We start from the raw sequence: 112,338 nt of genomic DNA on the forward strand, positions 1-112,338 counted from the left end.
CTCACCCTTCTGGGTCTCCCCGCGCCAGGTGAGGGCGCGCATGCCGATCAGGTCGACGACGCCGATGTGGTCGCCCTCGAGGCCGATCGGGATCTGGAGCACCAGGGGGGTGGCGTTGAGCCGGTCGATCATCATCTGCACGCAGCGGAAGAAGTCGGCGCCGGTCCGGTCGAGCTTGTTGACGAAGCACATGCGGGGGACGTTGTACTTGTCCGCCTGCCGCCAGACGTTCTCCGTCTGGGGCTCCACACCGGCCACGCCGTCGTACACCGCGACCGCACCGTCCAGAACACGCAGCGACCGCTCCACCTCGACCGTGAAGTCGACGTGGCCGGGCGTGTCGATGATCTGGATCGTGTGGCCCTTCCACTCGCACTTCGTGGCGGCGGAAGTGATGGTGATACCGCGCTCCTGCTCCTGCTCCATCCAGTCCATGACGGCGGCGCCCTCGTGGACCTCGCCGATCTTGTACGTGATGCCGGTGTAGAAGAGGATTCGCTCGGTGGTCGTGGTCTTACCGGCATCGATGTGCGCCATGATGCCGATGTTGCGTACGTTGGCGAGCGCGTCTGCGGCGGCCACTTCAATCCCTACTTATCGTCGTCTCGACACAACTGGTGGTGGTTCCGGCGCCTGGTGGGCGCCGGAACCTCAGGTGTTACCAGCGGTAGTGCGCGAAGGCCTTGTTGGACTCGGCCATCTTGTGCGTGTCCTCGCGCCGCTTGACGGCGGCGCCGAGGCCGTTGCTCGCGTCCAGCAGCTCGTTCATCAGCCGCTCGATCATGGTCTTCTCGCGCCGGGCCCGGGAGTAGGTCACCAGCCAGCGCAGACCGAGCGTGGTCGCACGGGCCGGCCGGACCTCGACCGGAACCTGGTAGGTGGCGCCACCGACCCGGCGGCTGCGCACCTCGAGGGTCGGCTTCACGTTGTCCATCGCGCGCTTGAGCGTGACGACGGGGTCGGTGCCGGACTTCTCGCGGCAGCCCTCCAGGGCGGCGTACACGATGCGCTCGGCGAGCTGACGCTTGCCGCGCAGCAGGATCTTGTTCACCAGCTGGGTGACCAGGGGCGAGTTGTACACCGGGTCAGCGACCAGCGGCTTCCGCGGAGCGGGTCCCTTACGCGGCATGTCAGCTCTTCTCCTTCTTCGCGCCGTAGCGGCTGCGAGCCTGCTTGCGGTTGCGGACACCCTGGGTGTCCAGCGAGCCGCGAACGATCTTGTACCGCACGCCGGGGAGGTCCTTCACACGGCCGCCACGCACGAGCACGATCGAGTGCTCCTGCAGGTTGTGGCCGACGCCCGGGATGTAGGCGGTCACCTCGATCTGGCTGCTGAGCTTGACACGAGCGACCTTGCGCAGCGCCGAGTTCGGCTTCTTCGGGGTGGTGGTGTACACGCGGGTGCACACACCGCGCCGCTGGGGAGACCCCTTGAGCGCAGGGGTCTTGGTCTTGGTCGTCTTGGCCTGTCGGCCCTTTCGGACCAGCTGCTGAATGGTGGGCACCGGGTTTCTCCGCTCCCTTCGGCCGCTGCGAGGCGACCGCGCCGTCTGCTCTTAGCCGGCCTGATGGACGGCTCTCCTACATTCCAGCCGGGGCCACCTGACGGGGGTCCCAGCACCCGCGGTCGGGCGTGTCGCCCGAGTCACGGTCCCGGTGCCGGCCGCTGACGCGTCGTACCGGATTTTGGTCTTTGGTGGTGCGACCACACGATCACCGACTGAGCGGCTCCAGCGCACGCACGCATTGCCCGGGCGAGCCCGGGCGCAAGGGGAAAGAGTACCTACCACAGCCGCGCCGGTCAAAACGGATCGACTCGGGAGGACTGCGCCGCAGCCCCACCGGTCGGCTTCCGGATCACCGGTGCGCCCCCGACAGGCACCTACGGACACAAGTGTACCGGCTCGTCCGGCCGGCGGCCCGGCGGCCCCGGCACCGGGCGGACCCCGGAGACCCGGACATCTCCCCCTCAACCGGTCAGCGACACGCGAGCGGTCACGTGATCTGCACCACCAGGGCGATCCCGAGCCCGAGCAGGCTCAGCAGGAGCCCCACCGCACCGCAGCTCAGCCCGGCCACGGCCAGGCCGCCACCGGTGAACCGGACCGCCGGCGGCGGCGCCGGGCGCCGGATCTGCCGGCGGGCGAGCAGCCAGGCCACGATCGCCCCGACCCCGGCCAGCGCCCCGAGCACCGTGAAGGCGCCGGCCGCCCACGCGCCGCCGTAGTCCGGCCCGGCGATGCCGAAGCAGAGGACCAGCAGCGACACCAGGATCGAGGCGATGCCGGTGACCAGCGAGCCGATCGCCAGCCCGGAGGTGACCGGCGGCACGTCCAGGTGGACCACCCCGAACGGGGTGCCCGGCACCGCGTCGACCCGCTTCGGCGGCCGGGGCGCCTCACGCGGGGGCGGCGGGAGCGCCGGCGGCCCCCACCCGCTGCCGTGGCCGGGCCCGTGTCCCGGGTACGCCCCGGGCGACGGCTGCCCCGGGTGGTACGCCGGGCCGTGCGGGTACCCCCCGGTCGGGGCGGAGTGCGGATCGTGCGCGCCCCCGTGCTGCGGCCCCGGGTGGTACGGCGTGGCGGCCGGGTCGAGCGGCCCCGGCCGGTACGGCCCCGCGGGCGGCCACGGCCCCGGCGGCGCGGACTGCGGTTGGGCCGACTGCGGCGGCGCGGACTGCGGCCGCGCGTCGGCCGGACCGTCGGGTCCCGGCGTCGACGGCGGGGAAGCGGGCGGCGGGAACGACTGCGGGTGCTGCGGCGCGGCCCAGGGGCTGACCGGGTCGGGACCCGGCGACGCGGCGGCGTCCGGTCCGGCCCCGGGACGGGTCGGGTCGCCTCCCGGCGGCGCAGCCGGTTCCGTCACAGGGGCCTCCCGAGTCCACATGCCTCACCCGCCGCGCGGCGGACACCGGCCAGGCTACCGCCGCCGGTCACGGCCGGGTGGGCCGGCGCGGCACCACTCCCCCGCCCGGTCAGTCGAAGGTGGGGGCGAAGTCGTGCCCGAACGAGGCGTCGGCGTGCCGGACCACCCCGATCACCACCGCGGCCACCACCGCCACGGCGGTCAGCACCAGGCCGACCCGGGCCAGCCGCTCGCCGCGGCGCAGCCAGTCGGCGCCGGTCAGGTAACCCCCCGAGGCGTACGCCTCCCGGCGGGCCTGCCGGGCCAGGGTCAGCGCGAGCGTGGCCGGCACCACCCCGCCGACGAAGAACCCGGTCAGCGCCCCGATCAGGCCGAGGGCGAAGACCGCGCGGGCCTTGGTCGAGCGGACCGGCTCAGGATCGTGCGGATGGCGATGCGCCTGCGGCACGACGGGCACCTGCCCGGGCACGGTCGTCATGTCCCCCATTGTGCCCCGATCCGACCGGCGGTTCGGCGAAGCGGCCGGCCCGAAACAGAAGCAGCGCCGCCACGACCACCACGACAGCCTCGACGAGCAGCACCGCCCGGTAGTCGACCACACCGATCAGGTACGCGCCGAGCGCGATCGACGCGGTCTGCGTGACGGTCGTGGTCACCTCGAAACCTCGAGAGGTTTCTCTTCAGATGGCGCACCGGAGACACGACGAGGCCCCCGGCATCCGCCGGGGGCCTCGTCGTTCGTGCGGGTTAGCGGTACGACCCGAAGTCGAAGTCGTCCAGCGGCACCGCCTGGCCGCTGGCCGGCCCGAAGCCGTAGTCGGTCTCCGGGTAGCCGGTCATCGAGTAGACCTTGGCCTTCGCCTCCTCGGTCGGCTCGACCCGGACGTTGCGGTACTTGCTGATGCCGGTACCGGCCGGGATGAGCTTTCCGATGATCACGTTCTCCTTGAGGCCGATCAGCGAGTCGCTGCGGGCGTGGATCGCCGCGTCCGTCAGCACCCGGGTGGTCTCCTGGAAGGAGGCCGCCGACAGCCAGGAATCCGTGGCCAGCGAGGCCTTGGTGATACCCATCAGCACCGGACGACCGGCGGCGGGCTCGCCACCCTCACCGACGAGTCGGCGGTTCTCCGACTCGAACAGCGCCCGGTCGACCAGCACGCCCGGCAGGAACTCGGTCGAGCCGGAGTCGATGACCGTCACCCGCTTGAGCATCTGGCGGATGATGATCTCGATGTGCTTGTCGTGGATGAGCACACCCTGCGAGCGGTAGACCTCCTGGACCTCCTGGGTCAGGTGGACCTGGACCGCGCGCGGGCCGAGGATGCGCAGCAGCTCGTGCGGGTCGATGGTGCCCTCGGTGAGCTTCTCGCCGACCTCGACGTGGTCGCCGTCGTGCGCCCGGAGCCGGACCCGCTTCGAGATCTTGTCGTAGACGATCTCGTCGCTGCCGTCGTCCGGGATGACCACGATCTTGCGGGACCGCTCGCCGTCCTCGATCCGGATGCGACCCGGGGTGTCGGCGATGGGCGCCTTGCCCTTCGGCACCCGGGCCTCGAAGATCTCCTGGACACGGGGCAGACCCTGGGTGATGTCCTCACCCGCGACACCACCGGTGTGGAAGGTACGCATCGTCAGCTGCGTACCCGGCTCACCGATCGACTGGGCGGCGATGATGCCGACCGCCTCGCCGACGTCCACGGTCTTGCCGGTCGGCAGCGAGCGGCCGTAGCACGCACCGCAGACGCCCAGCTTCGACTCGCAGGTGAGCACGCTGCGCACCCGTACCGTCTCCACGCCGGCGGCGACGATCGCGTCGACGCCGATGGAGTTGATGTCCTGGCCGCGGTGCGCCACCACGGTGCCGTCCGGCCCCTTGATGTCGTCGGCCAGCGTCCGGGCGTGCACGCTGGTCTCGGCGTGCTCGTGCACGACCAGCTTGCCGTCCAGGTGCTCACCGATCTGCATCGGGATGGCCCGGTCGGTGCCGCAGTCCTCCTCGCGGATGATGACGTCCTGCGAGACGTCCACCAGACGACGGGTCAGGTAACCCGAGTCGGCGGTACGCAGGGCGGTGTCCGCGAGGCCCTTACGGGCACCGTGCGTGGAGATGAAGTACTCCAGCACGGACAGACCCTCCCGGTACGAGGCCTTGATCGGCCGCGGGATGATCTCACCCTTCGGGTTGGCCACCAGACCACGGATCGCCGCGATCTGCCGGAGCTGGAGCAGGTTACCGCGGGCACCCGAGTTGATCATCTTCCACAGCGGGTTCTCCTGCGGCAGCGCGGTGTCCATCTCCTTGGCGACCTCGTTGGTCGCCTTGGTCCAGATCTCGATCAGCTCGCCGCGGCGCTCCTCGGCGGTCATCAGACCACGCTGGTACTGCTTGTCGATCCGGTCGGCTTCCTTCTCGTACCGCTCCAGGATCTCCCGCTTGCGCGGCGGAGCGATGACGTCCTCCATGCCGATGGTGACGCCGGACCAGGTGGCCCAGTGGAAACCGGCCTCCTTGAGCCCGTCCAGGGTGGCCGCCAGGGCCACCTTCGGGAAGCGCTCGGCGAGGTCGTTGACGATCGCGGAGAGCTGGCCCTTGCGGATCTCGTAGTTCACGAAGCGGTAGCCCGGGGGCAGCGTCTCGTTGAACAGGACCCGGCCCAGCGTGGTCTCCACCGTCACCGGCTCGCCCTCGACCCAGCCCTCGGGCGCGGTCCACGGCTCGGCGCCGGCGCCGTTGTCGACCCCGACCACGTCGTGCAGCCGGATCTTGACCGGGGTCTGCAGGTGCAGCTCGCCGTTGTCGTACGCCATCCGCGCCTCGGCGTCCGAGCTGAACGCCCGGCCCTCGCCCGTGCCACCCGGAGTGAGGTGGGTGAGGTGGTAGAGGCCGATGACCATGTCCTGGGTGGGCATGGTGACGGGCTTGCCGTCGGCCGGCTTGAGGATGTTGTTCGACGACAGCATCAGGATCCGCGCCTCGGCCTGGGCCTCGGCGGACAGCGGCACGTGGACCGCCATCTGGTCACCGTCGAAGTCGGCGTTGAACGCGGTGCAGACCAGCGGGTGGATCTGGATGGCCTTGCCCTCGACCAGCTGCGGCTCGAACGCCTGGATGCCCAGCCGGTGCAGGGTCGGCGCGCGGTTCAGCAGCACCGGGTGCTCGCCGATGACCTCTTCCAGCACGTCCCACACGACCGGGCGCTGCCGCTCGACCATCCGCTTGGCGGACTTGATGTTCTGCGCGTGGTTGAGGTCGACCAGCCGCTTCATCACGAACGGCTTGAACAGCTCCAGCGCCATCTGCTTGGGCAGGCCGCACTGGTGCAGCTTGAGCTTCGGGCCGACCACGATGACCGAACGGCCGGAGTAGTCGACGCGCTTGCCCAGCAGGTTCTGGCGGAACCGGCCCTGCTTGCCCTTGAGCATGTCGGAGAGCGACTTCAGCGGCCGGTTGCCCGGGCCGGTGACCGGACGACCACGACGACCGTTGTCGAACAGCGCGTCGACGGCCTCCTGGAGCATCCGCTTCTCGTTGTTGACGATGATCTCGGGCGCGCCGAGGTCGATCAGTCGCTTGAGGCGGTTGTTCCGGTTGATCACCCGGCGGTAGAGGTCGTTCAGGTCGGAGGTCGCGAAGCGGCCACCGTCGAGCTGCACCATCGGGCGCAGGTCCGGCGGGATGACCGGGACGCAGTCCAGCACCATGCCGAGCGGGGAGTTCCGGGTGTTCTGGAACGCCGCCACGACCTTCAGCCGCTTGAGCGCGCGGATCTTCCGCTGGCCCTTGCCGGAGCGGATGGTCTCGCGCAGGTTCTCCGCCTCGGCGCCGAGATCCATGTTCTGGACCAGCGCCTTGATGGCCTCGGCGCCCATGCTGCCGGTGAAGTACTCACCGAAGCGGTCGCGCAGCTCGCGGTAGAGCAGCTCGTCGGTGACCAGCTGCTTCGGCTCCAGCTTGCGGAACGTGTCGAGGACCTCGTCGAGGCGGTCGATCTCGCGCTGGGCCCGGTCGCGGATCTGGCGCATCTCGCGCTCTCCGCCCTCCTTGACCTTGCGCCGGACGTCCGCCTTCGCGCCCTCGGCCTCCAGCTCGGCCAGGTCGGCCTCCAGCTTGGCGGCCCGCTTCTCGATCTCCGAGTCGCGGCTGTTCTCCGACTGCCGCTTCTCGGCCAGGATCTCGTTCTCGATGGTCGAGAGGTCACGGTGACGCGACTCGGCGTCCACGCTCGTCACGACGTACGAGGCGAAGTAGATGATCTTCTCGAGGTCCTTGGGGGCGAGGTCCAGCAGGTAGCCCAGCCGGCTCGGCACGCCCTTGAAGTACCAGATGTGGGTCACCGGAGCGGCCAGCTCGATGTGACCCATCCGCTCCCGGCGAACCTTGGAGCGGGTCACCTCGACGCCGCAGCGCTCACAGATGATGCCCTTGAAGCGGACCCGCTTGTACTTACCGCAGTAGCACTCCCAGTCCCGCTGCGGACCGAAGATCTTCTCGCAGAAGAGCCCGTCCTTCTCCGGCTTGAGGGTGCGGTAGTTGATGGTCTCGGGCTTCTTGACCTCGCCGTGGGACCACTGACGGATGTCGTCGGCGGTGGCGAGACCAATGCGCAGCTCGTCGAAGAAGTTGACGTCGAGCACTGTGTCCCCTATGTCGTCGTCTGTACTGCTAGCTAACGGGCGGGATCGGGGGCCGGCGAGCCGGCCCCCGAATCACCGCCTCAGACCTCTTCGACCGAGCTCGGCTCGCGCCGGGACAGGTCGATGCCCAGCTCCTCCGCGGCCCGGAACACCTCGTCGTCGGTCTCGCGCATCTCCAGGGCCACACCGTCGCTGGAGAGCACCTCGACGTTGAGGCACAGCGACTGCAGCTCCTTGAGCAGCACCTTGAACGACTCCGGGATGCCCGGCTCGGGGATGTTCTCGCCCTTGACGATCGCCTCGTAGACCTTGACCCGGCCGAGGACGTCGTCGGACTTGATGGTCAGCAGCTCCTGCAGGGCGTAGGCGGCGCCGTACGCCTGCATGGCCCAGCACTCCATCTCGCCGAAGCGCTGGCCACCGAACTGCGCCTTACCACCCAGCGGCTGCTGCGTGATCATCGAGTACGGGCCGGTCGACCGGGCGTGGATCTTGTCGTCGACCAGGTGGTTGAGCTTCAGGATGTAGACGTAGCCGACCGCGATCGGGTCGGGCAGCGGCTCGCCGGAACGACCGTCGAACAGCTGCGCCTTGCCGGTGCGCCCGATGAGCTGCTTGCCGTCCCGGTTGGGCAGGGTCGACGCCAGCAGGCCGGAGATCTCCTCCTCGCGGGCACCGTCGAAGACCGGGGTGGCCACGTTGGTGTCCGGCTCGGACTCGTGCGCGTTGATCGACTTGAGCTGGCGCTTCCACTCCGCGTCGTCGCCGTCCACGCTCCAGCCGGTCTTGGCCACCCACCCGAGGTGGGTCTCCAGGACCTGACCGATGTTCATGCGGGAGGGCACACCGAGCGGGTTCAGCACGATGTCGACCGGGGTGCCGTCCTCCAGGAACGGCATGTCCTCGACCGGCAGGATCTTGGAGATGACGCCCTTGTTGCCGTGGCGGCCCGCGAGCTTGTCACCGTCCTGGATCTTGCGCTTCTGGGCCACGTAGACCCGCACCAGCTCGTTCACGCCCGGGGGCAGCTCGTCGCCGTCCTCGCGGGAGAAGGTACGCACACCGATGACCGTGCCGGTCTCGCCGTGCGGCACCTTCAGCGAGGTGTCCCGGACCTCACGCGCCTTCTCACCGAAGATCGCGCGGAGCAGCCGCTCCTCCGGGGTCAGCTCGGTCTCGCCCTTCGGCGTGACCTTGCCGACCAGGATGTCGCCGGGGACGACCTCGGCGCCGATCCGGATGATGCCGCGCTCGTCGAGGTCGGCGAGCATCTCCTCGCTGACGTTCGGGATGTCGCGGGTGATCTCCTCCGGGCCGAGCTTGGTGTCCCGGGCGTCGACCTCGTGCTCCTCGATGTGGATCGAGGTGAGCACGTCCTGCTGCACGAGGCGCTGCGACAGGATGATCGCGTCCTCGTAGTTGTGGCCCTCCCAGCACATGAACGCCACGAGCAGGTTGCGCCCGAGCGCCATCTCGCCCTCGTCGGTGCAGGGACCGTCGGCGACGACCTGGCCGGCCTCGACGCGGTCACCCTCGAAGACGACCGGCTTCTGGTTGACGCAGGAGCCGGCGTTGGAGCGGCGGAACTTGTGCAGCAGGTACGTCCGGCGGTGGCCGTCGTCCTGGTGCACGGTGATGTAGTCCGCGCACAGGTCCTCGACCACACCGCCGACCTCGGCGACGACCACGTCGCCGGCGTCCACGGCCGCCCGGTATTCCATGCCGGTGCCGACCAGCGGGGCCTCGGCCTTGACCAGCGGCACCGCCTGACGCTGCATGTTCGCGCCCATGAGCGCGCGGTTGGCGTCGTCGTGCTCCAGGAACGGGATCATCGCGGTGGCGACCGAGGTCATCTGCCGCGGCGACACGTCCATGTAGTCGACGGCCCCGGGCGCCACGTCCTCGGTCTCGCCGCCCTTACGGCGGACCAGGACGCGGTCCTCGGCGAACGTGCCGTCCGACCGCAGCGGCGCGTTGGCCTGCGCCTTGACGAACCGGTCCTCCTCGTCCGCGGTCAGGTAGTCGATCTGGTCGGTGACCCGACCGTCGATGACCTTCCGGTACGGCGTCTCGATGAAGCCGAACGGGTTGACCCGGGCGAACGTGGAGAGCGCGCCGATCAGGCCGATGTTCGGGCCTTCCGGCGTCTCGATCGGGCACATCCGGCCGTAGTGGGACGGGTGCACGTCCCGGACCTCGAAGCCGGCCCGCTCACGGGACAGACCACCCGGGCCGAGCGCGCTCAGCCGGCGCCGGTGGGTCAGACCCGCCAGCGGGTTGGTCTGGTCCATGAACTGGGACAGCTGCGACGTGCCGAAGAACTCCTTGATCGCCGCCACCACCGGGCGGATGTTGATCAGGGTCTGCGGCGTGATCGCCTCGACGTCCTGGGTGGTCATCCGCTCGCGGACGACCCGCTCCATCCGGGAGAGACCCACCCGGACCTGGTTCTGGATCAGCTCGCCCACGGTGCGCAGGCGACGGTTGCCGAAGTGGTCGATGTCGTCGGCCTCGTAGCCGTCCTCACCGGCGTGCAGCCGGCAGAGGTACTCCACGGTGGCGACGATGTCGTCCTCGGTCAGCGTGCCGGTGTTCATCGGCACGTCGACTTCGAGCTTCTTGTTGAACTTGTAGCGCCCGACCTTGGCGACGTCGTACCGCTTCGGGTTGAAGAAGAGGTTGTCGAGCAGGGTCTGGGCGTTCTCACGGGTCGGCGGCTCGCCAGGGCGGAGCTTCCGGTAGATGTCGAGCAGCGCCTCGTCCTGGCCGGCGATGTGGTCCTTCTCGAGCGTGGTCATCATGAGTTCGGACCAGCCGAACTTCTCGCGGATGCGCTCCGCGGACCACCCGATGGCCTTGAGCAGGACGGTGACGGCCTGCCGACGCTTGCGGTCGATGCGTACGCCGACCGTGTCGCGCTTGTCGATGTCGAACTCCAGCCAGGCACCCCGACTCGGGATGACCTTGACGCTGGAGAGGTCGCGGTCGGAGGTCTTGTCCGGCTGCTTGTCGAAGTAGACGCCCGGCGAGCGGACGAGCTGGCTGACCACGACGCGCTCGGTGCCGTTGATGATGAAGGTGCCCTTCGGCGTCATCATCGGGAAGTCACCCATGAACACCGTCTGGCTCTTGATCTCGCCGGTGGTGTTGTTGGTGAACTCCGCGGTCACGAACAGTGGCGCGCAGTAGGTCAGGTCCTTCTCCTTGCACTCCTCGATCGAGGCCTTGACCTCGTCGAAGCGCGGAGCGGAGAAGGAGAGCGACATGGTGCCGGAGAAGTCCTCAATGGGACTGATCTCGTCGAGGATCTCCGCGAGACCCGAGCGTGCGTGCGGGTCGTCCGCCGACCGGCCCTGCCAAGCCTCGTTGCCGACGAGCCAGTCGAAGGACTCGTTCTGAATGGCGAGGAGGTTGGGGACCTCGAGGTGTTCGGTGATCCGGCCGAATGAAACTCGGCGGGGTGCGAAAGCGCTCGACGTACGACTGGTCTTCGCAGGGCGGGAAGCTGCCAAGATGCGTCCTTCCGAGGACCGGTGCTGCAGAACGGCTGGTACGCGTGCACTCCAATGACCCCACCAGAAATATCCGCAATCGGACATTTCCGAGCAGGGGTCAAGTCGGAAGGCAGCGCAAACTAGCAGTGTAGCCGAGAGGCTAACCGCTGTCCAGCCCACCCCGCAGGTCGTCGCGGAACAAGCCCTGGAACCTCGGAAAACCGGGTCCCCCGGGCCGCTCGGAACGCGACGCTCCTGCCGGTCCGCTCGGGAGCCGCGGCGGTGGTGCTGCCGTTGCCCTTACCCGAGTGGCGGCCGTTGCAAGCGCGGAAGGTCTTGCTGATGCCAGCGTGCCTGCCGGCCGGTGCCGCGTCAAGGGCCGGTTACCGCTCAGAGTGTCTTTCCCACCGACGGGCGACCGGCCCCGCGTCGCTGAGAGGCGGGTACGAGGAACCTGTACGCCCTGCTCACGACGCTTCCAGTGGGTGACATCAAGACAGCGGGCGGTGACCCGTTTCCGGATCACCGCCCGCTGCGACGCGATGTGCCCCGGCTCACGTGAGCCGGACGCGCGTCAGGTCAACACAAGGTCACTTGAGGGTGACCTTGGCGCCCTCGCCCTCGAGCTTGGCCTTGGCCTTCTCGGCGGTCTCCTTGTTGGCCTTCTCCAGGACGGCCTTCGGAGCGGCCTCGACCAGGTCCTTGGCCTCCTTGAGGCCCAGGCCGGTCAGCTCACGCACGACCTTGATGACCTGGATCTTCTTGCCACCGTCGGCGTCGAGGATGACGTCGAACTCGTCCTTCTCCTCCTCGGCCGGGGCGGCGGCAGCGCCACCGGCACCGCCGGCCGCGGCGACCGCGACCGGAGCGGCGGCGGTGACCTCGAAGGTCTCCTCGAACTGCTTCACGAACTCGGAGAGCTCGATCAGCGTCATCTCCTTGAACGCGTCGAGCAGCTCGTCAGTGCTGAGCTTCGCCATGTCTGGCGTCCTTTCTCAAAATGGAAACTAAGAACGTGGGTGCGCCGCGGGGCCTCAGGCCGCCTCGGCGCCCTCCTGCTCGCGCTTCTTGTCCGCCAGGGCGGCCGCCGCGCGGGCGGCCTTGGAGAGCGGAGCCTGGAACAGGGCCGCAGCCTTGCTCAGGTTGCCCTTCATGGCGCCGGCCAGCTTGGCCAGCAGCACCTCGCGGGACTCCAGGTCGGCGAGCTTCGTGACCTCGGCCGCGGAAATGGCCTTGCCCTCGAAGACACCGCCCTTGATGACGAGCTTCGGGTTGGCCTTCGCGAAGTCGCGAAGCCCCTTCGCCGCCTCGACGACGTCGCCCGAAACGAAAGTCAGCGCGGTAGGACCGGTGAACAGCTCGTCGAGGCCGGAGATGCCCGCATCGGACGCGGCACGCTTGGCCAGCGTGTTCTTCGCGACCGTGTAGCTGGTCTCCTTGCCGAGCGAGCGTCGCAGCTGGGTGAGCTGCGAGACCGTCAGTCCGCGGTACTCGGTGAGCACGGTGGCTCCCGAGGTGCGGAAGCTCTCGGTCAGCTCGGCGACGGCCGTGGCCTTGTCGGCCCGGATCGGCTTGTCCGCCATGTCCCTCCTCTCTCGTTGCTCGGAGCTGGTACGCCGGCGACGAGGAATCGCGACGGCGGCGGAGGCACCACGACAACGAAAAAGCCCCGGCGCGGGGCGCACGGGGCGAGGGCCGGGATCATCGCGCACAGTCGGCGGACCGTGCCGTGACACCGAGTTTCGCTTGCCGCCCTGCGCGGGTCGCCCGTCGTCGCGGGACCTTCGACCGTGCCGGGGCACGGTGACCAGCGGTCTTTGGGTGGAACTACCGCCCCAGGTTACGCGACCGCGCCACTCGCGCCAAATCGCCCCCGCGTGGGCCCGGTCACCCGGCGGTCAGGCGCGGGTGCGCCGCCCCCAGGCGTAGCCGGCCAGCGCCACCGTCACCCACAGCGCCGCCCAGCCGGTGAGCAGCAGGCCGGTGCCGGGCGGGACCGGGCCGGTGACCGCCCGCGCGGTCGCCATCACCGGTGGGACCACCCACGGCACCACCGAGTCGGACAGCCCGCACACCACCACCCCGACCGCGCCGACCGCCAGCACGGCCGCACCGTAGCCGGCGCTGCGGGTGATCGCCCGGCTGGCCAGCGCGCCGAGAGCCACCGCGGCCGGCAGCGCGAGCAGGTGCGCCCAGAGGCCGAGCGCCACGCCGACGAGCGCCGGCCGGCCCGCCGGCCCGCTCGCCGCCGACACCGCGCCGAGCGGCCACGGCATCGCCAGCGCGACCGCCACCACGACGAGCCCGGCCACCAGCGCCGCGAGCAGGCCGGCCACCCGTTCCCGGGCCGGCCCGACCACCACCCGGGCCAACCGGCGCTGCACGTCGGGTTCGACGTCCAGCAGGATCTTGGTCTGCCAGGCCAGCACCGGGAAGATCACCACCGCGGAGACGCCGTAGACGTCCGCCGGCCGGGCCCCGCCACCGCCGCCGTAGAGGATGCCCAGGACGAGCAGGCCGGCCAGCACCGGCGCGAGCGCCCGTCCGGTACGCACGAAGCCGGCCAACCGCAGCCGGACCAGGGCGATCACCGGGTCACCTCCGACGTCGCGCCGGAGCGGTCGACGCCGGCACCCGGTGTCTCCGGGCCGGCGTCGGACCCGGCGCCCGCCGGGTCGCCGAGACCCGGCCCGGGTGGCGTGGCGGGGGCGGGGACGGCGTGGTCGCGTACCCGAAGGACGTGGTGGCCGTCGGCGCGCAGGCGGGCGACGGCGGCGGCGACCCCCGCGGCCGGCACCGCCAGCTCGACCACCGCGACGGCTGCGCCCCCGGACGAGGCCGTCTCGGTCAGCGTGCCGTCGGTGACCGACCACTGCCGGGCGCCGGGCAGGCGGACCGTCTCGCCCCGGTGGTCGCTGACCAGCACCGCACCGCCACCGGCCAGCACCTCGCCGATCATCTCGGGGACCAGCTCGCGGGCCGCCGCGTCGAGACCCTCCCAGGGCTCGTCGAGGATCAGCAGGCCGGGCGGGCGCAGCAGCGCCTGCGCCAGGCCGACCTTCTGCGCGGTGCCCTTGGAGAGCTGCGGCAGGCGCACGTCGGAGAAGCGGGTCAGGCCCAGCCGCTCCACCCAGTGACGCACCGCCCGGTCGGCGGCGGGACCGGGCAGGCCGGCGACGCGGCCCATGGCGGCCAGGTAGGCGCCGACGGTGAACGGCTGGTCGGCGGGGAACCGCTCCGGCACCCAGCCGACGGCCGCCGGCCGGTCGACCACCCGCCCCCGGCTCGGCCGCAGCACCCCGGCGGCGAGCTGGAGCAGCGTGGACTTGCCCGCGCCGTTGCGGCCGAGCACGACCGCGACCTCGCCCGGATCGATTGTCGCGTCGATCTCTCGCAGCACCCACGGGCCGTGCCGGTGGTAGCGGAGCCAGACGCCGTCGAGCCGCATGCGCCGAGCCTGCCACAACGGACAGACGGACGGGGCCCCGCCACGTGGTGGTGGCGGGGCCCCGTCCGGGAAGCGCGTGCTCAGCCCTCGGCCGAGCCCTCCTGCAGGTTCTTGATCACCTTCGGGTCGACCGGGACGCCCGGGCCCATGGTGGTGGTCAGGGTGACCTTCTTGAGGTAGGTGCCCTTGGCCGCGGACGGCTTGGCGCGGAGCACCTCGTCCAGCACCGCGGCGTAGTTGTCGACCAGCTGGTTCTCCGAGAAGGAGGCCTTGCCGATGATCAGGTGCAGGTTGGAGTGCTTGTCCACCCGGAAGGTGATCTTGCCGCCCTTGATGTCCGCGACGGCCTTGGTGACGTCCATGGTCACGGTGCCGGTCTTCGGGTTCGGCATGAGACCGCGCGGGCCCAGGATCCGCGCGATCCGGCCGATCTTGGCCATCTGGTCCGGCGTGGCGATCGCCGCGTCGAAGTCCAGCCAACCACCCTGGATACGGGCGACCAGCTCGTCGGTGCCCACCTCGTCCGCACCCGCGGCGGCGGCCTCCTCGGCCTTCGCGCCGGCGGCGAAGACGATCACGCGGGCGGTCTTACCGGTGCCGTGCGGCAGGTTGACCGTGCCGCGGACCATCTGGTCCGCCTTGCGGGGGTCGACGCCGAGGCGCATCGCGACCTCGACCGTGGCGTCGAACTTGACGTTGGTGTTCTCCTTGGCCAGCTTGACGGCCTCGGCGGGGGCGTAGAGCTTCGACCGGTCGATGACCTCGGCGGCCTTGCGGTAGCTCTTGCTGCGCTGCATTTCTGGTGACTCCTGTGGTCTCTGGCGGGCGCGCGGGACTCGCGGCCCTCCCACGAACGGATCGGGTGGAGCGGGTACGACGAGATCAGTCGGCGACGGTCAGGCCCATCGACCGGGCGGTGCCGGCGATGATCTTCTCGGCCTGCTCGATGTCGTTGGCGTTGAGGTCCGCCATCTTCTTCTCGGCGATCTCGCGCAGCTGGGCGCGGGTCACCGAGCCGACCTTCTCCTTGTGCGGGACGCCCGAGCCCTTCTGCACGCCGGCGGCCTTGATCAGCAGCCGGGCGGCGGGCGGGGTCTTCAGCACGAAGGTGAAGGTGCGGTCCTCGTAGACGCTGATCTCGGCGGGGACGACGTCGCCACGCTGGGACTCGGTCTGCGCGTTGTAGGACTTGCAGAACTCCATGATGTTCACGCCGTGCTGGCCGAGCGCGGGGCCGACCGGCGGCGCCGGGGTGGCCTGGCCCGCCGGCAGCTGAAGCGTGAACGTCTTGACGAGCTTCTTCTTCGGAGGCATGTCTCTTCCTGGGGCTTGAAACTGGGATTCTCCGCCGCCGCGGGCGCGCACGGTCAGCGCGGTGCGGACGGCCGACGTTCAAGAGTAGCGCAGTCCGACGCGACACCGGCGGCCGACCCTCGTGGGCCGACCGCCGGTGCGGACGTGCGTCAGATCTTGGCGACCTGGTTGAAGTTCAGCTCGACCGGGGTCTCCCGGCCGAAGATCGACACCAGCACCTTGAGCTTCTGCTGGTCGGCGTTGATCTCGCTGATCGTCGCCGGCAGCGACGCGAACGCGCCGTCGGTGACGGTGACCGAGTCGCCGACCTCGAAGTCGAGGACCTTGATCTCGGGCTTGGCCTTCTTCTGCTCGGTCTCGACCGCCGGGGCGAGCCACTTGAGCACCTCGTCGAGGCTCAGCGGCGCCGGCCGGTCGGCCCGGTCGGTGGCGCCGACGAAGCCGGTGACCCCCGGGGTGTTCCGGACGCAGGAGTAGGACTCCGCGGTCAGCTCCATCCGGACCAGGATGTAGCCCGGGAAGACCTTCGCCTGGACCTGGGACCGCTTGCCGTTCTTGACCTCGACCTCTTCCCGGGTCGGCACCTCGACCTGGTAGATGTAGTCCTCCATGTCGAGGGACGTGATCCGGGTCTCGAGGTTGGTCTTGACCTTGTTCTCGTAGCCGGCGTACGAGTGCACCACGTACCAGTCGCCGGGCGCGTAACGCAGCTTCTGGCGCAGCTCGGCGACCGGGTCGAAGTCTTCCTCCGGCGCCGGCTCGGTGGTCGGGAACTCCGGCTCGCTGGCGGCCTCGACCGACTCGTTGTTGGCCGCCGTCGCCACCGCGGACTGCTCGTCCGGGGTCTCGGCGGTCTCGTCGTACTCAGGCACGCTCGCTCACTTCCGTCAGTATTACTGTGCGCAGGTCAGCTGGGGTTGCCGAAGACCCACAGCACCGCCTTGGCGAAGCCGTAGTCCAGACCGGCCACGATCGCCAGCATCACCGCCACGAAGGTGACCACCACGGCGGTGTAGGTCAGCAGCTCCTTGCGGGTCGGCCAGATGACCTTACGCAGCTCGGCCACGACCTCGCGGAAGAACCGCGCGATGCGGGCGAACAGCCCGATCCGCTCGGTGTCCTTGCGGGTCTTCCGGCCCTCGGCCGGCTCGGCGTGGGCCCGCTTACGGGTCGCGGTGCCACCCCGGGAGACCGGCTCGTCCGCGTCGGCGGCGTCGTCGGCCACGTCGTCGTCGGCCACGCCGTCGACGGTTGCGTCGTCGTTCAGACGCTCGTCGCCGTCGTCCTCGCCGCGCCGCTTCTTCTCGGCCACTTCGCCCTCCGTGCGGGTATGGGGTCGCACGCCGGGCGGCGTGCGCGGCGTGTTGGTCACGCCGGCCGGACCAACCGTCCCGCGACGGGCCGCGGCCGGCGGACCGGCTGGGAGGGCCCCGAACGCCTCGGAACCACCCCACCGGTGCCACCACCACGGGCCGGACGCCGCCGCGAACGGCGGCGCGACCCACGGGAACGGTCAGGCCTGAGGCGCAGGGGTGACAGGACTTGAACCTGCAGCCTGCGGTTTTGGAGACCGCTGCTCTGCCAATTGAGCTACACCCCTGTGCGGCAACTCACCTCCACCCGGACACGTTGTGTCGAGCGGGGGTCACTTGCCCCACGGCGGACCAGTGTACGGGTAGTCGTGCGACTTTCCCAACCGGTCCACCCCCAGCGCGTCGGACCGGTTCTCAGCCTGTCGTCCGGATCAGCGCCCGCGCCTGCGACAGCACCTTCTCGCCCCGACAGGTCGCGGTGATGTCGAGCCTGGTCAGGCCCGCCTCGGTGACCTCCTTGACCACGGCGGCGACCTCGATCTCGGTGCCCTCGTCGGTGTCCGGGACGACCACCGGCCGGGTGAACCGGACGCCGAAGTCGACCACCGCGTCCGGCGCGCCGGCCCAGCCGGCGACCGCGCGGCCCACCAGGGCCATGGTGAACATGCCGTGGGCGATGACGCCGGGCAGGCCCACCCCGGTGGCGGTGCGGTCGCTCCAGTGGATCGGGTTGAAGTCCCCCGAGGCGCCCGCGTAGCGGACCAGGTCCGCCCGGGTCACCCGGAACGTCTGGACGGGCAGTTCCATGCTCACGCCTCCCCGCGTACGACGATCTTGGACCAGACCGCGACCACCGGCTCACCGGCCACGGTGCTCACGTCGGTGCGGGTGGTCAGGAAACCGTGCCCGCCGCGGCTGGTGACGTCCTCGATGACGTTGACGCACACCAGCTCGTCGCCGGCCACCACCGGCCGGGTGTACGCGAACCGCTGGTCGCCGTGGACCACCCGGCTGTAGTCGACGCCCAGCGCCGGGTCCTCGATGATCTGCCGGCTGGCCGCCATGGTGACGATCACCGGGAAGGTCGGCGGCGCGACCACGTCGGGGTGGCCGAGCGCGCGGGCCGCCTCCGGGTCGTGGTGCACCGGGTCGGTCGCGCCGACGGCGGTGGCGAACTCGCGGATCTTTTCTCGGCCCACCAGGTAGGGGGCGGTCGGCGGATAGGTCCGGCCGACGAAGGACGGGTCCAGGGACATGCCGCGAACCTACACGGAAACACGAACGCCGATCCGCGCGGTCGGGCGGCCTTCTCAGGCCGTCGACCGGGACGGATCGGCGTACGGAAGCTGCTGCGGACCGGCGACGCCGGTCGGGCGTCAGCGGGTCTCGCGGTGGACGGTGTGCTTGCCGTCCCGGGGGCAGAACTTCTTCATCTCAATGCGGTCCGGGTCGTTACGGCGGTTCTTGCGCGTGATGTAGTTGCGCTCCTTGCACTCCACACACGCCAAAGTGATCTTCGGCCGGACATCGGTCGCCTTCGCCACGGCGGAGTGCCTTCCTCGCTCAGGACATCAACTACGGCGTGTCAGCTTACGCGCTGACCACGCGGACATGCAAAGTGGGCGCCCTGTGGCGCCCATCCCACCGACCACCGGACCAAACCGGAGGACGAGAGTAGCGGTGGCCGGACTTGAACCGGCGACACAGCGATTATGAGCCGCTTGCTCTACCATCTGAGCTACACCGCCGTGGCGGGTCCAGCCGGACCCTTTGAGCCCCCTTACGGAATCGAACCGTAGACCTTCTCCTTACCATGGAGACGCTCTGCCGACTGAGCTAAGGGGGCCTGCTCGATCACCCTTCGGGTGTCGCGCAGAGGAAACAGTACACGACCACGTCGCGGAGGTGAAATCGGATCCCCCCGACAGGTGTCGCGCCTGTTCAGGGCACCACACGCAGGCGTGGCAGCTCCCCCGCGACGGCCGCCTCGGGGTCGACCTGGGCGCCGAACCACGCCTCCAGACGCTCGTACGGCAGCGGCCGGCTGAACAGGAAGCCCTGGCCGATCTCGCAGCCGATGTCCTGGAGCAGCTCCAGCGTCAGCTCGCTCTCCACACCCTCGGCCACCACCGTCAGGCCGAACTGCTGGGAAAGCGTCACCACCGCGTTCACGATGGCCAGGTCGCCCGGGTCGGTCGCCATGCCCTGCACGAACGACCGGTCCACCTTCACCTCGTGCACCGGCAGCCGGCGCAGTTGGGCCAGCGACGAGTTGCCGGTGCCGAAGTCGTCCACCGAGAGCCGCACCCCGAGATCGCGGAGGCTGCGCAGGATCGGGACGGGCCGTTCGGTGCCGTCCAGCACGCCCGCCTCGGTGATCTCCAGGGTGAGCCGCTGCGGCGGTACGCCGTACTCCGCCAGCAGGTCCCGTACCAGCGCCGGGAAGTGCTGGTCGTTGAGCGTACGGGCGGCGAGGTTGACCGCGACGGAGAGCGGCTGCTCGCCGTGGCTCCAGTCGCGGCTGCGCCGCAGGCTCTCCCGCAGCACGAACTCGGTGAGCCGGCCGAGCTGGCCGGTGTGCTCGGCCACCGCCACGAAGTCGTCGGGCGAGACCGTGCCGTGCGCCGGGTGCTCCCAGCGCGCCAGGCACTCCACGCCCACCAGGCGGCGGTCCCGCAGCGTGACCTTGGGCTGGAAGTAGACCTCCAGCTCGCCGTCCGCCAGCGCCCGTTGCAGGTCGCCGGCGAGACCGAGCCGGCGCAGCGAACGCGACTCCAGCGCCGGGCTGTAGAGCTGCACGCTGCCCGGCACCGACTTCGCCGCGGTGGCGGCCAGGTCGACGCGCTGGAGCAGCGCCACCGCGTCCCCACCGTGGTCGGGGTGGACGGCCACGCCGACGGCGGTGTCCACGTCCAGGGTGAGCGCGTCGAAGACCATCTCGTCGCGGATCTGCTCCCGGAGCTGGGCCGCCAGCTCCAGCGCCGCCTCGGCGCCCTCCAGCCGGAGCGTCACCAGGAACTCGTCGCCGCCGGCGCGACCCACCAGCGCCGAGGAGGGCGCGCAGGCGCGCAGCCGTTCGGCCACCTCGACCAGCACCTTGTCGCCGGCCGCGTGCCCCAACGACTCGTTGACCTGACGCAGCCGGTCGACGTCGAAGAGCAGCAGCGCCACCACCTCGCCGGGCGCGCGGATCTTGACCGCCTCCCCCACCGCCGCGATGAGTCGACGCCGGTTGGGCAGCCTGGTCAGCGTGTCGTGCTCGGCGTCGTGCCGCAGCCGGTCGACCAGGCGGGAGTTCTCCAGCGCGACCGCGGCGTGCGCGGCGACCGTCTCCAGCAGCGGCACGTCGGTACGGCTGAACGAGTTGCTGGCGCCGAGCCGGTTGGCCACCTCGAGCGTGCCGACGACCGCCTGCCCGGAGCGGAGCGGCACCACGATGACGTCCTTGACCCGCTGCTCGGTGAGCGCGGTGCGCAGTTTCCCGTCCGCGCCGGCGCCGCGGGTGAGCACCAGCGTCTGCCCGTCCCGACGGACCTGCTCACGCAGGGCGGCGGGCGTGGGCGCCACGTCGAGCAGCCCCGGATCGGCGATCCGGGAGGTCAGCAGCACCTCCGGGTGCCGGCGCTGCGCCGGCAGCCAGAGCGTCGCGTATTCCGCCTGGAGCATCGCCCGGACGCGGCCCAGCAGGGCGTCGGCGAGCGTGCCGTCCTGGCCGCTGCCGCTGACCGCGCGGCTCAACTCGTACATGTCGGAGAGTGTGCGGTGCTGCCGGAAGAACTGCGCGTACGCGCGGTAGATCAGCGTCAGCGCAGTGATCAGCGCGGACAGCAGGACCAGCGACCACCAGTTCGAGGTGATCAGGATCAGGACGATCAGCCCGGCGACGATCTGGATACCGGCGGAGAGCAGCGCGGAGGGCGCCCTGCGGAACGCGTCGCGGCCGGTCTGCCAGCCCTGGAGCAGCGTGTAGACGCCGGCCACCGACGTGATGCTGACCAGGTTGACCATGATGGCGGCGGTGAACAACGTCAGCCAGGTGCGCGGGCCCACGCCCTCGACCGGGGGCAGCACGTGCAACACCAGCACGGCGAGCGAGGAGCCGGCCGCCGCGCGGGCGACGTTGAACCAGAACTTCGCCACGCCCATCCGGTGCCACAGATGGGTGAGGATCGCGGCCCCGGTATAGATCGCGACCACCGTCAGCGGACGCGTCAGATAGAACGCGAGCACCAGCGGGATCTCGGTGATCGTCACACCGAGCGACTGGCGTCGGACGGTGAAGTTGAGCACCGGAAGCCCGGCGGCGACCATGGCCACCAGCAGCAGCGCCGCCAGTGGCCAGCCGCCGAACGGATGGTCGCTGATCAGACCGGTCACCGTCGAGCAGACGATGGCGAAGAGGATGAGTGGCCCGGTGATCAGCCAAGCGTGATCATTGGACCGCGCACCCTTGACGGGCTGTGCGGACATGCCGCCCCTTCCGTCGATCGACCTTCGCCTGCTCGGACGGGACGGTGATCGTCAGCGAGTTGCAGGCATGTTCCAGATGACGTCTGCGGTCTGCATGTCGCCGAGCTCCGGCCCTGCGCCGACCAGGACGCCACTCATGACGGCGGCAAAAACCAGCATTGAGCCAAGCAGCCGGCCCAGTCTTCGACCAGACATGTTCGCTCTCCTGTCGGGGATGGGACACCGGGGATGGTGGAGGTTCCACGATCGTGCCACAGGGCCCGCACGCAGGAAAGCGGTGGGAACAGGCCCGATCCGACCGTCGAGAAGGTTTCGCCGATCGGCCCGGTGCCAGAGGGACGCGTAGCCAGATCAGCGGGCTCAGGGGCCCCGCGGTCGTCCGTCCATTGCGTATTCCGACCTTCAACGCGAACTGATCTAGGCGGCCTCGAAACGATCGGGCCGCTGCACCCGGTCGCGCTCCCCATCCCGTGGCGCGGACGACCTTGGGCATAGACCACCATACCTATATCTCGCCGGAGCACCAGAGGGCGATACGGGTCAATCGCTGGCGAATCACCGACACATCCCTCCTCACCTGCCGTTGCGCCTCAGTCATCCGCCGGCATCGGCCACACGTCCCGCGCGTCGTTGAAGGCCGCCCCCGGCGGCGGCTCGACCGTGAGCGACCGAAGTCGGCCCGGCACCGCACGGAGCCGGCCCGGCAGCGCCGCCACCCCGCGACGCGTCGACCGCCACAGCCACCGCGAGAAGCAGACGACGGCGACGACCGCGGCGAGGCCCAGCACGTGGACCAGCACCAGGCCGAGCAGGCCGACATAGAGCATGACCGCACGGTACGACCTCTTCCCGGTACGGCGGGCGCCGGCGCTCAGAGGATCGTCGGGCGTTCGTTCCTCAGGTGGCCCTGCTCGTCCCCAGACCTCCCGGTCGCAGTCCGGTCCGGCGAGCCGTCGCCGCAGTGGAACTTCTCGTCAGGCACCCATGGTGTTCCAGTCGCGCTCCCGGACGACCGTGAGTGGAACGCCATGGGTGTCTCCGGCGCCTTGATGCACCCATGGCGTTCCACCCGAGGACCACCCGGCCGGTGGGTGGAACGCCATGGGTGCGTGGGCGCTGGCCTCATGCCAGGCGTTGGATGCGGACCTGCGGGCGTTCGTTCCTCAGGTGGCCCTGCTTGTGCTGGCGTACCTGCTCGTCCCAGACCTCCCAGTCGCAGTCCGGGTCCGGCGAGCCGTCGCCGCAGTGGAACTTCTCGTCAGACACCCATGGCGCTCCAGTCGCGCTCCCAGACGACCGTGAGTGGAACGCCATGGGTGCGTGGGCGCTGGCCTCATGCCAGGCGTTGGATGCGGACCTGCGGGCGCTCGTTCCTCAGGTGGCCCTGCTTGTGCTGGCGTACCTGCTCGTCCCAGACCTCCTGGTCGTAGTCCGGGTCCGGCGGGATCCACCGGTGCGAGCCGTCGCTGTAGTGGAACTTCTCGTCGCCGGCCCGAAGGATGCTCACCGCGCCCAACCCAGGAAGCGGCGGTGCAGACGATCGGCGGGCACGCCGACCAACTCGGGCGTGCGGTCAGTGGTCATCGCGGGTCCTCCCGACCCGGCCCGTGGGTGCGGTCGATCGGATGGGGTGGTGGCTCCGGCCGCGATGCCCTGACCTCGGCGAGCATCTGCTCCCGGTGCACGGCAACCCGGGCCTCGTCGAGGTTCATCCGGGAGCGGGTGTTCCCGCCAACCACGCACCATCAGCCCGTCCTCCTTCCCGTTCGTTCCCGCGCCGGGCGGTGGGGGCGGCTGGCCGGAACCGGCCTCATCCCCAGCACTCTGATTCGTTGTGGAGAAGTGGAGACTGCGCTCAACCCGCACCGCTTGACGAAGATCGACCGACGCGACACGGCGTCGCCCTGCTCGTCGAGCTGGTAGCCGTCCAGCCACGTCCACCCGTCGTAGGCGCTCCAGTCGAGGACGCGGATCAGCCGGAAGTGGAACGGCCTCACGAACTGGACGCCCGCCGCCCTGCCGACGAGGAGCAGCACGCCGGGCTTCAGCTCCGTCACTGCTCAACAGCCTTGCGCCAGGCGCGGATGCGGGCGCGGGCGACGACCACCCGGGGACACCATCCGTACGGCCGGCAGCGCGAGCAGGTGTACGCCACGTGGTAGTCGATGACGGCCCAGGACACCGCCACGATGAGGGGCGTGTCCGGTCTCCGCTCCGGTCTCATGGCTCGCCACCGTTACGACGCTTCTCGGCATTTTCTGTTCGCGCCTGAGCGGCCCGGGTCGCTGGAGAGCGGACCAACGGTAGGACCTTGGCGCCGTCGTTCCGCTTCCCGATTTGGCCAGGGCGCTCGTTGTCGGTCGGCCGCTGCACCACATCGACCGGCTCGTTGCTGCGGTGGAACCACTTCCAGCGGGGCATCGCGCACCTCCGGCGAATCGTCAACCGACCCCTTCGGCTGCCAACGTGGCGTAGTGGCACCGTCACTGCAACATCTCATCGCGGGTTTCAGACATCGAGATTGACGTCGTGCCATCCGGGCGTGCAGGGTGGCTGAAGTGAGACACATAGACATCTGAGGTGAGATTGGGGATCAGATGGCCGAGACGGGATCTTCCGTCCCGCGTCGACAACTCGGCCGGCTGCTGCGGCAGGCCCGCGAGGAAGCCGGCATCAACCTGGAAGCCGCCGCGAAGACGCTGGAGTGGTCACGGGCGAAGATGTACCGGCTGGAGGCCGGCCACACGTCGCTGCGCACCCACGACGTGAACCTCATGTGCCAGCTCTACGGCACCTCGGCCGACCTGACCGAAGTCCTCGTCTCGCTCGCCCGAGAGAGCAAGAGCCGAGGCTGGTGGCACGCATACGGCGATGTGATCCCCGCCTGGTTCGAGTTGTACGTGGGGATGGAGGCGGCGGCCTCCCACATCCGACAGTACGAGCCGAACCTGATCCCGGGGCTGCTCCAGACGCCCGAGTACATGTCGGCGGTCTTCGAGACCAAACCGGGCCGGACGCCGCAGGAGGTGGCGCAGAAAGTCGCGCTCCGGATGGAGCGGCAGAAGCTTCTCGCCCGGAAGAGTCCGGCAGCACCGCTCTTCGAAACGATCGTCGACGAGGCTGTCCTCCATCGGCCGATCGGCGACCTGGAAGCCTGGCGCGCCCAGTTGGCCTACCTGGTCAACGTGGCCCAGGCAGCGAACATCAAGGTCCGGGTGCTGCCGACAAACATCGGCCCGCACCGGGCGTCCGTCGCCGGCAACTTCGTGCTGCTCGACTTTCCCGCGAAGGGCACTCGTCCCGCCGAGCCCAGCACCGTCTACGGCGAGTCGATGACCGGCAGCATCTATCTCGATCGGCCGAGCGAGGTAGAGACTTACTCGTCGGCTTGGGAGACTCTGTGGGACCTTGCCCTGGACGAACGCGCCTCCGAGGATCTGGTGGGCGCCCTGATCAAGGAGACTTACGATGACTGAGATGGCCACGGCCCGCTGGCGCAAGAGCAGCTACAGCGGCAACGAGGGCAACTGCGTCGAGGTTGCCGACGATCTTCCGGGCGTCGTGGGCGTGCGCGACAGCAAGGACGTCGCTGGCCCGTCGCTGACGTTCAGCGCGACGCACTGGGGATCCTTCGTCGAGTTCGTCAAGGGCGGCTCCCGCAACTGAGCTCGACATCCGAGAAGGGGCTTGCCAGGGAAGGCATGCCCCTTCTCGGCTCTATAGCTCTTCCAGCGGTACGGCGGCGCGAGCAAGTTGGATGAACGCGATCACCGATATAGCGTGCGACCCGTCCATTGCCAGTCAGGCGTACTCCGACCCTAGTTTCCAGTCCGACGAAACGGCCCCGATCAGCATTGACAGGGCGTCGGCGATCTTGCCCGGCAGAGGCCACGTGACCTGCTGATTCTTGCCCGCTGGCCAGCGTCTACCGGTCTGCGGCCCGCCATCTGTCCACGCCCACCGATCTGCCCACTCCGCCGGTCCGACGCCCGATATCTCCGCGACATCTCCGGCTGGCAGACCGATCATGTGTCGATGACCGGCGAAGAGGCTCTTGCCAACCTCCAAGGCACCGCCGCCTTCTGGCGCATCGGCTCCGCGACTGCGGTTGACGTGGTCAGGGCCGCCTGCGACTGCCTGGTGGCAGGCATCGACAGTCCGACCCTCCGGATTCTGGCCGGCGTCTCCCCGGTGAAGGGCAGCGAGGATGACGAGCTGCGCCGGTGGCTGGCTGATGCGTTCGCCGAACTCTCGCTGACCTACTACGGGGAGGACAGCCGGAAGGCCGAAGAGGAAGTCCTCCGCATCATGGCGCGACGACTGCTCGCCAAGACGATCACACCGCGCGAACTCACGTCCTGGGTCTCCCAGTTCATCACCTACGCAGGCACTCCCCTGGCAGGCGAACTCATCAACCTTGAGAGCGCCTACGAGTACGTCGAGGCCGTCCACGAGGTGCACAATCAGACCAGCACCCAGCCCGGGGATCTCGATGCGGAGGTCATCGCCGAAGCTTGCCGGCTGGTCGACGAGATCAGCGCCGGCAGGGAAGAGGGTTGAACCACCACGGGTCATCCGAGCGCGTCGCCATTCTTGTCGTTCATGGTGTCGTCTCCCCCGTCGATGCAGTTGGCGTAGACGCGGAGGAGGACGGCGACGCCGTGGCCCAGGCGCCGGGCGACCTCGGTCGGCGGGACGCCGGCATTCAGCCAGAGCGAGGCTGCCGCGTGCCGCAGGTCGTAGGGCCGGCGGACGCGACCTGGGGTTCGGTCAGAGCATTCTCACGGGCGAGGTTCCACCACCGGTCGTGGACCGACTCGGAGAGCGGCCCGCCATGGAGGCCCCGGAAGAACCGACCCTCCGGACCTACGCCGTGGTTGTCGACGTGCACGCACAGCAGCTCGACGAGCCGGGGCGGGATCGGGGCCGTCCGGGTCTCGGCCCTCCCCCGGTGCTTGAGACCGCGCCGCTCGTGCGAACCGCCGTCGTCCGTCCAGTGCGAACCGGCCCGCGGCGAGGTGCCAGCGAGCACCAGGCGACCCCGGCGGTATTCGATCTTCTCGTGGTCGACGGCGTACCCGAGCACGTTGCGCGTGGAAGCCATAGTTGCCACGGCACGGGGGCGAGAAACGAGGGCGAGTCGATGGTGATCCGTCAGGTGATGCGCGACGGGTGGTCTAGGAAACTGAGGTAGCGATCCGCGGTCGCTGGCCTTTGATGCTACGGACTGGCTACGTGGTCGTGCGTCGGATGGCCTTGGTGTCGCCGTCGGTCAGGGCTTCCGACTGCCGCGCCAGTCCAACCCGGGACTGGCTTGCCCCGGTCCCTCTCCCACAGCCGGCGACACCTCACCGCGGCCCCCTCAGCCGATCGCTACACCCACGGACTCCGCCAGACCGGACTAGACCGGACTAGGGCGTTCGCAGCCCCAGAAGAGCCCTCAGCAGCAAGATCGACCTGCCCACCATCTGCCCACAACCAGTCGTCAACGGCTGGACCCAGCCGGACTCCGCTAGATCAACGAAAACGGCCCCCGATCAGCATCTCTGCTGGTCAGGGGCCGCATCTGCACCTGGTGGCGGGTAGAGGATTCGAACCTCTGAAGCTTTCGCGACGGATTTACAGTCCGCTCCCATTGGCCGCTCGGGCAACCCGCCAGGGCACCCACCGCGTCGCAACGCGGCAGCGGAAGCAAGGATAGCGGTTGTCCCCGGCCCCTGCGCAACGGGGTACCGTCAGGGGGTCCCACGCTGGTCAGTGCGGGACGGATCAGGACACATCGCCGGACAGCAGGAGCATGAGCATGGCAGCGAACCCGTCGTTCGACATCGTGAGCAAGGTTGACCGGCAGGAGGTCGACAACGCCCTCCGCCAGGCGGAGAAGGAGCTCGCGACGCGGTTCGACTTCCGCGGCACCGGGGCCGAGATCTCCTGGTCGGGCGAGGAGGCGATCAGCCTCCAGGCGGAGACCGAGGAGCGGGTGCGCGCCGCGCTGGACGTCTTCAAGGAGAAGCTGGTCAAGCGGAACATCTCGATGAAGTCGCTGGACGCCGGCGACCCGCGTGCGTCCGGCAAGATCTTCAAGATCGACGCCAAGGTGATCCAGGGCATCGACACCGACAAGGCGAAGGCGATCAGCAAGAAGATCCGCGACGAGGGCCCGAAGGGCGTGCAGGCGCAGATCCAGGGCGACCAGCTCCGCGTCACCGGCAAGAAGAAGGACGACCTCCAGGCCGTCATCTCGCTGCTCAAGGGCGAGGACTTCGGGGTCGCGCTCCAGTTCACCAACTACCGGTAGGCGCGGAAACCGCCGCGACCTTCGCCCGTCGCGCCGCTACGCTGCCGGCATGTGCCGGTACGCCATGACCTTCTACCGGGTCCACTACGTGTGCGTGCCGTGCCGTCGCAGCCACAAGTACGCCTGGGACGACGCGACGCACCGCTGCACGTCGTGCCGGCGGCCGATGGTGTTCGCCGGGCACGACTTCGCGGCACCCCGTCGGCGTAACGACTCCGGTTGGGCGGCGGTCGCGGCGGTGCTCGGGGCGGGCCTGCGGTACGAGGGTTTCGAGGTGTGCGGTTGCGGGCGGCAGCCGAAGTTCCGGCCCCGCACGCGTGCCCAGGTGCGGGCGCGGCGGCGGGTCGGCCGTCGCCTCGGGGTGTCGGAGGCCGGGGCTCTGGCCGCCCGTGACCCGTACGACGCCACCGAGTGCGGTTCTTCTGCCCTGGGGCAACTTCGTTGAGTTGAGACCCCCGGGTGCGGTCGGGTGGGAGCCATGCCGCTCCTCCCGTACCGCCCGGTCCTCGCCCACCCCGTGCTGCGTCGCCTGCTCCCCGGGCTCGCGGTGTCCGCGCTCGGCGACGGGCTGGCCCTGGTCGCGGTGACGTGGCTGGCGCTCGAACTCGCGCCGGCCGGACAGCGCGGCACGTGGACGGCGTTCGCGATGGCCGCGTACACGTTGCCGGGCGCGGCCGGCGCGGTGCTGTTGGGGCGCGTGCTGGGCGGGCGGAGCGGGGCGCAGCTCGCCGGCTGGGACGCCACGCTGCGGGCGCTGGCGTTGGGCGCGATCCCGGTCGCGCACGTCGCTGGCCTGCTGGATGTCGGGCTGTACGTGGCGTTGCTCGCCGTCTCCTCGCTGCTGCACCCGTGGGGGTCGGCCGGCCGGTTCACGCTGGTGGCCGAGTTGCTGCCGCAGCGGCACCACCTGGCCGGCAACGCGCTGCTCGGGCTGTTCGGGCAGGCGGCCACCGTCGTCGGCCCGCCGCTGGCGGGGCTGCTCATCGCCGGGGTGGGCGCGGTGTGGGTGCTCGCGGTGGACGCGGCCAGTTTCGCGGTGCTGGCGGTCAGCTACCGGCTCGCGGTCCCGGCCGGGCGTCGGCGGGCGGGCCGGGCGGCGGGGGCCGGCCCGTCGCGTACCTCCGGTTTCCGGGTCATCGGCCGGGACCGGTCGCTGCTCGGCCTGGTGGCGTTGAGCTGCGGGTTCTTCTTCCTGTTCGGACCGTTCTACGTGGCCATGCCGGTGCACGTGACCGAGGACCTGCACGCGTCCGCCGCGACGCTGGGCGGCTACTACACCGCGTTCGGCGTCGGGTCGCTGCTCGGCGGGCTGCTCACCGGTCACCTGCGGGACCGACCGCTGCGACCCGTGCTGCTCGGCATCGTGGTGGCGTTCGGGGCCGCGTTGCTGCCGCTGGGCCTGGGTGCGCCGGTCGCGGTGTCGCTGCCGGTGTTCGCCGTGGCCGGCCTGGTCTGGGCGCCCTACCTGCCGACCGCGACCGCGTTGTTCCAGCGCCGCGCCGGCACGGCGGAGCTGCCCCGGGTGCTGGCCGCCAACGGCGCGGTCACGGTGCTGGCGGTGCCGCTGGGCACGATGCTGGGCGGCCCGTCGACGGCCGCGCTGGGCGCGCGGCCCACGCTGCTGGTGTGCGCGGTCGCGACCGTCGCGCTGGGCCTGCTGGCGGCCGGGCTCGCCGCGCTACGCCGGCCCGGTGACGGTCCGCCGACGGAGCCGACGCCGCCGTCCGGTCCGCCGGCGCCGCCCGGTGCCCCGACACGGGAGCCGTCCGGTGCCCCCTCGCGGGCGCGGCGTGGCACCGCCGGGCCGGGGACTGCCCGAGTTGACCATGGAGTTGGCGGCAACAAAACGGGCCCAAGCTGCCGTCAACCTCATGATCAACGCAAGGGAGAGGGCGGGCTCAGGCGGCGAGCGACTGCTCGGCCCGGACCGCGGACGCCTCGGCGCGGGCGATCGGGCCGGTGGGCAGCGCGGCGACCACGGCCCCGACACCGACGGCCGCGCCGGCGAAGAGGAAGGCCCACGGCACGCCGCCGGCGTGGTCGACGATCAGGCCGGCGACCGCGCCGCCGGCCGCGCTCGCCGCGACCGACATGGTGACCACCCAGGTGTACGCCTCGTTGAGCATGCCGGCCGGGGCGATCCGCCCGACGAGCGTGTTCTCCAGGGTGAGCGCGGGCGCGATGGCGGCGCCGCCGAGCACCAGCGCGACGCCGAGCGCGGCCGGGCCGGGCATCACCGCGAACACGGCGAAGCTGGCCGCCACCGCGCCGAGCAGCCAGGCGAACTGGCGGGTCATGTTGGCGGCCGGCTTGCGTACCCCGAAGGTGAAGCCACCGGCGGCGCTGCCGATGCCCCAGACGGCGAGCAGCACGCCGGCCAGGCTCTCCGGGTCGGCGGCGCCGCTGTTCCCGGCGAAGGCCGGGACGATCACGCCGGAGGCGCCGAACGCGATGCCGAGGCTGGCCACGCAGAGCAGCAGCGCGGGGAAGCCACCGACCCGCAGCGGGCCGAGCCCCCGGGCGTGGTGCTCGCGCGGGTGCGGGCGCCAGGCGCGCATCACCCGGCCGAGCGCTACCGATCCGGTGCCGACCAGGGTGACCACGGCGGCGCCGAGCAGCGCGGTGGACGCGTCGGCGAACAGCACGAAGCCGGCCACCAGCAGCGGGCCGAGCACGAAGACGACCTCGAACAGGGAGGTCTCGGCCGCGAGCGCGGTGTTGCGGAGGTGGCCGCGCCCGCTGGCCGGCGTGGTGAGGTCGTTCCAGGCGCCGCGGATGGCGGCGGTGAGCGGCGGGTAGGTGCCGCCGGCGACGCCCGCCGCGAGGTAGATCAGGGCGAGGTTGCCGGCGTCGGAGCGGCTGGCGCCGAGCAGCCCGAGCAGCGCCAGCGGGTGGGCCAGCGCGGTGGCCAGCAGCACCGGGGTGGGGCCGACCCGGTCGGCGATCCGGCCGGCGATCGGGCTGAGCGCGGCGCCGGAGAGCGCGTAGATGCCGCCCGCGACGGCGGCGAGCGAGTAGCGGCCGGTGACCTGCTCGACGACCAGCAGCAGCGCCAGCGGGGTCATGCCGATGCCCAGCCGGCCGACGACGCCGAGGATCAACAGCATCGGCGCACCGGGAATCCGCCAGACACCCAGGTACTGGCGCAGCGCGGCCACTGTCGACCTCCAGGATGTAATGAGTCAGAAGCCCTTCGACCCTAACGCCGACCGGGGATTGGGCAAACGGTCGGCTGCCTCACAGTGGCCCGGCACACCCGGGCCGCGCCAGCGATTTCCGCCATTCCGTCCCGCGTGGCCCCCGGGCGTCGGAGAGTCAGGGAAGGAGACCGGGGTCGAGGAGGAGCGCGGTGAGCCACCCGAGGGGCAGACTGCTCGGGCTCGTCGCGCTCGCCGCCGCCGTCCCGGTCCTGCAGAACGTGCTGTTCCTGGAGCTCGACTTCCGCAGCGCGGAGGGCCTCTCCCCGCAGGGCTCGGCCGTCTGGCCGTACGACTCCTACAACGACATGCGGTGGCTGCTGGTCTACCACGACTCCTGGCAGGAGTACGCCCTCGGGCTGGTGGTCGCCGTCGGGCTGCGCGGGCTGCTGTCCGCGGGCCTGGTGAGCCTCGCCTGGCCGGTCGAGGCACGCCGGCCGGACCGCCGGCGCATCCTGCTGCGCAACCTGGGGATCGCGGCGTTGACCGCGGTGATCGTCACCCCGTTCGCCGCGCTCGCCGTCGCCGCCGGCGTGGTGTCGCTCTCCTGGTTCGTGTTCGCCGCGGTGGGGCCGATGCTGCTGCTCGCGCCGTTCCTGCAACGGGCGGCGGTGAACCCCCACGGTTGGCGCGGCCTGCCGTCGGCGGCACTGGTCGGCTGGTCCCTGCTCGACTTCGCGCTGATCACCGTCGCCGGCGCGATCGTCTGGCGGGTACCCGGCTGGTGGACGCTGCTGGTGGCGGCGCTCGCCGGGGCCGCCAACGGGCTGCTGTGGAACCGCTCGGTACGCGCGGCGGTGCTGCCGGCCCGCGTCCACTGGCCCCGGATCCCGGTGACCCCGATCGTGGTGGTGCTCGCGCTGGCCATCCCGCTGGCCGCCCAGGTGGTGACGTCGAGCCCGGCACACCAGGTGAAGACGTTCCGGCCGCCGCTGCTCGACCGACCGCTGCCCGCCTCGGTCCGGTACGCGGTGATCGTGCTCGGCACGCACGACTCCCGGTACGACGGGCGGCCCGCCGTCGACCCGGCGGCGGAGACGTTCTCCTACGCCGGCCGGGACGCCGCCGGCCGGCCGCTGCCGTACGGCTCCCAGGACACGCACCGCTCGCTGGAGTCGAGCGCGGCCCTGCTCGCCCGGCAGGTGGACGCGCTGCACGCCCGCACCGGTCGGCCGGTGGCGCTGCTCGGCGAGAGCGAGGGCGCGATGGTGGGGCGGACCTACCTGCGCGACCATCCGGATTCACCGGTGCAGGCGCTGCTGATGTTCAGCCCGTTGGTGCGCGCCGCCCGCACCTACTATCCGCCGGAGGACTCGTCGGCGGGCTGGGGCATCGCCCCCGGCTGGCAGTTGCGCGGGGTCTTCGCACTGGTGGCCCGCGTCAGCGGGGGCGGGGACAGCCCGGACGAGCCGTTCATCCGCTCGCTGCTGGCGAACGCGCCGTTCTACCGGTTCCAGACCATGTGCCCGGTCCCCGGCGTACGGATGATCGCCTTCCTGCCCACGGTCAGCGCGACGGAGCTCCCGCCCGGTCCGTTCACCCAGATCCCGGTCTACGAGGTGCCCGCCCTGCACGGCGGGCTGCTGGGCCGGCCGGACGTCACCGCCCGGACGATCGACTTCCTGGAGGGCAAGGACGTCCAGTCGCGGCGGTCCGAGTACCCGACCCTGCAACTGCTCGGCGCGGCCTGGCAGGCCCCGGCGCTGGCGGTCACCATCAACCCGGTCTGGCGGGGTCAGGTGTCGCCGGGACCGCCGTTCTCCACGGCACGGCTCTGCGGGAAGCAGAGCTGACCCCGGCGTCACGACGCAGGTCGGGCCACCGCCACGAACAGGGGCTGCCGTACCGATCGGTACGGGGTAGGTTCCTCATCGAACTGAGTCCATGCCAACGGCGGCAGGGTCGGCCGCCGGCGTCTACGGAGGTCGGATGAGCGGCACGGCGGGCACGCCGTCACGGGTCGAGGCAGCGGACCCGTCAGCCCGATGACCGACCCCGCGACGCCCGGCTACCGGGCGCTCCTGCGGCATCCGGTGGCGGCCCGGCTGCTGGTCGCCCGGGGCATCTCCGAGCTGGGTGACTTCATCGGCCTGGCCGCGCTGCTGCTGCTCGCCTACGACCAGACCAACTCGGTGCTCGGCCCCGCCGCCGTCTACGCCGCCCGGGCGTTGCCCGCGCTGCTGGTCGCGACCGTGTTCAGCGGCTGGCTGGACGTGCCGGCGCGGCGCACCATGCTGGTCGGGCTCTCGCTGGCCGGCGCGGCGCTCATCGCCGTCCCGGTGGTGGTGCCCGAGCCGCTGCCGGCGATCGTGGCGGCGGGCCTGCTCGGCGCCGTCCGGGCCGCCTACTCCAGCGTGCACGTGGCGGTCACCGCCGAGTCGGTGGCCACCCCGCTGCGGTTGCCGCTGTTCGGGCTCTCCGCGTTCGCCAACCAGAGCGGGCAGGTCGTCGGCCTGCTCGCCGGGGCGAGCATGACGGTGGCGCTCGGCCCCCGTACGGCCCTGGTGATCGACCTGGTCTCGTTCCTGTTCGCGGCGGCGGTCCTCGCCGGCCTGCCGGCGAACCGGCAGGAGGGGCGGCGTCCCCGTCCGCCGGCCACCGCCGGTGTCCGGATCATCGCCGGTCATCCGGTGCTGCGGGGGATCGCCCTGCTCACCCTCGCCACCGTCCTGTCCGGCGCGCTGCCGGAGACCCTCGCCCCGGACCTGGCCGGCGGCGGTTGGCGGCCCGTGCTGCTGGCCGCCTCGTCGTTCGGCGGGGCCGTGTTCGTGCTCGTGGTCGGTCGCCGCGGCTGGCTGGCCGGGGTGACCGGTCAGGTGGTGGCCGTCCGGGCGCTCGGCGTGGCGCTGTTGCTGGCCGGCCTGCTGGTGACGCTGGACGCGCCGGTCTGGGCGCTCGCCCTGGCGAACGCGCTGATCGGCGCCGGCGGCGGATGGTTGATCGGCGCGCAGACGACGTTCGCCCGGCTGGCCCCCCGGGAGCGGATGGGGCAGGTGGAGGTGACCATGATCGCCTCCAACATCGTGGCCTCCGGGGTCGGGATCTTCCTGCTCGGCGGCACCGCCGCGCTGTTCGGCCCGGCCGCGGCCTACCTGGCGGCGGGGTTGGTGCTGTTCGCGGTGGTGCTGCTGACCCGGCCGGACCGGCTGCCCGAGCCGGCCTGAACACGACTCCGCCCGCGTCCGGCACGGACGCGGGCGGAGGGTGGCGGACGGACGGGTCAGCGCTGGAACTGCACCGGCCCGGAGTTGCGGGCCATCTGCTCCAGCCGGGCCACCCGCTGCTCCATCGGCGGGTGGGTGGCGAACATCGCGGCGATGCCGCCGCCCCGCTTGAACGGGTTGTCGATCATCAGGTGCGCGGTGCTGGTGAGCTGGCCCTGCGGCGCGAGCGGGCGGGCCTGCGTACCCATGTGGATCTTCTTCAGGGCGCTGGCCAGGGCCAGCGGGTCGCGGCTCAGCTCGGCGCCGGACGCGTCGGCCTGGTATTCCCGGCTGCGGCTGATCGCCAACTGGATCACGGTGGCCGCGATCGGGCCGAGGATCAGCGTGAGCAGCAGCACCGCCGGGTTCGGGCCGTCCTCGTCGTCGGAGGAGCCCAGCGGGATGAACCAGGCGATGTTGGCCAGCATGGTGATGATGCCGGCCAGGCCGGCCGCCACGCTGGAGATCAGGATGTCCCGGTTGTAGACGTGCGACAGCTCGTGCCCGATCACGCCCCGCAGCTCCCGGTAGTCCAGGATCTCCACGATGCCCTGCGTGACGCAGACCGCCGCGTGCTCCGGGTTACGCCCGGTGGCGAACGCGTTCGGCTGCGACGTCGGGCTCACGTAGAGCCGGGGCATCGGCTTGCCGGCCTGCGTGGACAGCTCCCGCACCATCCGGTAGAGCTCGGGGAACTGGGCCTCGGTGACCGGTTGCGCCTTCATCGAGCGCAACGCGAGCTTGTCGGAGTAGAAGTAGGTCACGCCGTTCATCAGCAACGAGACGACCACGGCGATGACGAGACCGCCGCTACCGCCGAACCAGTAGCCGACCGCGAGGATCAGCGAGGTCAACAGGCCGAGCAGCGCTGCGGTCTTGAGACGGTTGTGATGCACGATCGCTCCTTCGGTGCCGCGGGCCCACGCGGGGAACCCGCTGACCGGTTCAACACACCGGTACCCGTCAACCATCCGGCTCATGGCTGAAAGTTGACTGGGGATTCCTGTGCGCCCGCTGAGGCGACCGCCCACCCGGGCACGAACTGGGTCAGCGCGCCGCCACGTCCAGCACGAGCTGCGGTGCGAAACCGATCACCACGGCCGCCACGGTGGCCACCCCGAGCGCCACCACCACCGTGCGGGCCGGACGGAACGTGGCGACGCCGTCCGGCGCGGCGTAGAGCGTCGCCGCCACCCGCAGGTAGTAGGCCAGGCCCAGCACCGCGTTCACCGCCACCACCAGGGCCAGCCAGCCGGCATGGCCGGCCAGCAGCGACCGGACCACGGTCACCTTGGCGAACAGCCCGGCCAGGCCCGGCGGCAGCCCGGCCAACCCGATCAGCGCCAACGCGAACGCGCCACCCACCCACGGGTGCCGCCGCGCCGCGCCGCGCAGGTCGGCCAGCGTGCCGCCGTCACCGTCCGCCGGCCGCAACGCCACCACCGCGGCGAACGCGGCCAGCTCCAGCAGCACGAAGAACACGGCGTACGCGACGGCCGCCGCGTACGCCCCGGCGCGGGCGTCGGCGGTGCGCCCGGCGGCCAGCGCCAACGCGCCCAGCGGGGCCAGGATGTAACCCGCCTGGGCCACCGACGACCAGGCCAACAGCCGGACGGTACGCCGCTGGCGCAGCGCCACCAGGTTGCCCACTGTCATCGTCAGCACCGCCAGCAGCGCCAGCACCGGACCGGTCACCCCGGCCGGCAGCGCCCGCTGCACCACCGCCAGCAACGCCACCACGCCGCCCAGCTTCGAGGCGGTCGACAGGTAGGCGGCCACCGGCAGCGGCGCGCCGTCGTAGGTGGCCGGCGCCCAGGCGTGGAACGGCACCGCCGCCACCTTGAACGCCAGGCCGGCCACCACCAGCGCCACCGCGACCGTGGTGAGCGGCAGGTCCCGCAGGTCGTCCCGGGCGGCCAGGGTGGCGCCGAGCCGGTCCAGGTGCAGGCTGCCGGTGACCGCGTAGAGCAGCGCCGCGCCGAGCAGCGTCACAGTGGTGGCGACCACGCTGACCACGAAGAACGTCACCGCCGCCTCGGCCCCGGCCAGGCTGGCCCGGCGCAGCCCGACCAGCACGTACAGCGGCAGCGTCAGCGTCTCCAGCGCCACCAGCAGCGTGATCAGGTCACCGGCCGCGCCGAGCACCACGCCGCCGGTCATCGCGCAGGCGAGCAGGAAGCAGTATTCCCCGGCCGGCGTGCGCCCGGCCCGCACCAGCGGACCGGAGATCGCCAGCACGCCGAGCGTGAGCAGCGCGATCACCACCGCCACCAGCGCGGCCCGGCCGTTCCACACCCAGGAGCAGTCCGCGCCCACGCAGAACGTGCGCCGCTCACCGGCCGCCCCGACCAGTGCCGCGCCGGCCGCGGTGCCGGCCGCGCCGAGCGCCGCCACCGCCACGGTCACCGCGCGACGGGCCACCAGCAGGTCCACCAGCAGCACCAGGATCGCGGTGCCGGCGGCCAGGTAGCCCGGCAGCAGCGCCACGTTGTCGACAGGCTGCACCAGGCTCATGGCACGACCCCCAGCAGCGCCTCCACCGGGCCGGAGGCGTAGGACAGGACCAGCGCCGGGGCCAGGCCGACCGCGAGCGCGAGCAGCACCAGCGGCGCCCAGGCGGTCAGCTCCGCCCCGGCCAGCCCCGGCCCGAGCGGCGCCACCGCCGGGGAGGGCCGGCCGTGCGTGACCCGACGCAACAACCGCAACAGGTACGCGGCGGCCAGCGCCCCGCCCAGCGCGGCCAGCACGGCCAGCGTCAGCCACAGCGGGCCGCCCCGCCGGACGGCCGCCACCACCGCGAACGCCTCACCCCAGAAGCCGGCCAGGCCGGGCAGCCCCAGCGAGGCCACCGCCGCGAAGCCCAACAGCCCGGCCAGCCGGGGCGCGGTCTCCCGCAGCCCGGACAGCTCGGCCAGCGAACCGGTGTGCGCGCGGTCCTTGACGGCCCCGGCCAGGAAGAACAGCAGCCCGGTGAGCACCCCGTGGGCGATGTTGCCGATCAGCGCCGCCTGGAGGCCGGTGGCGGTCAGCGTCGCCACCCCGAGCAGCACGAAACCCATGTGTCCCACGCTCGAATAGGCGATCAGCCGCTTCAGCTCGCTCTGCGCCAGGCAGACCAGGCCACCGATCAGGATCGCGGCGACGGCGAGCGTGCCGAGCACCGGCGACGCCCAGCGGGCCCCCTCCGGGGCCACCCCCACCGCCACCCGGATCAGCCCGTACGTCCCCATCTTCAGCAGCACCCCGGCCAGTATCACGCTGCCCACGGTCGGCGCCTGGGTGTGCGCGTCGGGCAGCCACGAGTGCAGCGGCCAGAGCGGGCTCTTCACCGCGAACGCGAGCGCCAGCAGCGTGAACGCGGCAAGCTGGGTGCTCCGGGACAGGCCGGCACCGCCGGTCAACGTCACCAGGTCGGCGGTGCCCGCGGCGGCCACCACGACGTAGACGCCGACCAGCAGCAGCACCGAACCGAACAGCGTGTAGAGCGCGAACTTGCGGGCCGCCCGCCGCCGGTCGTCGCCGCCCCAACCGGCGATGATCGCGTACATCGGCAGCAGGACGACCTCGAAGAAGAGGAAGAACAGCACCAGGTCCAGCGCGAGGAACGTGCCGAGGATGCCCACCTCGACCACCAGCAGCAACGCCACCAGCGCGCGCCCACTGCCGCCGCCGGCCGGCACCCGCCACAAGGTGTAGCCGCAGCACAGCAGCGTGAGCAGCGCGGTCAACACCACCAGCGGCCAGGAGATGCCGTCCACGCCCAGGTGGAAGCGCAGGTCGAGCCCCGGCACCCAGGGCAGGTCGAGCCGGTGCCACGGCTGCACCGCCGGGCGCGGACCGTACCCGAACCAGCCGTGCTCGCCACCGACCAACGGCAGCGTCGCCAGCAGCGTCAGCGCGGCGGCGACGGTGCCGACCAGCCGGCCGGCCCGGTCCCCCGGCACGACGGCGGCCGCCACCGCGCCCAGTGCCGGGACCGCGACCACGGCCACCAGCAAAACCTGCCCGAACGTCATGAGGTGACTCCGATCAGGGCGACCGCCAGGCCGATCAGCAACGCGCCGGCCAGCACCCCGGCCGCCGCGCGCGGCAGCGCCGCCCGGTGCAGCGCGGCCAGCCCGCCGCCCAGCTCCACCGCCGCCCGACCGGTGCCCTCGACCAGGCCGTCCACGCCCAGCTCGTCACCGGCCCGCACGGCCCGCGCCAGCGCGCCGGTCGGGCGTACGACCAGGGCGTGCTGGACGTCGTCGAGCCGGAACGCCCGGGCGAACACCGGCCGCAGCGGACCCAGGAAGCGGGCCGGGTCGGCGGCCGGGTCCCGACGCCAACCGGCCCAGGCCACGCCCGCGCCGGCCAGCAGCAGCAGGAACGGCAGGATCAGGTTCGGCGCCAGGTGCACCACCTCGACCGCCTCGCCGGACGCGTCGCCCGGCACCCGCAGCCGGTCGGTGAACCAGGGCGCGAACGCGGCCAGCCCGAGCAGCGCGGCCGGCACCGCCAGCAGCAGCACCGGCCAGCGCAGCGATGCCGGCGGGTCGTGCGGGCGGACCAGCGGCGTGCGGGACACGCCGAAGAACGTACGCAGCAGCAGGCGGGTCGCGTACCAGGCGGTGACCGCCACGCCGAGCAGCCCGGCCAGCCAGACGAGCCAGCCCACCCACGGCGCGGTCGGGCCGGCGTCGTCGAGCGCGGCGGCCTCGGCGGCGGCCAGCACGCCGTCCTTGCTCCAGAAGCCGGACAGCGGCGGCACCCCGGCCAGCGCGCCGAGCCCCACCACCATGCACCAGAACGTGACAGGCATGCCGGCGCGCAGGCCGCCCATCCGGGACATCAGCGTGGTGCCCACCGCGTGGATCACCGCACCGGCGGCGAGGAACAGCAGCGCCTTGAACGCGGCGTGGGTGAGCAGGTGGAACAGCGCGGCGGCCGGCGCGCCGACCGCCAGCGCGCCGGTCATGTAGCCGATCTGGGACACCGTCGACCAGGCCAGCACCCGCTTGAGGTCGTCCTGCGCGGTCGCCGCGAACGCGCCGAGCAGGATGGTCACCGCGGCCATCACCCCGAGCACGGCGAGCGCGGCCGGGGCCCGCTCGAAGAGCGGGAACAGCCGGGCCACCGCGTAGACACCGGCGGCCACCATGGTCGCGGCGTGGATCAGCGCGGAGACCGGCGTGGGGCCGGCCATCGCGTCCGGCAGCCAGGTGTGCAGCGGGAACTGCGCGCTCTTGCCGGCCACCCCGGCCAGCAGCAGCAGGCAGGCGGCGGTCAGCGTGCCGGAGGCATAGTCGTGGGCCAGCACGTCGGCGATCCGGAAACTGCCCGCGCCCACGCCGAGCAGCGCGATGCCGAGCAGGAAACCCACGTCACCCACGCGGGTCACCAGGAACGCCTTCACCGCCGCGCCGGGCGCCTCCGGCAGCCGCCGGTCGTGGGCGATGAGCAGGTACGAGCAGATGCCCATCACCTCCCAGCCGACCAGCAGCATGATCAGGTCACCGGACACCACCACTGTCAACATCGCCGCGGTGAAGAGGCTGAGCTGCGCCGCGTACGGCGGGTAGCGGTGGTCCACGTCCACGTCGTCGTGCGGGCCGCGCCGCAGGTAACCGGTCGAGTAGACCTGCACGGCCAACGCGACCGCGGTGACCGCGGTGGCGACCAGCACCGCCACGCCGTCCAGCCGCAGACCCAACGTGACCCGTAGCCCGCCCACCTCGACCCAGGTGGTGGCCGCCTCCACCGGGCCGTCGACGCGCGCCAGCAACGCCAGCGCGGCCAGCAACGCCACCGCCGCGCCGGCCACCCCCAGCGCGACCGCCAGCCGCCGGGCCGGCGCCCGGTCCCCGTGCGACGACGGCGGCAGCAGCAGCCCGAGCAGGCCGGCGACCAGCGGCGCGGCCGGCAGCACCGCCGCCAGCCAGAGCGTCCCCGTGCTCATGGACGCACCTCGTCCGGTATGGCCGGCGCGCGCTCGGTCAGCGGGACGTCGTCGACCGTGACGCTGGCCCGCAGCCGGTAGAGCTGGAGCACGATGGCCAGCCCGACGCCGATCTCGGCGGCGGCCAGCACGATCACGAACAGCGCGAACACCTGCCCGGAGTGCGGCAACGCGGCCCGGACCGTGGTGTCCGCGGTGACCAGCACCAGGTTGACCGCGTTGAGCATCAGCTCCACCGCCATCAGCACCAGCACCGCGTTGCGGCGACGCAGCACGCCGTACACGCCGAGGCCGAACAGCAGCGCGGCGGTGACGTACGGGATGACCGGCCTCACCGGCGCCCGCCCTCGTCGGCGGCCGTGGCGGCCGGTTCGAGGCCGGCGGCCGGGCCGGTGCCGCCGGTCGGACCGGTGCCGCCGGTCGAGCCGGTGCCGCCAGCCGAGCCAGTGCCGCCGGCCGGGCCGGGACTGCCGGCCGGGCCGGTGCCCGCGGTCGGGCCGGCGGTGTCGACGGGCCCGGTCGGGCGGCCGATGTCGGGGCGGGAGAGCACGATCGCGCCGACCAACGCGGCGAGCAGCAGCACCGAGAGCACCTCGAACGGCAGCACCCAGGAGCGGAACACCTGCTCACCGAGGCGCTCGGCGGTGCCCGCGGCCGGCAGGTCCACCCGCGACCAGCGGAACGCGTCGACCAGCAGCACGACCAGGCCGAGGCCGCTGCCGGCGCCGACCAGCGCGGCCGGCCAGCCGGGCCGGTCCAGGTCGTCGGAGGGGCCGATCGGGGCCCGGGTCAGCATCACCGCGAACAACAGCAGCACCACCACCGCGCCCACGTAGATCAACACCTGCACCCAGGCCACCAGCTCGGCGGTGAGCACCAGGTAGTCACCGGCCAGCGCGCCCAGGCACACCACCAGCCACAGCCCGGACCGGACCAGGTGGCGGGTGCCCACCACCAGCGCGCCCGCACCCACCGCCACCGCGCCGAGCGCGAGCAGCAGCACGTCCGCACCGGTCATGAGGCCGCGCCTCCGCCCGGGGAGTCGGGGCGTACCCCGGTCGGGGCCGGACGCGCGGCGGGCCCGGCGGCCTTGCGGGCGGCGGTGGTCTCCTCCTTCGAGGGGTCGCCGAGCGGGTCGTGGGCCGGTGGCGGTGGGACCGTGCCCATCCACTCGCCCAGGTGGTCCTTGTCGTGCAGCAGGTCCTTGATGTCGTACTCGGCGTACTCGAACTCGGGCGACCAGAAGAGCGCGTCGAACGGGCAGACCTCGATGCAGATGCCGCAGTACATGCAGAGCGAGAAGTCGATGTCGAACTTGTCGAGCACGTTGCGCTGGCGGGGGCGGGCGGCGCCGGGCACCGCCACCTCCTCCTTGTGCGAGTCGATGTAGATGCACCAGTCCGGGCACTCGCGGGCGCACAGCATGCAGACCGTGCAGTTCTCCGCCAGCAGCGCGATCACACCACGGGAGCGGGGCGGCAGCTCGGGCGCCACGTCCGGGTACTGCTGGGTGGTCGACCGGCGGGTCATCGTCTTCAACGTGACCGCCAGGCCCTTCACCAGCCCGCCGCCGGGCACCCCACCGTGCTCGCTCATGCCGCCCATCCTGCCCTGTGCCCCGGGCGCGCGCGACCACCACCCGACTCTTGGCGGCGGTATCGTGAGCGCGGGGAGAACGACACACCGGGAAGGACCGGTCGATGACCGCCGACCTGGAGAGTCTGCGCCCGCCGGCCGGCGGGTGGACGACCGACCACCTGGACCTGCTGCCGGAGGACGGGCACCACCGTGAGCTGCTCGACGGCGCGATGCTCCTGTCCCTGCGCGGCCGGACGCACCAGAGCATCGCCGGCCTGCTCATGGTGACCCTCGACGAGGACTGCCCCGCCGAATACGACGTGACACAGGCGGTGGGGGTGCGACTCGACCGGGACCGCTACTTCATCCCGGACGTGCTGGTCACCACCGCGGCCGCGGCGGCCCGGGAGCCGACCCGGTACGAGCCACACGAGGTGGTGCTCGCCGTGGAGATCGTCTCGCCTCGCACCGTTTCCATCGACCGGGTGCTCAAGCCGGCGCTCTACGCGCAGGCCGGCATCCCGTTCTACTGGCGGATCGAGATCGAGGACGAGGGCCTCGTCGTCCACACCTACAAGATCGATCCGGTGCACGAGGTCTACACGGAAACCGGGCGGTGGACCAAGTTCGTCGACACCGGCGAGCCGTTCCCGGTGAACCTGCCGATCAGCCGGATCACGCCCCGCCGGGTGTGAGCGGGGGCAGCACCTCCACGCCGAGCTGCTGGAGCACCTGGAACAGCTCGTTGACGCTCCACACGTCCACGATCCGACCGGCGTCGTCGAAGCGCAGGAACGACGCCCCGGAGTAGCTGACCACCCGGCCGGTCGGCGGCACCGGCCCGAACTGCCCGGCCTGGGTGCCGGCGGCCCGCCAGTGCACGGCGACCCGCCCGTCGCCGGCCACCAGCTCGACGATCTTGTAGCGCAGGTCCGGGAAGGACGCCCGCCGGTCCCGGTGCCCGGCCAGCACCGCGTCCGGCCCGGCGCCGCCCAGCCCCGGGCACTCCGGGGCCACCAGCTCGTACGCGCTCTCCTCTCGCCCGGCGTTCCACACGTCGGCGATGAAGCGTCGGGCCGCCGCCTCCAGATCCGTCACGGCCGGCAGCCTATGCCGGCTCGGCGGCACCCGGCCCGCCGGGACGGGCCGGCGCGACGGTCTCCGCCGCTCGAACGGTCGTGGCGGCCGTCTCCGCCGCTCGAACTGCCGGGACCGGCCGGAGCGACCATGATGGGAGGCGACGGACAACCTGGAGGTGGGCGTGGGCGGCAGCGACGACGAGGTCCTCGACCGGACCGGCGGCAAGTACGTGGAACCGGGCGGCGAGTTCACCCGCGACCAGCGCTACATCGCGACCCGGATCACCGCTGACGAGCGGGACGGCTGGCCGGTGGAGCCGGGCCGCTACCGGCTGGCGGTCAGCCGGGCCTGCCCGTGGGCGAACCGGCTGATCATCGTGCGCCGGCTGCTCGGCCTGGAGGACGCCATCTCACAGGCGGTGGCCGGTCCCACCCACGACAAGCGGAGCTGGACGTTCGACCTGGACCCGGGCGGCAAGGACCCGGTGCTGGGCATCGAGCGGCTCGCCGACGCCTACTTCGCCCGTTTCCCCGGCTACGAGCGGGGCATCACCGTGCCGGCACTGGTGGACGTGCCCACCGGCCAGGTGGTGACAAACGACTACGCGCAGATGAGCCTGGACCTGTCCACCGAGTGGACCGCGTACCACCGGCCGGGCGCGCCGGAGCTGTACCCGGAGCGACTGCGCGCCGAGATCGACGAGGTCAACGCCGCGGTCTTCGCCGACGTCAACAACGGCGTCTACCGGTGCGGCTTCGCCGGCAGCCAGGAGGCGTACGACAAGGCGTACCACCGGCTCTTCGACCGGTTGGACTGGTTGAGCGAGCGGCTGACCGGGCAGCGGTATCTGGTCGGTGACACGATCACCGAGGCGGACGTGCGGCTGTTCACCACGCTGGTCCGCTTCGACCCGGTCTACCACGGGCACTTCAAGTGCAACCGGCAGAAGCTGAGCGAGATGCCGGTGCTCTGGGCGTACGCCAGGGACCTGTTCCAGACGCCGGGCTTCGGCGACACGATCGACTTCGACCACATCAAGCGGCACTACTACGAGGTCCACCGGGACATCAACCCGACCGGCATCGTGCCGCTCGGCCCCGACCTGTCGAACTGGCTGACGCCCCACGGTCGGGAGGAGTTGGGCGGCCGCCCCTTCGGCGACGGCACCCCACCCGGCCCCCCACCCCCCGCCGAACGCGTAGACCCCACCCACACCCCCTTGCGCTGACCCACCTCGCCCGCCTCGCCGCGCCGCGCCGCCCCGCGATCTTGCACTTTCACGGAAAGAGTGGCTATTCGGGCCCCGTTAGCCACTCTTTCCGTGAAAGTGTGCGCGGCCCGGCGGGCGCGGCCCGCACGGGGCGCGGCGGGCGCGGGCGCGGGGCTACAGCGCCAGGCGGACGGCTACGGTGAGGACGAGCTGGGCCAGGGCCAGGGGGACCAGGACCAGCCAGCAGAGGCGTTGGAGCTGGTCCTCACGCAGCCGGGGGTAGCTCACCCGGAGCCAGATGATCACGAACGCGACGGCGAACACCTTGAGCAGCGTCCACAGCCAGCCGAGCTGGGCGTCGGCGAACGGGCCCTGCCAGCCGCCGAGGAAGAGCACAGTGGTCAGGGCCGCGATCACCACGATGCCGACGTACTCGGCGAGCAGGAAGAACGCGAAACGCAGGCCGGTGTACTCGGTCATGTAACCGAAGACCAGCTCGGAGTCGGCCACCGGCATGTCGAACGGCGGGCGGCGGATCTCGGCCAGCCCGGCCACGAAGAAGATCACCATGGCCGGCGCCTGCCAGAGCAGCCACCAGGGACGCCACGCCTCCACGATGCCGGACAGGCTGAGCGTGCCCGCCGCCATCGCCACGGAGGCGGCGGCCAGCACCAGCGGCAGCTCGTAGCCGAGCAACTGGGCCGCGCCACGCAGCCCGCCGAGCAGGCTGTACTTGTTGGCCGACGCCCAGGCGGACATGAGCACCGCCAGCACCCCGATGCCCACCACGGCGAGCACGAAGAACAGGCCGATGCCCAACGGCTGGGCGACCAGGTCACCAGGCCCGAGCGGGATGACCAGCAGCACGAGCAGGTACGGCACCAGCGCCACCGCGGGCGCCAGCCGGAACACCTGTCGGTCCGCCTCGCGCGGGGTCACGTCCTCCTTCTGCACGAACTTGATGCCGTCCGCGACGAGCTGCGCCCAGCCGTGGAAGCCGCCCGCGTACATCGGGCCGAGCCGGCCCTGCATGTGGGCCATCACCTTGTGCTCGGCCTGACCGACGATCAACGGCAGGGTGAGGAACGCGACCAGCACGGCGGCGACGCGTAGGACCAGCTCCAACCAGTCCGGCATCAGTCCTCCCCCGCCTCGGTCCGGCCACCGGACTCGGTCCGGCCACCGGACTCGGTCCGGCCACCGGACTCGGTCCGGCCACCGGACTCGGTCCGGCCACCGGGCTCGGTCCGGCCACCGGGCTCGGGTCGGGCTGGGCCGGCGGGCCGGTCGTCCGCCGGCTCCTGCCGCGCGGGACCCGTCGGCCGCTCCCCCGGCAGCGGACGCCCGAGCGGACCGGGTTCCGCCGGCGGCGGGGCGGGCTCCCGCCGAGCCGGACCGGTCGGCCGGGAGCCGCCCGGGACCGGACGGTCATCGGGGCCCGGCCCTGCCGGACGCTCATCGGGGCCCGGCCCTGCCGGACGCTCACCGGAAGCCGGACGTGCGGGACGCGCCGGACGCTCGCCCGACTCCGGGCGCGTCGCACGCTCACCGGACGCCGGGCTCGCGGACGACTCACCGGACGCCGGGCGCGCGGGGCGCTCACCCGGGGCCGGGCGCGCGGGCACCTCACCGGACGCCGGGCCCGCGGGCACCTCATCGGACGGCGGGCGTGCAGGCGACTCACCGGACGCCGGACGGCGCGCGGGGCGCTCAGCCGGGGCCGGGCGCGCCGGGCGCTCACCCGGGGCCGGGCGCGCGGGGCGCTCAGCCGGGGCCGGGCGCGCGGGGCGCTCAGCCGGGAACGGGCGCGCGGGGCGCTCAGCCGGGGCCGGGCGCGCGGGGCGCTCGCGGGCCGGGCGGGCCGGCGTACCCCCGCGTGGGCCCTCGCCGACGCCGGCCGCGCCGGCCGGTGTGGGCGTCGTCCCCCACTCCCCCGGCGCGGGTACGCCCGGCGGCCGGATCGGCCGACGCCCGCCGCCCGCCTCCGACTCGCCCGGCTCCTTCGCGCCCGGCCAGGGCTTGGCCACCCGGGAGGCGAGCACGAACTCCTTGCGCAGCGGATGCCCCTCGAACTCCGGCGGCAGCAGCAGCGGCCGCAGCTCGCCGTGCCCGGCGAAGTCGATGCCGAACATCTCGTGGGTCTCCCGCTCGTGCCAGGCCGCGCCCGGGAAGACGTCGACCACCGAGGCCACGACCGGCGTGTCGCGGGGCACCCGGGTGCGCAGCAGCAGCCCGTGCCGGTGCCGCACCGACCAGAGGTGCGCCACCACGTCGAAGCCGTCGGCCAGCTCGTCCACCGCCGACAGCCAGTCGAGGAAGTCGCAGCCCAGGTCGGCGTCGTCGCGCGCCGCACGCAGCGCGTCGGCCCAGCTCGCCGGTGGTACGTCGACGGTGGCCCGGGCGTACCCCTGACCGCCGGAGACCGATGCGGCGGCCTCGACGGGCGCGAGCAGCGCGACCACGCGGCGGCCGACCTCTTCCGGAGTCATGCGCTGATCCTATGGCCGGCGGCTCCCGGCCGGGTCGGGCCGTCCGGGCCCGGTTCGTCGCTTTGCCGAGCGGGCGACCGGCGGGCGGGGAAAGATGAGGCTCGTGCGCGCTGTGACTGTGACCCCCGGTGTCCCGGACTCGCTTCGGCTCACCGAGGACTGGCCCGAGCCGGCGCCCGAGGAGGGCGCGATCCTGGTCGAGGCGCTGGCGGTGGGCGTCTGCGGCACCGACCAGGAGATCATCGCCGGGGAGTACGGCGAGGCGCCGCCCGGCCAGGAACGCCTGGTGCTCGGGCACGAGTCGCTGGGCCGGGTGCTGGAGGACCCGACCGGCACGTTGCACCCCGGCGACCTGGTGGCCGGCGTGGTCCGCCGCCCCGACCCGGTGCCCTGCGCGAACTGCGCGGTGGACGAGTGGGACATGTGCCGCAACGGGCAGTACACCGAGCACGGCATCAAGGGGTTGAACGGCTTCGCCCGGGAACGCTGGCGGCTGCCGCCCAAGTTCGCGGTCGGCCTGGACCCGGCGCTGGAGTCGGTCGGCATGCTGCTGGAGCCGACCAGCGTGGTCGCGAAGGCGTGGGACCACATCGAGCGGATCGGCCGCCGGGCCGAGTGGCAGCCGAAGACCGCGCTGATCACCGGGGCCGGGCCGATCGGGTTGCTGGCCGCGCTGCTGGCCAGCCAGCGTGAGCTGTCCGTGCACGTGCTGGACCGCAACACCACCGGCCCGAAGCCGGACCTGGTGCGTGCGCTCGGCGCGACCTACCACACCTCGACGGTGGCCGAGCTGGACCTCGAACCGGACGTGGTGGTCGAGTGCACCGGTGCGCCACCGGTGGTGCTGGACGCGATGTGCAAGGCCGCGCCGAACGGCATCGTCTGCCTGACCGGCGTGTCCAGCGGCGGCCGGACCATCGACTTCGACGCCGGGGCGCTCAACCGGGAGCTGGTGCTGGAGAACAACGTGGTGTTCGGCTCCGTCAACGCCGGCCGCCGGCACTGGGAACTGGCCGCCGAGGCGCTCGCCCGCGCCGACCGGTCCTGGCTGACCTCGCTGGTCACCCGTCGGGTGCCGGTCTCCGCGTACCGGGAGGCGTACGCGTCGACCGGCGACGACATCAAGGTGGTGCTGGACTTCGCGCAGTGAGCCGGGCGCCGGCTCAGATGCCTGGTAGCCGGCCGTTGCGGAACAGGTCCACGAAGAGCTGGTGGTCCTCGCGGGCCCGGATCCCGTACCGGTGGGCGAAGTCGACCAGGTAGCCGACGAAGCCGTCGGCGTCGGCGTCCACGGCCGCGACGATCGACTCCTCGGTCGAGTAGTCGACCAGGTCGTGGCTGGACTCGTCGTCGGCCACCGAGTGCATCCGGGCCACCGCCCGGCCCAGGTCGGTGAGCACCCCGGCCAGGTCCTCGGGCTCGTTCACGTCGGACCAGTCGAGGTCCGCCGCGTACGGGGAGACCTCGGCGACGAGCTGACCGGCGCCGTCCAGCTCGGTGAAGCCCAGCCACGGGTCGGCGTGCGCCTGCAACGCCCGCTGCGACTCGGCGGTGCGGTGCCCCTGGTGCCGGAAGTACGACCGGACCCGCTCGTCGTCGACGTGCCGCGCCACGGCCGGCACCTGGGCCTGCTTCATGTAGATGACGACGTCGTTCTCCAGCGCCTCGGTGTGCCCCTCGAGCAGGAGGTTGTACGACGGCAGCCCGGCCGAGCCGATGCCGACGCCCTTGCGCAGCACCACGTCCTTGATGGTGGTCGCCACCGGGCGCAGCCGGGCGCTCGACTCCGGCAGCGTGTGCAGGTAGTCGCCGAACGCGGCGCAGACCTGCTCCCGGGTCGCGGCGTCGATCTCGTACACGCCGTCGCCCAGCGAGAAGCGCCGCTCGTAGTTGTCCACGGTGGTCTGGGCGGCGAGCAGGTCCACCCGGGTGCTCAGCCGGGCCTGCTGGAGCACCCGGCGCAGCACACCGTCGGCGTTCTCCAGCGTGATCGAGCCGATCGCGTCGTCCCCGCCGGCGGCGATCGCCCGCAGTTCGGCCAGGTACGACCCGGCGAAGCTGGTCACCAGGTCACCGATCACCTGGTCGGAGAGCGCCTTGGCGTAGCCGAGCAGGGCCACGCTGGCGGCGAACCGCTTCAGGTCCCAGGTGAACGGCCCGACGTACGCCTCGTCGAAGTCGTTGACGTTGAACACGAGCCGGCCGGAGGCGTTCATGTAGGTGCCGAAGTTCTCCGCGTGCAGGTCGCCGTGGATCCACACCCGGCTGGTCCGGTCGTCGAGGAACCGGTCGCTGGCGAAGTCGCCGCGCTGGTCGGCGTAGAACAGCGACGCGCTGCCCCGGTAGAACGCGAACGGCGAGGCGGCCATCTTGCGGAACTTCCGGCGGAACGCCGCCGGGTCGATCGCCATGGACGCGCCGAACTCCTCGGTCAGCACGTCGACGATGTAGGCGGAACGCTTCTCCGCGGAGTCGGTCATGGTCCGCAGGCTAGCCCCGCCGCGCCACCGGAGCGGTTCAGCCGGTCGGGGGACGCACCGGGGGCGCGGTCAGCGCCTCGACCGGGCGCGGGACCACGTCCGCCGGAGAGGCGAGCTGGTCCGGGCGGGACACGCCGCCGACGCCGGACTGCTCGGCGGCGATCTTCTCCTGGAGGCGCAGGATGCCGTGCAGCAGCGCCTCCGGGCGGGGCGGGCAGCCGGGCACGTAGACGTCGACCGGGATGAGCTGGTCGACGCCCTTGGTGACCGAGTAGGAGTCCCAGTAGGGGCCGCCGCAGTTCGAACAGGCGCCGAACGAGATCACGTACTTCGGCTCGGGCATCTGGTCGTAGAGCCGCTTGACCGCCGGGGCCATCTTGTCGGTGACCGTGCCGCTGACCACCATGAGGTCGGCCTGCCGGGGGCCGTGGGCGAACGGGATCACGCCGAGGCGCATGAAGTCGTGCCGGCCCATGCTGGTCGCGATGAACTCGATGGCGCAGCAGGCCAGGCCGAAGTTGAACACCCAGAGCGAGTAGCGGCGGCCCCAATTCAGCACGAACCGGATCGGCTCGCCGAGCACGGCCGGCACCTGCACCTGGATCTCCCTCCACGGTCCCCGAACCGACAGTCAACCACAGCGTCCGGGGTCCGGACCCGCGGCCGGCCACCGCCGCTGTCCCCGACCGGACAGTCGGCCATCCGCCGCGCCGGCAACCCCGCAACCCGGGCCGGCGTCCGGACGTGTGACCGGTGTGACCGCGCCGGCGGCATGCTCACGGGGAGGACCGGATGACAGTGACGAGGGAGCCGCGGGTCGACCACCCACCACCCGAGGCGACAGCGGCCCGCCCGGACGAGCGCGCGGCCGTCGACTTCGACGGCCTCTACCACGCCCACTTCCGGTCGCTGACGGTCCAGCTCGCCGCCTACTGCGGTGACCTGACCCAGGCGCAGGACCTGGTGCAGGAGGCGTTCTGCCGGGCGTTCGCGCGCTGGTCCCGGGTGTCCCGCTACGACGACCCGGTGGCCTGGATCCGCCGGGTCGCCTGGAACCTGGCCACCAGCCGCTGGCGACGGGTACGCACCGCCCAGGCGTGGCTGCACCGGCAACGTGAGGAGCACGTGCCGGGACCGGGGCCGGACCGGGTCGCGTTGACCGCCGCGCTGGCCCGGCTGCCGGCCAACCAGCGCCGGGCCGTGGTGCTGCACTACCTGGCCGATCTGGGCGTCGCACAGATCGCCGCGCAGGAAGGCGTGCCGGAGGGCACCGTCAAGTCCTGGCTGCACCGGGGCCGGGCCGCCCTGGCCGTCCAGCTCTCTTCCCCGAACGAGGTGAACCACCATGACTGAGCCCGACGACGTGCTGGTGGGCGGTGAGTTCGCCGCCTTCCGGGCGGCGTACGTCCCGGTGGTCCACCCGGCCGGGACGGCAGCGGTCCGGCGGACCGTCCGCCGGCGCCGCCGGCGTACCGCGGTGGTGACCGCGGCGGCGGTGGTACTCGCCGTGGCGCTCCCGGTGGGTGCCAGCGGGGCCCTGCACCGGCGACCGGAACCACCTCCGGTGCCGGCCCAGACCGTCACCCCGAGCCCGTCCGAGACGACGTCGCCTCCTCCACCACCACCGACGCCCAAGCCGAGCACCACCAGCGCGAGCCCGGCCGCACCGGACGGACGGATCAGCCGGTCCCAACTGCTGGCTGCCCGGGTCGACCTGCCGGCCTGGGCGCCCGACCCGGACTGCACGGCGGGTCCGACCCGGATCGCCGCCACCTACCGCAAGGAGGGCGACGTGCTGCTGGAGGAGCTCGTCCAGGGCGACGTGGACGGCGACGGCACGGTGGAGACGGTCGCCCTGCTCCGCTGCCAGATCTTCCCGCACGGCCCGTCCCAGGTGGTGGCGCTCGACCGGGACGCCGACGGCCGGATCGTCGTCCTCGGCCAGGTCGCCCGGTCCGCGAAGACGGCTCCCGAGTGGTTGCTGGACACGCAGGTCACCGACCGGGGCACGGTCCGGGTGGAGATGGCGGACCGCGCGCCGGGCGGTGGCTGGTCGCTGGACTGGTCGCAGCGGCAGTGGCGCGGCTACCGATGGACCGGGAAGCGTTTCGGCCAGGTGGACGGGCCCACCTCGTTCGGCCCGAACCCGCACCTGGCCGACCTGACGGTCTCCGCCGGAGACGTGCGGTTGGGCGCGCCGGAGACTGACGGGACACGGACCGGGACGATCTCGGTCACGGTCCGGAACCTCAGCGCGGTACCGGCGGGTCTGGTGCAGCTGCACCTGCGGATGCAGGTGGGGACCGTCGCGGACGGCCCGGCATGGTCGGCCTGCCGGAACGGGGCACCGCCGAAGGGACCGATCATCTGCCGCTTCGGTCCGCTCGGACCCGGCGCGGAACGGACCTTCCGGTTCGGCCTGCGCAACTCTAACGGCCCCGGCGACATCGGCATCGCCGAGGTGACGCCGGTCGGCACCGACGCCGACCCGCTGCTGGACCCGAACCACGAGAACGACGAGGACCGCTACACCACCCGCTGAACCGCTGTCGGATTCCCTGCAGAAAAGATCGCAACCGGATCGACGCCCGTCGCGTGCTACCGGTGACGCCGCGCGGACCAGCCGCGCGGTGACGGGGACCGTGGGAGGACCTTCCAGATGAGGACACGTACCGGAGGCCGGCTCGCCGGCGTCCTGCTCGGCTCGGCCGCCGCGCTGCTGGCGCTCACCGCTCCGGCCGCCGCCGCGCCCACCGCCGACCCGGCCGCCGACATCTCGGTCGGCCGGCTGGTGCTCGAACCGACCGCACGCGGCTACCAGGGCAGCCTGCCGGTCACGGTGACCAACAACGGCCCGGTCGCCACCTACTACAGCGTCTTCCTGCGGGAGCCGGTGGCCGGTTCGTTCCGCGGCGTGGACCCGGAGGAGGCGTGCGGCTTCGGGGCGTTGCAGGACAACCGGCGGACCGCCACCTGCGGCGTGCCCGGCGGCGACATCGAGCCGGGCGCGAGCCGGCAGTTCACCGTCACGTTCGAGGTGCTCACGGCGACCCGCGACGTCGCGATGATCGCGAAGGGCGGCAAGATCTCGGTGAACGTCGGTGACGGCCGGGACGAGGTCGCCGACCGGGCCAGCTACGCGGCGCGCTTCCGCTCCACCACGGGGTCGCTGCGCAACCCGGTGCCCTACGTGCAGGACACCCAGGCCCGCGCCTCGATCACCACGGCCGGGGCCGCCACGCTGACCCGCCAGTCGGACGGCAGCTACCTGGGCCGGCTGCCGGTGACCGTCGGGTGGGCCGGTGACGCCGCGCACGACTCGCTGTGGGCCGTGGCGGCCGGGCTGCCGGCCGGCGTGCAGATCTGGGGCACCGACCCGGAGGACATGCCGAGCTTCTTCACCAGCTTCACCGTGCCGGGCGGACGTTTCATGGCCGGCGAGCAGCGGAGCTTCGACGTGCTGCTCCACGCCGAGCCGGGCACCGCGCCGGGTGACCTCGGCAGCGCCACGTTCCGGCTCAACACCCAGTGGGACGCCATCACGGTGCCCGACGCCGACCCGGCGGACAACACCGCCTCGTTCACCGTGACGGTGGCCGACGCGGGCTGACGCCCGATGGCCCGGCCGACGCCCACGCGCCGGCCGGGCCTCACCAGGCCGGCCGTTGGAGCAGCCCGACGAACGCCGCCAACAGCCGCTCCCGTACCGCCGCCGGGGCGGCGTCGAGCAGTGTGTTGACCACCGCCATCCGGTCCGGGACCCCGCCACCCAGGCCGAGCCCCTCGGCCAGCCCGGCCACCAACTCCGGGGTGAGCGCCTCCGGGGCGAGGCCGGCGGCCAGCGTCAGCAGTTCCGGCGGCAGCACGACCGGGCCGGCGGCCCGTGCCGCGCTGACCGCGTCGGCCAGGGCCGGGGAGAACTCGGCCACCCGGGGCGCCACCGCGGCGGTCACCGTCAGGTGCACGCTGGCCGGCAGGTCGGCGTACCGGAGTTGGGGCTGGGTGTGCCAGCCGCGCGCGGTCAGCTCGTCGACCAGCACGAACAGGTCCAGCTTCGGATCGTCGGCGGTGAAGCAGACCACTGTGGACTCCGGCTCGGCCATCAGCCGCAGCCCGTCGGTCGCGCGCACCGCGCCGGCCAGCCCGGCGACCGCGTCCCGGGTCGACGCGGCCAGCCGCAGGTAGCCGTCCTCGCCGAGGTGGCGCAGCGTGGCGTAGGCGGCGGCGATCGGGCCGCCGGAGCGGGTGGAGGCGATCACCGGGTTGACCATCGTGTAGCCGGGCCAGTCGGCGTACGCGAAGAACTGCGCTTCGCGCAGCGCCGGATCGCGGTGCAGCAGCACCGACACGCCCTTCGGGGCGTACGCGTACTTGTGCAGGTCGACCGAGATCGAGGTGACGCCGGGCACGGCGAAGTCGAACGGCGGCACCGGCGTGCCGAGCCGGCGCAGCCAGGGCAGCGCCCAGCCGCCGAAGCAGGCGTCCACGTGGCAGCGCACCCCGGCCGCGGCCGCCACCTCGGCGATCCCGGCCACCGGGTCGACCACGCCGTGCGCGTACGACGGGGCGGACGCGACCACCAGCACGGTGTCCGGCCGGATCGCGGCGGCCACGTCGGCCACGGCCGGACGCAGCGTCACCGGGTCGACCGGCACCGTGTCCAGCTCCACCCGCAGGTAGTGGGCCGCCTTGGCGAACGCGGCGTGCGCGCTGGCCGGCACCACGAGCCGTGGCGCGGTCAGCTCGGGGCGGGCGTCCCGGGCGGCCTTGACCGCGAGCAGCAGCGACTCGGTGCCGCCGCCGGTGACGCTGCCCACCACGTCCGGCGCGGCGGTGCCGGGGCCGCCGCCGAGCAGCCGGGCGGCGGCGGCGACCAGTGTGTTCTCCATCGCCAGCAGCGACGGGAAGGCGGTCGGGTCGAGCCCGTTGACGTGCGCGCTCGCCGCGTACGCGGCCTGGGCCAGCTCGTCCAGCCCGGCCACGCCGGGGTCGTAGACGTAGGCGAACAGCCGCCCGCCGTGCGTCGGGCGGTCCGCCGCCCGCAGCGCGTGGATCTCGTCGAGCACCCGCGCCGCGGGCACCCCCTCTGCGGGCAGCGCGCCCGTGCCTGCCTGGTCGCTCATCGGGTCGTTCCTCTCGTGACGTGCACGGCTGCGGGCGGGACGGCGGCGTGACTCACGCCCGCACGGCGGGCGGGACGGCGTCGGGCGCGCCGGCCAGGTGGGCCGGGGTGAGCGTGTAGCCGCGCAGCAGCACCACCGGGGCGGCCACCAGCAGGGCGGGCAGCACGGTGAACCCGAGCAGCACCCCGAGCCGGGCCGAGTCCGGCTGGACGGCGGCGGCGCCGGTCGACGAGGAGACGTAGCCGGAGAGCTGGAGCACCAGACCGTAGAGGCCTGGGCCGAGCGCCAGGCCGAACGTCTCCCCGGCGGTCCACAGCCCGGTGAACACGCCGGCCTGCCGGCGACCGGTGCGCGCGGTGTCGTACGCGATGCAGTCCGGCAGCATGGCCAGCGCGTAGACCTGCTGGCCGGCGTAGCCGACGCCGATCAGCGCGACCACCGCGTAGACCCCGGGGGCCGGCAGCGCGGGCGCGGCGACCAGGGCCAGCGCGCCGGCCGCGAAGAGCAGCGACGCGGCGACCAGCGAGGTGCGCTTGCCGAGCCGGTCGCCGGCCCGGCGCCAGAGCGGCATGACCAGCAGCGCGGGCGCGACGAAGCAGGCGAAGAGCAGCGTGGGCCCGCTGTCCGGCGCGCGCAGCACCTGGTCGGCGAAGTACTTCACGCCGGCCAGCACGGTGGCCACCCCGGCGGACTGGACCACGAAGCAGATCAGCAGCACCCGGAACGGGCGGTTGCGGCCGGCGACCGCGAGCTGCGCGCGCAGGCTCGGCTCGCTCTCCCCGACCGTCCCGGCCGGCGCGGACCGGGTGCCGAGGAACGCGCCGACCGCGCCCACCACGATCAGCGCGGCGACGAACAGGCCCATCCACCGGTGGCCGGGCACGCCGTCGCCGCCGGCGGCCACCACCGCCGGGGCCACCGCGCCGGAGACCAGGATGGCCAGCGCCAGCACCGCGATCCGCCAGGTCATCAGCCGGGTACGCTCCGCCGGGTCGGCGGTCAGCTCGGCCGGCATCGCCACGTACGGCACCTGGAAGAACGCGAACGCGGTAGCGGTGGCCAGGAACGCCAGCGCCACGTATCCGGCGGCGGCCGGACCGCGCCCGAACGGCGCGGCGAAGATCGCGGCGAACAGCACCGCCAGCGCCAGCCCGCCGCCGAGCAGGTAGGGCCGGCGGGCGCCCCAGCGGGAGCGGGTCCGGTCCGAGACGCGCCCGGCGGCCGGGTTGACCAGCACGTCCCACGCCTTCGGCAGGAGCACCAGCAGGGCGGCGAGCCCGGCCGCGACGCCCAGCGTGTCGGTCAGGTAGGGCAGCAGGAGCAGCCCGGGCACGGTCCCGAACGCGCCGGTGACCAGCGAGCCCGACGCGTACCCGAGGTGCACCCGGCGGGGCAGGCCCGAAGCTGTCATGGAGCCGAATGCTACTCACGTTATGGTCGCGGTCACATCCCCTGCTCCGGCGACCAGGCGGCCGCCGCCAGGTCCACCCGGTCGCCGCGCAGCGGGCAGCCCTCGGCGCGCAGCCGGGCCCACGCCTCCCGCTCGTGCCCCGGCGGCAGCCGGCCGGCCGCGTTCACCACCCGGTGCCACGGCACCCCGCCCCCGTGCCGCGCCATGATCGAGCCGACCAGCCGCGCCGACGCCCGCCCCGACCGCTCGGCCAGCGCGTCGGCCACCGCGCCGTACGACATCGCCCGCCCGGGCGGGATGCGCTCGACCAGCGTCAGCACCGCCTCGACGTACTCGTCAGGTGTCACGAGCTGCCACGATATGGGAACGCGCCACGATCGCGCGGACCGCGACCCGCAGAATGGTCGGGTGCGTGAAGCAGTCGCCTCGGCCCGCCGGATCGTGGTCAAGATCGGATCGTCCTCGCTGACCACCGCGACGGGCGGCCTGGACGACGCCCGCGTCGACGCGCTGGTCGACACGCTCGGCGCGCTGATCGGCGCGGGCCGCGAGGTGGTGCTGGTCTCCTCCGGCGCGATCGCCGCCGGCCTCGCCCCGCTGCGACTGCCGCGCCGCCCGCGCGACCTGGCCACCCAGCAGGCCGCCGCCAGCGTCGGTCAGGGCCTGCTCATCGGGCGGTACGCGGCCGCGTTCGCGCGGCACGGGCGCACCGTCGGGCAGGTGCTGCTCACCGTCGACGACGTGACCCGGCGGGCGCACTACCGCAACGCGTACCGCACCCTGCGCAAGCTGCTCGACCTGCGGGCCGTGCCGATCGTCAACGAGAACGACACGGTGGCCACCGAGGAGATCCGGTTCGGCGACAACGACCGGCTGGCCGCGCTGGTCGCCGCGCTCGTCGACGCCGACCTGCTGGTGCTGCTCTCCGACGTGGACGCGCTCTGGACCGGCGACCCGGCCCGCCCGGGCAGCACCCGGATCACCGAGGTGCACGGCGAGGGCGACCTGGCCGGCGTCGACGTCGGCGGGGCCGGCCGGGCCGGGGTGGGCACCGGCGGCATGGTCACCAAGGTCGAGGCGGCGCGCATCGCCACCGGGTTCGGCATCCCGGTGGTGCTCACCGCCGCGCCGCTGGCCGGGCCGGCGCTGGCCGGCGAGCCGGTCGGCACGTTCTTCCACGCCAGCAGCCGGCGCCCCGCCGCCCGGCTGTTCTGGCTGGCGCACGCCACCGCGCCGCGCGGCCGGCTGCACCTCGACCCGGGCGCGGTGCAGGCGGTGGTGGGCCGGCGCAAGTCACTGCTGCCTGCCGGCATCACCGCGGTGGACGGCGCGTTCACCGCCGGCGACCCGGTCGACCTGGTCGACGCCGCCGGGGCGCCGGTGGCCCGGGGCCTGGTCAACTACGACGCGGTGGAGCTGCCCGGCCTGCTCGGCCGGTCCACCTCGGAACTGGCCGCGGCGCTCGGCCCGGCCTACGAACGTGAGGTCGTCCACCGCGACGACCTCGTTTTGTTGTAAGGCGGGGGCCCTTCTTAACGCATTCTGCATAAGAAGGGCCCCCGCCTAACATCCCTGCGAAGGAGAGCACACGATGAGCGTCGTCGAGCAGGCCCGACGGGCCCGGGACGCGGCGGAGGCCCTCGCCACGGCCACCCGTACCGTCAAGGACGCCGCGCTGCACGCGATGGCCGACGCGCTGGTGGCGCGTACCCCGGAGATCCTGACGGCGAACGCGACGGACCTGGCGGCCGGCCGCGACGCCGGGCTGAGCGCGGCCGTGCTGGACCGGCTCGCGCTCGACGAGGGCCGGGTGGCCGCCATCGCGGACGCGTTGCGCGAGATGGCCGCGCTGCCCGACCCGGTCGGCGAGGTGGTCCGCGGGTCCACGCTGCCGAACGGGCTGGAGCTGCGCCAGATCCGGGTGCCGTTCGGGGTGGTCGGCATCGTCTACGAGGGCCGACCGAACGTGACGGTGGACGCGGCCGGCATCTGCCTGAAGTCCGGCAACGCGGCGCTGCTGCGCGGCTCCTCGTCGGCGGCGCACTCCAACGCCGCCCTGGTCGCGGTGCTCCGTGACGCGGTCGCCGGGGCCGGCCTGCCGGCCGACGCGGTGCAACTGCTCGACTCCAGCACGCGTGACTCGGTCAAGGAGCTGATGCGCGCCCGGGGCCTGGTCGACGTGCTGATCCCGCGCGGCGGCGCGTCGCTGATCCGCGCCGTGGTCGAGGAGTCGACGGTGCCGGTGATCGAGACCGGGGTGGGCAACTGCCACGTCTACGTGGACGCCGCCGCCGACCTCGACAAGGCGGTGGCGATCACGCTGAACGCCAAGACGCAGCGGCTGTCCACCTGCAACACGGCCGAGTCGCTGCTGGTCCACCGGGACGTCGCGGACGCGTTCCTGCCGGCCGTGCTGGCCGCGTTCGCCGAGGCCGGGGTGACCGTGCACGGCAGCGGTGAGGTGGCCGCCCACTCCGACGCGGTGGTCCCGGCGACCGAGGAGGACTTCGCCACCGAATACCTGTCCGCCGACATCTCGGTCGCCGTGGTCGACTCGCTCGACGCGGCGGTCGCGCACATCCGGCGGTACGGCACCGGCCACACCGAGGCGATCGTCACCGACTCGCAGCGGGCGGCGCGGGAGTTCGTGGCCCGGGTGGACGCCGCTGCCGTGATGGTGAACGCGTCGACCCGGTTCACCGACGGCGGCGAGTTCGGGTTCGGCGCCGAGATCGGCATCTCCACCCAGAAGCTGCACGCCCGTGGCCCGATGGGCCTGCCGGAACTGACCAGCACGAAGTACGTGGTCACCGGCGACGGCCACCTGCGCTGAGCCGGGGGCGGGTGCGCCGCTACGCGGCGGGCGAGGACGGCGCGACGCGCGGGGCCGCGAACGGCACGCCGGAGACCGGTGCCTCGGACGCGTTCGGACGGCAGGCCCGGAACGCGCGCAGCGTGGTGTGCACGTCGAACTGGTGGCCGTCGTCGCTGTCCCAGCCACCGTCGCTGCGTTGCGTCTCGGCCAGCCGACGCCGCGCCGAGACCAGCAGCCACTGCTCCTCGCCCACCTCCACCCGGCGCAGCGTGGCGGCGAGCCAGGCCACGTCGGCCGGGGACATCTCCGGGATCCGGTCGGCGAGCACCGCCTGGATCCGGGCCGACTCGTGGTACATCCGCTGGCGGTGCAGCACCGCCGCGGCGAGCCACCCGGCGGGCAGGAACGACGGCCAGGTCCCGTCCGGCGCGAGCTGCGCGGCGAGCGTGTGGGCCGCTGCCTGAACCACCCCGGCGTACGCCCCGCCGACGCGGTGGTCGAGCGGGCCGGCGGCGCGGGCGTCCAGCCCGGCCACGGTGAGCCAGAACCCGGCGTCGGCGGTCAGGTAGAACCGCGCCTCGGGATCGCCGGGGGTGGCCCACTCCGGCGCGAACCCGGCCAGCGACCGGTGCTCGTCCCAGCCGCCGTCGGCGAGCTGGCCGGCGGCCAGCCAGTCCAGCGCGTGCCGGGCGGCGGGGCGGCCCAGCGCGCCGAGGTCGTCCAGCTCGGACAGGCGGAAGCAGGTCGCGTCGACGGAGGCGACGTCGCCGTCGAGCACGGCCGGCCAGCCGCCGCCGGGAGCCTGGCCGGACTCCGCCGCGTCGAGCACCTCCGGTGGCACCGGCGCGCCGGAGCGCAGCCGGGACAGCCGGGCGCGGTCCACCGCGTCCCCGTGTGCCACGACGAACCCGATCGCCGCTTCCAGATCGACCACGGCCGTGACGCTACCTGCGCGGACGCGGTTGCGCCTCGGTAGCTCGGCCAGAATGCGGGAGACGCCGAGGGCCCTCCCGGGGCACCGGAAGGGCCGTCGGCGACATCGATCTCAGTACGCGGGCAGCGACGGGTCGACCTGCTTGACCCAGGAGAGCACGCCACCCTGCACGTGGACCGAGTCCTTGAACCCGGCCGCCTTCAGCGCGGCCAGCGCCTCGGCCGACCGGACGCCGGACTTGCAGTGCAGCACGATCTGCCGGTCCTGCGGGAACTTCGCCAGCGCCTCGCCGGAGATGATCTCGCCCTTGGGGATCAGCGTCGCGCCGGGGATGCGGACGATCTCGTACTCGGCGGGCTCGCGCACGTCGACCAGGAAGATGTCCTTGCCGGCGTCCTGCCACTCCTTCAGCTCCCGGGCGGTGATGGTGGAGTCGACCACCGCCTCCTGCGCCTCCTCGGAGACCGCGCCGCAGAAGTCCTCGTAGTCCTCCAGCAGGTCGGTGACCGTGGGGTTCTCGCCGCAGAGCGCGCAGTTCGGGTCCTTGCGCACCTTGATCTTGCGGTAGCTCATCTCCAGGGCGTCGTAGACCATCAGCCGGCCGACCAGCGGCTCACCGATGCCGGCGAGCAGCTTGATCGCCTCGTTGACCTGGATCGACCCGATGGACGCGCAGAGCACGCCGAGCACGCCGCCCTCCGCGCAGGAGGGGACCATGCCGGGCGGCGGGGGCTCCGGGTAGAGGCAGCGGTAGCACGGGCCGTGCTCGGCCCAGAACACCGACGCCTGGCCGTCGAAGCGGTAGATCGAACCCCAGACGTACGGCTTGCCGAGCAGCACGGCCGCGTCGTTGACCAGGTAGCGGGTGGCGAAGTTGTCGGTGCCGTCGACGATCAGGTCGTACCGGGAGAAGATGTCCCGGACGTTCTCCCGGTCCAGCGCGGTGTCGTGGATCTCCACGGTCACCAGCGGGTTGATCTCGCGGATCGAGGCGGCGGCGGACTCCGCCTTGGACCGGCCGACGTCGGAGACGCCGTGGATGATCTGGCGCTGGAGGTTCGACTCGTCGACGGTGTCGAAGTCGATGATGCCGAGCGTGCCGACACCGGCGGCGGCGAGGTACATCAGGGCCGGCGAGCCGAGGCCGCCGGCGCCCACGCAGAGCACCCGGGCGTTCTTCAGCCGCTTCTGCCCCTCGACCCCGACGTCCGGGATGATCAGGTGGCGCGAGTAGCGGCGGATCTCGTCAACTGTCAGCTCGGCGGCGGGCTCGACGAGCGGGGGCAACGACACGGTGGACTCCCCGGGATCGGCGGTGGGACCGCGCCATTGTCGCTCGCCGTGGTGGGGATCGGCCATGACGAGGGACACCCGGCCCGAACTGCGGGACCGGGAATAACTCAGACCCCGTCGGTCGGCTCGCCCTCGTACCGCACCCCACCGAGGTACGGCCACGCGTTCGGCACACAGCCGTCCAGCCCGTACGTCTGCTGCTGCATCACCGGGGCCGGGGCGCCGGGGCGCGGGCACGCCTGGTGCAGCTCGCCGAACTCGTGCCCGACCTCGTGGTTGACCACGTACGTCCGGTAGACGTCGAGCGGGGCGCCGTAGTCGGGCACCGCGGTCAGCCAGCGCGCCAGGTTGAGCACCACCCGGCCGGGCAGGCGGCAGGACGTGTACCGCTCGGTGTGCAGGCCGCCCTCGGCACACATCCGTTCCGAGGTGGCCGGCGTGGCCAGGTAGACGGTGAAGTCGGCGGCGGCCGCCTCGGGCACCCGCTGCACCCGCAGCTCCCCGGACGCGATCCAGCTACGCGGGTCGCCGAGCACCGCGTCCACGGTCGCGGCGAACGCGTCGGCGTCCTGCCCGGTTCCGTGCTCGACCTCGATCCGGTAGCGCCGCAGCGGGCCGGCGTGACCGCGTACCGGTGATCGTCCGTCGGCCACCGCGAACGTGCCGGGGCCGGCGGTCGGGTAGCCGGTCGGCGACGCCGACGCGGCGGTGTCGGCGTCCGGCATCAACGTCGGCGCGGCGGCGAGCGGGACCCGCGTGGGGCGCGGCGGCTCGCTCAGCCGGGTGATGCCCACCGCGCCGCCGCCGGCCGCGAGCAGCATCGCCAGCAGCAGCACCGCGCGCCGCCGGCGGCGGCGCATCCGGCGCAGCCCGGGGCGTTCGGGCGGGGACGACGTCATGCCCTCAGCGTGCCACGCAATTCGGGCATTTAGCTGCTTTTACCGCGCAAGTCGCGAGAATCGCTCACAACCCGGTCACAGCGCCGGCCCGGTGTACCGCTTCCCGCCCAGGTACGGCCACGGATTCGGCCGGCAGCCGTCGAGGAACAGCGTCTGCTGCTGCATGACCGGCGCGGCCCGGCCGGCGCCCGGACACGCCTCGTGATGGTGCCCGAGCTGGTGCCCCACCTCGTGGTTGACCACGTAGAGCCGGTAGGCGTCCAGCGGCATCCCGACGGCCACCAGGTGCGGCGCCGACGTCCGCCACCGATCCAGGTTGATCACGACCTTGCCCGGCACCCGGCAGGACGTGTACGGCACCCCGCCCTTACGGATGTCGATCCCGCCCGCTCCGCACAGCCGGCCGGCGGTGTCCCGGGTGGCCAGATAGATCGTGAAGTCGTACCGGCTGCCCGGCGCGACCCGCTGCAACCGCAGCCGGCCGCTGTCCACCCAGCTCCCCGGCCCGGCCAGGGCCCGCTGCACCACGTCCCCGAACGCCCGGACGTCCTCACCGACTCCCCGCTCCACCGCCACCCGGAAGCGGCGCAGCTCACCGCCCCGGCCCAGCACGCCACCGGCCCGGTCGTCGTACCCGAAACCGCCCGCACCCCGCGCGGGCACCGGACCGGGCAGACTCAGCACGGGCGCCGGTGAGCGGGACGGCGCGGGCGGTGACGGCGAGACGCTCGGCGTCGGCACCGGCGGCTGGGCCACGAACCCGTCGGTGACCAGCTCCTTCGCGCCGGCCGACGGCAGTTGCAGCGCCACGCCGACGCCGGCCCCGGCGGCGGCGAGGAACGCGCAGACCACCACGGCGGAGCGCCACCGGCGGGCAGCGGGCAGGGACCGCGCAAAACGCGGGCGACGGAAGCTGGGCATCCCGCTCAGCCTGCCATGTCGCGGACGCCGCCGCTCTCCCCCATGCCGGTCACCAGCGCCGTGGCCTGCGCATTCCGGCCGTCCGCCCCCGGCGTGGCGGCCTCCGGCGACCCCGCCTCGGCGAGCAGCGCCAGCACCGCCCGGGCCACCGTCCGAGGCACCTCCAGCTGGGCCACGTGCCCGACACCGTCCAGCATCAGCAGCCGGCTGTCCGGGATCACGCGGGCCGCCTGCGGGGCGACCCGCACGTCGACCAGGCGGTCCTGCCGCCCACCCACCACCAGCGTGGGTGCCCGCACCGCCGCGGCCTGCCGCCAGAGCGCACCCTCCCCCGGCAGGTACGACCGCAGGAAGCTGCCGACCAGGCCCCGGAACGTCCGGACGTAGGCGGCGGCGTAGTGCGCCGCCTCGTACCGGATCCGGATCTCCTCGATCGCCTCCTGCCGGCGCTGCTCGCTGATCCGGGTCAGGTCCGCCACGCACGACTCCATCACCTGCTGCGCCATCACCTCCGGCGCGAGCTGGGCCAGCCGCCAGGCGGCCAGCCGCTCGCCCCGGGGGATCACCAGCACCGGCAGCATCCGCCCCTGCAACGAGCGCCGGAAGTCCAGGAACGGCAGGGCCGGCGAGATCAGGGTGAGCGTACGGACCAGATCCGGGCGCGACGCCGCCACCCGGACCGCGACCGCGCCGCCCAGCGAATTGCCGAACAGGTGCACCGGCCCCCGGTCGCTGTGCTCGATCCAGCGGACCACCCGGTCGGCGAACGCCGGGATCGTGTAGCGCCGGCCCGGCTCGCTGCGCCCGAAGCCGGGCAGGTCGATCGCCTGGCCGTCGAGCCGGGGCGCCAGCAGGCCGGCCAGGTCGGTCCAGTTCTGCGCGGAGCCGCCGAGGCCGTGCACGTACAGCGCCGGCTCGGCGCCGGGCGCGGTGGCCGGCGTGTCCCGCACGTGCACCAGCGTGCCGTCCAGCGGCACGTGCCGGCCCGGCCAGGGCGGCGGGACATGATGCGCGGGAAGAAGATGCTCCGGCCCGAGTGCGGCACGCTTCATGACGTCCAGTCTTCCCCGCGCCGGCCCCGGCCGCACCACGCCCCCTAAGTGATCAGCGCCTCCAGGCGCCGGTTCACCGCGGCCAGGGTGGCCCGGACCACGGCCTGCCGCGCATCGCCCGCGACCAGGGCCGAACCGACCAGCTGCTCCACCCACCCGTCGCAGACCAGCAGCACCACCACGGTCGCCACCTCGCAGTTGCCGAACGGCACCACGGCGGCGTGCTCGACGAAACACCGGCCCCGCTCGCCCGCCGGCAGGGCCGGGCCGAGCAACTCGTCCACCGCGGCGGCCGCGGCCACCGCGCAGAGCCGGAGCACGTACCCGTCGACGGCCGGCCCGGTCGCGTGCCCGTCGGCCGTCCGGTCCCCGGCGAGCAGGCGGACCTCCGTGGTGGCGTCCAGGCCGAACGTGCTCACCAGGACGTGGTCGATCACCACCCGGGGGCCGGGCGCGCCACCCGGATCCAGCGGTCGCGACGGCGCGGTCTCCGTCGTGGTCATCTGCCCACCCGAGTACGACGTGCCGAGCGTGACCGGGCTGCCGGTGGACATCCCGGTGGGCGCGGCGGCCAGCGACGTCTCGTCCACCGTCGCCCGGCCCCGGTGGGTGGCCAGCCGGCGCCGGCGCGGCGGCTCACCACCCGGTTCGGCACCGTCCCCCGGCACGTCGAGCGACCGGCCGAAGCGCGACTCCGCCCCGCCGAACCGGCCCTCGCCGGAGCGGTTCTCGGCCGGCCGGTTCGACGCCGGCCGCACCCCGCCAGCACGCGCCGGCACGTCCTCCTCGGCGGGACCCGACGGGGTGACGCCACCCTCCGGAGCGCCCGACTCGTCGTCGGCGCGCGGCGCACCGGGACGGGACTCGGTCGGCGGCGCCTCGGCGATGCGGTCGGCACGCCCGGCGGACCGGCGGCGGACCGGCGGCGGCGGCACGGCCGGCGCGCCGGGCAGGTTCTGCGGGGCGGCGGCCAGACCCATCCGCTCCTGGAGCAGGCGGGCCACCAGCCGGCTCACCTCGGCCGGGTCGGCGCCGTCGGCCAGGTCCAGCCGGAGACTGTGCGCGCCGGCCGGGGTGCGGCGGAGCGCGGCGTCCCGGACGCCGGCCACCTCGCGCACCGCGTCCAGGATCGCGTTGACGTCGAAGCCCTCCGGTCGCTCGCGTAGCGGTGCCGGTTCGTCGTCCCGACGCAGGTGGGTGGCGATGCGGGCCAACTCCGGGGTCTCGGCGGACGGTTCCACGGCCGGCGGCTCCGGCACGACCGGCACGTCCGGCTCGGCGGGGACACGCTGCGGCAGCACCGCCGGGGCCGGCTCGGCCGCCTCCGGCCCGGCGACCACCTCGGCGGCCGACGCCGGCTCCGGGGCGGACCGACGGGCCGCGTAGGGCGGGGCGCTCGTCGGGCGCGGCGCGGGGGGCGGGTCGAAACGCGCAGCACCGCCCGTCGCGGGGACGCCGGCCGGCTCGCCGTGCGCCGGATCCGGTGCGTGGTGCGGCCCGTCGGCAGGCTCACCGACGGCCCGGGCGGCCGGCAGCGGAGCGTACGCCGCCGGCGGTGGACCGGCCGGCGCCTCGCGCTCCCGGGGGACCGGCGGCGCGCCGGCCGGCTCGGGACGGGCGCCGAACGGGGTCACCGGCACCGGCGGGCCGGCCCAGGAGGGTCGCTCGGCGGGCGGCTCCTGCCCGGACCGGGGCTCGGCGTCCTCGCGGGGCAGCCGGAACGGCCGGGTCGCCTCGGTACGCGGCGGCTCGTGCGCGGCGGCCGGCTCCGCCCGCACCGCCTCGTAGGGCCGGACCGGCTCGTACCCGCTGGTCGGATCGACGGCGGCCGGCTGGTAGCCGGTGGGCGGATCGACGCGGGCCGGCTGGTAGCCGGCGGGCGGATCGACGCGGGCCGGCTGGTAGACGGCGGGCGGATCGACGCGGGCCGGCTCGTACGGCCGCATCGGCTCGGGCGCCCACTCGGACGCGCGGTCCTCGCGGGCGGCGCGGCGGCCGGTCGGCTCGTCGTCACCGGCCCGCCGCTCGGCCGGCGTGTCGTCGCGGGCGGACCGGCGCCCGGCCGGATCGTCGCCGCGGGCCGGGCGGTAACCGGCTGGCGCGTCGTCGCGGGTCGGGCGGTGCCCGGCCGGATCGTCGCGGTTCGGGCGGTGCCCGGCCGGATCGTCGGCGCGGGCCCACGGCGGGGCCCAGCCGTCGCCCCAACTCGGGCGGTTCCAGGATGGTCCGGGCCACTCCGGCTCACCCGCCGGCCCCGCGCCCGGGTCGTCCGGCGCGGCGGCCCGGGGATCGGCGGCGATCCGCTGCCCCTCGGAGGTCTGGGCCTCGACCGGCTGGTGCTCCACCGGGGCGTGCTCGGCCCGCCCGGGAACCGTCGCCGACGGTTCGACCGGGCCGCGGTCCGACCAGTCCCGGTGCAGGGCGGGGTCGACGGTCGGGGCGTGGTAGCCGGGCGGCACCTCGAAGCCGGACGCGGCGGCGCCGACCGGCGGCACCTGGAGCGCCGGGGGCGCGGACGCCGGACCGCTCTCGGCCCAGCGGGGCGTCCGCCCGGCGGACGTGTCGTCCGAGGCGTGCCGGGAGCCGGCGGAGTCGGCCATCGTGGGCCGCTGCTCGATCGCGGGCGCGGGGCGCGGGGCGGGCACGGCCAGCCGGTCGCCGTCGGTCTCCCGTGGCGGCTCGCCCACGGGCGGGGCACTCACCGGCGCCTGGCGGGTCACGGGCGACTCCTCCCCGGCGTGGTGCACGCCGTTGACGTGGCGACCATTGACGCGGGCCGGCGACCCCTCGGCCGGGTGGCCGGGCAGCGGGGCCGGCAGGTCGCCGTGGCGGGGCGAGGACGCGGCCCAACCGCCGCCGCCGAGATCGCCGTAGGGCCAGCCACCGGGCGCCGGGGCGCCGCGGGACCAGCCGTCCGCCGGGGGCGCCCATCCGCCGCCGGTGCGGGCCGGGTCGTCGTGCTGGCCCGTCCCGTCGCCGTGCTCTCCCGGGGTGGCGGCTCCGGGTTGCCCTGTTTCACTCACCGCGCGCTCCTTGGTCGCCCCCGCTGAGGCTACCGTGTGGTGACAGTGGCGATAAGTTACAGCGGCGGGCCAATTCCGCGACGGGTTCACGAACCCGGACCGGTTCGGGCGATACGTGCCGGCTCGACGCAGATACTCGGAGGTTCCCATGACCGCAGTGGGGAACGGTGCACACACGGCCGGCCGGCCCACCCGCCTGCCCCGCTCGGCGCGCCGCAAGCAGCTGCTCGCCGCTGCCCAGGAGGTGTTCGTCGCGCACGGCTACCACGCCGCCGCGATGGACGACATCGCCGAGCGGGCCGGCGTCTCCAAGCCCGTTCTCTATCAGCACTTCCCCGGGAAGATGGAGCTCTACCTGGCGCTGCTGGACACGCACTGTGACGCCATCGTGGCGAAGGTGCACGACGCGATGCGCGGCACCAACGACAACAAGGAGCGGGTCGGCGCCGCAGTGCGGGCCTACTTCGACTTCGTCGACCACGAGAGCGAGGCGTTCCGACTGGTCTTCGAGTCGGACCTGCGCAACGACCCGGCCGTGCGGCAGCGGGTGGAGCGGGTCGAGCAGGGCTGCATCGCGGCGATCACCGACACCATCATCTCGGACACCGGGGTGAGCCGGGCGCACGCCGAGCTGCTCGCGTCCGGTCTGGTCGGCGCCGCGGAGACCGCCGCGCAGTTCTGGCTGGCGGGCGGCCGGCAGGTGGCCAAGCCGGAGGCGGAAGCACTGGTCGCGGCGCTGTCGTGGCGCGGCATCGCCAGCTTCCCGCTGCAAGGTGAGTCAGCCTGACCATCGCGCCGCCCGATCGGATAGCCTTCCCACGGCGGCTCTTTCGCCCCAGTCAGAGGAGGCACAGTGGAGGTCAAGATCGGCGTGCAGTACGCGCCGCGGGAGCTGGTCCTGGAGAGCGCGCAGTCGCCGGCCGAGATCGAGCAGATCGTGACCGACGCCTTCGCCGGGAGCGAGGGCACGCTCTCCCTGACCGACGAGAAGGGCCGGCGGGTCATCGTGCCGGTCGGCAAGGTCGCCTACGTCGAGATCGCGGAGGCCTCGCCCCGCGCGGTCGGGTTCACCGTCCGCTGATCCACGTCGCACCGGTCGCCGTGGCGGGGAGACCCGCCGCGGCGACTCAGTTGTTCAGCCCGGCCGCCGACATCCGCGCGGTGTGCGCCTCGGTCAGCCGGCGCAGCAGTGACGGCACGTCCCCGCCGGTCCGCCGGAGCAACGTGGCGAGCGCCCCCCGGTCGGCGGCGGCGACGCGGCCGGCCTGCGAGAGCGCCTCGCCGAGCAGCCGGCGGGCCCACATCGAGAGCCGGCCGGCCGCCCTCGGGTCCGCCTCGATCGCGGCCCTGATCTCGGCGGCGGCGAACTCCGCGTACCGGGAGTCGTGCAGGACGTCGAGCAGCAGCGCGCGGTCCGGCCCGGCCAGCCCGTCGGCGATCCCGCGCAGGAAGTCGTCGGTGATCGCGTCGCCCACGTACGCCTTGGTCACCGCCTCCGCCCAGTCCCGCGGCTCGGTCGAGTCGTGGTACGCGCGTAACGCCTCGACGTAGGGGGCCATCGCCTCCTCGGGGGCCACGCCCAGCGCGGCGAGGCGGTCGGTGAGCCACCGGTAGTGCGCCATCTCGGCCGCGGCCATCTCGCTGAGCGCGGCCCGGCGTCGCAGGTCGGGGGCGAGCCGCGCGTCGGCGGCCAGCCGGTCGAAGGCGAGCAGTTCGCCGTACGCGACGAGGCCGAACAGGTCGGCGGCTGCGGGATCGGGGGCGGGCACGAGCGCAGGCTACCGCCCGCTCGCCTGTGGCGCAGGTCACATGAAGCGCCCCCGGATGCCCGGCCGGCACCCGGAATCGGGACGGCCCGGAGGCCGTTCAGGTAAGATGAGGCAGTTGCCGTGGGCACCGACCTGGTCAGCATCGCTGATCAGCCCCGGTCCCCGGCGCGCGTGCGGCCCGGTCCGGCTCGGCGAAACCGCCCCCGACCGCGTGGCCCGCGCCAAACCGTTCGCGCCCTGAGGACATGAGGGGCGCACCACGAGAGGGCACCCCCACATCCACATGAGTGAGCAGAGCATCGGCCAGCCACTGGCCCCCACCGCTCCGGTCCCGCCGGAGGCACCCACGTTCGCCGCGCTCGGCGCCCGTCAGGAGACCGTCGAGGCACTCGCCGCCGCGGGCATCACCCGCGCCTTCGCCATCCAGGAATACGCGCTGCCGATCGGCCTGCGCGGTGTCGACCTGATCGGGCAGGCCCCGACCGGCACCGGCAAGACGCTCGGCTTCGGCATCCCGCTGCTCGAGCGCGTCTTCGCCCCGTCCGAGGGGAGCGACGGCGTGCCCCAGGCACTCGTCGTCGTCCCCACCCGCGAGCTGGGCATCCAGGTCGCCAAGGACCTCGACGCCGCCGGTCGCACCCGGGGCGTCCGTGTGCTGCCGATCTACGGCGGCGTGGCGTACGAGCCGCAGATCGACGCGCTGCGCAAGGGCGTCGAGATCCTGGTCGGCACGCCCGGCCGCCTGCTCGACCTGCAGAAGCAGAAGCACCTGCGGCTCGACCGGGTCCGCGCGCTCGTCCTCGACGAGGCCGACCGGATGCTCGACCTGGGCTTCCTGGACGACGTCGAGAAGATCCTGGCGATGCTGCCGGAGGACCGGCAGACCATGCTCTTCTCGGCCACCATGCCGGACCCGATCGTGGCGCTGTCCCGGCGGTTCCTCCGCCGGCCGGTGACCATCCACGCCGGGCACACCGCCGAGACCGGCCCGTCGCCGCAGACCCAGCAGCTCGCCTACCGCACCCACTCGATGAACAAGGTCGAGATCGTGGCGCGGATCCTGCAGGCCGAGGGTCGCGGGCTGACCATGATCTTCTGCCGCACCAAGCGGGCCGCCGACCGGGTCGCCGAGGATCTCGACTTCCGCGGCTTCGCCGTGGCGGCCGTGCACGGTGACCTGGGCCAGGGTGCCCGGGAGCGGGCGCTGCGGGCGTTCCGCGCCGGCAAGATCGACACGCTCGTCGCCACCGACGTGGCGGCCCGGGGCATCGACGTCACAGGCGTCACGCACGTGATCAACTACGACTGCCCCGAGGACCAGGACACCTACACCCACCGGATCGGCCGCACCGGCCGGGCCGGGGCGACAGGTGTCGCGGTGACGTTCGTCGACTGGGACGACATGCCCCGCTGGCGCATCATCGACAAGACGCTCGGGCTGGACATGCCCGAGCCGCCGGAGACCTACCACACCTCCCCGCACCTCTACACCGACCTGGACATCTCCCGGGACGTCAGCGACACCCTGCCGACCGCCGCGCGCACCCGCGCCGGGCTGTCGGCCGAGGTCGAGGAGGACCTGGGCGGCGGCCGGTCACGGCGGGACGGCCGGCGCGGCGACAGCCGTGGCGACAGCCGTGGGCGCGGCGGGGACCGCAGGCGTGGACGCGGCGACCAGGCCGGTGACGCACCCGCCGACAGCGGGGCGACCGCGGTCGCGACGGACGAGGGCACCCGTACCCCGCGCCGGCGTCGTCGCCGCCGGGCCGGGGAGACGGTGGCCGGCGAGCAGCCGACCGCGGTGGTCGCCACCGAGGGCGCGACGGAGCAGCCCACGGCCCTCACCGCCACCGCCACCGCCGACGGCGAGACCGCGACCAAGCCGCGCCGTCGCCGGCGTCGCCGCGGCGGAAGCGGCACCGGCACGGCCGCCGAGGCGACCGCCGCCACCACCGACTGACCAGCACACACACGACGGCCCCCGGACCCACTCCGGGGGCCGCTCCCTGTCCCACCCCACCCTGCCCCGCCCCACCCCCCACCTCGTCGATCATGAAGTTGGCGGCCACCCGCCCGGCGTGTCGCGCCGTCAACTTCATGATCGACCGGGGCGAGGTGAGGGCGAGAGCGGGTGCGGGAGGGCAGGAGGACGGGAGGAACAGGGATGGCGGAGGCGTTGGACGCGGCGCTGCGGGAAGTGCGGGCGCTGCTGCTCGACCCGGGTCTGACCCGGGCGGTGGCCGCCGGCCGGCAGCGAGGGCAGCGGCCCTCGGTGGTCCGCGCGGAACTGCGCCCGGTCACGCTCAAGGCCGGCGCCCGGTTGCAGATCGCCACCTCCGACGGCGCCCGGCCGCACACCCGGAACCTCACCCCCGGCAGCGAGGAGGCCGGCACGGCCGTCGACGAGCTGCTCGCCGAGCCGTTCGGCAACTGGCACGTGGAGACCACCAACACCACGCTCCAGCTCCGGGTGACCAAGTCCGGCGAGGCGCAGGTGCACCGCGCCGCGGCCAGCCGGCCGGTCGCCGAGCCGGGCGGGCACGACCGGGCCAAGGACTGGCTGCTCGACCCGGGCGACCCGCTGTTCGCCGCCATCGGCGGCACGGCGGCCAAGCGCCGCCAGGTCGACGCGTTCCTCCGCGCGCTCGCCGCGACCCTGCCGGACGACCTCACCGGCCCACTGCGCGTGGTGGACCTGGGCTGCGGAAACGCCTACCTGACCTTCGCCGCCCACCGCTACCTGACCCGGCGCGGCCTGGACGTGACGCTGGTCGGCGTGGACGTCCGGGAGGACCAGCGCCGCCGCAACACCGAGCTGGCCGAACGGCTGGGCTGGGCCGATCGGGTGAGCTTCGTCGCCGGCACCATCGCGCAGGCGCCTGTCGAACCGGCTCCGGACCTGGTGCTGGCGCTGCACGCCTGCGACACGGCGACCGACGAGGCGCTGGCCCGGGCCGTGCGCTGGGGTGCCCGCTGGGTGCTCGCCGCCCCGTGCTGCCACCACGACCTGGCCGCCCAGCTCCGGGCCCGGCCCGCACCCGCGCCGGACGGACTGCTCATCCGGCAGGGCATCCTGCGCGAGCGGTTCGCCGACGTGCTCACCGACGCGCTGCGGGCCGGGCTGCTCCGGCTGCACGGCTACCGCGCCGAGGTGGTGGAGTTCGTCGACTCCCAGCACACCCCACGCAACCTGCTCATCCGGGCGCGACGGACGGCCGGTGCGCCGACCGACGACCAGCGGGCCGAATATCGCGAGTTGGTGGACCGGTGGGGGGTCACGCCCCGCCTGGAGACGCTGCTCGCCGAGCCGAACCCGGCCTAGCGGCGCCGCTCGCCCCGGTTGCGGTCGCCGCGGTCCAGCGCCGACACCCGCTCACCGGGGCCCCGGTTGGTGGCCCGTTCGCTGTCCTGCGACACGGTCGGGAACGGCACCACCTTCGCCGGCTGGTCGGAGTTGCCGGCGGCGGCGAACGCGTTCCAGGAGATGTCGACAAGCAGTCGCTTCAGCTCGGCATGCCGGGCGGCGGCGTTGCGCTGGAGCGCCATCCGCGCCCCCAGCACCACGCCGACCAGCGTGGTGCAGACGGCACCGGTCGCGGCGATCAGGTGCACGCCCTCCGCCGGGTCGCCCTGCGCGGCCAGCACCAGCAGCCAGATCCAGAAACCGAGTGCGAACACGCCGGCCTTGGCCACGAAGAAGAGGCTCACCGCGCCAGGACGGTGCGGGACGGGGCGGTCCGGCTCGGCCATGCTGCTCCTTCGAAGTCGCTGCCGGGAGGGTTCATCCAGCTTAGTTGACAGTTCGCAACTGTTCACGCTTCGCCGGTCCCGCCCATGGGACCTTCCGACCGATCAGTCAGTTACTTCTTCCCCCGGGCGTATTAGGCTCGGGGCGCAGAGCCGGGCGCACCGGCGGAAGGGGACAGCCGAGGAGGGATGGGCTCCGCAGAGGTTTCGCCGCAGATGGCCTTCGCACGCTTCGTGCGACGGGCCATCGACGACGCGCGTGAGGAGCGCGGCTGGACGGTGACCGACCTCGCCACCCACACCGGCGTCGGCCGCTCCACCGTGTTCCGCTGGCTGGCCGGCGACTGGCAGGACTATCCCGAGCTGGCCAAGGTGCGTGGCTTCTGCGCCGCCCTAGACCTGCCGGTGGCCGCCGCGTTCCGGGCCCTGGGCCTGCCCGACGCCGGAGCGGTGCCCCGGCGGCGCGCCGCCGAGGACGGCCCGGTGGAGGCGGACGTGCGGGTGATCCTGGAACGGCTGGCCGACCCGAACGTCCCCGCCGAGGAGAAGCACCACATCCGCGACCTGCTGCGCTACCTGGCCCGCCGCCCGGTCCGCCGGGCCGGCTGACCCGCCGGCCGGCCGGTCACGTGACGGTCAGCGTGAACTCGGCGGTCCGCACCACACCACCGACCTGGAAGTCCAGGAACATCCGGTAGCGGCCCGGCCCGGGCGCGGTCAACCAGAACGTCACCGCGTCGCCGTCCCGCACCGGCTCCGGGTGGACGTGCAGATAGCCGAGATCACCCTCGCGCAGCGCCACTAGGTGGCCGAACGCGCCCAGGTACGGCTCCAGGGGCGCGGTCGCGCCGCCGGCACCGGTGACCCGGAACCGAAACGGCACCGACCGTCCCACGTCGGGCGTGCCGGTGTACGCCACGGTGAAGCCGTCGACAGTGGCCGACGTGGCCGGGGCGGGCAGCGGCCGGGGCCGGTAGCCGCCCGGCACGTCCAGGTCGGCGCCGAGCACGACGGCGACCTGCCGGCCGTCGTCGGCGACGGCGGTGAAGTCCGCGTACATCCGCCAGACGCCCGGCTCGGCGGGCGTCAACGGGACCGACCAGGTGCCGTCGGCGGCCATCGTCGGGTGCAGGTGCTGGTAGCCGGTGAGGTCACGGCGGACCACGATCACGTGCATCGGCTTGTCGTGCACGACGGCGAACCGGGTCACCGCCCGACGCTTGTCGTCGCGAACCTGGAACCGCAGGTCACCGGCGCGGCCGGCGGTCAGCTCCCCGGTCGACGGGACGAGCGTGTAGCCGGCCGAGCTGATCGACAGGCCGGTCGCGCCGTCGCCACCGCCCTGGGTGACAGTGGCCCCGTCGTGCGCGTGCGCGCCGGTCCCGGGCGCGTGGGAGTGGTCGCCACCGGCGGGAGCGCCACCGGCCGGGGCCGTGCCGGCCGGGGCCGCGCCGCCGGCCGGGTTCGCCGGCGGGTTCAACCGACCGAGCCCGAAACCCAGCAGTACGGCCAGCACCAGGCCGCCCACCACCAGGGCGAGCCGCACGGTCTCCCGGTCCACCACCGCCGGCCCCACTCCACCGGTGCCCGGCGCGGGATCGTCGAAGCCCGACGCGGGGCGGTCGACGCCGGGCGCGGGACCGGTGAGGGACGACGACTCAGGCAACGCCGCCGGCCAACTCGTAACCCGCCTCGTCGACGGCGGCGCGGACGGACTCCACCGGCAGCGGGGCCGCGCTGGTGACCGTGGCCGTGCCACCGACGAGGTCGATCCGGACCTCCTCGACGCCGGGCAGCGCGGACAGCTCCCCGGTCACCGCGCGGACGCAGTGTTCGCAGGTCATCCCGGTCACGGTGTACGTCTGGACGACGGGTCGCTGCTCGGTCATGGCCCCACCGTACCGCCGGCCGCGGCCCCCGCCGACGACGGCCGCGCGAACGGTGGCCCGGCTCGCACCCGGCCGCACGGCGATCCCCGCGCGCGGGAGGAACACGGTTGTTAAGCGGGGCCCCTTCCTATGCAGAATGCGTTAAGCGGGGGCCCCGCCTTACACCTCAGCCGGCTACGGCGAGCGCCAGCGGCAGCACGTCCGGCGTGCCGGCGCGACGCAGCAGCCGCGCCACCACGCCCATCGTCCAGCCGGAGTCGACCAGGTCGTCGACGAGCAGCACCGGCCCGTCCAGCGTGGGCAACGCGTCGGCCAGCTCGTCCGGCAGGCGGAACGCGTCGTGCAGCGCGCGTACCCGCTGGGCGCTGTTGCCGCGCGGCCCGCCGGCACCGGCCGGACCGGTCGGGATCACCACGCCGAGCAACGGCAGCCGGCCGACCGCGGCGATCCGCTCGGCCAGCGAGCCGACCAGCAGCGGCCGGGTCCGGGAGCCGACCGCGACCACGCCGGCCGGGCGGCGCGGCCACGGGTCGTCACCGTGCGCCCACGCCTTCAGCACCTCCACCACGGCCGCCGCCACGTCGTCGGGCACCGGGCCGTCCGGCGCGTCCGGCCCGACCAGGCCCCGCAGCCGCCCGCCCCACCCCAGGTCCGACAGGCGGCCCACGGCCCGGCCGGGCAGTGCCTGCTCCGCCGGGGGAATGCGGCCCTTCAGGGGTACGCCGACCGCGTCCAACCCGGTCGGCCAGAGCTTCTTCGGCGCGATCTGGACGCCGGGGCGGCCGAGGAAGGTCTGCGCGGCGGTGAGCGCCTCCGGTGAGACCTCCGCGTCGAACAGCGGCCCGGCGCAGTTGTCGCACCGGCCGCAGTCCGCCGCCCCGGTGTCGTCGAGCCCTTCCCGCAGGTAGCGCATCCGGCAGCGGGACGTGTCCGCGTACTCCCGCATGGCCCGCTGCTCGGCGGCGCGCGCGTCGGCGACGCGTCGCAACCGGGCCTCGTCGTAGACCCACGGCTCGCCGGTGGCGAGCCAGCCGCCGCGCACCCGGCGGACCGCGCCGTCCACGTCGAGCACCTTGAGCATCAGCTCCAGCCGGGCCCGGCGCAGGTCGACCACCGGTTCCAGGGCCTGGGTGGAGATCGGCCGCTCGGTGTCCAACGCGGCGAGCACGGCGCGGACCTGCTCCTCCGGCGGGAACGCGAGCGAGGCGAAGTAGCGCCAGATGGCCGCGTCCTCGACGCCGGGCAGGAGCAGCACCTCGGCCTGCTCGACGGCCCGGCCGGCGCGGCCGACCTGCTGGTAGTAGGCGATCGGCGACGGCGGCGCGCCCAGGTGCACCACGAAGCCGAGGTCGGGCTTGTCGAAGCCCATGCCGAGCGCGCTGGTGGCGACCAACGCCTTGATCTTGTTGTCGAGCAGGTCCTGTTCGGCGGCGCGGCGGTCGGCGTCCTCGGCCTGCCCGGTGTAGGACGCCACCGACCAGCCCCGGCCGCGGAGGAAATCGGCCGTCTCGGTGGCCGCGGCCACGGTGAGCGTGTAGACGATCCCCGAGCCGGGCAGCCGGTCGAGGTGGTCGGCCAGCCAGGCCAGGCGGTGGGCCGGGCTCGGCAGGTCGAGTACGCCGAGGCGCAGCGACTCCCGGTCCAGCGTGCCGCGCAGCACCAGCGCGTCACCCAACTGCTCGGCCACGTCGCGGGTGACCCGGGCGTTGGCGGTGGCCGTGGTGGCGAGCACCGGCGTGCGCTCGGGCAGGTTGGCCAGGAACGTCCGCAACCGGCGGTAGTCGGGGCGGAAGTCGTGCCCCCAGTCGGAGACGCAGTGCGCCTCGTCCACCACCAGCAGCCCGGTGGTGGCGGCCAGCTTCGGCAGCACGCCGTCCCGGAAGTCCGGGTTGTTGAGGCGTTCCGGGCTGATCAGCAGCACGTCGACCGCCCCGGCGTGGATCTCGGCGGTGATCTCGTCCCACTCGTCCAGGTTGGCGGAGTTGATGGTGCGGGCCCGGATGCCGGCGCGGGCGGCGGCGTCGACCTGGTTGCGCATCAACGCCAGCAGCGGCGACACGATCACCGTCGGCCCGTGCTCGCCGCCGTCCCGCAGCAGCGCGGTGGCCACGAAGTAGACGGCCGACTTGCCCCAGCCGGTGCGCTGGACGCAGAGCACCCGCCGCCGATCGACCACCAGCGCCTCGATGGCGCGCCACTGGTCCTCGCGCAGCCGGGCGTGGTCACCCGCCAGCCGCCGCAGCACCGCCTCGGCGCGTTCCCGGACGGCGTTCCGATCCTGGCTCATCCGGCATTTCTACCAGGGGCGGCGGGTACGGCCGGCGGGCCGGGCGGGCCGACGCGGAGGTCTCCTTCGACTTCGACTGGCAGGCACCGAGTTGACGTCGACGAGACCACCGTCGTCGTACGCGCGGGGCCGGTCGGGCCGGCCGATGCGCAGCTCGCCGCGCGCCGACGGGTAGTGGTGGAGCAGGTAGCGGGCGTGCTCCCGGCGCTGCCGGCGGGCGGTCGCGGGCGGCCGGTACCGCCGGAGGCCGCGCAGCCAGGCCAGGAGCCGACCGTTGAGCAGCACCACGGGCAGGACCACGGACAGGACCAGGTGAACAGCCAGGTGAAGCCGATCACGTCCTCGATGGTGTCGAACTCCTCCGGCTCCTGCTCGGCGCTGAACACCACCAGGAACCCCACGGCCACGCTCAGGTAGTAGCCCGCCGCGGCGTTCAGCGGCCGAGGACGGAGCCGCCGTTGACGCCGAGGACCTGACCGGTGACGTAGCCGGCCGACGGGCCGACCAGGTAGCGCACCGCGGCGGCGATGTCGTCCGGCACGCCGGCGCGGCCGACCAGGGTGGCCGCCACCCGCTTGGCGTGTCCCTCCGGCGTCATCCGGTCGCCGAAGAACTCGGTCTCGGCGACGTATCCGGGGCTGACCACGTTGACTGTGATCTGGTCCGGGCCGAGCTGCCCGGCCAGGTGGTACGCCCAGCCGTGCAACGCCGCCTTGGCCGCCGAGTAGGGCCCGCCCCCGCCGCGTTGGGCGGCGATCGAGCTGAGCAGGACCACCCGCCCGCCGGGGCGGCGCAGGGCGGGCAGCAGCGCCTCGGTGAGCAGGACCGCGGTGAGCACGTTGGCGTCGAGGTTGGCGCGCCACCAGGCGGCCACCTCGTCGAGCGTGCCGGTGGGCCCGCCGAGGTAGCCCCCGGCGTTGTTCACCACCGCGTCCACGGTCCGCTCCCCGACCGCGTCGACCACGGCCCCGACCTGCCCCGGGTCTCTCCCCGACCTCGTCGATCAAGAAGTTTGCGTCATTTTAAGCCGGTGGGCCGACGCGAACTCCTTGATCAACGAGGCGGGGCGGGGCGGGGGTCAGCGGGGTGGGCGGGGTGGGCGGAGGGCGGTCACCAAGGGGGTCAGGCGGGTGCGCAGGCTGGCCAGGCCGCCGGGGAAGAAGTACACCGCCAGGATGAACACCGTGCCCAGGACGAACAGGGGCTGGCTCAGGGGGTGGCTCAGGAACGCCGGGAGGGCGTTCACGGCGTCGCTGCTGCCGAACGCGGTCAAGCGGTGGTCCAGGTACATGTAGAGGATGCCGCCCAGCACCGGGCCCCAGCGGGTGCCCGGACCGCCCAGCACCACCATGACCAGCAGCGAGAGCGTCAGCTCGGACGACGTGATGTGCGGGCTGGCGCCGCCCACGATCAGCACGTAGACCACCCCGCCGGCGCTGGCCAGGCCACCGGCCAGCGTGAACGCGACGAGCTTGAACCGGTACGGGTCGAGCCCCAGCACCCCGATCCGCCGTTCGTCGTCGCGCAGCCCGGCCAGCACCCGCCCGGTCGGCGAGCCGCTGACCCGGTGCACCACCAGCACCACCAGCGCCAGGTACGCCAGCGCCAGCCAGTAGAGGTTGACCGTGTTGGTGACCCCGACCAGCGCCGACGGCAGCCCGGACACGTCCAGCGGCAGGCCCTCCTCGCCGCCGGTGAGCCCACCGAAGTCGCGGGCCACCAGGATCGCCCCGACCTGCGCGAAGGCCAGCGTCACCATGGCGAATGCGATGCCCACGGTACGCAGCGCCACGGCGCCGAGCAGCGCGGCGAGCGTGGTGCCGCCGAGCACGGTCAGCACGGCGGCCTGCCACAGCGGCAGCCCGGCCTTGGTGATCAGCACGTCGGTGCCGTAGACGCCGGCGGCGAAGTAGAGCGCGTGCCCGAACGAGAGCATGCCGGTGCGCCCGAACAGCAGGTCGTAGCCAGCCGCGAGACCGCCGAAGACCAGGCAGATGGCGAGCAGTTGCAGCGTGCCCGGCGAGTTCAGCGGGCCCTCGAAGATGCCGGGCAGGTTGAGCGTCGAGTACGGCAGGATCGCCGCCACCACCAGCGCGACCACCGGCAGGTACGGACGCAGCCCGTGCCAGCGGGAGTGCCCGGGCGTCAGTTCGTCGGGCACCTGCGCCAGGGGCGCATCAACCACCGAGTTGGTCATGCGTGAGCCACCTTTCCGGCCAGGCCCTGCGGACGCAGCAGCAGCACCACCGCGAGCAGGCCGACCACGCACAGGTCACCCAGCCCGGACGTGCCGTAGTAGTTGACGAACTGTTGCAGCAGTCCCACCGCGACCGCCGCGTACGCGGACCCGACCACCGAGCCCATCCCGCCGATCACCACCACGATGAACGCGAAGATCAGCAGCGAGCCGCCCTGGCCGGGTGAGACGGTGCCGAAGTAGACGCCGCCGAGCGCGCCGGCCAGCGCGGCGGCGGCTCCGCCGATCGCGAAGACCAGCGTGAACGCCTTGCGCACGTCGATGCCGAGCGCGGTGACCATCTCCCGGTTCTCCACCCCGGCCCGGATGATCAGGCCGTACCGGGTCCAGCGCAGGAACGCCAGCAGCGCGCCGAGCACCAGCACGGCGGCGACGATCAGCAGCAGCCCGGCGTTCGGCACCTGCGCGCCGAGCACCGCTGTCACGTTCCGGCTCCAGTCGGGGCGCGGGAACGGTCGCGGGTCCGCGCCCCAGGTGGCCTGGAGCAACGCCACGCCGGCCAGCGACAGGCCGACGGTGACCAGCACCTGTTCGATGGTGCGGGAGTAGAGCGGCCGGATCAGCACCAGCTCCACCAGCACCGCGACCAGTGAACCAGCCAGCACGCCGAACAGCACCGCGACCACGAAGCCGACCCCGTCCGGCCCGGCACCGGGCAGGTTGCCCGCCGCCCACCAGGTCGCGTACGCGCCGACACCGAGGAAGAGCCCGTGCGCGAAGTTGAGCACGTCGGCGAGGCCGAAGACCAGGGACAGGCCGGAGGCGACCAGGAAGTAGAGCGCCGCCAGGCCGAGCCCGGTCAGCGTCAGCAGGACCACCGTGTTCACGAGTGCACCTCCGCAGCGCCGACTCCGAGCAGCGACCTGGTCAGCGCGGTCTCCAGCAGCAGCTCGCGCGCGTCGCCGGTCCAGGCGACCCGGCCGGCGGAGAGCACCACCGCGTCGCGCGCGAGCCGCCGCACCACCGCCAGGTTCTGCTCGACCAGCAGCACCGGCACGGATTCCGCGACCCGTTCCAGCACCTTGGCCACCTCGGTCACCACCTTCGGCGCCAACCCCTTGGTCGGCTCGTCGACCAGCAGCAGCCGGTTGTCGTTGAGCAGCACCCGGCCGATGGCGAGCATCTGCTGCTGCCCGCCGGAGAGCGAACCGGCCCGTTGCCGTCCGCGCCGGTCCAGCTCCGGGAAGAGCGCGAAGACCTTGTCGTACGCCGGGGTGGTGCCGCGCCGTTCGGCCAGCCGCAGGTTCTCCGCGACGGTGAGGCCGGCGAAGACGCAGCGGTCCTCCGGCACGTAGCCGAGGCCGCCGCGGACCAGCCGGTGGGTGGGGCGGGCGAGCAGGCTCCGCGCGCCCATCCGCACGGTGCCGCGCACCTCGCCGCCCCTGGGGGTGAGCCCGACGATCGCGCGCAGCGTGGTGGTCTTGCCGACACCGTTGCGCCCGAGCAGCACGGTGACGCCGGTCGGCGCCACCTCGAACGACACGCCCTGGAGGATGTGCAGCCCGGCGATCCGCACGGACAGGTCCTCCACCGACAGCACAGGCTCACTCATAGGGATTCCCCCAGGTACGCCTCCTGCACGGTGGCGTTGGCCATCACCGTGTCCGGGGTGTCGCAGGCCAGCAGCGCGCCGTGGTGCATCACGGCGATCCGGTCGGCCAGTTCCAGGATCACGTCCATGTGGTGTTCCACCATGAGCACCGCCCGGCCACTGTCCCCGGTCAACGACTTGATCACGTGGACCAGTTCCGGCACGTCCTCGGCGCTCACCCCGGCCATCGGCTCGTCCAGCAGCATCACCCGGGGCTCCCCGGCGAGCAGCAGCGCGATCTCCAGCTTGCGTTTCTCGCCGTGGGCGAGCGTGCCGGCCAGCGCCGTACCCCGGTGGTGCAGGCCGACCCGGTCGAGCGCCGCGTCGGCGGCGGCGGCCACCTCCCGGTCGGCCGCCGCCCGCCGCCACAGCTTCATCGAGCCACCCCGGTGCGCCTGTACGGCGAGCCGGACGTTCTCCCGCACCGTCAGCGAACCGAAGACCGAGGACGCCTGGAAGGTACGCCCCAGGCCGCGCCGGGCCCGCCGGTGCACCGGGAGCGTGGTGACGTCCGCCCCGTCCAGCAGAACCGTGCCCTCGGTGGGCCGGCGCAGGCCGGTGATCAGGTTGAACAGCGAGGTCTTGCCGGCGCCGTTGGGCCCGATCACGCCGAGGAACTCCCCCGGCGCCAGATCGAGGTAGACGGAGTCGACGATGGCGACCTCACCGATCCGCCAGGTCAGACCGCGGGTGGCGAGCACCTGCTCAGCCCTTCATCTGCGCGACCGGCGGCGCGCTCTCGTCACCGGTCAGGGTCTTCTGCGCGGTCGCGGTGAACGCGGTGCCGCTGCCGGTGAGCTTGGCCTGGTACATCGGCTGGAGCAGCGCGTGGTCCTCGGCGCGGATCTTCATGGTGCCCTTGACGCCCTCGAACTCCCAGCCCTCCAGCGCGGTGACCATCTTCTCCACGTCGTCGCCGCCTTCCTGCACGGCGCGCACGACCATCTGCGCGGCGGCGAACCCGTCCGGGTGGAACAGGTCGAGCGTGCCGCCGGCGATCTTCGCCTTGGCGGCCTTGGCGGCCTCGGTGTCGCTGGCCCCGTCGAAGTAGTGCGACAGGAACGAGATCTTGCTGCCGGCCGCGCCGAACGTCGGCCAGGAGGCGCGGATGTCCAGGCCGGTGACGACAGTGGTGGTGGCGAGCACGCCCTGCTGGTCGAGCGTCTGCCACATGGCGCCGGCGGTGGTGCCGGCCCAGGCGACGAAGAGCAGGTCCGGCTTGGCGGCCTTGATCTGGCTGGCGAACGGCGTGAACTCGGTGGCGCTGGCCGGCGCGCGGACGCTGCTCACGGTCGCGCCGGCACCGCCGATGACGGCCTTGACGGCGGTCTCGTTGGCGTCACCGAACGCGCCGTCCTGGGCGAAGACGACTACCTTCTTGCCGGCCGCGTCGCCGATGAACGACTTGGCGGTCACCACGTCCTGCCAGGACTGCCGACCGGACCGGAACGTGTACTTGTTCGCGCCGGTCACCGCGTCGGTGGCGGCCGGGCCGGAGATGAACAGCACCTTGTTCTGCGCGGCGATGGGGGCCACCTGGAGCGCCACCCCGGAGGCGGTGGACCCGGCGATGATCTTCGCGCCCTTGCCGATCAGGTCCTTGGCGGCGGAGACGGCCTTGGCGGGGTCGCCCGCGTCGTCGGCCTCGGTCAGCTCGATGGTGCGGTCACCGACCTTGCCGGTGCCCTTGGTGGCGAAGTCGAGGCCGGCCTTGAATCCCTCGATGTACTGCTTGCCGTAGCTGGCCAGCGGTCCGGACTGGGAGTAGACCAGGCCGACCTTGACCGGCGCGGCGTCGCCGCCGCCGGAGGCGGTGTCCTGCGGGCTGCCACAGGCGGTGGCGGCCAACGCGGCCGCCATCATCGTGGCGGCGGAAAGGAACACCCGTCGCGTGTGCCGGAACGTCATTGCGACTCCAGGTGAGGACAGGGGAATGTCAGTTGTCGGCTCACGCTAGAAGTGACGTCACCCACGGGCTATGTGGTCGGCGCACACAAGTCTCCGGGGCGGGATGGCCGCGCGTTACAACGTCGGACACCACCTCGTAACCCCACCGACCCGGGATGGCCCGCTCCACCACGCGGGGCGTGGCGGGAATGTCGGGCCGGACCATCGTGCCCGGACGCACGGCGGCCCGGTGGGTGAGTCCCACCGGGCCGTCGTCGCGGTCAGCCGGTCACCGGCCGACCCCCACTCCTCACATCGTCCGGCGTCGTCGCCAGCCCAGGACGGTCAGCACCACGCCGGCCGTCATCGCCAACGCTCCGCCACCGATCAGCCCGGTCACCTTCATGCCGGTGACCGGCAGGTGCTTGCCGGGATGGAACGGCGGGAACGGCTTCTCCGCCATCCGGTTGGTGAAGGTGCAGGTGATGTCCTGCCCCCGCGCCGGGGTGACCACGCCGTCCACCACCGGCACCCGGGTGTCGGTGCCGGTGAGCACGCACTCCGGCGGCCCGACCTGCTGGTAGCCCTTCGGGCCACCGGACTCGCTCAGCCGGTACCCGACGCCGACCTGCACCGGCACCGAGGTGACCTCGGGACTGCCGGACTGCCCGCTGATCGGGGTCGCCGCGTTGTTCGGCGCCGCGGTGAGCGTCCAGTCGGTCGGTGCGGCCTTGCCCCAGACCTTCTTCACCAGGGTCAGGTGCGCCGCGTTCGGGTCGAGCTGCCCGTTGCGCCAGGTGCAGGTGTACGCGCGACCCGCGGCCGGGGTGAGCACGTTGCCCGGGGTGGGCGCCGGCTCGCCGGTGTCGTTGAAGACGCAGCGCAGCTCCGTCAGCTCGTACCCGGCCGGACCGCCGCTCTCGCTGAGGCCGTACGGCACGCCGGCCGCCACCTCGGCGTCGGTCACCGCCGGCTCGCCGCTGCGCCCGCTGACCGGGTTCGCCCCGGAACCCTGGGGCGGGGTGGCGCTGAGCACCCAGTCGGTCGGCTTCGCGGTGCCGCCGAAGGTGTTCGCCACCTCCTTGACCAGGGTGACCCGACCGGTGGCCGGGGGCACCGGCACGTCGGCGTTGACGAACGTGCAGGTGACGTCCTGCCCGAACGTCGGCGTCAGCACGTTGCCCGGCGTCTCGACCGGTGTGGAGGTGCCGGTGAGCACACAGGTCGGCGTGCCGACCTGCTCGTACCCGGTCGGGCCGTCACTCTCGGCGAGCGTGTAGCCGAGGTTCGGGTTCACCGCCGCCTTCGTCACCGCCGGCTCGCCGCTGCGGCCGGCGACCGGCGTGGCGGAACCGGCCGGCGGGGTGGCGCTGAGCACCCAGTCGGTCGGCTTCGCGGTGCCGCCGTGGGTGTTGCGCACCTCCTTGACCAGGGTCAGTAGTGCCGGCTGGGCCTGGTTGACCGCGATGCAGACCACCGTCTGGCCGATCTGCACGGCGACCTGGCCGTTCTCGCCGCCGAAGTCGGGGTTGACCCCCGGCCCGCTGCGGTCGCGCACCCCGCAGCTCCAGCTACCGGTGGCCGGCGGCTCGATCACCGCGCCCGGCACCACGGTCTGGGTGAAGCCGGGGACGGTGCTCTCGCCGAGCGCGTAGACGGCGCCCGCGACCACCGGGCGGGCCGGGTCGCCGCTCTTCACGGTGAACCCGTTCGGCCCGTATGCGGTCAGGTCCCAGGCCGTTGCCGGCGGCGCCGGCGGGCCATACGGGTTCTGCACGGACTTGGCCAGGATCAGCTTCGTCTCGCAGGTCACCGTGTTGGTGATCTGGTAGGTGTTGGTGCCGGCGGCGAGCGTCTGCGCACCGAGGTCGCCGCTGGCCGTGTTGGTGCAACCGGGCGGCAGCGCGGTGATCTTCTCATCGATGACGACCGACTGTCCCGCCTGGAAGGTGCTGTACGCGACGCCCCAGGCCGGCTGGTCCACGCCGGGCAGCACCAGCGCGGCCTGGATGGAGACGTCCTGCTGCGGGTCCGGGACGCGCTGCCCGTTGACCACCCAGGTCTTGTTCACCACCACGGTCGCCGGCTGCGGCTCGGCCTGGTTGATCATCGTGCAGGTCACCGCGTCGTTGGCGAGCGCGTTGACGCTGAACCCGAAGTCGCCGTTGTTGGCGACCAGGACCGGTTGGCCGCTGGCCGTGCAGGTGGCGTTGACGCCGCCCTGCTGCACCAGGGTGTACCCGGACTGCGGGGTCTCCGCGATCGCCACCGCCCGGCTGGGCTGCCCGTTCAGGTCGACCGCGAGGTTGACCGCGCCGGTGGAGGTGTCGGTGACGGCGCTCGGCGGCGTGACGCCGGTGCTGCTGGACGAGATGGTCCAACCACCGGTCGGCTGCGGGTCACCGCCGCCCGGCGGGATCACCATCTTGACCACGCTGACCGTGGCCCGGCAGTTCTTCAGGGCGAGTTCCCGGAAGACGGCGGCGAGCTGGTCGTAGTCGGTCTGGTAGTAGTCCGAGTTGGCGACCGGTCCGGAGATCGCGACCAGGTTGTCGGGTGCGCCGGAGACACCGGCGCCCACACCGACCGCGACGACCCGGGTGCCCTTGGCCTTGACCGCGTTGGCGGAGAAGATGCCGTTCTCCACCTCGACGAACCGGGTGAAGCTGCCGGGGCCCTGGACCGGCGGCGGGCCGTACACGGTGGGGTTGCCGTCGGTCAGGATGATCACGGCGTCGTAGTCGTAGGGCGCGGCGGCGATCTGCCACAGCCCCTGGTCCCAGTTGGTGGTGCCGCCGGAGGTGAGGCCGTTGATCGCGGTCTTGACCGTGTTCGCGCCGGCCTGGTCGGAGACCGGCACCGGGTTGAGCACCGCGTTGGCGTTGGTCGCGAACGTGTAGAGCCCGATCTCCGACGGGGTGCCGGTCAGGGCGTCGACGAAGCCGTTCGCCGCGCTCTTGACCGTGGGCAGGTCGGGCGTGATGGAGCCGGACACGTCGATCAGCAACGCGACGCGCAGGCCGCAGGAGGCGGGCAGGGCCGGGTTGTCCCGTTCGTCGGCCCACACCGCGCCACGCGCGGTCCGGTTGCTGTTCCCGGTGGTCACCGCCGGGAAGGTGTACGTCCGGTTGTTGGCCACCGCCCCGGTGAACACCCCGTTGTACGGGGTGGACTGGTACGGCGCGCTGCCGCCGTTGCCGGTGACCAGGCTGTCGATGACCCGCCAGCCGCTGGGCGCGCTGCGCTCGACGATCCAGTAGCCCTGGTTCGTGCCGGTGCGTCCCGGCACGTCGACCGCGCACTTGCCGGTGGCGTCGGTGGTGCAGGACGCGTCCGGTGTCGCACCGGGGCCGGGCCGGGTGCCGCTGACGCCCGCGTAGAAGTCGAAGGTGGCGCCGGCCAGCGGCCCCACGGTCTGTTCACCGGTGCGGTCGCCGCCCTTGTTGACGACGAGCGTCGCGTGGGTGGCGTCGGCGGCGCGGGCCGGCGTGGCCCCCTGCGGCCCGACCAGCGGCAGCAGGCCGCCCACCAGAGTCAGGGCGGCGGTGGCGCACCATCGCCGCCGCGCACGTGTCATCTTGAGAATGGACATTCACAACCCCCGTACATGCCTGCCCTTGGTCGCAGGACAACCAGGCCAGTATTGAGGCATATGTCCGTTTCTTGCGCCGCTTTGCCAATGGTGAGCGCCAGTCACCTCCGCCCGCACTCCCGGCAGATCGCCCACGCGACCCGGGAGCTTGCCGAGACCTACGGCGTCCACATCAACACGGCCTACCGTGCGATGTCCCTGCTGCACGATCGCGAGCTGATCACCGGCCAGCCCGGTCGCGGCACCTACGTCGCCGAGCCCCCGGCCCGATAGCCCCCGACTCCCTAGCAACTTGATGGCGTAGGTGAGTCACGCTATCCACGCCGAGCCGACGACCGGGGCGACCAGCCCGCACGCTCCCGCCACCGCCCCCCACGCCGGCCCGCCCCGCCACCACCGCCACGCTGGCCCGACGCTGAGCGGCAAGCGCCACCCACGGGTCCGGGGCGAACACGAACGCACCTCAGCCGACCGCCGCGCCGCGCCGATGACCAGGCTCGGGAGCGACTCATTCTCACCATCAAGTTGCCAGGCACCACGCGGGCCACTTTCTCCGCCGCCTCTGGAGCTGATGGCAGCACCGACTCACCCGCCGATCCTCGTGGCCCGACGCCGCACCCTGGCTCATGACAGAACCACCGCCGAGGATCCTTTGGGAAGCCGCATCCGCGGCAGCGACGAGGTCACGACCGCAGGGCCGCGCAGCCTGAGTCGTTTCTGCTCTCAGCTCTGAAGGCACCAGAGCGAAGGGCTTCCCGACGGGGGACAGGTGGCAGTCCCGAGCGCCATCTTCCACCTTCCGACGATGCGCGAACGATGCCCTCCCGCCAGCCGAACACGCACCGAACGCACGCCGAACACGCGCAGAACGCGCGTCGGGGCGCCCGCGCGACGCGGGCGCCCTCAACGAGCCGATCAGCCAACGAGCCGACTGGGCGTCAGCGCCCGGCGCGGGCGGCGACCGCCGTGTCCGGCTGGTCGGCGAACGCGCCGTCCAGGCCCAGGTCGAAGAAGAGTTCGTACTCGGACGTGATGTCACCGCGCGCGTTCGGGTCGGCCCCGAGCCGGAAGTCGACCGGCAGGAACTGGTTCTCGGCCCGGAACGTCCAGGCGTGCACCACCAGGTCGAGCCGGTGCGCGTCACGGATCACCGAGGTCGGCGCCGACAGTCGACCGGTGGCGTCGCGGGGCACGATCAGGTTCTTGTTCAGGCCGACGCCGTCGGCGTACCGGGAGACCCAGGCCAGGCCGGCGGCGGTGGCCAGATCGGCGTAGGTCCGGCGGTCGCCGGCCGCGGTGAAGTCGTAGGGCGCGCCGGTCGCGTCCATGAGCTGCACCAGCCGCACGTCGGTCAGCTTGTCGAGCTTGCGCAGGTTGGCGGTCTCGAAGCTCTGGATGAACACCGGGTCGTTCCGGTGGGTCAGCCGGTTCCGGCGGAGCACCGCGACGAGCGGCTCCTCCAGCGCGTGCCCGATCGACGCGAAGTAGCTCGGGTGCTTCGTCTCCGGGTAGATACCGATGGTCCGGCCGCGCGCCTTCGACTCGGTCCGGGCCAGGTCGACGACCTCCTGGAAGGTGGGGATCTCGAACCTGCCGTCGAACGCCGTGTTGGTCACCCGCACCTGGGGCAGCCGCTCCTTGGCGCGCAGCGTCTTCAGCTCGGCCAGCGTGAAGTCCTCGGTGAACCAGCCGGTCACCGCCACCCCGTCGATGGTCTTCGTGGCCCGGCGGGCGGCGAACTCGGGGTGGGCCGCCACGTCGGTCGTCCCGGAGATCTCGTTCTCGTGCCGGGCCACCAGGACGCCGTCCTTCGTCGAGACGAGGTCCGGCTCGATGAAGTCGGCGCCCTGCCGGATGGCGAGCCGGTAGGACTCCAGGGTGTGCTCCGGGCGGTAGCCGCTCGCGCCCCGATGACCGATCACGATCGGTCGCTGGGTCGCGCGGGGGCGCTCGGCGCGCGGCTCCGGGCCGGCCTGGGCGGCCACGGCCGGCACCACCACGGCCGCGGCCGCGAGCAGCGCGCCGGCCACGCCGAGGGCAGAAAGGGTACGTCGCAACGCCGTCTCCTGTCGTCGAGGGGTACGCACAGCAGACCCGGCGTGGTTGACGTCCAGTTGGTCGGTTCCTGACCTGCCGGTGAATCTCCGGACGGAAGATGACCTGGTGCGCCGCCTGCTCCGGAAGCCGGTCCGGCTGGTGCCGCTCGGATTCCTGGCGGTGATCCTGGTCGGCACCGGCCTGCTCATGCTGCCCTGGGCCACCAACGCGCAGCGCTGGACGCCGTTCGAGACCGCGTTGTTCACCTCCACGTCGGCGGTCTCGGTGACCGGCCTGGCGGTGACCGACACCCCGAACTACTGGACCGACTTCGGGCTCGTGATGATCACGGTGCTCACGCAGCTCGGCGGCCTCGGCATCCTGACCGGCGCGTCGCTGCTGATCCTGGCGGTCTCCCGTCAGCTCGGACTGCGCAACCGGCTGCTGGTGCAGGCCGAGACCGCCGAGTTCGGCCTCGGCGACGTGCGCCGGTTGCTGCTCCGCATCGCGGCCACCGTCTTCGTCACCGAGGCGCTGATGACCCTCGTGGTCGGCGGGCGCTTCTGGCTGGCCTACGACTACCCACCGGGCCGGGCGCTCTGGTACGCCGTGTTCCACTCGGTCCAGGCGTTCAACAACGGCGGCTTCGCGCTCTACTCCGACGGGCTGGTCGCCTTCGCCCGGGACCCGTGGGTGGCGTTGCCGTTCAGCGTCGGCGCGATCATCGGCGGGCTCGGCTTCCCGGCGCTGTTCGAGGCGTCCCGGGAGTGGCGGCGACCGGGCCGGTGGGCGGTCGCCACCAAGCTCACCGTCTGGGGCAGCGTGGTGCTCACCGCCGCCGGCTTCGGCTACCTGCTGCTGGCCGAGTGGACCAACCCGGCCACGATCGGCACGTTCGACGTGGCGGGCAAGGCGCTCGCGGCCTTAACCCAGATCGCGTTGAGCCGCACCGGCGGCTTCGACGTGATCCACGTCGGGCGGCTCACCGAGGAGAGCTACCCGATGCTCATCGGCCTGATGTTCATCGGCGGTGGCAGCGCCAGCACCGCCGGCGGCATCAAGGTCTCCACGTTCTTCCTGCTCGGCTTCGCCATCTGGGCGGAGCTGCGCGGCGAACCGGACACCACGGTCGGGCACCGCCGGGTGGCCTCCGCCAGCCAGCGGCAGGCGGTGACGGTCGCCCTGCTCAGCGTGGCGCTGGTGGCCGGCGGCACGGTCGGGCTGATCGCGCTGACCGCGCACGTACGCTTCGACGCCGCGCTCTTCGAGGTCACCTCCGCGTTCAGCACCACCGGTCTGACGGTCGGCCTGGCCCAGCGGCTGCCGGCGCCCGGCCAGTACGTGCTGACCGCGCTCATGTACGTCGGCCGGGTCGGCCCGCTCACGCTCGGGTCGGCCATCGCGTTGAACACCCGGCGACGTTTGTACCGCTACCCGGAGGAGCAACCCATTGTCGGCTAGACACGCGGACGACACCGGTGTCGTCGTGATCGGCCTGGGCCGGTTCGGCTACCACCTCGCCGCCTCACTGGCGCGCCTCGACCACGAGGTGCTCGCCATCGACCGGAACCCGGCCCGGGTCCAGCGCTGGTCGACGGAGCTGGACCGGGTGGTGCAGGCCGACGCCACCGAGGAGACGGCGTTGCGCCAGCTCGGCGTGGCGGACTTCGGCCGGGTGGTGGTCGCCATCGGCGCGTCGGTCGAGGCGAGCGTGCTCACCGTGCTGGCGCTGGCCGAGCTGGGCGTCCCGCAGATCTGGGCACGGGCCACCTCGGACAAGCACGCCAAGATCCTGCACTCGGTCGGCGCGCACCACGTGGTGTTCCCGGAGGCGGAGACCGGCGAGCGGGTCGCGCACCTGATCGTCAGCCGGATGCTCGACTTCATCGAGTTCGGCGACGACTTCGCCATCGCCAAGGTGCGGGTGCCCGCGCCGCTGGTCGGACGCGCGCTGCACGAACTGTCCCCGCAGGACCGGTACGGGGTGATGGTGGTCGGCGCGAAACTGCCCGGCGAGCCGTTCCGCTACGCCGGGCCGGAGACGGTGCTGGCGCCGGAGAGCGTGCTCATCGTGGAGGGCAGCATCACCCAGGTGCAGCGCTTCGCGGCGCTGACCTGACCGTCAGCCCTTCGGCCCCTTGCCCTTGCCCTTGCCGTGCCCACCCCCCTTCGGCTGCTTCACTTCCCTTTTCCCTTACCGCTCTCCTTGCCGCCCTTGCCCTTGGGCTTCGGCTTCGGCTCGGCCTTGGGTTTCGGCGCCGGCTTGGCCCTGGCCGGTTCGCTCTTGGCGGCCGGTTTGGCGACCGGCTTGGCCGGCGCCTTGGTCGTCTTCGGCGCGGTGGTGACCGGCACCGAGCCGGCGATGCCGGACACCTGCACCCCGCAGGCGCTGTTGCCGAGCTTGAACTCCACCGGCAGCGTGTTGCTCCCGGTGTAGCGCCCGCTCAGCGTGAGCTTCGTCGACGCACCCGGCGCCAGCGTCGCGTCGGGCGTCGGGGCCGCCACCGACACGGTGCGCCCCACCTGGCGGACCGGGGGCCGGGCCGTGGTGATCGCCTGCTTGCCGGGGAAGCTGAAGCTCATGGTCCAGCCGCGCATCTCCCGGGTGCCGGTGTTGGTCAGTGTCAGCTCGGCGGAGAAGTCCCTACCGGTGTCGCGACGCAGCGAGTAGTCGACCGCGCAGGGCACCGGCTCGGGCAGGCCCATCCGCGCCTCGGTCGGCTCCACCCCGCCGCTGGCCGGGCTCCGCGACGTCAGCCCCCACATGGTGGCGGTGACCGCGATCAGCCCGGCGGCGGCCACCCCGGCCTCCACCTTGCGCCGCCGCGCCACCGCGCCCCGGGTCCGGGTGCGGATCGCCGAGTACGGCACCGCGTCGGTCGCCGCCGACCAGGGCAGGATCGTGGTGCCGGCGTTCGCCATCAGCGCCGGGTCGATGCCGCCGAACGCCGGTGACACCGGCACGATCGACGCGATCCCGACCGCCTCGGCGAGCGTACGGGCCACCTCGGCGGTGGGCGGGCGGTCCTCGGGGCGCTTCGCCAGGCACCGCTGGACCAGGTCGGCGACCTGGCCGGGGAGGCCGGGCACCGGCGGCATCGGGTCCGGGTCGTGGTACATGTGCGCGCGCAGCATCTCGGTGGTGGTGCTGGCCTGCCACGGCAGCCGGCCGGTGAGCATCCGGTAGAGCAGCAGGCCGACCGCGTAGATGTCGGTGGCGGGCGAGACGTGGCCGTTGTCCAGCCGCTCCGGGGCCAGGTAGGCGGGCGTGCCGAGCAACGCGCCGTCCGGCCCCTTGTCGCTCTCCCCCACCAGCGCCGAGATGCCGAAGTCGACGACCTTCACGCCGGTCGCGGTGAGCATGACGTTGCCGGGCGTGACGTCCCGGTGCACCACGCCCCGGGCGTGCGCGGTGGCCAGCGCCGAGGCGACCTCCGCGCCGATGGTCAGCGCCTCCCGCCAGGGCAGCTGCCCGTCCCGGCCGAGCCGGCTGCTGAGCGGGCCGCCGTCGACCAGCTCCATGACCACGTACGGCACGGTCAGCCCGACCTGGACGGACTCGCCGTAGTCGTACACGTTGGTGATGTTGGGGTGGCAGAGCCGCGCGGCGGCCTGCGCCTCGACGCGGATCCGGTGCCGGAACGCCTTGTCGCTGGCGAGCCGGGAGGCGAGCACCTTGACCGCCACCTGCCGGCCGAGCACCTCGTCGTAGCCGCGCCAGACCACCGACATGCCGCCGGCGCCCAACTGCTCGACCAGGCGGTACCGCTCACCCAGCAGTTGCACGCCGTTCCTGACCGGTCCACCCATGGTCGGTGCAGTTGCCCGAAGTGGCCCCCGCTACACCTGAGCGGTCGGAATCGGTCAGGAAAGTCACCCGTTCAGGCGGTCGCGAGGAGTTGGTCCACCGGGGCGTAATCGTCCGTGAGCACCCGCGCGTCCCCGATCCACCCGGCGGTCGCCGCCTCGTCGAGCAGCTCGGCCGGCTCGGGGAGCGGCTTCAGGCCGGCCGGGATCGCGGTCAGCGGCAGCGGCGCGTCCGAGGCGACGATCACGAAGTTCGCGCCCTGCCGGCCGGCGATCGCGCCCGGCGGGGCGATCAGCGCGACGTGGTCGAACACGGCTGAGACGGTGGCCAGCTCGGCCCGGATGAACCGGTCCGGCGGATAGTCGATGACGTTCTGCACGTAGATCCCGTCCGGGCGGAGCACCCGGCGGATGTCGGCGGCCATCTCCCGGGTGGCCAGGTGCCACGGCACCACCAGGTGGCCGAACGCGTCGCCGACGATGAAGTCCCGGCTGTCGGTCGGTTCGGCGCGCAGCAGCACCCGGGCGTCACCCACCCGGGCGGTCAGCTCCGGCCCGGTCTCCAGGCCCAGCTCCCGCCGGTCCAGGTCGACCAGGCCGCCGTCGACCTCGAAGACCAGGTTGTCGGTGCCCGGCCGGGTGGCGGCCAGGTAGCGCGGCACGGTGAAGCCGCCGCCGCCCAGGTGCAGCGCGTCCATCCGCTCCCCCGGCGGCCGTGCCACGTCCGCGACCAGGCCGATCCACTGGGTGTACGCGTACTCCAGGTGCCTCGGGTCGGTCAGGTCGACGTAGGAGTGCTGGGCCGAGTTGAGGTAGAGCGTGCGCCCGTCCGTCCGGTCCGGAGCCGCCTCGACCCGGGCGCAGTGGTAGGCGGTCTCCACGTCGCACGGGTTCGGCGCCGCCGCGCTGAGCCCGGCGGCGGCGAGCCCGATCAGCGCCAGCGCCGCCTTGGCCCGGCCCGGCGTGGACAGCGCCGCGCCGGAGCGTCGCCGCAACCAGAACCCGAGCACCAGCCCGGTCACGCCGAGCACCGCGGCCAACGCCAGCACGATCACCGAGCTGGGCAGCGCCGCCACCAGGATGAAGCCGGTGCCCAGCGTGGCGGTGATGCCGCCGAGCGTGCCGATGCTGGACAGCTTGCCGACCACCTGCCCGGTGCGGCGCAGGTCGGCGAGCTGGAGCTTCACCACCAGCGGGGTGATCCCGGCGAGCAGCGCGGCCGGCAGCAGCACGGTCAACGCGGTCAGCAGCAGCACCGCGCTGGCCGCGCCGCCGCGCAGCACCTCACCGGCGTACCTGACGATGGGCAGGGTGACCGCGGTGGCGATGCCGGCCAGTACCAGCGCCGGGGCGAGCAGGGCGCGCGGGTCCCGCCGGTCGGCGAGCCACCCGCCCATCCACGCCCCGTACGCGATGGCGGCCAGCGCCATGCCGATGACCGAGCTGGTCACCTGGAGCGTCACCCCGACGTACGGGCCGACCAGGCGCAGCGCGACGGTCTCCAGCACCAGCACCGCCCCGCTGGAGAGGAAGACCAGGAACGCGGCCAGCCCGTTCGGCAGGGCCCGGGGCGGGGTCGGCCCGGCGGTCGCCGGCGCGGTGACGATGTCGGACGATGTGCTGCTCACCGTGGCGAGGGTACGCGGCGTTCCTGGTCGTCCGGGTCAGTACATCGAGATGTGAACATGGTTCGTGTGGTCGGCGGCCGGGCTGCCGCCCCCGCTGTACGCCCGCCAGCCGGTGTTCGGCATCCAGATCTGCCGATACCAGATCACGTACATGATGCCGAGTCGGCTCGCGTTGTTCTTCGCCCAGCTGGCGAGGCTGTCGCCGTACGACTTGTCGCCGCCGGTGGCGGTCTTGTCCTCGAAGCCGTTGGTGGCGGCGGCGAAGTCACAGGCCCGCCCCTTGGGGTGCTCGCCACCGCCGCCGCTGCGGTGGCAGGACGCGTACCGCTTGTAGCCGGCCGCCTTGGCCTGCTCGAGCATGTGCAGCGTGCGCGGCGTGATGCACCCGCTGGCCGGCGTCGGGTCGTCCACCGAGCAGGACTCCGACGGCCATGACCCGTCCGAGTTGCGCGGTGCCGGCCTGGCCGACGAGGAGCCGCCGCTGAACCCGGAGCCGGCGCCGGAGCTGACCTTGGCGAGCGCCACCTCGGCGTCCTTCTTCTTCCGGGCCAGCACCGCGAGCTGCTTCTGCTGCTCGCGCACCTCGGCGTCGAGGGCCAGCTTCGACTCGCTCGCCTCGGCCTTCGCGTCGGCCAGGTCACGGAGCCGCTTGCTGTCCCGCTGGGCCATCATGTCCAGCTCGGCCGCCCGGTGCAGGAAGTCGTCCGGCCCGGAGCTGGCCAGCAGCATCGACGCCGGGGTCAGCCGGCCCTGCCGGTAGGACTGCACGGCCACCTCGCCGGCCTGGGCGGTCAGCCCGACGAGGCGCGCCTCGATGTCCTTGAGCTGGGCGGCCAGCGCGGTCTGGCGGCGCTTGGAGTTGTCCAGCCGGTTCTTCGCCTCGATGTGGCCCTTCGCCGCGGCCTCCAGCGCGTCCCGGAGCTTCTTGCTGCCACCCTCGTCCGGGGCGTTCGAGCCGGGCGCGGCGGCGGCCGGGCCGGCGGTGGCGAGGCCGGCGCCGAGCAGCACGGCCGTCGCGGCGAGCAGCGCGAGCAGCGACCGGCGGACGCGCCGGCCGGTGAGCCTGGTCCTGGGCACGTGATGGTCCTTCCGTCGACCGCCGGTCACGATACCGGACCGCGCGCGCCACGCCAGGCCGGTGACCGCGCCGGACACGCGACGTCGACGCAGCGTGCCGACGGGGTCGCGGAGCGCTGCTCAGCTCGCCAGCAGCGCCGCGTACACCTCGTCCCAGATCTCCTCGCTGGCCGCGACCAGCAGGCCCCGGCCCTCGTCGGCCGGGTGGTAGTCGGTGCCGTCGAAGCGGCGGGCCACCCCGCCGGCCTCCCGGACCAGCAGCGTGCCGGGGGTGTGGTCCCACGGCAGCGTGCGCCAGAACAGCACGAACTGCTGCGCGCCGGTGAGCACGTCCAGGTATTCCCGGCCGGCGCAGTGCTGGCCGGGCAACAGCTCGCCGATCCGGCGGCCACCGGCCTCGACGTCGCGGCGGAAGTCGGCCGGCAGGAACCTCGTCATCGCGGTCCCCCGCAACGCGCCCACCTCCGGCACCGGCCGGGTGGGCAGCACCGGCGTGCCGTCCAGCCGGGTGCCCGCGCCGAGCCGGCCGGCCGCCATCGTGCCGTCCAGCGGGTCGTAGACCCAGGACGCCACCGGTACGCCGTCCGTGAGCAACGCCGCCATCAGCGCGAACGGCCGCTTGCCGGCGGCGAAGTTGGAGGTGCCGTCGACCGGGTCGACCAGCCAGACGTCACCACTGCCGCGCAGGTGCCGGAGCAGGCCCGGATCCTCCGCGACGGCCTCCTCACCGACCACCACCGAGCCGGGGCGCAGCCGCCGCAGCCCGTCGGAGATGAGCTTCTCGGCCTCCCGGTCAGCGACGGTGACCACCTCGCCGGGCGCCTTCTCGGAGATGTCGGACGGGTCGAGCCGGCGGAACAGGGGCACCACGACCTCGGCCGCGGCCTCCCGCAGCAGCGCGGCGACGTCGTCCAGCAGCGGGTCAGCCACGCGGCGGCAGCTTGACCACGCTGACGAAGAACTCGTCGATCTGGCGGACCACCGAGATGAAGCGCTCGAAGTCCACCGGCTTGGTCACGTAGGCGTTGGCGTGCAGCTGGTAGCTGCGCAGGATGTCCTCGTCGGCCTGCGACGTGGTGAGCACCACGACCGGGATCCGGCGGAGGTGCTCGTCCTTCTTGATCTCCTCCAGCACCTCCCGGCCGTCCCGGCGGGGCAGGTTCAGGTCGAGCAGGATCAGGTCGGGCACCACCGCGTCCGTGTACTGGCCCTCGCGGCGCAGGTAGGCCAGCGCCTCGGCGCCGTCGGAGACGACCGTCAGGCGGTTGCGGAGCTTGTGCTCCTCGAACGCCTCCTGGGTCATCAGCACGTCACCCGGATCGTCCTCGACGAGCAGGACCTCGATCGGGCTCTTGCCGTCCGCAGGCGCGGTCATCCCACCGTCTCCTTCATGCCACCGTTGGTATCGTGCCGGTCCGCCGCCGCGGGCGGCTCCTCGCTTGCCGCGCCGTCCGGCTGCCGGGCGACGTCCACCGGGGTGGCCTCGGCGGCCTCGGCGGTCTCGGCTTCCGCCGCCGCGGCCGCCTTCGCGGCCTCGACGTCGGCCTCCAGCGCGGGCAGCGTGAACCGGATGGTGGTGCCTTCCTCGACGTCGGTGTCCACCCAGACCCGGCCGCCGTGGTATTCCACGATCTTCTTGACGATCGCCAACCCGATGCCGGTGCCCGGGTACGCGTCCTTGGAGTGCAGCCGCTGGAAGATCACGAAGATCTTGTCGGCGAACTCCGGCTCGATGCCGATGCCGTTGTCGCGGCAGCTGATCTCCCACTCGCCGTCGACCAGCCGGGCCGACACGTGCACCTTCGACGGCACGTCGGGGCGGCGGAACTTCACCGAGTTGCTCACCAGGTTGACCAGCAGGTTGGTCAGCAACGGCTCCTCGCCGCGGATCGTCGGCATCTCGTCCCAGGTCAGCTCCGCGTCGGCGTACTGCCGGGCCGCCTCGGTCTGGCCGGCCACGTCACCCATCACCCGGTTCAGGTCGACCTCGGTGAAGCCGGTGGTGAGCCGGCCGATCCGGGAGAACGCGAGCAGGTCGTTGATGAGCCGCTGCATGCGCTGCGCGCCGTCCACCGCGAACGCGATGTACTGGTCCGCCCGCTCGTCGAGCTGCCCGGCGTAGCGCCGCTGGAGGAGCTGGCAGAAGCTGGCCACCTTGCGCAGCGGCTCCTGGAGGTCGTGCGAGGCCACGTACGCGAACTGCTCCAGGTCACGGTTGGAGCGGGTCAACTCCTCGGCCTGCTTCTGGAGCTGGTCGTTGACCCACTCGATCCGCTCCCGGGCCTGGCGTACCTCGTCCAGCTCCTGGGCGATCTTCTGGCGCATCTGGTCGATGTCGTCGGCGAGCCGACGGAACTCCGGCGGGCCGGACCCCTCGATACGGTGCTGGTAGTCGCCCTCGGCCACCTCCCGCACCTGCCCGACCAGCGCGGCCAGCGGGCGGATCAGGATCCGGTCGAGCGAGAGCAGCATGACCGCGCCGGCCACCGCCACCACCAGCGCCGCGACGATCAGCAGCACCACCAGCGCGTTGCTCGTCGAGTTGACCCGGGCGGCGGTCTCCTGCCGGACGGTGAGGATCTCGTCCTGGAGCGTGGTGATCGAGGCTCTTATCCCGTCGAACTGCTGCCGGGTCCGGTCGGTGATCAGCGCCTGGCCGGCGGCCGGGCCGCTGCGCTCCGTGGTCGCGATCACCGGCTCGGCCACCTGGGCCCGCCACTGCGTGGTCTGCCGCTCGACCACGTCCACCTCGCGGCGCACGTCCGGGTAGCCGGCGGACAGGCCGCGGATCGAGGTGATCAACTCCTGCTCGCGCCGCACGCCCTCCTGGTAGGGGGCCAGGTCGTTGCGGTCGCCGTTCACCGCGTACCCGCGTACCGCGGTCTCCTGGTCCAGCAGGACGCTCATCAGCTCCTGCGCCTGGACCCGCAGCGGGCCGGTCTTGAGCAGCACCGCGTCGATGTTCTGCCGGTTCTTCGCGGCGACCGCCGCCTCCGCGGCGGCCAGCCCGAGCAGCAGCGCGAGGACCACGCCGAGCAGCGCGACCACCCGCCGCCGCAGCGTCCACCCCTGCCGGTACGCCTTCATCTATCGTCCTCCGCCGCGGGTCACCAGCAGCATCGCCACGTCGTCGGCGAGCGGGCCACCGTTGATCTGCTCGGCACGGCCGACCAGCCAGGCCGGCAGCTCGGACAGCGGCACCGCCCGGTTGGCCGGGTCGGCGAGCAGGTCGGTCAGGCCGGGCACGTCGAGCCGTTCGTCGCCACCGTCGACCCGACCCTCGATGAGGCCGTCGGTGTACATCAGCAGGGACCAGTCATCGGTGTCGAACTCCAGGTCGAAGGCAACGGGACGGCGGGGCCGGACGCCGAGCAGCAGCCCGCCCTTGGCCGGCACCGGGGCGACCTTACCGCCGCTGAGCAGCAGCGGTGGCGGGTGGCCGGCGAGTCGCACGGTGGCCCGCGCCGATCCCAGGTCGAGCCGGATGGTGGCCACGGTCGCGAAGATCTCCTGGAGCCGGCGCTCGCTCATCAGCACCTGCTCCAGCGCGGGCAGCACCTCGTCGTCCGGCACACCGGCCAGCACCAGCGCCCGCCAGGCGACGCGCAGCTCGACGCCGAGCGCGGCCTCGTCCACGCCGTGGCCGCAGACGTCGCCGACGATCAGGTCGATCCGGTCCGGGCGGGTCTGCACCACGTCGTAGAAGTCGCCGCCGATCAGCGCGGCGTGCCGGCCGGGCCGGTAGAACGTGTGCACCGACACCTCGTCGGTCGTCATCAGCGGCTGCGGCAGCAGGCCGCGCTCCAGGCGGGCGGACTCGGCCTGGCGCAGCTCCACCTCGCGCAGCCGGCGGGCGTTCACGTCGGCGCGCTTGCGCTCCACCGCGTAGCGCAGCGCCCGGGTCAGCAGCACGCCGTCGACCTGCCCCTTGACCAGGTAGTCCTGCGCGCCCTCGGCGACCGCCACGATGCCCAGGTGCTCGTCGGAACGGCCGGTCAGCACGCAGACCGCGGCGCCGCTGGCCATCTCCAGCACCCGGCGCAGCCCGTCCAGGCCCTGCGCGTCGGGCAGGCCCAGGTCGAGCAGGACGCAGTCGACGCCCATCACCCGCTGGCGGGCCTCGCTGAGGCTGGTCGCGACCAGCAGGTCGATCATCGAGTTGGTCTCCGCGAGCAGCTCGCCGACCAGGAAGGCGTCGCCCTCGTCGTCCTCGACCAGCAGCACCCGCAGCCGTTCGCCGGGCGGCAGGCCGCCGGACAGCCCCGCGCCGGCCCGGGGCAGGACGGCGGCACCCGGAGCGTCGGTCCCCCGGTGCGGCCGGGCCACCGCCGCGAGTCGCGGGAGGTCGCTGGTGATGTCGGACTCCTTCCGAGTGCCGTGGGCGATCCAGGCTAAGACAAACGGTCGCACCCCACACCACCGCCGTCGGCACAGGCGGCTGGGTGAGCCCGTTCACCCGGACAGCGACGCGGCCGACCCCCGATGTTACGCGGGAGCGCTGCCAGTTCGGCAGCGCACCGACCGGGAGTGCCGCCGCGCCCGGTGGGGGTGCAGGATGATGCCCACCCCCGTAGATCCACCCCCGAGGAGTTCCCGTGGGCGCACCCCCCATCCGCCCCGCCGACCGGGCGTTCGCCAAGCCAGGCCGCCGGCTGCCCGCCGCCGTCGCCGCGCTGGTCGCGCTGCTCGCCGTCGGGGCGGGCGTCCTGGTCACCCTGGCCACCCCGGCGCCGCGCCCGGCCAGCGCGCCGGCCGGCGAGTTCAGCGCCGCCCGGGCGTACCGGAACGTCCAGGTGATCGCGGCCCGGCCGCACGTGGCCGGCAGCGCGGCCAACGACCGGGTACGCGAGCACCTGGTCGGCACGCTGCGCGGGCTGGGCCTGGAGACCGAGGTGCAGGACGCGGTGGCGCCCGAGGCCGGGCAGTTGTCCGGCGCGGCCGGCGGCGCGACGCTGGCCCGGGTCCGCAACGTGGTGGCCCGGCTCCCCGGCACCGACCCGACCGGCAAGGTCTTCCTGGTCGCGCACTACGACTCGGTGCAGACCGGGCCGGGCGGCAACGACGACGCGGCCGGCACCGCCACCATCCTGGAGGTGGCCCGCGCGCTGACCACCGGCCCGCGCCCCCGCAACGACGTGGTCTTCGTGCTCACCGACGCGGAGGAGGCGTGCCTCTGCGGCGCCGCCGGCTTCGCCGCCGACCATCCGCTCGCCGCCGACGGCGGAGTGGTGCTCAACCTGGAGGCGCGCGGCTCCACCGGCCCGGTGATCATGTTCGAGACGTCCCGGAACAACGCGAAGCTGGTCGACGTGTTCGGCCGGGCCGCGCCACACCCGGTGGGCACCTCCTTCGCGGTGGAGATCTACCGGGCGCTGCCCAACGACACCGACTTCACCGCGTTCGGCGACGCGCGCTTCGTGGGCCTGAACTCGGCCTACATCGACGGCGGGGCGATCTACCACACGCCGCTGGACGTGCCGGCCCGGATGGACCGGGGCAGCCTCCAGATGCACGGCGACAACGCGCTGGGCCTGGCCCGCGAGTTCGGCCGCACCGACCTGGGCGACCTGCGCGCCGGCCACGACGACACCTACTTCCCGGTGCCGGGCGGACTGGTCCGCTACCCCGGCTGGCTGACAGTGCCGCTGGCGGTGGCCGCGCTGCTCGCGGTGGGCGCGCTCGGCTGGCTGCTGCGCCGCCGGGGCCGGGCCACCGTCGGCACGCTCGCCGCCGGCGCCGGGCTGGCCCTGGCGCCGGTCGTCGTGGCCCCGCTGGCCGCCTGGCTGCTCTGGGCCGCGATCACCACGATCCGACCCGGGTACGCGGAGCTGCTCGACCCGTACCGCCCGGTCTGGTACCGCCTCGCCGTCGTGGCGCTCGCCGCCACCGTGCTCCTCTGCTGGTACGCGCTGCTGCGCCGCCGCGTCGGCCCGGCCGCGCTGGCGTTCGGCGGGCTGCTCTGGCTGGCCCTGTTCGGCGTGCTGCTCGCCGTGCTCGTACCCGGTGGGGCGTACCTGACGACCCTGCCGGCGCTGGCCGGCGCCGCCGCCGGCCTCGCGGCGCTGGCCACCCGCCTGGACGGCCCGTGGCCGGTGGTCGCGGTGACGCTGGCCGGCGCGGTGGCCGTGGTGGTGCTGCTGCCCCCGGTGGTGCTGCTGTTCCCGGCGCTCGGCATGGGCATGGGCGCGGTGGCCGCACTGGTCGCGGTGCTGCTCGGCCTGGCCCTGCTGCCCGTGGTGGACCTGCTGCACCCGCGTGCCGGCGGCCAGCGGGGCATGCTGGCGCTGCGGGCCCGCCGCCTCGGCGCGCTGCCGGCGGGGGCGGCGTTCGTGGCGGCGGTGGTGCTCGCCGGGGTCGGCCTGGCCGTCGACCGCTTCGACGCCGCGCACCCGGTGCCCACCCACCTGATGTACGCGCTGGACGCCGGCTCGAAGAAGGCGGCCTGGCTCAGCCACGAGGACATTCCGCAGCCCTGGACCGACCGCTACGTCGACCGCACCATCTCGGTGGCCGACGACTTCCCCGGCCTGGGCGACGGCGAGCTGCGGGCCGGCCCGGCCCCCGCCGCCTCGCTGCCCGCGCCGAAGCTGGAGACGCTCTCCGACACCCGCAACGGCGACCAGCGCGTGCTGCGGGTGCGGGTCACGCCGCAGCGGACGGTACGGCTGCTCACGCTGCACGTGGACACGCGCACCGCCACCGTGCGGTCCGCCTCGGTGGCCGGGCGGGACGTGCCGGTCAAGGCGCGCGACGGCCGGTGGGGCTTCGGCATCGTGTTCCACGCCCCGCCGCCGGAGGGCGTCGAGGTGACGCTGACGGTGACGACCTCGGCCGACACGGTCAACCTGCGCGCGATGGACGCCAGCGACGGGCTGTCCGCGCTGCCCGGCTTCCGGCAGCGGCCGGCGACCGTGGGCGTGGTCGGCTCGCACACCTCGGAGATGCTGGCGGTGGCGCAGACGTACGCGCTCTAGGAGGCCGTGCCGGGGGCGGGGACCGCGTGCTCGGCGGCGCGGCTGACCCGCTCCCAGCGCGCCCAGGTGTCCATCCGCCGACGGGAGATGTCGAACGCCAGGTCGTACACCATGCTCCCGAGCAGCAGCCGCAGCGGCGGGTCGTCGCTGTCGACGAGTCGCAGCAGAGCCTCGGCGGCCAGCCGGGGCTCGCTGTCGACCGAGTCCGCCGCCCACTGTCGCTCCAGCTCGGCACGGAGCGGCGCGTACGCGTCCAGCGGGGTGGTGGCGCTGACGCTGGTGTACAGGTCGGTCCAGTAACCCCCGGGTTGCACGATGCTGACCTTGACGTCGAAGGCCGCCGCCTCCATCGCCAGGGCCTCGCTCATGCCTTCCAGGGCGAACTTGCTCGCGCTGTACATACCCGTGCTCGGGAAGCCACCGAGGGCGGCGATGCTGGAGACCTGCACGATGTGGCCGGACCGTTGGGCGCGCAGGTGCGGCAGCGCCGCCTGGCTGACCCAGAGCGCGCCGAAGAGGTTCACCTCGAACTGGCGTCGCGCCTCGGCCTCGGTGAACTCCTCGATCATGCCCATGGACAGGGTGCCGGCGTTGTTGACGACGACGTCGAGCCGCCCGAAATGCTCGACCGCTGTGGCCACGGCGGCGAAGACGGCCGCCCGGTCGGTCACGTCGAGGGTCAGGGTGAGCAGCCGGTCGCCGTGCCGCGCGTCGAAGTCGTCAGGGGTGACGGTCCGGGCCGCGGCGACCACCCGGTCACCCCGGTCGAGCGCGGCCTCGGCGAACGCGCGACCCAGGCCGCGGCTGGCGCCGGTGATGAACCAGGTCCGCATGTCGGTGTTTCCCTTCGTTTGATGAGACGAGACGGTCCGTCTCGCTGGTACGGTACCCCACATGACGCCGCCGAACACGGCCCGCCGGAGTGAGACCTCCCGCCGCGCCATCCTCACCGCGGCCTTCGACCTGGTGCAGGAGGTCGAGTACGCAAAGGTCACCATCGAACGCATCGCCGCCCGCGCCGGCGTCGGCAAACAGACCATCTACCGCTGGTGGCCGTCCAAGGGCGCTGTCGTCTTCGACGCGTTCCTCATGCTCAGCGAAGGCGCCGAGGGTGAGCCAGTACGACTCCCGGACACCGGCGACCTGGCAGCCGACCTGACCGGCGTGCTCCGCGCCACGGTCGCGGAGTTGACCGATCCCCGGTACGAGCCTCCGATGCGCGCGCTGGCCACCGAGATCGCGCACGACCCCGAGCTGGCGGCGACCTATGCCGAACGGCTGGACGGGCCGCTGCGGGAGGCGAAACGCGAGCGCCTGCGCAGCGCCCAGCGGGCCGGACAACTCGCCGAGGAGGTCGACCTCGACGTGGCGGTGGACCTGATCTGGGGCCCGCTGTTCCAGCGCTGGCTCCACCGCGCCGGGCCGCTCACGACCGACTGGACGGACCGCCTGGTCGTCACCGCGCTCGACGGGCTGCGACCCCGCCGGTGAACTTCTTCCGGCCGGAATGTCGAGAACCGCCCGGTCGGCTTCTACCCCGGGTGAAGGCTGGTTGATGCGACCCGAGGAGCACACGATGAGCAAGGTGACCACCGGCGCGACCATGTCCCTGGACGGCTACGTCGCCGACGCGTCGCACGGCGGCTTCGACCACCTCTTCCAGTGGTATGGCAACGGTGACGTGGCGGTGCCGACCGCCAACCCCGACATGACGTTCCGGACGTCGGCGGCCAGCGCCGCACACATCCGGGCGCTGACCGAGCGCACCGGCGCGCTGGTCGTCGGCCGCACGCTGTTCGACCTGACAGGCGGCTGGGGCGGCCGGCACCCGCTGGACATGCCGGTGGTCGTGGTGACCCACCACGTGCCGGCGGGCTGGGCGCCCGAAGGTGAGTCGTTCGTGTTCGTCACCGACGGCATCGAGCGGGCGGTCGAGCGGGCCCGCGCCCTGGCGGGCGGCAACGAGGTCGTCGTGAACGCCGGGACGATCGCGCGGCAGGTGCTGGAGGCGGGGCTGCTCGACGAGGTGCACGTCGACCTGGTGCCGGTGCTGCTCGGCGACGGGATCCCGTTCTTCTCCGGGCTGGGGATCGCGCCGGTGCAGTTCGACGGGCCGTTCCGGGTGGTCGAGGGCGTCGGCGTCACCCACCTGGCCTACCGGGTACGCCGACCGGCCTGATCCTTCGTCGCCCCGGCCTGATCCTTCGTCGCCCGGCCTCCTGCTCAGCAGGGCCAGGGGACGAGGACTGACGCTCCCGCGTCTTGAGATGCCGGGGCCGCAGGGCGAAGGTGGACAGGTGTGGAACGCTCCGGAACCGGACTGCTGGCTTCACCCGGACGTCGAGGTCCGTCCGTCCGGGATCGCGGGTGAGGGCCTGTTCGCCCGTGCCCCCATCCCCGCCGGGACGGCGGTGTCCCGGCTCGGTGGCGGACTCGTCACCGACGAGGAGCTGCGCGAACTGTTCGCCCGGCCGGACCGCCTCTACATCGACACCATCACGGTGTGGGAGGACCGGCATCTGGTCCTCCCACCCGGTCGCCCCAACGGCAAGGGCAACCACGGCTGCGACCCGAACCTGTGGTGGGACGCGCCCTTCACCCTGGTCACCCGCCGGGCCGTCGCGGCCGGCGAGGAACTGACGAACGACTACGCCACCAGCACCGGCACCGCCGACTTCGCGATGGCGTGCGGATGCGGCGCGGCGCGCTGCCGCCGGGTCGTCACCGGCGACGACTGGCGGCTGCCGGACCTCCAACACCGGTACGGCAACCACTGGGTTCCCGTTCTCCTGACTCGGATTCAAAGATCGCAGCCCATCAACTCATCCGGGCTGACACGAGCGGATCAGGAGTAGACGTCTTTCCGGTGTCCGACGGCGTGGATGGTCAAGTCGTCGCCATCGAGGCGATAGAGCACCCGGTAGTCACCGACGCGCAGACGACGCCCAGATCCGTCACGCATCTCGGTGGAGTTTTGCGGCGCGGATCGGAAATCAAACCAAGGATCGCGCTCAGGACAGTGAGGAAGATGTTCCGCGGCTGCTTGTGCAACCACACCAGCACGTCACGGTCGATCTGGACCTTCATGCCGCCTCACCGTGCCCGGTCGGCCAGGAGGGCCTCCACCTCCTTCGGGTCGACCCCGAGCGACTCCAGGGCAGCAGAAAGCGGCACGAACTGACCGTCCGCGCGGGACCGAGCGATCACCTCCGAGTCCCGACGGTCCCGAAACGCCTCGATCTCTTCCCACTCGTCGATGCCTACCAGCACGGCGACGGGTCGTTCGTACTTGGTGATGATGACGGGCTCGCCGGTGCGTTCGACCGCTTCCAGCACGCGACCAACGCCGTCGCGAAACTCTCGTAGCGTCATCGTCGTCATGTACCGTACTGTACCACGCGGTACCTTTCGGCAGATCAATAACCTCCTGGCCTGGCGCGCACCATGCTCGCTACGCTGCGCCGCATGCGGCTGGCGAAGATCACCCCCGACAACTACGAGGCGGCCCTCGCGCTATCGGTACGCCCCGACCAGGAGGATCTGGTGGCGCCGGTGGTCAAGTCGCTGGCCGAGGCGTACGTCTTCCCCGAGCACGCCTGGCCGAGGCTGGTCTACGACGGTGATCGGCTGGTCGGTTTCCTGATGGCATTCTTCGACATCCCGTGGGGCGACAACCCGGACGACCTGCGGGCCGGTCTCTGGCGACTCAACATCGCGGCCGACGCGCAGGGCCACGGGTACGGCCGGTTCGCGGTGGAGGCGGTGTGCGAGGAGATCCGGGCCCGGGGCGGCGACCGGGCGTATGTCACCTGGGAGCCCCGCCCCGGCGGCCCGGAGGCGTTCTATCTCAAGCTGGGCTTCCGGCCGACAGGTGAGCAGAGCGGTGGCCAGACGGTCGCCGTGCGGGACCTGTAGACCGGCCCTCGGTGTCGGCCCCGGCTGGCATCATCCGCGCCGTGGGCATCCTCTGTGACTACTTCTCCGCCCCCAGCGACGAGGCGGCGGCCACGGCCGCCGACGTCCTGGGTGGTCCGCGCGCCGCGTCCGCTCCCGGTTTCGAGGTCGTCGAGCTGAAGGGCATCGAACCCGTCGTGCAGCTCGGCATGTTGGAGGCGATCCTGAGCGGCGTCGACTACGACGTCGTGACGCGGAACCTCAGGCAGGGCCACGCCGTCGCGGTCCGGCGCGACGGCGAGGTGCTGGTCGTCTCGCTGACCGACGAGCTGCGCGCCGCGCTGGCCGACGTCACGGAGAGCCGTCTTCACGAGGCGGCGGTGTCGTGGTCGGAGACCGAGGAGTTCCGAGGGCTGGCCGAGCCGTCGATAGTGGCCGAGGCCCTGGTCGAGCTGGCTGGTCTGGCCCGGCGGGCGACCGCCCGCGACGAGCGGCTCTACTGCTGGGTCTGCGTCTAGTCGCGGCGCGTCACCACTCCCCCTGCGGAAATTGTGTCGACCGGTGCAGCCCTGCGGTGCGCCTTCGGTTGCCGAGCGGCCATGACCGCGACGCCGAACGAGACGACGTACAGGACGAGTAAGAAGACAAGCCACCGGTCCACCCGGCCCCAGACCCAGACCAGCACGGCACCGCCGGCGGCGGACCCAGCATTCAAAGCCACGTAGAAGCGGGCCAACCAGGCTCCCAACCACCGGGCCCACGCACGGTCGTTGCGCAGTCCGTGGCAGGCAACACCTGTCGCGACGGCGAACAGGAAAGACGCGACGATGTCACCGAGCCAGATCCCCGTGCCGGCGGTGCGGCCGAGTGCCGAGATCAGCAGCATGTGGGCCGGCCCGAGGAGCGGGGCGAAATTCAGGGTCGTGATCACCCACAGGGTTCCGCGAAGCAGCACCGATCCGACCAGCCCGATCAACAGCCAGGCTCCAGCCGACCACTCTTTGAACATGTTCAGATTTTGTATCACCTGCCGCGCGGGCCGCAGTCCCGGCGAAGCGCTACTTCCAGCGGTATTGATCTAGGTCAGGGTGCATAGTCCATCAAACGGGCAAGACCCCCTCTGACCCGCGGGCAGAACCGTGGTGGTGGTCAACGATGGTCGCTTCCGGTTGCCCTTCGACGGCCTGGCTACGGCATGATCTTGAACTTCGGCTCAAGCCTCCGGGGACTCGAACCCTGAATCCGGCCGGTCTCACGAGTATGTGCCGAGATCGTGCGGATCGAGCTGCTGAGCAGCGCGCCTGTTCACGCTGCCTACCATCGTTTGACAGCCCTTTTCACCCTCGGTTGTGCCGGAGTTGCGCCCGTTGATCTTGCTGAAGACAGGCGTGCCGCGCTAGGCAGGAGGGGCTACTTGAAGACGCCGATGATCCCCGTGACCGTGCCGACGATGCCGCTGACCGTTGCGAGCTTCGCTGACGCCCCGGTCCAGATGCCCCTCGTCTTCTCCCGCCATCCGAGAGACCACCAGTCACGCCCGAACTTCTGCCACTTGTGCTGCCTGAGGTGACATCCCAGGACCAGCCCTGTCGAGTTGTTGCGGCAGAACTCGACCACGCCAACGCGCTTGCGGTTGATCGCGCCGCAGTATACGGGCGCTTGGAAGAGGACGAAGGCGATCAGTAGGCCGACGAGAACGGCGTAGAGGCCCGGACCGACCGCGTTGTTGCCCAGGGACAAGAGAAGCACTGCCAGGACGATGTAGCCCCAGTACTGCCACAACTTCGATCTTCCACGCGATGCCATGACTGCGTACCGTATGCGTGATACTGCACAACGTGCACGCAGATCGTCTGTCGGTCTTCCGACGCCTTCGCCACTGCCTGCGGCGGGTGGCGCACGCTTCACAGCGGTTCGAGTCGGACGGGTGCGCTCTGAACTGCCGCTACGCTGCCGCCGCATGATTGATCCAGAATCGAGCGTCTCCGCTTGACCCGGATTCTGGCACTGCGCGATCTTGTTCACGCGTGCTATTAAGTACCGATGGGCGCGCTGCTTGTCGTGGCGCGAGGGCTTAGCGCAACGCCAGCCGACGAAGGGGGGTCAGGTGGCACAGCGGACGGTTCGCTTCTATGAAATCCTGAACAAGGAGAAGGAGCGATTCCCCAACAAGATCCCCTTCGAAGATCTCCTGCGCGAGGTTGACGAACTGGATGATGACGCCGCCTACGTGTCAACCAGAACTATGGAACTGCTGGGTTCGACGTACCTTCCGTATCCGGGAGGCACGAAGCAGGCAGCCCCGTTGATCACTCTTGACCGCATCACCCGAGACGTGCGGCTTCGCATTGAACGTCGACGGAACTACCGTCCGTTGGTGCTAGACCAAGACGAGACTCTGGCAGAGCCAACCTTCTACTCCATTTTCGACAACAATGTTGTTGGCGTCATGCGGAATTCAGGGTCGGCACCCGGAGCGCCGTCGTTCAGAGAATATATTAATAAGCTCGAACTCATCGAGGGTGGGATCGAGTTGGCGCCGCTCGTGGACCGCGACGCCCTCCGAGCCCTGCGAGAGGTCCAGACCCTTACGAAGTTCAACCTCGCCGTAGGCCCTGACGTGACAGCGGATGTTTTCGGTGAAGGTAGCATGATCACGGGGTTGATCCGTCATTGGCGGCAAAACCTCGGCAACGTGGGTATTGAGGTCTCGATTAGGATTTCTCCGAAGGGGCAACAGGAGGAGTCCGAAATCGCCTTCAGGGACATTGAGCAGCTAGCGACATCCAACGCTATCGGATATGTGGACAAGGCGGAGATTGCATACCGGCGCATCGAGGATGGCCGGGCATCGACCTTCGATCTGCTGCAAGAGGCAGTAGCGCAGTCCGTCGAGGTGGACCTCGACGAGGACTCGAACCAGCCTACCGTCCTCTCGGTGGCGCAAGGCATGGCTGAGGCGTACGACGAGCTGTATGAGGAGATCCTGTCCGCCCTGCGTGCGACTTCCTGACAGACCCTCGGCGTAGTCTCCGCTCATGGGTAGCTCAGGGCAGCTCAGCTCAGCGAAGGACCGGCCCTCCCGGCTTCACCGGCTGCACGAACAGTGGGTGCGCTGGTGGTGGGCTGACGTGGTCGCTGCGGTTGCCGTGACGGCCATTTGTGCCTGGAAGGTTTCCCCAGGCACGGGCGTCGATCTCATGGGCCAGCTTTCACTCGCTGATAGGCGAAACGTATACACGGACCTTCTCGCCTTAGCGACCATCTTTGCCGGGTTCGGCGGAGTAGTGTTCGCTATCTTTATCGGGTTGCAGAGCCGATCGGTAAGAGAAATCAAGGAGCGAGTGGGAGAGCACCTCCTTCGAGTTTGGCTTTCGGCCCTCTTGGCACCGTGGGTAAGCGCCTTCGCCATCGTGATAGCCAAGGTCCTCGATCGTGGAGGAAAGGGATCAAGTAACGAAGCTCGTTGGCTGGCGGTTGCAGCGACGGGTCTCGTAGCTCTTCAACTTTTTCGAGTCCTGTGGGTCTTCTACAATCTGGCAACCATTGAAACGCAGGGCGCAAAGCCTACTGTCGCAACCGCAAAGCAGCCAGCGCGGATTGGAAAGCAGCGGCCCTCCAAAAAGACGGACTCTGCGGCGATGATAGTTGAGCAGAGGTGATCGGCTCATTCTTTTACGCGACTCGCCGGCTCCGTTGGGGCCTGCCCTGCCGCCGTTCGGCCATCCCGTCGGCCTTCGTCCGCACGTCTGTGGAGCAGGTAGGGGCCTGCCCGGCTCCGGGTGGTGCCGGCGTCGGGCAACCTGATGGTCTGCCAACGCCAGTTCTGGATGGGCACCCACCGCGCCGGCATGGTGGCCCGCATCTGGGCCGACTGCGACCTGATCCACGTCCTCATCGCCGGCATCCGCATCAAAACCGTCCGCTCTCACCTGAGCGTCAACGACCTGACCACCCTCGTTCGTCAGGGCGCCGTCCCGGCCGGGCCCGCACCTCTGCCACCCGTCGAGGACGGCGACGCCATCGAGGTCGAACGCTGCGTCAACCGAGGCGGCGGGGTCTCCCTGGGCAAACACATCGTCCTGGCCGCAGAGATCCTCGCCGGCCGCCGCGTCGGCATCCGCATCGAAGCGGCCACCCTCATGTTCTACGACCTCGACACCCGCGAACTGCTGCGCACCCGCACCAACCCGCTCCGACCCGAGCAGGTCAAACGCCTACGCGGGTCCCGACCAGCCGGCCCACCACCACGCCCCTCGGTCGAACCCGTCCGAGTGCAACGCAGGGCTTCCAACAGCGGCATCATCATGGTCACCGGCCAGAAGGTCGCCCTCGGTCGGCTGCACCGCCACCAGACCGTCACCGTGACCGTCTCCGAGACGACCCTGGCCATCGAACTCACCGACGGAGACACCAAGGTCGTCCGCCGCACGACCAACCAGCCCGTCCGTAGCATCAAAGGCCAGCGACCGCGGATCGCTACCCAAGTTTCCTAGACCACCCGTCGCACATCACCTGGCGGAACCGCGTCGCACATCAGCTGACGGATCACAATCACTAGACACACCCACCGGACACTCTCACCGCCTTCCCCATCGACTCTAGAGCGGGACAGGTTGCCGGGGGCCTTGCCTCCGCGCCATCGAAATCTGGGGTGAGCTGGTTTCCGGTACCCTCCCACCGATAGCGGTGAGCTGCACAGCACGGGAGACTGGAGAGCAATGACAGAAGAAGATGCGCCGAACTCGCCTTCGCCTGCTCCCGTGATGAACCCCCTGTGGATCATTTCGCTTTTTCTCGGAGTGGCCGAGGTTTCGGCTGGATCGGTGGCTGCCCTAACTACCGGCTGGATCCAAGGCACGCTGACAATCTTCTTCGTCTTATTTTCTACAACTGTTGCTGTTGGGTTCTTCTGGATCTTGCTAAGACGCCCGTACGTCCTCTATGCACCGCGACTTCACCGAGCCCACCTCGGTGACGGCGCTTGTGCAGGCACACACAAGCTCGGCGACTCATGAAGGCGCCGCTGTCGAGGAATTAGTTACTACAGCGATCCGGGCGGCTTTCGAACATTCAGCCCTAGTCGATGCGGCGTTATCACAGTCCGAGGACAGCCTGCCGGTAGCGGAACGAGAGTTGGTCGTCGAGCAAGCAGTTAGTGTGGCCAAAGAGGTACTGACAAGCGAGTCGGTCACAATCCAGTTCGGCTTGTCGGTCGGCCTACAGGACGATTCCGGAAGGGTTATCCAGGTTCCAGTTGGTTCAGGTGTAACTGTAGACCAGTTCTTGGAGTCCATCTCAACATCAATAGACGGCCTTTCGCTGCCTCTTGAGTCGTACGGGAGGGAGTGGTTTCTGATCCATGGAGAGGAGCCGCTCCACAACCTCAGCTCTCGTCGACGCGCCCATACTCAGGGTCAGGCAGACGGCAGGCTCCTAAGCGAAGCCGGTGTTCGACCTTCCGAGATATTCTCTGTTCGCTTAGCACCTTTGCCGCAACCAGAGAGGCGAGCAGCAGGTCGCGCCACACGCGACGCTGGCGAGTTGCCGCACTTCGATTCAGTTGCGGAATTCCACGCCTACGTCTTTGAGGCGAAATTGACAGTCGCACACCTTCGCGCTATCGCCGAATCTCTGGGCATTAACATAAGCGGTGGGTACAAGAAAGCCGACCTAGCCGATCGGATTGCGGAGGTCATCCTCGGAGTTGATCTGGACTTCCCGCTTGACAATGCAAGAATCCTTCCAACGTCGGCTGGCGTAACGGCCGCTATCGGCACGGTAGCGGCCACTGAGGTTGCGGGGTGGCATGCCTCATTCCGGGAACGACTCTTTGGAGTTAACGTGCGGCAATACCTTGGAGGGCAGGTCGCGCAAAGCCAGGTGGCACAGAGTCGAGAAGAACTGAACTCCGAGCCGCACGCATTCGTAGCGTTCAACAGTGGGATCACAATATTGGCAGACCGATTCTACATGCTTCAAAGAGGTGCCAATCGCGCAGAGATGCGTGTCGAGGGCGCTCGGGTCGTTAACGGGGGCCAAACTGTCCTCGCGATTAGCCAGGCGTGCTCTGAGAACTCGGAGGTCGGCAATTCCGTGCACGTTGTCGTTCGTATTGTTTCGCAGTCCTGAGCGCTTGCAAAGACACTCCCAACGCCGTGGTCACGGCTCGCTTCCGCCAACCTGCTACCTCTAACCGGCGGAAACTTTCGGCGCCGCCTAGCACACGCGTCGGCCTCTACCACTGCAAGCAGGGGGGCCGTAGCCTGGCACGGTGAACGTTCTAGCTGCCCGAGCTGCTCAGGTCTCCGAGCAACGCCTGGCTGTGGCTCTCCCTAGTCGGTGGAGGCATGTGCAGGCTGTGGGAGCGAAGGCTGAGAGCCTTGGCCGGCTCGTCGGCGATGACGCGGAGCTGCTCGCTGCTGCGGGATGGCTGCATGACATCGGCTACGCCCCTGACATCGTTGACACCGGCTTTCATGCCCTGGATGGTGCTCGATGGTTGCTCCGGCAGGGCTTCCAGCCGCGGCTGGCAAGCTTGGTCGCTCATCACTCGTGCGCCTCTTACGAAGCTGAGGAACGAGGGTTGAAGCCTGCTCTCATGGCGGAGTTTCCCCTCGAACAGTCACCGACCTCCGACGCTCTCTGGTTCGCCGACATGACTACAGGGCCTGACGGTCAAGATCTCACGGTGGATGAACGGCTGGCGGAGATCCGCGAGCGATACGGACCGGATGACCTAGTGACGCGCTTCTGGGTGAAGGCGGAAGCGCCGCTGTTAGAGGCTGTCCGTCGAACGGAAGAACGGCTTACTGCCTAGCCGATGTACGGCTGCTTCCGGTTTTCGAAGCCGTGATCGATCCGAAGCCGCATCGAAGGGTGGATCGTGAGGTCGTCCAGCTCTTCGCGTGCGACCCATCGGACCTCCGAGGACTCGTCGCTCGGCGTCGGCTGGCCGCTGACGTAGCGACCACGGAAGCAGATCGAGAACTGCTGTCGCACCTCGCCGTCGCTGTACTCGACCACGTGGTTCGGGTTGGTGTAGATCCCGACCACGCTGGTCACCTCGATCTCTACACCGGCCTCCTCCCGCGTCTCACGGACAGCTGTCTCGGCGATGTACTCCCCGAACTCCTGGCCGCCGCCGGGCAGCGCCCAGAGACCGTTGTCGGTCCGCCTGATGAGGAGTAACCGGCCCAGTTCGTCCTGCACAAAGACGGTGACCGCGACCACGATGCTGTTCGGCTTCGGGGCGTTCGGGTCGTTGAAGTGCTCGGTTCGGGCCATGGTCCTAGCCTCTCACCGCCGGCGGCTCAGTGCTCCGGCCAGACGGCCCGCTTCTTCCCCAGCACCTGCTTGAAGCTGGCGACGTAGTTGTCGAACAGCTCCGCTCCACCGATGCGCCGTAGATGCAACACC

At 72.3% G+C, this 112,338-nt stretch carries 107 protein-coding genes, 4 tRNA genes and 4 pseudogenes (2 of these 115 running past the window's edge); 35 read left to right on the forward strand and 80 right to left on the reverse strand.

Translation table 11 applies throughout. The features are described from left to right. The 28 genes from fusA to ACH495_RS07600 all read right to left on the reverse strand — a co-directional run. Positions 1 to 582, reverse strand: the 5' end (the start) of a protein-coding gene (gene fusA / locus ACH495_RS07465; RefSeq protein ID WP_107157436.1) for an elongation factor G. Its footprint begins 1,515 nt before the window's first position; only the first 582 of its 2,097 coding nucleotides appear in the window; it begins with the start codon at positions 580 to 582; its stop codon lies off the left edge, out of view. Between the two features lie 76 nt (positions 583 to 658). Beyond that, positions 659 to 1,129 (reverse strand): 30S ribosomal protein S7, encoded by a 471-nt coding sequence (gene rpsG, locus ACH495_RS07470; protein ID WP_077938296.1) that lies wholly within the window; start codon positions 1,127 to 1,129, stop codon positions 659 to 661. Position 1,130: 1 nt separating this feature from the next. Then, positions 1,131 to 1,505: a 30S ribosomal protein S12 gene (gene rpsL / locus ACH495_RS07475; RefSeq protein WP_007465318.1), complete on the reverse strand. Its 375-nt coding sequence runs from the start codon at positions 1,503 to 1,505 to the stop codon at positions 1,131 to 1,133. Between the two features lie 490 nt (positions 1,506 to 1,995). Further along, a complete protein-coding gene (locus ACH495_RS07480; protein WP_396857331.1) occupies positions 1,996 to 2,367 on the reverse strand; it encodes a hypothetical protein in 372 nt (123 codons plus the stop codon). A 607-nt stretch (positions 2,368 to 2,974) separates the two neighbouring features. Further along, positions 2,975 to 3,343, reverse strand: coding sequence for a hypothetical protein (locus tag ACH495_RS07485; RefSeq protein ID WP_396856884.1), 369 nt, complete (start codon positions 3,341 to 3,343; stop codon positions 2,975 to 2,977). Further along, positions 3,279 to 3,521: a hypothetical protein gene (locus ACH495_RS07490; RefSeq protein ID WP_396856885.1), complete on the reverse strand. Its 243-nt coding sequence runs from the start codon at positions 3,519 to 3,521 to the stop codon at positions 3,279 to 3,281. The genes ACH495_RS07485 and ACH495_RS07490 overlap by 65 nt, the downstream gene beginning before the upstream one ends. Before the next feature lie 91 nt (positions 3,522 to 3,612). Further along, complete coding sequence (locus tag ACH495_RS07495) at positions 3,613 to 7,500, reverse strand: DNA-directed RNA polymerase subunit beta' (protein WP_396856886.1); 3,888 nt, start codon at positions 7,498 to 7,500, stop codon at positions 3,613 to 3,615. Between the two features lie 80 nt (positions 7,501 to 7,580). Then, positions 7,581 to 11,012, reverse strand: a complete 3,432-nt coding sequence (locus tag ACH495_RS07500; protein WP_396856887.1) for a DNA-directed RNA polymerase subunit beta — start codon at positions 11,010 to 11,012, stop codon at positions 7,581 to 7,583. Positions 11,013 to 11,584: 572 nt separating this feature from the next. After that, positions 11,585 to 11,974 carry a 50S ribosomal protein L7/L12 gene (gene rplL / locus ACH495_RS07505; RefSeq protein WP_089155263.1) on the reverse strand — a complete coding sequence of 130 codons (390 nt, stop codon included), beginning with the start codon at positions 11,972 to 11,974 and terminating at the stop codon, positions 11,585 to 11,587. A 54-nt stretch (positions 11,975 to 12,028) separates the two neighbouring features. Further along, entirely contained in the window at positions 12,029 to 12,577 is a 549-nt protein-coding gene (gene rplJ, locus ACH495_RS07510; protein WP_396856888.1) for a 50S ribosomal protein L10, read from the reverse strand. 315 nt (positions 12,578 to 12,892) lie between these two features. Next, positions 12,893 to 13,585 carry a hypothetical protein gene (locus ACH495_RS07515; protein ID WP_396856889.1) on the reverse strand — a complete coding sequence of 231 codons (693 nt, stop codon included), beginning with the start codon at positions 13,583 to 13,585 and terminating at the stop codon, positions 12,893 to 12,895. After that, a complete protein-coding gene (locus ACH495_RS07520) occupies positions 13,582 to 14,442 on the reverse strand; it encodes an ATP-binding cassette domain-containing protein (protein WP_396856890.1) in 861 nt (286 codons plus the stop codon). Before ACH495_RS07520 ends, ACH495_RS07515 begins: the two co-directional genes overlap by 4 nt. An 80-nt stretch (positions 14,443 to 14,522) precedes the next feature. Beyond that, a complete protein-coding gene (gene rplA, locus ACH495_RS07525; protein WP_396856891.1) occupies positions 14,523 to 15,239 on the reverse strand; it encodes a 50S ribosomal protein L1 in 717 nt (238 codons plus the stop codon). Positions 15,240 to 15,324: 85 nt separating this feature from the next. Continuing rightward, positions 15,325 to 15,756 carry a 50S ribosomal protein L11 gene (gene rplK / locus ACH495_RS07530; RefSeq protein ID WP_107157429.1) on the reverse strand — a complete coding sequence of 144 codons (432 nt, stop codon included), beginning with the start codon at positions 15,754 to 15,756 and terminating at the stop codon, positions 15,325 to 15,327. Between the two features lie 149 nt (positions 15,757 to 15,905). Next, positions 15,906 to 16,628, reverse strand: a complete 723-nt coding sequence (gene nusG / locus ACH495_RS07535) for a transcription termination/antitermination protein NusG (RefSeq protein WP_343445047.1) — start codon at positions 16,626 to 16,628, stop codon at positions 15,906 to 15,908. A gap of 35 nt (positions 16,629 to 16,663) precedes the next feature. Next, a complete protein-coding gene (gene secE / locus ACH495_RS07540; RefSeq protein ID WP_091065734.1) occupies positions 16,664 to 17,068 on the reverse strand; it encodes a preprotein translocase subunit SecE in 405 nt (134 codons plus the stop codon). Between the two features lie 215 nt (positions 17,069 to 17,283). Next, positions 17,284 to 17,356 (reverse strand) — tRNA-Trp (locus tag ACH495_RS07545). A 127-nt stretch (positions 17,357 to 17,483) separates the two neighbouring features. Continuing rightward, positions 17,484 to 17,876: a MaoC family dehydratase gene (locus ACH495_RS07550; RefSeq protein ID WP_343445046.1), complete on the reverse strand. Its 393-nt coding sequence runs from the start codon at positions 17,874 to 17,876 to the stop codon at positions 17,484 to 17,486. Between the two features lie 2 nt (positions 17,877 to 17,878). Next, positions 17,879 to 18,325, reverse strand: a complete 447-nt coding sequence (locus ACH495_RS07555) for a MaoC family dehydratase N-terminal domain-containing protein (RefSeq protein WP_396856892.1) — start codon at positions 18,323 to 18,325, stop codon at positions 17,879 to 17,881. Positions 18,326 to 18,445: 120 nt separating this feature from the next. Beyond that, positions 18,446 to 18,613 (reverse strand): 50S ribosomal protein L33, encoded by a 168-nt coding sequence (gene rpmG, locus ACH495_RS07560; protein WP_396856893.1) that lies wholly within the window; start codon positions 18,611 to 18,613, stop codon positions 18,446 to 18,448. 131 nt (positions 18,614 to 18,744) lie between these two features. Next, positions 18,745 to 18,817: transfer RNA gene (locus tag ACH495_RS07565), tRNA-Met, on the reverse strand. Between the two features lie 25 nt (positions 18,818 to 18,842). Next, positions 18,843 to 18,915 (reverse strand) — tRNA-Thr (locus tag ACH495_RS07570). Positions 18,916 to 19,010: 95 nt separating this feature from the next. Next, entirely contained in the window at positions 19,011 to 21,539 is a 2,529-nt protein-coding gene (locus ACH495_RS07575) for a putative bifunctional diguanylate cyclase/phosphodiesterase (protein ID WP_396856894.1), read from the reverse strand. Positions 21,540 to 22,129: 590 nt separating this feature from the next. Continuing rightward, positions 22,130 to 22,366, reverse strand: coding sequence for a hypothetical protein (locus ACH495_RS07580; RefSeq protein ID WP_396856895.1), 237 nt, complete (start codon positions 22,364 to 22,366; stop codon positions 22,130 to 22,132). Between the two features lie 295 nt (positions 22,367 to 22,661). Further along, a complete protein-coding gene (locus tag ACH495_RS07585; RefSeq protein ID WP_396856896.1) occupies positions 22,662 to 22,805 on the reverse strand; it encodes a hypothetical protein in 144 nt (47 codons plus the stop codon). 67 nt (positions 22,806 to 22,872) lie between these two features. Next, complete coding sequence (locus tag ACH495_RS07590; RefSeq protein WP_396856897.1) at positions 22,873 to 23,046, reverse strand: hypothetical protein; 174 nt, start codon at positions 23,044 to 23,046, stop codon at positions 22,873 to 22,875. 238 nt (positions 23,047 to 23,284) lie between these two features. Next, positions 23,285 to 23,596: a hypothetical protein gene (locus ACH495_RS07595; RefSeq protein WP_396856898.1), complete on the reverse strand. Its 312-nt coding sequence runs from the start codon at positions 23,594 to 23,596 to the stop codon at positions 23,285 to 23,287. Next, entirely contained in the window at positions 23,593 to 23,763 is a 171-nt protein-coding gene (locus ACH495_RS07600; RefSeq protein ID WP_396856899.1) for a hypothetical protein, read from the reverse strand. The genes ACH495_RS07595 and ACH495_RS07600 overlap by 4 nt, the downstream gene beginning before the upstream one ends. Positions 23,764 to 24,136: 373 nt before the next feature. On the opposite strand from ACH495_RS07600, the gene ACH495_RS07605 reads away from it, so the two are divergent. From ACH495_RS07605 to ACH495_RS07615, 3 genes are all read left to right on the forward strand, one after another. Next, positions 24,137 to 25,015: a helix-turn-helix domain-containing protein gene (locus ACH495_RS07605; RefSeq protein ID WP_396856900.1), complete on the forward strand. Its 879-nt coding sequence runs from the start codon at positions 24,137 to 24,139 to the stop codon at positions 25,013 to 25,015. Further along, positions 25,008 to 25,205, forward strand: a complete 198-nt coding sequence (locus ACH495_RS07610) for a DUF397 domain-containing protein (RefSeq protein ID WP_396856901.1) — start codon at positions 25,008 to 25,010, stop codon at positions 25,203 to 25,205. Before ACH495_RS07605 ends, ACH495_RS07610 begins: the two co-directional genes overlap by 8 nt. A 369-nt stretch (positions 25,206 to 25,574) precedes the next feature. After that, complete coding sequence (locus tag ACH495_RS07615) at positions 25,575 to 26,099, forward strand: hypothetical protein (RefSeq protein WP_396856902.1); 525 nt, start codon at positions 25,575 to 25,577, stop codon at positions 26,097 to 26,099. Positions 26,100 to 26,244: 145 nt separating this feature from the next. Here the strand turns inward: ACH495_RS07615 and ACH495_RS07620 are convergent, their stop codons facing one another. Together ACH495_RS07620 and ACH495_RS07625 are read right to left on the reverse strand one after the other, a co-directional pair. After that, positions 26,245 to 26,643 (reverse strand): hypothetical protein, encoded by a 399-nt coding sequence (locus ACH495_RS07620; RefSeq protein WP_396856903.1) that lies wholly within the window; start codon positions 26,641 to 26,643, stop codon positions 26,245 to 26,247. Between the two features lie 469 nt (positions 26,644 to 27,112). Then, positions 27,113 to 27,196 (reverse strand) — tRNA-Tyr (locus ACH495_RS07625). A gap of 146 nt (positions 27,197 to 27,342) precedes the next feature. On the opposite strand from ACH495_RS07625, the gene ACH495_RS07630 reads away from it, so the two are divergent. The 3 genes and pseudogenes from ACH495_RS07630 to ACH495_RS07640 all read left to right on the forward strand — a co-directional run. Further along, positions 27,343 to 27,837 (forward strand): YajQ family cyclic di-GMP-binding protein, encoded by a 495-nt coding sequence (locus ACH495_RS07630; protein ID WP_396856904.1) that lies wholly within the window; start codon positions 27,343 to 27,345, stop codon positions 27,835 to 27,837. Positions 27,838 to 27,886: 49 nt separating this feature from the next. Further along, positions 27,887 to 28,282 carry a hypothetical protein gene (locus ACH495_RS07635; RefSeq protein WP_396856905.1) on the forward strand — a complete coding sequence of 132 codons (396 nt, stop codon included), beginning with the start codon at positions 27,887 to 27,889 and terminating at the stop codon, positions 28,280 to 28,282. Between the two features lie 33 nt (positions 28,283 to 28,315). Then, a pseudogene (locus ACH495_RS07640) lies at positions 28,316 to 29,554 on the forward strand (MFS transporter); the annotation flags it as partial. 181 nt (positions 29,555 to 29,735) lie between these two features. On the opposite strand, the gene ACH495_RS07645 reads toward ACH495_RS07640, so the two are convergent. Continuing rightward, the gene (locus ACH495_RS07645) at positions 29,736 to 30,995 is read right to left on the reverse strand and encodes an MFS transporter (protein ID WP_396856906.1); all 1,260 of its coding nucleotides are present in this window, start codon (positions 30,993 to 30,995) and stop codon (positions 29,736 to 29,738) included. Positions 30,996 to 31,186: 191 nt separating this feature from the next. On the opposite strand from ACH495_RS07645, the gene ACH495_RS07650 reads away from it, so the two are divergent. Together ACH495_RS07650 and ACH495_RS07655 are read left to right on the forward strand one after the other, a co-directional pair. Further along, on the forward strand, positions 31,187 to 32,827 hold the full coding sequence (locus ACH495_RS07650) for a hypothetical protein (RefSeq protein WP_396856907.1): 1,641 nt from the start codon (positions 31,187 to 31,189) through the stop codon (positions 32,825 to 32,827). A 192-nt stretch (positions 32,828 to 33,019) separates the two neighbouring features. Further along, on the forward strand, positions 33,020 to 34,198 hold the full coding sequence (locus tag ACH495_RS07655; RefSeq protein ID WP_396856908.1) for a hypothetical protein: 1,179 nt from the start codon (positions 33,020 to 33,022) through the stop codon (positions 34,196 to 34,198). Positions 34,199 to 34,254: 56 nt separating this feature from the next. Here the strand turns inward: ACH495_RS07655 and htpX are convergent, their stop codons facing one another. The 7 genes from htpX to ACH495_RS07690 all read right to left on the reverse strand — a co-directional run bounded on the left by htpX (position 34,255) and on the right by ACH495_RS07690 (position 41,771). Next, on the reverse strand, positions 34,255 to 35,133 hold the full coding sequence (gene htpX / locus ACH495_RS07660; RefSeq protein ID WP_396856909.1) for a zinc metalloprotease HtpX: 879 nt from the start codon (positions 35,131 to 35,133) through the stop codon (positions 34,255 to 34,257). Between the two features lie 151 nt (positions 35,134 to 35,284). Continuing rightward, entirely contained in the window at positions 35,285 to 36,751 is a 1,467-nt protein-coding gene (locus ACH495_RS07665) for an NADH-quinone oxidoreductase subunit N (protein ID WP_396856910.1), read from the reverse strand. Further along, positions 36,748 to 38,253: a NuoM family protein gene (locus tag ACH495_RS07670; RefSeq protein ID WP_396856911.1), complete on the reverse strand. Its 1,506-nt coding sequence runs from the start codon at positions 38,251 to 38,253 to the stop codon at positions 36,748 to 36,750. The genes ACH495_RS07665 and ACH495_RS07670 overlap by 4 nt, the downstream gene beginning before the upstream one ends. Beyond that, entirely contained in the window at positions 38,250 to 40,175 is a 1,926-nt protein-coding gene (locus ACH495_RS07675; RefSeq protein ID WP_396856912.1) for an NADH-quinone oxidoreductase subunit L, read from the reverse strand. Before ACH495_RS07675 ends, ACH495_RS07670 begins: the two co-directional genes overlap by 4 nt. Then, complete coding sequence (gene nuoK / locus ACH495_RS07680) at positions 40,172 to 40,510, reverse strand: NADH-quinone oxidoreductase subunit NuoK (RefSeq protein WP_396856913.1); 339 nt, start codon at positions 40,508 to 40,510, stop codon at positions 40,172 to 40,174. Before nuoK ends, ACH495_RS07675 begins: the two co-directional genes overlap by 4 nt. Continuing rightward, positions 40,507 to 41,193 carry an NADH-quinone oxidoreductase subunit J gene (locus ACH495_RS07685; protein WP_396856914.1) on the reverse strand — a complete coding sequence of 229 codons (687 nt, stop codon included), beginning with the start codon at positions 41,191 to 41,193 and terminating at the stop codon, positions 40,507 to 40,509. Before ACH495_RS07685 ends, nuoK begins: the two co-directional genes overlap by 4 nt. Then, positions 41,190 to 41,771: a NuoI/complex I 23 kDa subunit family protein gene (locus ACH495_RS07690; protein ID WP_396856915.1), complete on the reverse strand. Its 582-nt coding sequence runs from the start codon at positions 41,769 to 41,771 to the stop codon at positions 41,190 to 41,192. Before ACH495_RS07690 ends, ACH495_RS07685 begins: the two co-directional genes overlap by 4 nt. A 104-nt stretch (positions 41,772 to 41,875) precedes the next feature. On the opposite strand from ACH495_RS07690, the gene ACH495_RS07695 reads away from it, so the two are divergent. Then, complete coding sequence (locus ACH495_RS07695; RefSeq protein ID WP_396856916.1) at positions 41,876 to 42,448, forward strand: Uma2 family endonuclease; 573 nt, start codon at positions 41,876 to 41,878, stop codon at positions 42,446 to 42,448. Here ACH495_RS07695 and ACH495_RS07700 read toward each other — a convergent pair. Then, a complete protein-coding gene (locus ACH495_RS07700) occupies positions 42,429 to 42,851 on the reverse strand; it encodes an ester cyclase (protein ID WP_396856917.1) in 423 nt (140 codons plus the stop codon). The genes ACH495_RS07695 and ACH495_RS07700 overlap by 20 nt on opposite strands. A gap of 163 nt (positions 42,852 to 43,014) precedes the next feature. Here ACH495_RS07700 and ACH495_RS07705 point away from each other — a divergent pair, with 163 nt between their 5' ends. Then, entirely contained in the window at positions 43,015 to 44,061 is a 1,047-nt protein-coding gene (locus tag ACH495_RS07705; RefSeq protein ID WP_396856918.1) for a glutathione S-transferase family protein, read from the forward strand. A gap of 156 nt (positions 44,062 to 44,217) precedes the next feature. On the opposite strand, the gene nuoH is transcribed toward ACH495_RS07705, so the two are convergent. Together nuoH and ACH495_RS07715 are read right to left on the reverse strand one after the other, a co-directional pair. After that, the gene (gene nuoH, locus ACH495_RS07710) at positions 44,218 to 45,180 is read right to left on the reverse strand and encodes an NADH-quinone oxidoreductase subunit NuoH (protein WP_396856919.1); all 963 of its coding nucleotides are present in this window, start codon (positions 45,178 to 45,180) and stop codon (positions 44,218 to 44,220) included. A 704-nt stretch (positions 45,181 to 45,884) separates the two neighbouring features. Beyond that, positions 45,885 to 46,532, reverse strand: a pseudogene (locus tag ACH495_RS07715) (NADH-quinone oxidoreductase subunit C); the annotation flags it as partial. Between the two features lie 103 nt (positions 46,533 to 46,635). Here ACH495_RS07715 and ACH495_RS07720 point away from each other — a divergent pair. Further along, a complete protein-coding gene (locus ACH495_RS07720; RefSeq protein WP_396856920.1) occupies positions 46,636 to 47,682 on the forward strand; it encodes a glucose 1-dehydrogenase in 1,047 nt (348 codons plus the stop codon). A gap of 13 nt (positions 47,683 to 47,695) precedes the next feature. Here ACH495_RS07720 and ACH495_RS07725 read toward each other — a convergent pair whose 3' ends face one another. Together ACH495_RS07725 and ACH495_RS07730 are read right to left on the reverse strand one after the other, a co-directional pair. Further along, on the reverse strand, positions 47,696 to 49,012 hold the full coding sequence (locus ACH495_RS07725; RefSeq protein WP_396856921.1) for a DUF2252 domain-containing protein: 1,317 nt from the start codon (positions 49,010 to 49,012) through the stop codon (positions 47,696 to 47,698). A gap of 37 nt (positions 49,013 to 49,049) precedes the next feature. Next, complete coding sequence (locus tag ACH495_RS07730; protein ID WP_396856922.1) at positions 49,050 to 49,610, reverse strand: NADH-quinone oxidoreductase subunit B; 561 nt, start codon at positions 49,608 to 49,610, stop codon at positions 49,050 to 49,052. Positions 49,611 to 49,804: 194 nt separating this feature from the next. On the opposite strand from ACH495_RS07730, the gene ACH495_RS07735 reads away from it, so the two are divergent. The 3 genes from ACH495_RS07735 (at position 49,805) to ACH495_RS07745 (ending at position 52,622) form a co-directional block, all read left to right on the forward strand. Further along, positions 49,805 to 50,365, forward strand: coding sequence for a SigE family RNA polymerase sigma factor (locus ACH495_RS07735; RefSeq protein WP_396856923.1), 561 nt, complete (start codon positions 49,805 to 49,807; stop codon positions 50,363 to 50,365). Beyond that, on the forward strand, positions 50,358 to 51,554 hold the full coding sequence (locus ACH495_RS07740; protein ID WP_396856924.1) for a hypothetical protein: 1,197 nt from the start codon (positions 50,358 to 50,360) through the stop codon (positions 51,552 to 51,554). Before ACH495_RS07735 ends, ACH495_RS07740 begins: the two co-directional genes overlap by 8 nt. A gap of 117 nt (positions 51,555 to 51,671) precedes the next feature. Continuing rightward, positions 51,672 to 52,622, forward strand: coding sequence for a hypothetical protein (locus tag ACH495_RS07745; protein ID WP_396856925.1), 951 nt, complete (start codon positions 51,672 to 51,674; stop codon positions 52,620 to 52,622). 40 nt (positions 52,623 to 52,662) lie between these two features. Here the strand turns inward: ACH495_RS07745 and ACH495_RS07750 are convergent, their stop codons facing one another. Genes ACH495_RS07750 through ACH495_RS07760 form a run of 3 tightly spaced genes read right to left on the reverse strand, consistent with a single transcriptional unit; the run spans position 52,663 to position 55,893 of the window. Continuing rightward, a complete protein-coding gene (locus ACH495_RS07750) occupies positions 52,663 to 54,135 on the reverse strand; it encodes a pyridoxal phosphate-dependent decarboxylase family protein (RefSeq protein ID WP_396856926.1) in 1,473 nt (490 codons plus the stop codon). 52 nt (positions 54,136 to 54,187) lie between these two features. Next, positions 54,188 to 55,546: an MFS transporter gene (locus ACH495_RS07755; protein WP_396856927.1), complete on the reverse strand. Its 1,359-nt coding sequence runs from the start codon at positions 55,544 to 55,546 to the stop codon at positions 54,188 to 54,190. Between the two features lie 32 nt (positions 55,547 to 55,578). Next, complete coding sequence (locus ACH495_RS07760; RefSeq protein ID WP_396856928.1) at positions 55,579 to 55,893, reverse strand: MGMT family protein; 315 nt, start codon at positions 55,891 to 55,893, stop codon at positions 55,579 to 55,581. Between the two features lie 13 nt (positions 55,894 to 55,906). Between ACH495_RS07760 and proB the strand changes: the two genes are divergently transcribed. Together proB and ACH495_RS07770 are read left to right on the forward strand one after the other, a co-directional pair. After that, positions 55,907 to 57,064, forward strand: coding sequence for a glutamate 5-kinase (gene proB, locus ACH495_RS07765; protein WP_396856929.1), 1,158 nt, complete (start codon positions 55,907 to 55,909; stop codon positions 57,062 to 57,064). Positions 57,065 to 57,137: 73 nt separating this feature from the next. Next, positions 57,138 to 58,379, forward strand: coding sequence for a glutamate-5-semialdehyde dehydrogenase (locus tag ACH495_RS07770; protein WP_396856930.1), 1,242 nt, complete (start codon positions 57,138 to 57,140; stop codon positions 58,377 to 58,379). 19 nt (positions 58,380 to 58,398) lie between these two features. Here ACH495_RS07770 and ACH495_RS07775 read toward each other — a convergent pair whose 3' ends face one another. From ACH495_RS07775 to ACH495_RS07800, 6 genes are all read right to left on the reverse strand, one after another. Continuing rightward, the gene (locus tag ACH495_RS07775) at positions 58,399 to 59,295 is read right to left on the reverse strand and encodes a squalene--hopene cyclase (protein WP_396856931.1); all 897 of its coding nucleotides are present in this window, start codon (positions 59,293 to 59,295) and stop codon (positions 58,399 to 58,401) included. A gap of 111 nt (positions 59,296 to 59,406) precedes the next feature. Beyond that, positions 59,407 to 60,654: an adenylyltransferase/sulfurtransferase MoeZ gene (gene moeZ / locus ACH495_RS07780; RefSeq protein ID WP_396856932.1), complete on the reverse strand. Its 1,248-nt coding sequence runs from the start codon at positions 60,652 to 60,654 to the stop codon at positions 59,407 to 59,409. Positions 60,655 to 60,695: 41 nt separating this feature from the next. Beyond that, the gene (locus tag ACH495_RS07785) at positions 60,696 to 61,487 is read right to left on the reverse strand and encodes a DUF3152 domain-containing protein (protein ID WP_396856933.1); all 792 of its coding nucleotides are present in this window, start codon (positions 61,485 to 61,487) and stop codon (positions 60,696 to 60,698) included. 75 nt (positions 61,488 to 61,562) lie between these two features. Beyond that, positions 61,563 to 62,408 (reverse strand): DUF3152 domain-containing protein, encoded by an 846-nt coding sequence (locus tag ACH495_RS07790; protein WP_396856934.1) that lies wholly within the window; start codon positions 62,406 to 62,408, stop codon positions 61,563 to 61,565. Positions 62,409 to 62,413: 5 nt separating this feature from the next. Further along, positions 62,414 to 63,460, reverse strand: a complete 1,047-nt coding sequence (locus ACH495_RS07795; RefSeq protein ID WP_396856935.1) for an alpha/beta fold hydrolase — start codon at positions 63,458 to 63,460, stop codon at positions 62,414 to 62,416. A gap of 44 nt (positions 63,461 to 63,504) precedes the next feature. Next, positions 63,505 to 66,483, reverse strand: a complete 2,979-nt coding sequence (locus tag ACH495_RS07800) for a hypothetical protein (protein WP_396856936.1) — start codon at positions 66,481 to 66,483, stop codon at positions 63,505 to 63,507. Between the two features lie 148 nt (positions 66,484 to 66,631). On the opposite strand from ACH495_RS07800, the gene ACH495_RS07805 reads away from it, so the two are divergent. Both ACH495_RS07805 and ACH495_RS07810 read left to right on the forward strand, forming a co-directional pair. Further along, positions 66,632 to 67,270, forward strand: coding sequence for a TetR/AcrR family transcriptional regulator (locus ACH495_RS07805; protein WP_107161786.1), 639 nt, complete (start codon positions 66,632 to 66,634; stop codon positions 67,268 to 67,270). Positions 67,271 to 67,336: 66 nt separating this feature from the next. After that, positions 67,337 to 67,564, forward strand: coding sequence for a DUF3107 domain-containing protein (locus tag ACH495_RS07810; RefSeq protein WP_107161788.1), 228 nt, complete (start codon positions 67,337 to 67,339; stop codon positions 67,562 to 67,564). A gap of 46 nt (positions 67,565 to 67,610) precedes the next feature. Here ACH495_RS07810 and ACH495_RS07815 read toward each other — a convergent pair whose 3' ends face one another. Beyond that, complete coding sequence (locus tag ACH495_RS07815; RefSeq protein ID WP_396856937.1) at positions 67,611 to 68,252, reverse strand: ferritin-like fold-containing protein; 642 nt, start codon at positions 68,250 to 68,252, stop codon at positions 67,611 to 67,613. Between the two features lie 283 nt (positions 68,253 to 68,535). On the opposite strand from ACH495_RS07815, the gene ACH495_RS07820 reads away from it, so the two are divergent. Together ACH495_RS07820 and ACH495_RS07825 are read left to right on the forward strand one after the other, a co-directional pair. Continuing rightward, entirely contained in the window at positions 68,536 to 70,212 is a 1,677-nt protein-coding gene (locus ACH495_RS07820) for a DEAD/DEAH box helicase (protein ID WP_396856938.1), read from the forward strand. Between the two features lie 204 nt (positions 70,213 to 70,416). Beyond that, positions 70,417 to 71,574 carry a class I SAM-dependent methyltransferase gene (locus tag ACH495_RS07825; RefSeq protein ID WP_396856939.1) on the forward strand — a complete coding sequence of 386 codons (1,158 nt, stop codon included), beginning with the start codon at positions 70,417 to 70,419 and terminating at the stop codon, positions 71,572 to 71,574. Here ACH495_RS07825 and ACH495_RS07830 read toward each other — a convergent pair. After that, positions 71,571 to 72,002, reverse strand: coding sequence for a hypothetical protein (locus ACH495_RS07830; protein ID WP_396856940.1), 432 nt, complete (start codon positions 72,000 to 72,002; stop codon positions 71,571 to 71,573). The genes ACH495_RS07825 and ACH495_RS07830 overlap by 4 nt on opposite strands. Positions 72,003 to 72,188: 186 nt before the next feature. Between ACH495_RS07830 and ACH495_RS07835 the strand changes: the two genes are divergently transcribed. Then, positions 72,189 to 72,608, forward strand: coding sequence for a helix-turn-helix domain-containing protein (locus ACH495_RS07835; RefSeq protein ID WP_107161798.1), 420 nt, complete (start codon positions 72,189 to 72,191; stop codon positions 72,606 to 72,608). Positions 72,609 to 72,624: 16 nt separating this feature from the next. Here the strand turns inward: ACH495_RS07835 and ACH495_RS07840 are convergent, their stop codons facing one another. The 11 genes and pseudogenes from ACH495_RS07840 to ACH495_RS07890 form a co-directional block, all read right to left on the reverse strand. Next, positions 72,625 to 73,665: a hypothetical protein gene (locus ACH495_RS07840; RefSeq protein WP_396856941.1), complete on the reverse strand. Its 1,041-nt coding sequence runs from the start codon at positions 73,663 to 73,665 to the stop codon at positions 72,625 to 72,627. Next, the gene (locus ACH495_RS07845; RefSeq protein ID WP_107161800.1) at positions 73,658 to 73,888 is read right to left on the reverse strand and encodes a heavy-metal-associated domain-containing protein; all 231 of its coding nucleotides are present in this window, start codon (positions 73,886 to 73,888) and stop codon (positions 73,658 to 73,660) included. The genes ACH495_RS07840 and ACH495_RS07845 overlap by 8 nt, the downstream gene beginning before the upstream one ends. A gap of 166 nt (positions 73,889 to 74,054) precedes the next feature. Further along, on the reverse strand, positions 74,055 to 76,175 hold the full coding sequence (locus ACH495_RS07850) for a DEAD/DEAH box helicase (RefSeq protein WP_396856942.1): 2,121 nt from the start codon (positions 76,173 to 76,175) through the stop codon (positions 74,055 to 74,057). 9 nt (positions 76,176 to 76,184) lie between these two features. Continuing rightward, complete coding sequence (locus ACH495_RS07855) at positions 76,185 to 76,475, reverse strand: hypothetical protein (protein WP_396856943.1); 291 nt, start codon at positions 76,473 to 76,475, stop codon at positions 76,185 to 76,187. Between the two features lie 133 nt (positions 76,476 to 76,608). After that, positions 76,609 to 77,160: pseudogene (locus ACH495_RS07860) on the reverse strand (SDR family NAD(P)-dependent oxidoreductase); the annotation flags it as partial. Positions 77,161 to 77,253: 93 nt separating this feature from the next. Then, positions 77,254 to 78,372, reverse strand: coding sequence for a branched-chain amino acid ABC transporter permease (locus ACH495_RS07865; RefSeq protein ID WP_396856944.1), 1,119 nt, complete (start codon positions 78,370 to 78,372; stop codon positions 77,254 to 77,256). Continuing rightward, complete coding sequence (locus ACH495_RS07870; protein ID WP_396856945.1) at positions 78,369 to 79,259, reverse strand: branched-chain amino acid ABC transporter permease; 891 nt, start codon at positions 79,257 to 79,259, stop codon at positions 78,369 to 78,371. The genes ACH495_RS07865 and ACH495_RS07870 overlap by 4 nt, the downstream gene beginning before the upstream one ends. Then, positions 79,256 to 79,984 carry an ABC transporter ATP-binding protein gene (locus tag ACH495_RS07875; protein ID WP_396856946.1) on the reverse strand — a complete coding sequence of 243 codons (729 nt, stop codon included), beginning with the start codon at positions 79,982 to 79,984 and terminating at the stop codon, positions 79,256 to 79,258. Before ACH495_RS07875 ends, ACH495_RS07870 begins: the two co-directional genes overlap by 4 nt. After that, the gene (locus ACH495_RS07880; RefSeq protein WP_396856947.1) at positions 79,981 to 80,724 is read right to left on the reverse strand and encodes an ABC transporter ATP-binding protein; all 744 of its coding nucleotides are present in this window, start codon (positions 80,722 to 80,724) and stop codon (positions 79,981 to 79,983) included. Before ACH495_RS07880 ends, ACH495_RS07875 begins: the two co-directional genes overlap by 4 nt. Before the next feature lie 4 nt (positions 80,725 to 80,728). Then, positions 80,729 to 81,931, reverse strand: a complete 1,203-nt coding sequence (locus ACH495_RS07885; RefSeq protein ID WP_396856948.1) for a substrate-binding domain-containing protein — start codon at positions 81,929 to 81,931, stop codon at positions 80,729 to 80,731. A gap of 289 nt (positions 81,932 to 82,220) precedes the next feature. Beyond that, positions 82,221 to 85,487, reverse strand: coding sequence for a VWA domain-containing protein (locus ACH495_RS07890; RefSeq protein WP_396856949.1), 3,267 nt, complete (start codon positions 85,485 to 85,487; stop codon positions 82,221 to 82,223). Positions 85,488 to 85,592: 105 nt separating this feature from the next. Between ACH495_RS07890 and ACH495_RS07895 the strand changes: the two genes are divergently transcribed. After that, a complete protein-coding gene (locus ACH495_RS07895; protein ID WP_396856950.1) occupies positions 85,593 to 85,775 on the forward strand; it encodes a GntR family transcriptional regulator in 183 nt (60 codons plus the stop codon). Positions 85,776 to 86,440: 665 nt separating this feature from the next. Here the strand turns inward: ACH495_RS07895 and ACH495_RS07900 are convergent. Further along, positions 86,441 to 87,559: a glycerophosphodiester phosphodiesterase gene (locus ACH495_RS07900; protein ID WP_396856951.1), complete on the reverse strand. Its 1,119-nt coding sequence runs from the start codon at positions 87,557 to 87,559 to the stop codon at positions 86,441 to 86,443. 106 nt (positions 87,560 to 87,665) lie between these two features. On the opposite strand from ACH495_RS07900, the gene ACH495_RS07905 reads away from it, so the two are divergent. Beyond that, entirely contained in the window at positions 87,666 to 89,000 is a 1,335-nt protein-coding gene (locus ACH495_RS07905) for a TrkH family potassium uptake protein (RefSeq protein WP_396856952.1), read from the forward strand. Then, entirely contained in the window at positions 88,990 to 89,658 is a 669-nt protein-coding gene (locus ACH495_RS07910; protein ID WP_396856953.1) for a potassium channel family protein, read from the forward strand. Before ACH495_RS07905 ends, ACH495_RS07910 begins: the two co-directional genes overlap by 11 nt. A gap of 59 nt (positions 89,659 to 89,717) precedes the next feature. On the opposite strand, the gene ACH495_RS07915 is transcribed toward ACH495_RS07910, so the two are convergent. The 7 genes from ACH495_RS07915 to ACH495_RS07945 all read right to left on the reverse strand — a co-directional run bounded on the left by ACH495_RS07915 (position 89,718) and on the right by ACH495_RS07945 (position 98,377). Continuing rightward, positions 89,718 to 91,349: a serine/threonine-protein kinase gene (locus tag ACH495_RS07915; RefSeq protein WP_396856954.1), complete on the reverse strand. Its 1,632-nt coding sequence runs from the start codon at positions 91,347 to 91,349 to the stop codon at positions 89,718 to 89,720. 71 nt (positions 91,350 to 91,420) lie between these two features. Continuing rightward, positions 91,421 to 92,974: a fused MFS/spermidine synthase gene (locus ACH495_RS07920; RefSeq protein WP_396856955.1), complete on the reverse strand. Its 1,554-nt coding sequence runs from the start codon at positions 92,972 to 92,974 to the stop codon at positions 91,421 to 91,423. Between the two features lie 36 nt (positions 92,975 to 93,010). Then, positions 93,011 to 94,051, reverse strand: coding sequence for a coiled-coil domain-containing protein (locus ACH495_RS07925; RefSeq protein ID WP_396856956.1), 1,041 nt, complete (start codon positions 94,049 to 94,051; stop codon positions 93,011 to 93,013). 120 nt (positions 94,052 to 94,171) lie between these two features. Then, positions 94,172 to 94,981: an inositol monophosphatase family protein gene (locus tag ACH495_RS07930; RefSeq protein WP_396856957.1), complete on the reverse strand. Its 810-nt coding sequence runs from the start codon at positions 94,979 to 94,981 to the stop codon at positions 94,172 to 94,174. Then, positions 94,974 to 95,426 (reverse strand): response regulator, encoded by a 453-nt coding sequence (locus ACH495_RS07935; protein ID WP_107161837.1) that lies wholly within the window; start codon positions 95,424 to 95,426, stop codon positions 94,974 to 94,976. Before ACH495_RS07935 ends, ACH495_RS07930 begins: the two co-directional genes overlap by 8 nt. After that, complete coding sequence (locus tag ACH495_RS07940) at positions 95,423 to 97,138, reverse strand: ATP-binding protein (RefSeq protein ID WP_396856958.1); 1,716 nt, start codon at positions 97,136 to 97,138, stop codon at positions 95,423 to 95,425. The genes ACH495_RS07935 and ACH495_RS07940 overlap by 4 nt, the downstream gene beginning before the upstream one ends. Then, a complete protein-coding gene (locus tag ACH495_RS07945; protein WP_396857332.1) occupies positions 97,139 to 98,377 on the reverse strand; it encodes a PP2C family protein-serine/threonine phosphatase in 1,239 nt (412 codons plus the stop codon). A gap of 269 nt (positions 98,378 to 98,646) precedes the next feature. Between ACH495_RS07945 and ACH495_RS07950 the strand changes: the two genes are divergently transcribed. Continuing rightward, complete coding sequence (locus tag ACH495_RS07950; RefSeq protein ID WP_396856959.1) at positions 98,647 to 101,025, forward strand: M28 family peptidase; 2,379 nt, start codon at positions 98,647 to 98,649, stop codon at positions 101,023 to 101,025. On the opposite strand, the gene ACH495_RS07955 is transcribed toward ACH495_RS07950, so the two are convergent. After that, a complete protein-coding gene (locus tag ACH495_RS07955) occupies positions 101,022 to 101,858 on the reverse strand; it encodes an SDR family oxidoreductase (protein WP_396856960.1) in 837 nt (278 codons plus the stop codon). The two genes, ACH495_RS07950 and ACH495_RS07955, sit on opposite strands and share 4 nt — an antisense overlap. Positions 101,859 to 101,919: 61 nt before the next feature. On the opposite strand from ACH495_RS07955, the gene ACH495_RS07960 reads away from it, so the two are divergent. From ACH495_RS07960 to ACH495_RS07970, 3 genes are all read left to right on the forward strand, one after another. After that, positions 101,920 to 102,516 (forward strand): TetR/AcrR family transcriptional regulator, encoded by a 597-nt coding sequence (locus tag ACH495_RS07960; protein WP_396856961.1) that lies wholly within the window; start codon positions 101,920 to 101,922, stop codon positions 102,514 to 102,516. Between the two features lie 85 nt (positions 102,517 to 102,601). After that, positions 102,602 to 103,204: a dihydrofolate reductase family protein gene (locus ACH495_RS07965; protein WP_396856962.1), complete on the forward strand. Its 603-nt coding sequence runs from the start codon at positions 102,602 to 102,604 to the stop codon at positions 103,202 to 103,204. A 118-nt stretch (positions 103,205 to 103,322) separates the two neighbouring features. Next, a complete protein-coding gene (locus tag ACH495_RS07970) occupies positions 103,323 to 103,880 on the forward strand; it encodes an SET domain-containing protein (RefSeq protein ID WP_396856963.1) in 558 nt (185 codons plus the stop codon). Here the strand turns inward: ACH495_RS07970 and ACH495_RS07975 are convergent. Both ACH495_RS07975 and ACH495_RS07980 read right to left on the reverse strand, forming a co-directional pair. After that, a pseudogene (locus tag ACH495_RS07975) lies at positions 103,871 to 104,112 on the reverse strand (type II toxin-antitoxin system RelE/ParE family toxin). The gene ACH495_RS07970 and the pseudogene ACH495_RS07975 sit on opposite strands and share 10 nt — an antisense overlap. 6 nt (positions 104,113 to 104,118) lie before the next feature. Next, positions 104,119 to 104,406 carry a type II toxin-antitoxin system Phd/YefM family antitoxin gene (locus ACH495_RS07980; protein WP_396856964.1) on the reverse strand — a complete coding sequence of 96 codons (288 nt, stop codon included), beginning with the start codon at positions 104,404 to 104,406 and terminating at the stop codon, positions 104,119 to 104,121. Positions 104,407 to 104,490: 84 nt separating this feature from the next. On the opposite strand from ACH495_RS07980, the gene ACH495_RS07985 reads away from it, so the two are divergent. Then, positions 104,491 to 104,940 (forward strand): GNAT family N-acetyltransferase, encoded by a 450-nt coding sequence (locus tag ACH495_RS07985; protein WP_396856965.1) that lies wholly within the window; start codon positions 104,491 to 104,493, stop codon positions 104,938 to 104,940. 41 nt (positions 104,941 to 104,981) lie between these two features. After that, a complete protein-coding gene (locus tag ACH495_RS07990; protein WP_396856966.1) occupies positions 104,982 to 105,437 on the forward strand; it encodes a hypothetical protein in 456 nt (151 codons plus the stop codon). Here the strand turns inward: ACH495_RS07990 and ACH495_RS07995 are convergent. Continuing rightward, on the reverse strand, positions 105,434 to 105,928 hold the full coding sequence (locus tag ACH495_RS07995) for a hypothetical protein (protein WP_396856967.1): 495 nt from the start codon (positions 105,926 to 105,928) through the stop codon (positions 105,434 to 105,436). The genes ACH495_RS07990 and ACH495_RS07995 overlap by 4 nt on opposite strands. Before the next feature lie 401 nt (positions 105,929 to 106,329). Continuing rightward, a complete protein-coding gene (locus ACH495_RS08000; protein ID WP_396856968.1) occupies positions 106,330 to 106,725 on the reverse strand; it encodes a hypothetical protein in 396 nt (131 codons plus the stop codon). Positions 106,726 to 107,026: 301 nt separating this feature from the next. On the opposite strand from ACH495_RS08000, the gene ACH495_RS08005 reads away from it, so the two are divergent. From ACH495_RS08005 to ACH495_RS08025, 5 genes are all read left to right on the forward strand, one after another. Further along, on the forward strand, positions 107,027 to 107,932 hold the full coding sequence (locus ACH495_RS08005) for a hypothetical protein (RefSeq protein WP_396856969.1): 906 nt from the start codon (positions 107,027 to 107,029) through the stop codon (positions 107,930 to 107,932). A 118-nt stretch (positions 107,933 to 108,050) separates the two neighbouring features. Beyond that, a complete protein-coding gene (locus ACH495_RS08010; RefSeq protein ID WP_396856970.1) occupies positions 108,051 to 108,581 on the forward strand; it encodes a hypothetical protein in 531 nt (176 codons plus the stop codon). A gap of 120 nt (positions 108,582 to 108,701) precedes the next feature. Next, positions 108,702 to 109,415, forward strand: a complete 714-nt coding sequence (locus tag ACH495_RS08015) for a hypothetical protein (protein WP_396856971.1) — start codon at positions 108,702 to 108,704, stop codon at positions 109,413 to 109,415. A gap of 448 nt (positions 109,416 to 109,863) precedes the next feature. Beyond that, a complete protein-coding gene (locus ACH495_RS08020; protein ID WP_396856972.1) occupies positions 109,864 to 111,051 on the forward strand; it encodes an AIPR family protein in 1,188 nt (395 codons plus the stop codon). Positions 111,052 to 111,244: 193 nt separating this feature from the next. Further along, the gene (locus ACH495_RS08025; protein WP_396857333.1) at positions 111,245 to 111,739 is read left to right on the forward strand and encodes an HD domain-containing protein; all 495 of its coding nucleotides are present in this window, start codon (positions 111,245 to 111,247) and stop codon (positions 111,737 to 111,739) included. Here ACH495_RS08025 and ACH495_RS08030 read toward each other — a convergent pair. Together ACH495_RS08030 and ACH495_RS08035 are read right to left on the reverse strand one after the other, a co-directional pair. Next, complete coding sequence (locus ACH495_RS08030; protein ID WP_396856973.1) at positions 111,736 to 112,206, reverse strand: NUDIX hydrolase; 471 nt, start codon at positions 112,204 to 112,206, stop codon at positions 111,736 to 111,738. The genes ACH495_RS08025 and ACH495_RS08030 overlap by 4 nt on opposite strands. A 26-nt stretch (positions 112,207 to 112,232) precedes the next feature. Further along, positions 112,233 to 112,338 carry the 3' end of a multiprotein-bridging factor 1 family protein gene (locus ACH495_RS08035; RefSeq protein WP_396856974.1) on the reverse strand. The gene runs 644 nt beyond the window's last position, so 106 of the gene's 750 nt are visible here — the last part of the coding sequence; the start codon falls outside the window, past its right edge — the gene reads right to left on this strand; its stop codon occupies positions 112,233 to 112,235.

Source organism: Micromonospora sp. NPDC018662, from assembly GCF_044391475.1.
In the GTDB taxonomy this organism is placed as follows: Bacteria; Actinomycetota; Actinomycetes; order Mycobacteriales; family Micromonosporaceae; genus Micromonospora.

What these genes read in the sequence shown, in the direction of transcription:
- ACH495_RS07850 (WP_396856942.1), bottom strand. Translation starts at nt 76,175, where the DNA reads ATGAGCCAGGATCGGAACGCCGTCCGGGAACGCGCCGAGGCGGTGCTG.
- ACH495_RS07995 (WP_396856967.1), bottom strand. Translation starts at nt 105,928, where the DNA reads ATGTTCAAAGAGTGGTCGGCTGGAGCCTGGCTGTTGATCGGGCTGGTC.
- ACH495_RS07555 (WP_396856892.1), bottom strand. Translation starts at nt 18,325, where the DNA reads ATGTCCCTGGACCCGTCCTTCGTCGGCCGGACCTATCCGCCGACCGCC.
- ACH495_RS08020 (WP_396856972.1), top strand. Translation starts at nt 109,864, where the DNA reads ATGCACCGCGACTTCACCGAGCCCACCTCGGTGACGGCGCTTGTGCAG.
- ACH495_RS07615 (WP_396856902.1), top strand. Translation starts at nt 25,575, where the DNA reads ATGACCGGCGAAGAGGCTCTTGCCAACCTCCAAGGCACCGCCGCCTTC.
- ACH495_RS07885 (WP_396856948.1), bottom strand. Translation starts at nt 81,931, where the DNA reads ATGACGTTCCGGCACACGCGACGGGTGTTCCTTTCCGCCGCCACGATG.
- rpsG (WP_077938296.1), bottom strand. Translation starts at nt 1,129, where the DNA reads ATGCCGCGTAAGGGACCCGCTCCGCGGAAGCCGCTGGTCGCTGACCCG.
- ACH495_RS07655 (WP_396856908.1), top strand. Translation starts at nt 33,020, where the DNA reads ATGACCGACCCCGCGACGCCCGGCTACCGGGCGCTCCTGCGGCATCCG.
- ACH495_RS07915 (WP_396856954.1), bottom strand. Translation starts at nt 91,349, where the DNA reads ATGGGTGGACCGGTCAGGAACGGCGTGCAACTGCTGGGTGAGCGGTAC.
- ACH495_RS07960 (WP_396856961.1), top strand. Translation starts at nt 101,920, where the DNA reads ATGACGCCGCCGAACACGGCCCGCCGGAGTGAGACCTCCCGCCGCGCC.
- ACH495_RS07865 (WP_396856944.1), bottom strand. Translation starts at nt 78,372, where the DNA reads ATGACCAACTCGGTGGTTGATGCGCCCCTGGCGCAGGTGCCCGACGAA.
- ACH495_RS07550 (WP_343445046.1), bottom strand. Translation starts at nt 17,876, where the DNA reads ATGGAACTGCCCGTCCAGACGTTCCGGGTGACCCGGGCGGACCTGGTC.
- ACH495_RS07785 (WP_396856933.1), bottom strand. Translation starts at nt 61,487, where the DNA reads ATGACGTCGTCCCCGCCCGAACGCCCCGGGCTGCGCCGGATGCGCCGC.
- ACH495_RS07580 (WP_396856895.1), bottom strand. Translation starts at nt 22,366, where the DNA reads ATGCTCTATGTCGGCCTGCTCGGCCTGGTGCTGGTCCACGTGCTGGGC.
- ACH495_RS07675 (WP_396856912.1), bottom strand. Translation starts at nt 40,175, where the DNA reads ATGAGCACGGGGACGCTCTGGCTGGCGGCGGTGCTGCCGGCCGCGCCG.
- ACH495_RS07635 (WP_396856905.1), top strand. Translation starts at nt 27,887, where the DNA reads ATGTGCCGGTACGCCATGACCTTCTACCGGGTCCACTACGTGTGCGTG.
- ACH495_RS07980 (WP_396856964.1), bottom strand. Translation starts at nt 104,406, where the DNA reads ATGACGACGATGACGCTACGAGAGTTTCGCGACGGCGTTGGTCGCGTG.
- ACH495_RS07965 (WP_396856962.1), top strand. Translation starts at nt 102,602, where the DNA reads ATGAGCAAGGTGACCACCGGCGCGACCATGTCCCTGGACGGCTACGTC.
- ACH495_RS07790 (WP_396856934.1), bottom strand. Translation starts at nt 62,408, where the DNA reads ATGCCCAGCTTCCGTCGCCCGCGTTTTGCGCGGTCCCTGCCCGCTGCC.
- ACH495_RS07820 (WP_396856938.1), top strand. Translation starts at nt 68,536, where the DNA reads ATGAGTGAGCAGAGCATCGGCCAGCCACTGGCCCCCACCGCTCCGGTC.
- ACH495_RS07695 (WP_396856916.1), top strand. Translation starts at nt 41,876, where the DNA reads ATGACCGCCGACCTGGAGAGTCTGCGCCCGCCGGCCGGCGGGTGGACG.
- ACH495_RS07750 (WP_396856926.1), bottom strand. Translation starts at nt 54,135, where the DNA reads ATGAGCGACCAGGCAGGCACGGGCGCGCTGCCCGCAGAGGGGGTGCCC.
- ACH495_RS07620 (WP_396856903.1), bottom strand. Translation starts at nt 26,643, where the DNA reads ATGGCTTCCACGCGCAACGTGCTCGGGTACGCCGTCGACCACGAGAAG.
- nuoH (WP_396856919.1), bottom strand. Translation starts at nt 45,180, where the DNA reads ATGCCGGACTGGTTGGAGCTGGTCCTACGCGTCGCCGCCGTGCTGGTC.
- rplL (WP_089155263.1), bottom strand. Translation starts at nt 11,974, where the DNA reads ATGGCGAAGCTCAGCACTGACGAGCTGCTCGACGCGTTCAAGGAGATG.
- ACH495_RS07520 (WP_396856890.1), bottom strand. Translation starts at nt 14,442, where the DNA reads ATGCGGCTCGACGGCGTCTGGCTCCGCTACCACCGGCACGGCCCGTGG.
- ACH495_RS07985 (WP_396856965.1), top strand. Translation starts at nt 104,491, where the DNA reads ATGCGGCTGGCGAAGATCACCCCCGACAACTACGAGGCGGCCCTCGCG.
- ACH495_RS07875 (WP_396856946.1), bottom strand. Translation starts at nt 79,984, where the DNA reads ATGAGTGAGCCTGTGCTGTCGGTGGAGGACCTGTCCGTGCGGATCGCC.
- ACH495_RS07670 (WP_396856911.1), bottom strand. Translation starts at nt 38,253, where the DNA reads ATGACGTTCGGGCAGGTTTTGCTGGTGGCCGTGGTCGCGGTCCCGGCA.
- rplK (WP_107157429.1), bottom strand. Translation starts at nt 15,756, where the DNA reads ATGCCTCCGAAGAAGAAGCTCGTCAAGACGTTCACGCTTCAGCTGCCG.
- ACH495_RS07575 (WP_396856894.1), bottom strand. Translation starts at nt 21,539, where the DNA reads ATGTCCGCACAGCCCGTCAAGGGTGCGCGGTCCAATGATCACGCTTGG.
- ACH495_RS07940 (WP_396856958.1), bottom strand. Translation starts at nt 97,138, where the DNA reads ATGAAGGCGTACCGGCAGGGGTGGACGCTGCGGCGGCGGGTGGTCGCG.
- ACH495_RS07825 (WP_396856939.1), top strand. Translation starts at nt 70,417, where the DNA reads ATGGCGGAGGCGTTGGACGCGGCGCTGCGGGAAGTGCGGGCGCTGCTG.
- ACH495_RS07955 (WP_396856960.1), bottom strand. Translation starts at nt 101,858, where the DNA reads ATGCGGACCTGGTTCATCACCGGCGCCAGCCGCGGCCTGGGTCGCGCG.
- ACH495_RS07605 (WP_396856900.1), top strand. Translation starts at nt 24,137, where the DNA reads ATGGCCGAGACGGGATCTTCCGTCCCGCGTCGACAACTCGGCCGGCTG.
- ACH495_RS07485 (WP_396856884.1), bottom strand. Translation starts at nt 3,343, where the DNA reads ATGACGACCGTGCCCGGGCAGGTGCCCGTCGTGCCGCAGGCGCATCGC.
- ACH495_RS07745 (WP_396856925.1), top strand. Translation starts at nt 51,672, where the DNA reads ATGAGGACACGTACCGGAGGCCGGCTCGCCGGCGTCCTGCTCGGCTCG.
- ACH495_RS07690 (WP_396856915.1), bottom strand. Translation starts at nt 41,771, where the DNA reads ATGAGCGAGCACGGTGGGGTGCCCGGCGGCGGGCTGGTGAAGGGCCTG.
- ACH495_RS07805 (WP_107161786.1), top strand. Translation starts at nt 66,632, where the DNA reads ATGACCGCAGTGGGGAACGGTGCACACACGGCCGGCCGGCCCACCCGC.
- proB (WP_396856929.1), top strand. Translation starts at nt 55,907, where the DNA reads ATGGGAACGCGCCACGATCGCGCGGACCGCGACCCGCAGAATGGTCGG.
- ACH495_RS07890 (WP_396856949.1), bottom strand. Translation starts at nt 85,487, where the DNA reads ATGACACGTGCGCGGCGGCGATGGTGCGCCACCGCCGCCCTGACTCTG.
- ACH495_RS07600 (WP_396856899.1), bottom strand. Translation starts at nt 23,763, where the DNA reads ATGAGACCGGAGCGGAGACCGGACACGCCCCTCATCGTGGCGGTGTCC.
- rplJ (WP_396856888.1), bottom strand. Translation starts at nt 12,577, where the DNA reads ATGGCGGACAAGCCGATCCGGGCCGACAAGGCCACGGCCGTCGCCGAG.
- ACH495_RS07770 (WP_396856930.1), top strand. Translation starts at nt 57,138, where the DNA reads ATGAGCGTCGTCGAGCAGGCCCGACGGGCCCGGGACGCGGCGGAGGCC.
- ACH495_RS07685 (WP_396856914.1), bottom strand. Translation starts at nt 41,193, where the DNA reads ATGACCGGTGCGGACGTGCTGCTGCTCGCGCTCGGCGCGGTGGCGGTG.
- ACH495_RS07795 (WP_396856935.1), bottom strand. Translation starts at nt 63,460, where the DNA reads ATGAAGCGTGCCGCACTCGGGCCGGAGCATCTTCTTCCCGCGCATCAT.
- rplA (WP_396856891.1), bottom strand. Translation starts at nt 15,239, where the DNA reads ATGCAGCGCAGCAAGAGCTACCGCAAGGCCGCCGAGGTCATCGACCGG.
- ACH495_RS07630 (WP_396856904.1), top strand. Translation starts at nt 27,343, where the DNA reads ATGGCAGCGAACCCGTCGTTCGACATCGTGAGCAAGGTTGACCGGCAG.
- ACH495_RS07845 (WP_107161800.1), bottom strand. Translation starts at nt 73,888, where the DNA reads ATGACCGAGCAGCGACCCGTCGTCCAGACGTACACCGTGACCGGGATG.
- ACH495_RS07755 (WP_396856927.1), bottom strand. Translation starts at nt 55,546, where the DNA reads ATGACAGCTTCGGGCCTGCCCCGCCGGGTGCACCTCGGGTACGCGTCG.
- ACH495_RS07830 (WP_396856940.1), bottom strand. Translation starts at nt 72,002, where the DNA reads ATGGCCGAGCCGGACCGCCCCGTCCCGCACCGTCCTGGCGCGGTGAGC.
- ACH495_RS07835 (WP_107161798.1), top strand. Translation starts at nt 72,189, where the DNA reads ATGGGCTCCGCAGAGGTTTCGCCGCAGATGGCCTTCGCACGCTTCGTG.
- ACH495_RS08000 (WP_396856968.1), bottom strand. Translation starts at nt 106,725, where the DNA reads ATGGCATCGCGTGGAAGATCGAAGTTGTGGCAGTACTGGGGCTACATC.
- ACH495_RS07935 (WP_107161837.1), bottom strand. Translation starts at nt 95,426, where the DNA reads ATGACCGCGCCTGCGGACGGCAAGAGCCCGATCGAGGTCCTGCTCGTC.
- ACH495_RS07665 (WP_396856910.1), bottom strand. Translation starts at nt 36,751, where the DNA reads ATGAGCCTGGTGCAGCCTGTCGACAACGTGGCGCTGCTGCCGGGCTAC.
- ACH495_RS08030 (WP_396856973.1), bottom strand. Translation starts at nt 112,206, where the DNA reads ATGGCCCGAACCGAGCACTTCAACGACCCGAACGCCCCGAAGCCGAAC.
- moeZ (WP_396856932.1), bottom strand. Translation starts at nt 60,654, where the DNA reads ATGGCCGATCCCCACCACGGCGAGCGACAATGGCGCGGTCCCACCGCC.
- ACH495_RS07735 (WP_396856923.1), top strand. Translation starts at nt 49,805, where the DNA reads ATGACAGTGACGAGGGAGCCGCGGGTCGACCACCCACCACCCGAGGCG.
- ACH495_RS07610 (WP_396856901.1), top strand. Translation starts at nt 25,008, where the DNA reads ATGACTGAGATGGCCACGGCCCGCTGGCGCAAGAGCAGCTACAGCGGC.
- ACH495_RS07740 (WP_396856924.1), top strand. Translation starts at nt 50,358, where the DNA reads ATGACTGAGCCCGACGACGTGCTGGTGGGCGGTGAGTTCGCCGCCTTC.
- ACH495_RS07725 (WP_396856921.1), bottom strand. Translation starts at nt 49,012, where the DNA reads ATGACCGACTCCGCGGAGAAGCGTTCCGCCTACATCGTCGACGTGCTG.